Below are 112624 nucleotides of genomic sequence, written 5' to 3' on the forward strand. Positions count from 1 at the left end.
CTTTTTCTCGCCGTGCCCGGCAGCCAGTCCCGCCATCATCCTCGCGAAGATGCCCTTGTCGCTCCAACGCTTCCAGCGGTTGTAGAGCGTCTTGTGGGGGCCGTATTCCCTTGGCGCGTCTCTCCAGCGCAACCCATTGCGATTGATGAAGATAATCCCGCTGAGAACGCGCCGATCATCAACGCGCGGTTTGCCGTGGGACTTCGGGAAATAGGGCTCCAGACGCGCCATCTGCGCATCGCTCAGCCAGAAGAGATCAGACATATCACCGCTCTGTTTTCGCACGGTGAATCATGCCCCTCTGGCACAATCAATGGGTCCTGAGCCTACTCCGCCCGCAGCAGAGCTATCCTGCCGCCGTGGTCTGATTTTTCGCCGCCGTTTTCATCCGACGAGGATAATGTCCCGCGAGATGATGTAGCTCACCGCGGGCCTCGCGCTTTCAAGCGGGTCGAGCTGGTCAGTCGCGCTGCGCTGCAGGCAGTTCTGAAAAGATCATCGCACGAGAAGAATATCATTTACGCTGGAGGCCTGCGAAGGTGCTCCAAGGTATCGCGTGCCACAGAGCACCATCGCAGGATAGCATCACTCTGGATAATGTCCTTCAACAACTTTCATGATGAGAGAGTGGCGCCAGCGGCTCGATCGACCTTGCTTCTGCGGTTTGGGAAACGTTCCGTCTTTAATGTCGCGGTAGATGCTTGCCCTGGAGCGGGCCACGATCTCACAGACCGCCGCGATGGGCAGCAGAACGTCGTGGGGGATGCCTTCATGGTTCATTTCTTAACTCCGGTCGCTGAACTGGAGAGGAAATGATGTTGATCTGGTTTCGCCGGAAACTTCGATGTGCCATTAGTTGAGATTGATGCAAATGATCAACGGAGGGAAGTCTGTCGTCCCGATGTCGTCCCGGAACTGCATAAGTCCACGTCCGCTTGCACGGAGTCGAGGTAACCACATTGCATATCAAGGGTATTTGTGGTGCCCGGGGGCGGAATCGAACCACCGACACGAGGATTTTCAATCCACTGCTCTACCCCTGAGCTACCCGGGCACTGGGTGAAGGGCGCTGCCCCTCGGGTGAGGCGGGGTTTAGTCGAGCTATTCGGCAGTGTCCAGAGGGTTTTGACGAAAAAATTCTCATGCCCTAGCGTCGCTCCAGATCGCGCTTTCTTCGCCGTCCATGGCGGGGTACCAAATGCGCCATGCCACGCAAGATGACACTGCTTTCCGACTTCCTCCGCCATGGCTGCGACACCGTCATCGACGTGCGCAGCCCGGCCGAATTCGCCGAGGACCACGTCCCCGGCGCGATCAACCTGCCGGTGCTCGACAATGAGGAGCGGGCGCGGGTCGGTACCATCTACAAGCAGCAGTCGCCCTTCCTCGCGCGCAAGCTCGGGGCGGCGCTGGTGTTCCGCAATGCCGCCGCCCATATCGAGGGGCCGCTGGCGCATCACGAGGGCGGATGGAAGCCGCTGGTCTACTGCTGGCGCGGCGGCCAGAGGTCGGGATCCTTTGCCTGGATGCTGCAGCAGATCGGCTGGCGTTCCGAAGCGGTGGAGGGCGGTTACCGCACGTATCGGCGACTGGTGACCGAGGCGCTCTATGATACTGCGCTGCCGTTCAAGCTGATCCAACTCGGCGGGCACACGGGCACAGCCAAGACCGCGCTCCTGCCGAAACTGGCGGCGCGCGGCGTGCAGGTGATCGACCTCGAAGGGCTGGCACGGCACCGCGGCTCTCTGCTCGGCGACATGCCGGGCGGGCAGCCGAGCCAGAAGGCGTTCGAGACCGCGCTGGTACAGGCACTGGATGCGCTGGATCCGGCGCGGCCGGTGCTGGTCGAGGCCGAGAGCAGCAAGATCGGCCAGCTGCTGATCCCGCCTGCCATCTGGGAGGCGATGAAGCTTGCGCTCTGGGTCGAGGTCACCGCGCCGCTCGAGGCGCGTGCCGTCTATCTGAACGCGGCCTATGATGACATTCTGTCGAATGGGCCAGTGCTGAAGGATAAGCTTCAGCCGCTGCGCTACCATCGTGGGCACGACCTGATTGACCGCTGGGAGGCGCTGATCGACTCAGGGCAGCGACTGGAACTCTGCGCGTCGCTGACTGCGGATCACTACGATCCGGCCTACGACAAGTCGATGCGGGCCATGTCTCCGGATGTGATCGAGCGTTTTGACACCCCGGCGCTGGACGAGGCGGCTCTGGATGCGCTGGCGGACCGGATGGCGGCGCGGCTTCAGACCATCTCGATCTGACCGCGCTTGTCGGTGATCTCGCCGACCTCCACCGCCGGGAAGCCCGCCGCGCGCAGCTGCGCGAGTGTCGCCGCCACATCGCCGGAAACCGCCGCGAGCAACCCGCCAGCCGTCTGCGGGTCGAACATGAGGTCTTCTTTCGCGCCCATGGGCTGGAATGGCAACGCCGCGCGGTTCTTGGGATAGAGCGTCGAGGCATGGCCGGCGGCGGAAAGCGCCTCGGCCCCCGGAAGCAGCGGCACCCGCGCGACGTCCAGCTGCGCACCGACACCGGATGCTGTGCAGATGTTCAGCAAATGCCCGGCGAGGCCGAAGCCGGTGACGTCAGTCATCGCGGCGGCATGGCTCAGCAGGCGTGCGGCCACGCCCTGTGCCGTGGTCATGTGCTTGAGGGCTTCCGTGACCCATTCGCCCTTTGCTGCGCCGGCCATCTCGGCGGCCATCACGACGCCGGTACCGATCGGCTTGGTCAGGATCAGCCGGTCGCCGGGGCGGGCACCGCCCAGCGTGATCGGGGCGCGTTCGCAAAGTCCGGTGATCGTCAGGCCGATGCTCAGCTCATCTCCCATGGCAGAATGGCCGCCGACTAGCTCGGCCCCCTCGGCGCGAAGGATCTCGGTGATCGCGCCGAGGCATTCGGTCAAGGTGCGCTCGGCCAGCGGCTCTGACATGCGCGGCAGGGTAAGGCTGGCGACCGCCGCCTGCGGTGCCGCGCCCATCGCCCAGACGTCGCCGAGCGCATGGATGCAGGTGATCCGCGCCATGACCTCGGGGTCTTCCACGAAGGCGCGCAGGTGGTCGACCGTCATAACCTGCCGCGCGCCGCCCGTGAGCAGCAACGCCGCATCGTCGCCGGGCAGGGCGGTGACATCGGCGCGCGCGGGGGCGGGCAGGGTCGAGAGCGCCGAGGCCAGCGCGTCCCGCCCGACCTTGGCGCCGCAGCCCCCGCACATGGGCTTGGTGCCGAGCGCCTCTTCCATCCCCGCCGCGTGATGCCGCGGCAGCGTCGGCGGTGTCATCTGCGGCAGTTCCTGGAACTTGTGCATGAACTTGCGGTCGATGTGGTCTTTCCAGCGCCACATGAGCGGGCCGGAGAGGGCCAGTCCGGCCTTGTCGGCCAGCGCCGACTTGCGGCCGAGCGAGATCAGCTTGAGATAGTCGCGCTGGGGACGGTAGGGACGCAGATCGTCGCGGCCCTCGAGCACGGCGCGCAGGTTGTGCAGCAGGATCGGCGCTTCGCGCACGGCGAAGACGCCCGCCTTGGGGCGCGGGCTCTCGACAAGATGGGCGCAGTCGCCGGCGGCGAAGATGGCGGGGTCCGAACTTTGCAGCGTCGGGGCGACCTTGATGAAGCCGTCTTGCAGCTCGAGCCCGCTCTCCTGCAGCCAGCCCTGCGCCCGCGCGCCCGCGGTTCCGGCGATGAACTCGGCGGCGATCTCGCGACCGTCGGCGAGAGTCAGGCCCCGGGGGGTGATCTCGGTGATCTCGCTGTTTTCCATCAGCGTCACGCCCTGCGCGGCGAGCGCGGTGCGCAGCTTGGCCGCGGCGGGGGCATGCAGGGCGGTGAGCGCCGTGGCGCGCTCGACGAGAAGCACCTGCGCGGGGCGTTTCCGTTGTTGCAGCGCGAAGGCCATGGCGCAGGCCAGTTCCGCGCCCGCGACACCGCCACCGATCACTGCCGCCGAGGCCGGGCCGTCGCCGGCGCGGTAGGCGTCCCAGGCAGACGCGAAGGGGCCGAGCGGTTTCGCGGGCAGGGCGTGTTCCGAGAAGCCTGGAAGGTCCGGCATGGCCGAGGTCACCCCGATGTTCACCGAGGCCACGTCGAAACCGATGGGTGCGCGCCCGGCAACCTCGACCTGCCGCGCTGCGCGGTCGATGCCGGTGACCGCGCCGAGGATTACCCGCGCCCCGGCGAAACGCGCCAGCTTCACCAGGTCGATGTCCAGATCGTCACGGCCGTAGTGACCAGCCACGAAGCCGGGCAGCATGCCGGAATAGGGCGCGGTCGGGCCGGGGTTGATCACCGTCACTCGCACGCCGGGCAGTGGTTTCATCCCCCACATGCGCAGCAGCAGCGCGTGGGAATGGCCGCCACCGATAAGAACGAGGTCACGGGTGAGGGGCAGGTTGGGCGCGCGCATTGGGGTCTCCGGCTGGTCGGAAGCGGGTGTAGCACGGCTTTCGCGGGGAGGTGGAGCGCTTCTCGCAGAGGAGGCTCCGAAAGCAGACGGGCCCGGGCCGAGGGGTGCTCGGCCCGGGCCCGCCGGGGTCACCGGCAGCGTGATGGCCGCCGGTGATCAGTTGGTGTCTGCGTTGCCGCGATCAGAAGTGGACCGAGCGTGCGGTCGCCGGAGCGGCGAGCGGCGGCGCAAACTTGGTCAGGTCGATGCCCTTGACTGCCGACTTGTATTCCTCGGCGCTCGGGGTGCGGCCAAGGATTGCCGAGAGCACAACTACCGGGGTCGAGGCAAGCAGCGACTCGCCCTTCTTCTCGGCGCTGTCCTCGACCACGCGGCCCTGGAAGAGACGGGTCGAAGTGGCCAGGACGGTGTCGCCCTTGGCAGCCTTTTCCTGGTTGCCCATGCAAAGGTTACAGCCCGGACGCTCGAGATAGAGAATGTTCTCGTACTCGGTGCGGTTCTGGGTCTTCGGGAAGAGGTCATCGAACTCGAAGCCCGAGTACTTCTGCAGGATTTCCCAGTCGCCCTCGGCCTTCAGCTCGTCGATGATGTTGTAGGTCGGCGCGGCCACCACCAGCGGCGCCTTGAACTCGACCTTGCCTTCGGCCTGCTCGATGTTCTTCAGCATCTGCGCGACGATCTTCATGTCGCCCTTGTGCACCATGCACGAGCCGACGAAGCCGAGGTCCACCTTCTTCTCGCCACCGTAGTAGGAGACGGGGCGGATGGTGTCGTGGGTGTAGCGGCGCGACGGGTCGGCGTTGTTGACGTCCGGGTCGGCGATCATCGGCTCGACGATCTGGTCGAGGTCAACCACCACTTCGGCGAAGTACTTGGCGTTCGCATCCGGGGTCAGCGCGGGTTTCTCGCCCGACGTGATCTCGGCGATGCGCTTGTCCGCCTTGTCGATCAGACCCTGCAGAGTGCCGGCGTCGTTCTCCATGCCCTTGTCGATCATCACCTGGATGCGCGACTTGGCCAGCTCGAGCGAGCCGATCAGCGTCTCGTCGTTGGAGATGCAGATCGAGGCCTTGGCCTTCATCTCGGCCGTCCAGTCGGTGAAGGTGAAGGCCTGGTCGGCCAGCAGGGTGCCGATGTGCACTTCGATGATGCGGCCCTGGAAGACGTTGTCACCGTGCTGCTGGAGCATCTGCGCCTGGGTGGCGTGCACCACGTCGCGGAAGTCCATGTGGTCGGCCATCTTGCCCTTGAAGGTGACCTTCACCGACTCGGGGATCGGCATGGTCGCTTCGCCGGTCGCCAGTGCCAGCGCCACGGTGCCGGAGTCGGCACCGAAGGCCACGCCCTTGGACATGCGGGTGTGGCTGTCGCCGCCGATGATGATGTCCCAGTCATCCACGGTGATGTCGTTCAGCACCTTGTGGATCACGTCGGTCATCGAGTGATAGACGCCCTTCGGGTCACGCGCGGTGATCAGGCCGAAGTTGTTCATGAAGGACATCAGCTTGGGAATGTTCGCCTGTGCCTTCTTGTCCCAGACCGAGGCGGTGTGGCAGCCGGACTGGTAGGCGCCGTCCACGGACGGCGAGATCACCGTCGCGGCCATTGCCTCGAGTTCCTGGCAGGTCATCAGACCGGTGGTGTCCTGACTGCCCACGATGTTGACGTTGACGCGCACGTCGGAGCCGGCGTGCAGGGTCTTGCCCGGCGTGGTGCCGCGGGCGTTGCGGTTGAAGATCTTCTCGACCGCGGTCAGGCCCTGGCCCTCGTGAGAGACTTCCTTGTTCGGCGCAAACACGGGGGTCGGCTTCACGCCCAGCGTTTCGGCGGCGAAGGTCTGCAGCTTCTTGCCGAACACGATGGCGTAGGACGAGCCTGCCTTCATGAACTCGACCTTCTGCGGCGTGAAGGCGGAGGAGACGTCGACCAGCTCCTTGCCGTCTTCATCGGTGAGCTTCATCGCCTTGGTGTCGATCTTCAGCACGGTGCCGGTCGCGACAGAGTATTTCTGCTCGAGAACCGGGTTGCCGTCGTTGTTGAGGATCGGCTTGCCGTCCGCGTCAAGCTTCTTGACCCAGTTCTTCAGGTCGAGGCCGATGCCACCGGTGACGCCGACGGTGGTCAGGAAGATCGGCGAGATGCCGTTGGTGCCGGCCACGACCGGCGCGATGTTGACGAAGGGCACGTAGGGGCTGGCCTGCTTGCCGGTCCAGAGCGCCACGTTGTTCACGCCGGACATCCGCGAGGAGCCAACGCCCATCGTGCCTTTCTCGGCGATCAGCATCACGCGCTTGCCGGGGTGTTGCAGCTTCAGCGCCTCGATTTCCTTCTGCGCGGTTTCCGAGATCATGCACTTGCCGTGCAGTTCGCGGTCCGAGCGCGAGTGGGCCTGGTTGCCCGGCGACAGGAGGTCGGTCGAGATATCGCCTTCGGCGGCGATATAGGTGACGATCTCGATCTCTTCGTCGATGTCGGGAAGCTTGGTGAAGAATTCCGCCTTGGCGTAGCTTTCCAGCAGCTCCTTCGCGACAGGGTTGCCAGATTTGTAGGCCGACTCGAGGCGCCCCATGTCGGCTTCGTAGAGGAAGACCTGAGTCTTCAGAACTTCTGCAGCCTGCGAGGCGATTCCCGCGTCTTCGCCGAGGGCGAGGTCGAGCAGCACCGAGATCGACGGGCCGCCCTTCATGTGCGACAGCAGCTCGAAGGCGAAGGCCGGGGTGATTTCCGACACGGTGGCCTCGCCGAGGATGATCTCCTTCAGGAAGGCGGCCTTGACGCCGGCCGCACTGGTGGTGCCCGGCAAGGTGTTGTAGATGAAGAACTTGAGCGCGTCGTCGCGGTGGACGCTGTCGGCATCCTTGATCTGCGCGATGAGGTCTTCGACAAGCGCCCCGTCTTCGATGGGCTTGGGGTTCAGGCCCTGCGCTTTGCGCGTGCCGATCTCATCAAGGTAGTCTGTGTACAAGCTCATGTTTGACCCGCCGTTTAGGTGTCGGTTTCCGCTTGAACACCGAAACTCAGAGATATCTGGCGTGCCGGGTCAAGCGAGCTGTATGCGGCAGTATACAAACTGCCCGGGGTTTTCAATACACATGACGATGCATCTTGCCACAGTCTGGCATCCAGACCCATCGTCATCACGCCGGGGCGGCGGCAGGCCATTCGCGTGCCGGAAGATCGGGCTGTTTTGAATCGCGATGGCCCGGGGCTGGGTGCCCCGGACCGCGAGTGACCTTGCTTGCGTGGGTCAGAGCGCCGCTTGGGCCCGGTCGATTTCGGCGGCCAGAGCGGCTGGGCCGGCGGGGATGATGCGCGGCGGGTTGAGCGTCTTGATCCCGTAGTAGCCCGCTTTGATGTGATCGAGGTTCACCGTCTCGGCGATCCCGCCGGTGTTCAGCATCCGCAGCATGTGGGTGTGCATGTACGGGTGGTCCTCCAGCCGCTTGATGTTGCACTTGAACAGGCCGTGGTAGACAGCGTCGAAGCGGATCGAGGTGACGAAGATCCGGATGTCGGTCTCGGTCAGCCTGTCGCCGAAATAGAAGGGGCGGCCATCCGACAGGCGCTCCTCGATGCGCGCCATCTCCTCGAAGAGCTGGGACACCGCCTCGTCATAGGCGTCCTGCGAGCTGGCAAAGCCGGCCTTGTAGACGCCATTGTTGTAGAGCTGGTAGATCTGCGCGCTTTCGCGGTCGATCTCCTCCACCAGCTCGTCGGGCGCGAGGCGTATGTCGGAGGGGGCGATGTCCTCGAAGGCGGTGTCGAACATGCGCACGATGTCGGCGCTCTCGTTGTTGACCATCACGCCCAGCTTCTCGTCCCAGAGCACCGGCACCGTGGCGCGGCCCGACACATGCGGGTCGGCGCGGGTGTAGAGCTCGTGCAGGTGCTGCGCACCGAAGAGCGGGTCGTCATCCGCGCCGGGGAAGCCGCCAAAGCTCCAACCCTGGTCGTCGAGGCGCGGGTTCACCACGGTGACCGGGATGATCTCTTCGAGGCCCTTGAGCTTGCGGGCGATCAGCGTGCGCGAGGCCCAGGGGCAGATCAGCGCCACATAGAGCCGGTAGCGTCCGGCTTCCGCCTTGAAGCCGCCGGTCCCGGTGGGGCCGGCGCTGCCGTCGGGGGTGATCCAGTTGCGGAAACTCGACTCCTGCCGCACGAAGCGGCCCTTTTCGTCGGCCTTCTGCACCGGCTGCCAGTTGGCGGTCCATTTCCCGTCGATCAGCATGGTCTCAGTCCTTCCGGGTCAGGGTGAAGGTGGTGCCCCACGGATCGACCAGCGGGGTTTCCGCCGGAGTGCGGCTGCGGATGGCCTCGATCTCCTGCGCGGTGCCGCGCAGCTCGATCTCGGTCAGCCCTGTCGTCGGGCCGTTCTTCGGCCCGGCACCGCGGCTGTTCCAGATGTTCGAGGCGAGGTGGTGGTGATAGCCGCCCGAGCCGTAGAAGGTCGCGCCCGGGTAGTGGTTGGTCACCGCCATGCCGAGGGTTTCGGAATAGAAGGCTTCCGCCGGGTCGAGCCGTCCGACCTGCAGGTGGACGTGACCCACCACGGTGCCCTCTGGTGCGCCCTGCCACTTGGTGGTCGCGCTGTTCGCGACGTCCTGCAGATCCAAATGGTTCGTGGCCATCTCGATCTCGTCGCCCTTGTATGTCCACTGATCCCGCGGGCGGTCGATGTAGATTTCGATGCCGTTGCCCTCGGGGTCGGCAAGGTAGAGCGCCTCGCTCACGAGGTGGTCCGAAGCGCCCTGCAGCGGGATGCGGGTCTCGGCCGCGTGGTGCAGCCAGGCGCCGAGATCGGCGCGCGAGGGCAGCAGGAAAGCAGTGTGGAAGAGCCCGGCCTCGCGCGGGGAGTGGTGCTGGGCGCTCTTGTCCTGACGCAGCGCGATGAGGCTGCGGCCATACGCACCGAAGCGGGCTTCGGTGCCGTCATCCGACAGCTTCTCGAGGCCGAGGGCGGTTTGGTAGAAGTTGCCGACCTTGGAGAGGTCGTTGACGGTCAGGCTTACCTGGCCGATTTCGAGGGGGGCGTCGCTGGTTGCCATGATCTCTCTCCGAATGCGTGTCCCGGTGTGCGGGCAAGGGGGGCAGCACTTGCTGCCGTTGCGGAGAATATGCGGGCTGGCCTTTCGGAAAGAAATGGCGAGTATGTGGTAATACTATCCATACAGCGTTCGGAATTTACGATGGACATCGTTGACCAGATCCGCGCCTTCGTCGCCACCGCGCAGACCGGCTCCTTCACCGCCGCCGCCGAGCGCATGGGGGTGTCGAACCGGCTCACCTCAAAATACGTGGCGGAACTTGAGGCGCGTCTGGGCACGCGATTGTTGCAGCGCACCACGCGGCGGGTTGGTTTGACGCCGGCGGGCGAGAAACTTCTCGCCCGCGCCCCCGCTTGGCTCGAGGAGCTGGAGGATCTGCTTGGATCGGTCGAGCACGAGGCACGCGGGTTTTCCGGCGTGCTGCGGGTGGCGGCGCCGCTGACCTTCGGGGAGATTTATGCCGCTGACCTGCTCAGCCGTTTCGCGGCGCCGCATCCCGAGTTGTCGGTGGAACTGCGGCTGTCGGATGCCTACACGGATCTCGCGTTGGAGGGGATCGACCTGGCGTTCCGTATCGGGCGGCTCTCGGACAACACCCTGAAGGCGCGCAGGCTGTGCCGCTTCGGCATGAAGGTGGTGGCCGCGCCAGCCTATGTCGCCGAGCACGGCGCGCCGGACTCCGCCGAGGCGCTGGGCGGTCATGCCTGCATCCATGACAGCAACCAGCGCAGCCCGCGCTGGCGTTTCGGCTCGGAGGGGGCCGTGCGCGAGGTGCAGATTGCCAGCCGCTTCGCGGTCAACAGCGCTCGTGTGGCGCGGGACATGGCACTGGCGGGGCAGGGGGTCGCCTACTGCCCCGAGTTCGTGGTGACGGCCGACATCGAGGCAGGCCGGCTTGTCGAGGTGCTGGCCGAGGTGGAAAAGCCTATGCACGACCTGCATGCGGTCTATCTCGAGGGCGCGATGCTGCCGCGCAAGGTGCGCGCGCTGGTCGACTTTGCCGCGGAGGACGTGAAGACCCACCTGCTGGCGGGCTAGGTCAGCGGTCTTCAGGCTCGTCGCCGAAGGTCTCGTCGAAGCTGCGGCGCAGGGCGACATCCAGATCGTCCATAGTCACCGGCAAGCCAAGGTCGACCAGCGAGGTCACGCCGAATTCGGAGATGCCGCAGGGCACGATGCCGTCGAAGTGGCTCAGCTCCGGCTCGACGTTGATCGAGATGCCGTGAAAGCTCACCCATTTGCGCAGGCGGATGCCGATGGCGGCGATCTTGTCCTCGGTCACCCGACCGTCGGCCAGCAGCGGCTTGTCGGGGCGTTCGACCCAAACGCCGACGCGACCCTCGCGGATGTGGCCGGTGATGTTGAACTCGGCGAGCGCGGCGATCACCCAACTCTCGAGCTGCTGCACGAAGCGGCGCACGTCGCGACCGCGCCGGCCCACGTCGAGCATGACGTAGATCACGCGTTGGCCGGGCCCGTGGTAGGTGTACTGACCGCCGCGCTTGGTACCGAAGACCGGGAAGCGGTCTGGGTCGCGCAGGTCCTCGATCTTCGCCGAGGTGCCCGCGGTATAGAGTGGCGGATGCTCGACCAGCCAGATCAACTCATCGGCCTCGCCCGCGGCAATCGCCGCGGCGCGCTTCTCCATGAAGGCAACGGCTTCGTCGTAGCCGGTCAGCCCGTCTTTCGTGATCCACTCAACCATGTCAGAGCGCTTATGGTTAATCTCTTGACTCGTCAATGCGCGAGGGGGGACAGTATTTTCAGGATTCACTAACAATTTTTTATCTATTTCCAAAGTCTAATTTACGGGCTCGATGGCCCCTGAAAATGAAGAAGAATTTGGAGGAATCTCAATATGAAGCGTCATTCACTGATCGGGATGGTTTGTGCCAGTCTCGCCCTGACGCCGATTCCCGCACTCGCCGACAACGCGTTTGTTGGTGGTCTCGTTGGCGGTATCATCGGCAGTGCCATTGCAAATCAGCCCAGGCAAAAAGTCGTTAAACGCACGTATGTTGCGCCCCGTGCAAGCTCGCCAAGTGTCTCGTCTGCGGCACGCGAGGCCAATCGCACCACGCAGACGGCCCTGAATTACTTCGGGTTCAATTCCGGTACGCCTGATGGAATAATGGGCAGCAAGTCTCGGGCAGCGATTTCTTCTTTCCAGGCGCACATGGGATATGCGCCCACGGGGCAGTTGACCGAATATGAACGCGATTTCCTGGTGGGCTCCTATCGCCGCGCTCAGGCAGGCGGCCCGGCGACATCGCAGCAGATCGCACAGAATCCGCAGGGCGTGCGCGGGCTGCTGATCGCGTACCGCGATGAGCAGATGAACGGCACGGGCTATGGGGCCACCTCGGCGATCGCTGGCAGCTACGGCCTGCCCGCAGTGGTCGCGGCGGCGGTGAACGAGATCGCCAAGAGCTCGGATCCCTCGGCGGAGCAACTGGTGCAGCGCTCGGGATTCATCCAGCTTTCGGATATCAACGGCGATGGCCAGACGGACTACATCCTCGACACCTCGGTGACCGGATCGGCCTTCTGGTGCAACGCCCAGAGCTGCGCGGTGCGAGTCTTCGCCTCGACCCCCGAGGGATATGAGCGCAACGATTTCCAGGCCTTCAATGTGACGCCTGCAATGTTCACCTGCCAGCGGGGGACCTGCTCGAAGACCGGCCCGGCTCAGCCTCAGATGGCGCTGCAGCCGGTGCAGCCCGCGCCGGTTCAGCCTCAGGCACCGCAAACGCAGATGGCCTCGGCCGCAACCCCGGTGCCCTCGGCACAACCTGTCGTCCAGGGCGGGGCGCTGGCCGAGGCGCCGGCGATTCCCAATTTCTTCGGCGAAGCTCCGGTGCAGGCCTCGCTGCAGTCCCAGTGCAACACGCTCAGCCTGATGACCACCACCAACGGTGGCTACATCACCGAGGCGACGATGACCGATGCGTCGGCCGCGCTCGCCGAACAGCTGTGCCTTGCTCGCAGCTATGCCATCGCGCAGGGCGAGGCGCTGATCGCCAAGGTTCCGGGCGCCACGCCGGCGCAGATCGCGGCGCAATGCGCGGGCTTCGGCGATGTTCTGCACGCGCAGGTCGCCGCCGTGTCGGTGAAGGCGCGGGATGAGGTCCTGTCGGACGCAAAGGCCTTTATCCTGAGTTCGGGAATGTCGCCGGCTCAGCTCGAGAAGACTGCGCAGATCTGTCTCGCGGCGGGCTACAAGGGAGATGACCTCGATGCGGCCGTGGGCTCGGCCCTGCTGCTGGTTGCGCTGGGGCAGGCGCCCTACGCCGAACTGGTTGGCCACCATTTGAGCCAGGGCTTCGGCGCAGCGCGGCGTGCCGATCTTTCGCTCGCCTGGTACGCGCAGGCTCTCGACGCGCTCGACGCCGGGGCGACGCCGGTATTCTCACCGGGCCTTCCGGAGAGAGCCGGGCTGCTCCGCAAGGCCTCGGTGATGCTGGGAGGTGGGCGACCGGAGTCCGATGCGCCCTCCGTCGTCACCCAGGCCGGTGCCACGATCCCGACCTTCAACGTTAGTGAATGAGGCGGAAAAGAGCCTGACTCAACGTGGGCCGGCGCGCTGCGCGCCGGCCCAACTCATGGTTGCCGTAAGGTCGCGCAAACTTTTCGCAGAAAGGTTCGATTTTCCTCTTCACATCCCCCGCGGGCTTCGTTAGAGACCGCTTCACCAAGCCTAGACAGTGCGGTCGTGGCGGAATTGGTAGACGCGCAGCGTTGAGGTCGCTGTGGGGTAACTCCCGTGGAAGTTCGAGTCTTCTCGACCGCACCATCTAAGCCTAGCAAGGTTTTGACATTGCTAGGCTTACGCCGAGATGAGCGGCAGTCTTCCGATACCATCAAGTGGCAAGACTGGCATTGTCAGAGCTTCATTAGATGCGCGTGATCATCTTTCTGAAGCGCCTGTTCGGCCTTCTCAAATTCAGCCGGCGTCTCCCCGATCTTGACCTGTTTGTCGGCGGTATCGCCAAGGTTGCGGCATTGGCGCAGGCGAAGCTGAAAAAAGTCCCTGAATTTGAAGTGTTGCGTTCACGGGCCTCCATGGATCAGCAGCGCTGACCCGCTTGCGAACTCCTCGTCGAGCCCGAGAAGGCAATGATCTCTTATAGGTAGCCTCTACACCCTCTCGGGCACAGAGCTGCAAAACGCAGCTTGCTGGCATGTGCCCTGACCGGCTGCGCCGACCACGTGGGCCGCACAGGGTGTTGAGTAGGGCCGGTTGGCTGGCTCGCCCGATCACGCAGAATCCCTTGATCGCCCGCGCGGGCGACGGTCGGTGCGCCCACGCGGTCTGATCGTATCCACCTGCCCGGCGCGGTGACCGTGATCCGCAACGGACGCCGTATCGTTGATCGTCCGGGAATGCAGTCAGCTTAGTCGTCCGGTCTCGGGCTGAAGTCCGGAGAAGTGTACCGACCCGCTCTTCTCCATGCGCCGCAATTGCTCCGCAGCGCGTTGGTCGAAGGCAACATTCCGATCCGCTGCAAGGGTGTCGCTGGGAATCCTGTGCGTGTCACCATGTCTGACCGTGGCCAGCAGCTCGCGATGGCTGGGGAGGTCGGGCTGCAGAGCTCCCGCGCCGGTTTGGGGCCGATGTTCCAATGCGTTTGCGGTAGCATCACCGGCGTGGGTCTGCAGACTGCGCGCGGCAATCAGTGCGGCCTCCGTGCGGTTCTTGGCCCCGAGCTTGCGCATCACCTGCCGTACATGAAGCTTCACCGTCGCCTCGGTGGTGTCCAAGACGCGGGCAATCTCCTTGTTCGACCGAGCTTGAGAGAGGTGATCCAGCACGGCCATCTGCCGCGGAGTCAATTCGGCGAGGTCGGGTTCTTCGCTGTCACCCCCGGCGTCGCGGCGCTCTTGCGAGAGCCTCTTGTCGAGGCGGGGTGGCTCCAGGGCCTCCGCCGATCGGGAAGCTGCGCCTTGACTGCCGGACGATCCTCCGGAGAGGTCGGGCAGTTGCTCCGGCCTGCCGGGCGGCGGGTCGTCCGGATCCTGGGACGAGTCCGACGACCTCATCTGGTCCAGAACCGATGGCGGGACGAAGATCCCGCCATGCAGCGTGAGATCCAGCGACTTCAGCGCAACCGCTGGATCGGTCGCCGCCGGGACCACGCCCCGCGCGCCAGCCTCCAGGGCGCCGCGCACGAACTCGGCGCTGGCGATCTCGCAAAATACGACAACCGGCCCGAGGCGCGTCGTTTGGCTTAGTTTCTGGACGATGCTGAACCAGATGGACTGGCTGCTGCTGGCGCCAGTATTGATGACGCACATCCCCCCTTGAGCCTGGGGGAAGATATCGTCGCTGTCGCTGGCCGCCACCTCTTCGATCCGCAGCCTGTGAAGGCGTGCAAAGCCTGAGAGAAATTGCGATAACTGCGCTCGGGTCAGCGGCATTTCATCGACGATGTACAGAGTCGGTTCCTGTGAGTTCGACATGCTCATCTCACCGACCTGTCGAAATGGATTTCAACCATTTTCTGAATGTCATTTAATATGCCCCCCCGAGAACTTCTTTATGAATGTTTCATTCCAAATATAGAATTTTATCCCTGACCATAAGTATAGCATCTGGGTAATACAGAATGCTTTGCAATATACCTTAAGGTGTGCGCTTGGCGGATTGCCGCTGAAAACAGCGCTTTTATACCTCACGCATGGCGTTCTGCAGCAGATCCCGGATCGGCTCGAGCAGGTAGCTCCCCATCGATCTTTCGCGGGTCACGATCAGGACGCTGACCAGCATGCCCGAGCGCAGGTCGATCCCCAGCTCGCTGATTTCGCCGGCGTCCACTTCGACACGTATGGGATAGTACGCGGTGCCGCCTGGTTCCCTGATGCTGGTGTCTGCAGAAACCATCGTGACCTGCCCTTCGATCCTTGGAAGGGTCCGGCCGGAATAGGCCGAGATGCGCAATTGCGCAGTCATGCCGGGCGCAACCGCATCGATATCGTTCGGCGCAACCTGGGCGTCGATCAGCAGCCCTTCTCTGACGGGAACCACGTCGAGCACCGGCTGCCCGGGCTGCAGGATCTCTCCGGCATTTCTCACCCTGAGATTGGAGATCGTGCCATCAACCGGGGCGACCAGTCGCTCGCGATCCAAAATGGCCTGCAGGGCGGAAAGCCGCTGCGCGATCTCGGCCAGTTCCTTGCGGGCTTCCGAGGCGCGGATGGCGAGCTTTTCGGACTCCTCCGCATCGCGTGCCTTGAGGTTCAACTCGATCTCGCCGATTTCCTGGCGGGCTTCGGCCATCTTGGTGAGGTAGCTCCCACGGAGCCCTCGGAGTTCGGCAATGGCGCGCCGCAGCCGGAGCACCTCGGCCTTGGCCGCCAGCCCCTTCTCCAAGAGCGAGGTCTTGTCAGCGAGTTCCTCGCGCATCAGGGCAAGTTGTTCGGCGGCGCTCTCCGCCTGGAGCCTGTGTCCGCTGAGCGTTTCTGAAAGCTGCGAGATGCGCTGTTCGAAGACCCGCTGCTGCGCCACGCGCAAGGCCCGCCGCGCGGCGAAGGTCTGCTGCTCCCCTGCAAGGACCGAGGAGAGGCCCGGAGTATCGCTGCTCAGGTCCTCGGGCAAGTCGAGGGCGTCGCTGCCTGCCAGTTCAGCGACGAGCCTGGCCTGCTCGGCCAACAGCGACAGCCGGCGGTCGGCAAGCACCGCCGCCTCCGCCCGGGTCGCTGTCACGTCGACCGTCAGCAGGATGTCGCCGGCGCGCACACGGTCACCGTCACGCACGCGGATGTTGCTGACCAGTCCGCCTTCGAGGTGTTCGATCGAACGTACGCCGCTGTCGGGACTGATCCGCCCCGGGGCGATTGCGCCGCCCGCAAGAGGGGCCATCGACCCCCACCAGCCCAATCCGCCGAGAAAGACCGCCATGACCAACAGGCCCGCGCGGCGCGGGGCGCGGATCGCCTCGGAGAGGCTGCGGTTGTCTTCTGTGACGCCGTGATCGGGCGCGTTTTCAGACGCTCGAACCCTCTGGCCGCTTGGCGGATACGCGTGTGCGATGGTCATCGGGATGGCTCCCTGGTCTCGAGTTCGCGTCCGGCTTCGCCACGCCGCCCGATCGCGGATGCCTCTGCCGAAACCGCGGGCGGAGTGCCACCGGCAACCTTTTCCGCCTCTTTGGCATCCCGCATACGGGCGAGCACCTCCTGGCGTGGGCCGAAGGCCTGGACCTTGCCGCCCTGAAGCAGCAGGACCTTGTCGCTCTGCGCCAGTGTCGAGGGGCGATGGCCCACGATCAGCAGCGACGCACCTGCCTTCTTAAGGTCGAGGATCGCGGCCGAGAGCGCCGCCTCACCAGACTGATCAAGGTTGGCATTCGGCTCGTCGAGCACGATCAGCGCCGGGTTGCCGAAAACGGCTCTGGCCAGCCCGATGCGCTGGCGCTGGCCGCCGGAAAGCCCGGCACCTCGTTCGCCGAGTTCGGTGTCATAGCCGTGCGGAAGCTGCGCGATCATCTCGTGGGCGCGCGCCTTCTCCGCCGCCGCGACCACCCTTGCGGCTGGACCGTCGGTCATCCGGGCGATGTTCTGCTGAACGGTGCCGACGAACAGCCCGACCTCTTGCGGCAGGTAACCGATGTGCGGCCCGAGGTCCTCCGGCTCCCAATGGTCGATGCGGACACCATCCAGGGAGACCGTGCCCGAGGCCGGCTTGGCGAGGCCGACGATGGCGCGGCAGAGCGTGCTTTTTCCCGCGGCGGACGGGCCGATGACCGCGACGACCTCGCCGGGAGCGATGTCGAAATTGACCCGTGCCAGAAGCGGGCCGTTCGGGCCGACGACCGTCAATTTCTTCACCTGAAGCCCGCCTTTGGGCGCTGGAAGCGGCATGCGTTTCGGTTCGCGCGGGAAGTCGTCCACGAGGTCCCGCAGGCGGCCATAGGCCAGCCGGGCGCCGGAAAAGTTCTTCCAGACAGACATGGCCATGTCCACCGGGGCCAGTGCCCGGCTCAAGAGGATCGAGCCCGCGATCATTGACCCCGGGGTGGACTCTCCGCGGATCACCAGCCATGCACCGGCTCCCAGCATTGCGCTCTGTGCAAAGTAGCGCAGGAATTTTGCCCCACCGGTGAAATAGCCGCCGCGTTCGCTGGCGCGCAGAAGGTTCTTCTGGGTGATCCTGTTCCGCCCTTTCCACTGGGCCATCAGCGCGCCGGTCATACCCATCGTCCGCACGACTTCGGCATTTCCGATGGTGGCCTCTGCGAGGGATGTTCCGGCAATCTGGCTGCTGTTCGCAGCCTTGAGCAGGCCCCGAGTGGCGATCTCGTTGCCATAGCTCAGGGCGAGCAGGAGCAGCGCGGCCGCAAGGGAAATCATCCCCAGAAGGGGGTGGAGCAGCCAGATAATGGCGATGAAGAAGGGCGTCCAGGGAAAGTCGAAGAATGCGGTCATACCCTGTGTCGCCATGAACGCCTGGACCTGCGAGAGATCGCGGAACGCCTGACCGCCGCCCGGGCGCCCGGCAAGCTTCGCCTGCAGGCTGATACCGAGGAACTCGGGGCCCAGCGTCTCGTTGAGCCAGGCCCCCATGCGCAGCGCCAATGCGCTGCGCAGCGTGTCCAGCATCGCCATGGTCAGGAGCGCCAGAGCAAGGATCAGAGTCAGCATCAAGAGGGTCTCGGTGCTGCCGCTGCTGAGCACGCGGTCGTAGACCTGCAGCATGTAAAGCGGCGAGGCGAGCATCAGCAGGTTGATTGCCATGCTGAAGAGCCCGAGGCACAGGAAGGCGCCTCGGCATTTGCGCAGCGTCTCGCTCAGGAGCGGATCGGAGGCGGCGCGTGTTTTGGAGGACCGGGCCATGTCACTCAGATCCCGTGCTCAGAGCAGGAAGTCTGAGGGATCGGTGAATACATAGACGTCCATGGCATCCGCCCGTGCGCTCGCGGTGGTTACGCTCGTTGTCCCGAGCGAGACATATGCCGTCTGCTCGGAGCTTTGGAAGCGCGCCCCGATGAGACCGCTCGCGTTGAGATAGACAAGATCCTGGGTGGAGCCCACCGGCACGAAGAGCGCGTCGAGGGCGACGTATTGCCCGCCGGAAATGCCGAACTTGTAGTCGAGCACGAAATTGGTCCCCGACAGGCTGGCAAAGAAGTCGTAGCCCGAAACGCTCGTCTGTGACGGCTGGTTGTCACCGTAAAGCGTATTGGTGCCACCATTGCCGACGACGAGGTCACCGCCGGCGCCGCCGACGAGCAGGTCGTCACCGGTGCCGCTGACCAGAATATCGTCCCCGTTGCCCCCCGACAGCACGTCGGCACCGTCGCCGCCGTCGAGGGAATCGTCCCCGTCGCCGCCGACCAGCGTGTCATTCCCGGCAAGGCCGTAGAAGCTCTGGTTGCCGGCGGCGCCGACAAGCGAGTCGCTGAAGGCGCTGCCGATCGCGCCGTCGATCTCGTAGTAGATGTCCCCAGTCGCAGCACCGCTGCCGCTGGTCTGTCCCTCGCTGGAAAGCTGCACGCCCACCGCGCTGGAGGCGCTTTCGTAGGTGACCACGTCAAATCCGCTGTAAACGCTTGAATTGGCGACTCCTCCGATCAACGCGTCGGCACCGACTCCTCCGTTGAGCAGGTCATCGCCCGTGCCGCCGAAGATGATGTCGTCGCCTGAACCGCCGAGCAGTTCGTCGTCGCCGGCATCGCCGCGAAGTTCGTCGTTGCCGTCGGAGCCATCGATCGAGTCATTGCCGCTGCCGCCTTCGGCATAATCATCGCCGGTGCCGAGAAGAATGTCGTCTGCGCCGTCTCCGCCGAAGGCAATGTCATTGCCGCTTCCGAGGATCAGCTGGTCATCGCCGCTGCCGCCATCGGCAGAATCCGCGCCGTTGGAAGCCTGCAGGAAGTCGTTGCCGCTACCTCCCAACAAGAGGTTGTTGCCACTGCCGGCAATCAGTGAGTCGTTCCCGGCGGCGCCAACCAGGGTGTCGTTGCCGGCATCACCGGTCAGCGTGTCCGAGCCGGAGCCCCCCAGCAACTGGTCGTTGCCGCGTCCGCCCAGCAGCAGGTCGTCACCGCCGCCCCCGTCGATGCTGTCGTCTCCGTAGCCGCCGTCAAGAGTGTCGCTGCCGTCGCCCGTTGTCTCGGTGGGCGTCCCCAAGAAATTGTCACGGCCACTATCCCCATAAAGAAGGTCGTTGCCGTCGTCTCCGCGAACCAGGTCCGCACCGGCGCCGCCGATGGCGGTGTCATCGGTGCCGGCCGCCATGATCGTGTCGTTGCCATCGCCGGCATCGAAGTAATCCGGGGCATCGCTGGCGCTGTTCCGGCGTGAGACATAGACCCTGAGCAGGTCGTTGCCGCCAAGGCCGTAGATGTTGTACGCGCCGGCAGTGCGGATATAGAGCGTGTCGTTTCCCTCTTCCCCATACTCGTCCATGGTAATCTCCCTGTTTGAATGGCCTGCCATGGGGCTGCGCTTCCCGCTCGCGTTTGCGCCGGCAGGGTCTCATCGAATGACTTTGGGTTCAGGGCAATCCAAGTCGGCTCCGCGCCGCACGATTGATCCCGGGTCGCCTGAGAAATAAATTTCGCGAATGTCCGCGCCGCGAGAAATGCGGGCGGCCCTTGCGAGCCGCCCGCCCAGGCGTAGGCGTCAGCCCACGACCGAGGTGAACGAGCCGGAAATGGACGACATTTCACCCTCGAGGGTCAGCACGGCGATGTCCATCGAGGTATAGGTGTCGGTACCGATGGCTTCGACGTCGACGACCGCCTCTGCGCTGTTTCCTTGGACATGGGTGTGGACGTCGAAGTCTGCGTTCACATCAACGTCTTCATCGACTTCAACATCGTAGTCGATATCGATATCCACATCGATATCTACGTCGATTTCCTTATCGAGATCCACGTCTGCCTTGTCGTATTTTTTAAAGTTGAATCCCATTTCTCTTCTCCTCATAGAAATTTTGTCAAAAAAAGCGCCGATTATTGTCGACGTGTCCCATGATTATATCGAGATGGATTTCTTTCAACGCCGCATAAGATACATCTTCAAAAGATAGCCTGAAATGTTTCCTGGGTCTGATGTCTTGGATTTGTGACTTGTGATTCATCTAAAGACATCATTGATATTCAGATATACGAAAATGAAATCCCAAGCCGCGCTTGGGTTAGGAGAAATCAAAAACCCAGGAGATCGTATATTGTCCGGGTCCGGTGGACTCGTCGTTCTCACCGGTCGCGCCAGAGGCCGTCGTCAAGCTGAAGTGGCTGGAAAAGAAACGTTCGCCCGGCTCGGTGCCGACCTCCACCGAAGAACGCATCACGACCTCGGGGCCGTCTTCTCCATCGGTGTTCAGTTCGAGATCGGACTGCCAGCTCCGTTCTTCGGGATCGGCGACAACCGAGTAGCTGCCTTCGACCGGGTAGTCTTCGTTTCGCTCCGAAAGATCGATGACCGTACGAGCGGTCAGGATGCCCGGCGCAAAATCGAAAGTGTCTTCGTACTCGAGGCGGTCGGGCGCGTCTTCGCCGGGCCACTCGATGACGCTGGTTTCCGTGACCGAAGTGTCCTCGCTCACAAGTGTGTCTGTCTTATCAATTGGGTGTGCCATTTGTCCCTCCCTGGAATGACGTCAGGATACACTGGATGGAACAGCGCAACGCGCGCACGAAAGGGGTATGCACTTCTGATCCCTTTCATCCAATTGCGAGCGTCGCGTCGATCGATGAGCCGGAGTAGATGTCTTCGATCGCCAGTGCCCCGGCTTGCACTTCTGCGTTGGTGTGTTCGCCGCTGACATTCACATCGAAATCGACGCTCGCCACATTGCCGTCGGCAACGTTCTTGTAGCTGCCGACCCGGTAGCTGCACTCGGGAGTGATCACCAGCGGGTTGCGCATATCGAGATAGGCGAAGTCCACGGCGAACACTCTGGTGGTGGTCGTTTCCCAGTTCTTGCCGGTGACCGTTTTCGTTGACGCAAAGACGAAATCGGCGCCGTCCACGTCGCAAAATGCATCGGTTGTCGCATATTGGGCGCCGCCCTCTGCTGCTGCCGAAAACGTTCCACTGCCAATTGCGAAAGACGCATGTTCGGTGTCGGTAATTTCCGCCTGAAGTTCCGCAGACGCCAGAGTGTGCTCTCCCAACGCCTCGGCCGTGCCACCGATTTCCATTTCGATCGAGGTTTCGTGCTGATCTCCCTGGTCGTCGTTTCGGTAGCTATCGCGATCGCCCCAGTGCCCTTTTGGATGAGAGTTGCGGCCGCCATCTGCAACCCGTTCAACAAATTTTTCCAGAAAATCCAAAGCCCGTTCAAATGCTCTGTCGGACCAGTTCCCCCTATCGAGTATCTTGCCGACACGAGCTAAAGCTGAGAAATACAAATTGTGTCCCTCCTATATGACTTGTGGCTTTCCAAGGTATCAAAAAATTAATTTCGAGTGCCCCCATATTGCGCGCAGGTCTCCAGAAAATACATACGCCTTAAGATATGGCCCTTGCGTGGTCGACCCGCGCTGTTGCGCTCCAGCAGGGATGGAAATATTTCGCCTAGTTTCCGGAGTTTCGCGGTGCCGGGCTCGGTTGATTGGTGGTGGAATATGCGCAGGGCCTATCAAAAGGGATATGCTGATCTTTTGATAGTTTGTTGAGATCATCTTTGGGCACGGTGTCACCAGAAGATGTAGCCCCATTTCGCACGGGGCCCACTCCCGGTCAGCCGCCGACAGGACGGGTCGGGCGCGATCCGGCTCGTCTAGGCGTATGCGGCGCGCTTGGGTCTTCTGATCTGATGTGCGGGTTTCCGACGCCTATGCGCAGGGCGCATTGTGGCCGCTTTGCGTGACCTTCGGAAGGGAGACGACCGAGCTGTTCTCGCGCTGGCTGGCGGCAGTTTCGGGCCGGCGACGGGTCAGGTCTTCGCCAGTCGGTAGATCGCCGGGATCACCAGCACCGTCAGCGCGGTCGAGGTCAGCAGCCCGAAGAGCAGCGATATCGCGAGGCCCTGGAAGATCGGGTCCATCAGGATCACCGCCGCGCCAATCATCGCCGCCAAAGCGGTCAGCAGGATCGGTTTGAAGCGCGTCGCGCCCGCCTCGATCAGCGTCTCGACATCGATCGGTTTCTCGGGGTTCGCATGACGGATGAAATCCACCAGGAGGATGGAGTTTCGTACGATGATCCCCGCCAGCGCGATAAAGCCGATCATCGAGGGGGCCGAGAAGGGCGCGCTAAAGAGCCAGTGCCCGAACATGATGCCAAGGAAGGTCAGCGGCACCGGCGTCAGGATCACCAGCGGCAGGCGGAAGCTGCCGAACTGCGCCACGACGAGGATGTAGATCCCCAAAAGCGCCACCGCGAAGGCCGCGCCCATGTCGCGGAAGGTGACCCAGGTGACCTCCCATTCGCCATCCCAGAGAATGCTCGGGGCGCTGGTGTCCTTTGGCTGGCCATGCAACGAGATCGTTGGCGTCTCGCCCTCGGGCCAGTCGAGCCCATCCAAGATATCCGCCGAGGCGAGCATGCCGTAGAGCGGCGACTCAAACTCGCCCGCCATCTCGCCCATCACCATGATCGTCTCGATGCCGTTATGGCGGAAGATCGGGTAGGAGGTGAGCTCATCCCGCACGCGGACCACGTCGCCCAGTTCCACCACGCCGCGCCCGCCGGGCAGGGCGTCTGCCGGAACGGGGGTCGAGAGGGCGGTCGCGTCCATCACCCGGTCGGACCGATCGCGTGACAGCACGATCGGAATGGGTCGCCGCTCGCCGCCGCGGTGCGAATACCCCACTGTCCCCTCACCGTAGAGCAGCGAGAGCGTGTCGAGTGCGTCGGCTTCCTGCACCTTGTAGAAATCCAGTGCCGAGGGGTCGAGCACCACCCGTCGGCGCGGGGCCTGCACGCCGTAATTGTCGTCGACATCGACCACATAGGGGATCTCGTCGAAGGCGGCGCGCACGCGCTCGGCGACCATCCGGCGCGTCTCGGCGTCGGGGCCATAGACCTCTGCCATCAGGGTCGAGATGACAGGCGGCCCGGGGGGCGGCTCGACGGTCTTGAGCACGGTGCCCTCGGGCACGTCAAGCGCGGTCAGTTTCGCGCGCAGGTCGAGCGCGATCTCATGGCTGGTGCGGTCCCGCTCGGCCTTGGGCGCGAGGTTGATCTGCACGTCGCCCATCTCGGGCATCTGCCGCAGGTAGTAATGGCGGACCAGCCCGTTGAAGTTAAAGGCCGAGGCGGTGCCCGCGTGGGTCTGGGCAGAGATCGCCTCGGGCAACGAGAGCGCCACGCGCGCCACCTGCTGCGCCACGGCGGCGGTGGATTCCAGCGCGCTGCCCTCGGGCAGGTCGATGACCACCGAAAGCTCGGATTTATTGTCGAAGGGCAGCAGCTTGACCGTCACGTCGCGGGTGTAGAGCGCGGCGAGCGAGCCGAAGGAAAGCACTGCCACCACCAGCAGAAAGAGCGCCGAGACGGATTTGCGCGCCAGCAACGGGCGAGCGACGGCGGCATAGACCCGCCCCAGTGCCCCGCCTGTCGCGCCGTGCTCGGCGGTATGGTGCAGCGGCGCGCGCCCGGCGATCTTCAGCATCAGCCACGGCGTGATGATGACCGCGACGAAGAAGGAAAAGATCATGGCCGCCGAAGCATTGGCCGGGATCGGGCTCATGTAGGGGCCCATGAGTCCCGACACGAAGAGCATCGGCAGCAGCGCCACCACCACCGTGAGGGTCGCCACGATGGTCGGGTTTCCGACCTCCGCCACCGCGGCGACGGTGGCGCCGAAGCGGCTCTGGCCCTCGCGTTTCATCGCCCAGTGGCGCGCGATGTTCTCGATCACCACGATGGCGTCGTCGACGAGGATGCCGATTGAGAAGATCAGCGCGAAGAGCGACACGCGGTTCAGGGTATAACCCATGATCCATGCCGCGAAGAGCGTCAGAAGGATGGTCACCGGGATCACGATGGCGACCACGATGGCCTCGCGCCAGCCGATGGCGAAGAGCACGAGGATCACGATCGAAATGGTGGCCAGCCCGAGATGGAAGAGCAGCTCGTTGGCTTTTTCGTCGGCGGTCTCTCCGTAGTCGCGGGTGATCTCGACCTCGATGGAGGAGGGGATGATCTCGCCTTCCATCGCCTCGACCCGGTGCAGGATTTCCTCGGCCACGACGACGGCATTGGCCCCGGCGCGCTTCGCCAGTGCCAGCGTCACGGCAGGGCGGCTCTCTAGGCCCTCCGGTCCGTGAGCGACGGTGCTGACGTAGTTCGATCCGGTGTCGGTCTCGAGCGTCACCTCGGCCACGTCGCGCAGGTAGACGGTGCGCCCGTCACGTGCGGTGAGCTCGAGGTTGCCGATCTCTGCGGCGGTGGTCAGGGTCTCTCCCACAACGAGCCCGACCTGCCTGCCGCCCTCGCGCAGGGTGCCGAGCGGCAGCGACGTGTTCGCCCCCTCGATCTTGCCCCAGAGCTGCTGCAGGGTGATCCCGTAGAGCGCCAGCCGCGCCGGATCGGGGTTCACCCGCAGCTGCGGCTCGGTGCCGCCGATGACATAGGTGAGGCCCACGTCCTCGATCGCCGCCAGCCGTGCCTCGACCTCGCGCGCGACGCGGGTCAGGTCGGCGGGGGTGACATCGGTCTGCCCCTCGGCCGGCGAGAGGGTGAGCGCAACGATGGCCACGTCGTTGATACCGCGCCCGACGATCAGCGGCTCTGGGATGCCCACCGGAATGCGGTCCATATTGGCGAGAATGCGGTCGCGCACGCGCAGGATCGCCGTGTCCGAGGAGACACCGACGTTGAAGCGCGCGGTGACCATGACCGCATCGTCGCGGGTCTCGGAGTAGACGTGCTCGACGTCGTCGATGCCCTTGACGATGGTCTCGAGCGGTTCGGTCACCAGTTTCACGGCGTCCCCGGCGCGAAGTCCGTTGGCCTGCACGTGGATATCGACGAGCGGCACCGAGATCTGCGGTTCCTCCTCGCGGGGCAGGGCGGCAAGGGCGATGAGGCCCACCGCCAGCGAGGCGATCAGGAACAGCGGGGTGAGCGGCGAGTTGAGAAAGCCACGGGTGAGGTGCCCGGCCAGCCCGAGGGCCCCGACAGGCCCGGTTCCTTGATCACTCATCGGCAATCACCACCACCTCGCCGGCCCCGAGCCCGGACAGGATTTCGCGCCATGTCGCGCCATCCCGGGTCACCTTGCGGCCCGGCACGACGATGCGCTGCACCGGCCCCTCGGCGGTTTCCACGATCACCATGTCAAGACCGCCACCGCGGCCGAGCGCCGCCTCGGGAACGAGGATCGAGTCCTGCTCGCCAACCGGCAGGCGCACCGGCAAGCGCAGTCCGACGTAGCGCTCCTCCAGCCCCTCGACCTCGACGTCTGCCTGCAGGCGACCGCCCGCGATCTGCGGGTAGAGCTTGGCGATCTTGCCCTCGCCGGTCTCCATCTCGATGCGGTCGCCCTCGGCCAGGGTCTGTGCGAAGCGCTCGGGGATCGACAGGCGCAGGAAGGCCCCGCCGCTGCCGATCACCGCGACAGACTCGCCCTGTGCCACGAAGGAACCGCGCGAGACCGGCACAGACAGCACGATGCCCGCTTCCGGAGCGATGACGCCGCCTTCCTCGATCTGCCGCAGGATCACCCGACGCTGCGCCTCGGTGGCGGCGATCTGGTTGGTCAGCACATCGACCGAGGTCTGCAGCGCGTCGAGCCGCTGCGCCGAGATCGTGCCGCTCTGCTGCAGGGTCTGGCCGCGGTCGAGATCTGCCTGGGCATTGGTAAGCTGGGCACGCAGCGCCTCGGCCTGCGCGTCAAGCGCGTCGATCTGTACGGAGAGCTTTTCATCCTCGACCGTGCCGACGACCTGGCCCGCCTCGACCCGATCTCCTTCGGTGACGGACAGCTCGACCAGGGTGCCGGCGATGCGGGCGCGGGCGGGAAGCGCGTTGCGGGTCTCTACCTCGCCGTAAACCGGTTTCCAGTCCGTGATCGGCTCGGAGGTGACCGTGTAGGTATCGGCGGAGGCGCTGCCGGCCGCCGCCAAGAGGCAATAGGCTAGGATGAAAGATCGCATGGTGGTGCCTCATGCTCGGGACATTCATATTGTATAAAGTGAATATGAAGGCGGTTCCAGAGGATTTTGCGAACAATGTCTTGGGGGTGAGCATGAAGACCTGGTCGCGCAGGTCAAGTGAGCAATCGGTCGCTGGCGTCACCGGGTGCGGCCGGGGAGAGGCTGGGAGGAGGCCGGCAGGAGGCTGGGCGCCGGTGCGCAAACGAAGGTTGGCGCCGCGCTGCGCGTGCGGAGCGCGGGGGGCGAAGTATTGGCGGGCTTTGCAAGCCGAGCTGCTGCTCGGGTTTCGGGGTATGCGCCGACACCGCGAACGCGCGACCCGGCGCTCTCTCGGAGCCCTGAGTTGACAGGCCAATCGGCCGCTGGACAGCATTTAGGCGCATTCATAATTTGCAGCGCGGCAATCATTCTGGTGGGAGGCGCATGCTCTATTCTCCAGAGTCGAAGGCTTCCGTGTTTCCGGCAGCAGGTTCTTGCGGAGCGACGAATAAGTCGCCTATCACAATGGGATAGTGGGGATGAAATTCTATCAGGGTGCCGGTGCCATAGAGCACCCAGGTGCCTCGCGACGACAGTAGGGCCGGTTTTCGCCTCGCCTACGAGGGCGCCGGGCTCGATGTGTTTCATGAGCGGTCGATGCCGCATTCTCCGGGCCATGGCATCACGCTTCTCTGAGGCGCAGATTTCGGAGGAGTCTTCGGCAATGAGGCACGCCTCGCCGAGTTCGAACGGCCGAGGGTCCAGCCTGTTTAGCCGAGGTCTACGCCGGTTTGACGATCTACGAGGTCCCGGCACGGAGCGGCGGCGGCTTCAGTCCGCCGACGCTCTATTTCAACGAGGAACCTCTGGAAGGCAGCACGCAGCTATCCGGAACGCAATCCGCCGATGCGTTGCGCGGAAATGCCGGCGACAATCCATAGGCTTGCTGGCCTGCTCGGGTTTTTGACACGCTCTCGGCGGCGACGACGGCGTCCAGGTTGGCACGAAGGATGATACGCTTCTCGGCGCCCGGTGAAGCGACGTACTCATCAGGGGTGAGGAGCGGTATGCTTCAGAGGAGACCTGCGTGTTCGGCTCCCGTATTTTTCAGCGCCAAGTGAATGGAATGCTGGACACGCAGGGATACCGAGACTGGATCGCGCGGCGCGGAGACGACGCTTAGGGTGATCACCGGAAGTGGCGAGTCCAACAGGTTCCAAAACAACTGCGGTGCGCTCAGCGACCAGAGACCTATCCCCCTGCTGTCCCGCAACGTGCTGGCGCACGCGTCCGACCCTCTGAGCCTGGAAAGCTGTACCGCACATCCTGCTGCAGGCAGCACACGCGACGAAGAGGTCGTCGGGTTCTCGCGGAGCCGGGAGTTCAGCCACGGCACCGCGATGGCTTTCCACAGCTTCATGGCCACGGTCGAGGGCGATTGGCTCGACGGCAGTCAGGAGGATGCTCTGCTCCTGGGCGGCGTGGCGCGGGAAACCCTCGTTTTCGATCGTGATACGGCGGGCCGCGACGTGTTTCCGGGCCTCGACGCCTGGGATGTTCTGGAGTTCACCGGGACAAAATACCTTAACTGTGCCGGCGCAATGGCCGCACATGGCGCAGGGCGGCCGGGAGGTGGTCCTCTCGCACCAGGCGTGACGGTCAAGTTCCTCGGGGCGGACTTGGTGACGGTCGACAAGATGGTGACTGAGGTCTGACGCGGGCGATCCGCACCTTTTCCCCGGCGGACCCAGGCTAGGCCCGGGCCGTGCTGCTTTTCGCGCATCACGTAGACCGGCACACTGCGCTCATCCCCATATCCGATAGAAAGCGGGCGCCTTCCTCGAAGTTCGGCACGAAGGGCACCGCGAGCCTGACATTGCCGGGCCGGACGATCTCGGGCTGGCGGCCTCGGTCGCCGGCGCAGTCGCGGCAGAGAGCAGGTGGCTGATCGTCTGGGCTTGCTCGTCAGATGCGAGAAGGCACAGATGAGCACCCGTGGTTTGGGCTCAAGGTTGTTCATCAGGTCCTGCAGGTGCTTCCGCATGGCGCGGGCCGTGGCGGCAGAGCGAGCAGCGCGAAAAGGAGGGGCGCAGGTAGAACGCCCCGCGGGATGCCAACTCCGGCACGACCTCGGACATCACCACGTTGCAGATGGCGCGCACCAATTCGCAAAGGAGCTCTCCGGTCAGCCGGTGCGCGCGCTGGCCCCGTTGCAACCGGACCTGCTGTGCGGCCCCGGCGATCCTGCCTCCCTCGATAGCCTGTCGGGCAGCATTCGCCGCGCGAGGACCGCGCCGCGCATAGGCTCGACGATGACAGTCTATTGGTCGTTCGGCTGGTGCAGGATCGGTCGGATGCGCGTCTTGCTGACCCCGATGACCTTGCCCAGTTCGTCCTGTCCCAGCTTGTTACCGGGCGCGAGCCGGCCCTTGGCGGTGGCGTCGGCGATATCGCGATGGATCGCGCCGTTGGTCAGGGGGCCGGGTCGTGGAAGTCATCGGTTCGCTCTTATCGTAGACGAACATGGTGCAAGAGTTCTCCATGTGGCTGCGACGCCCTCTCGTGCTTGACTGGTGCGCAACGGCTGTTTGAGGCAAAACTTTCGATAAATTACACGTTCCTTTTGGGTTTCCCCTGTGAATTCCCCCTGTGTTCGTTCGCCTTCTGTCGGGCGATCGGGCGACCAATTGTCAGGCGGTTCGGCCCCTGTGGCACCTTCCTGTGGCACCTTGATGTCGTGGACGACTGATCTTGAACTGGTGTCCCGCCTGTCCTGATCTGCACACATGCGCCTGCGCCGCGGGTCGCAATGAAAACAGTCAGACGCGGACAACACCTATATCTGCAATGCGGACCACAACGACGTTCTCCGCCGCGGCCACGCTTGCCGCCACAGCCGTGGCCACCTTGGCCGAGACTGCTGGACCGAAAGCAGTTTCGGGACCCGGAACATCCTGCAGTTCATCGCACCATGATGGGCGACTGGCAGACCAGCACTTCGCCCGAGGCAATCGCGGTGCTCGAGGCCTCCAAGGGGGGCTATGAGGCATTTCATGATGAGAGTCCCGTCGCCGGCTCGCCGGCGGCGGGCAATTTTCTTTTAACTTCAGGACCCATGCGATGCGCAGGAGCCTCGAACCGCTTTGTCGGCTGAGCATTGGCGTGGTCGCCTTCTGCCTTGTCATGATCGCGGTGATGTCCGTTGGGCAGAGCATAGGGCGCGTGGTCGGGATCACCATGAATTCTACCGAAAGCGTCGGTTCATTCTGGCCGGCAGCGGCTTTGTCGCCCCTGCCTGCACGCTGAGGACCGGCGGCCATATCCGCGTCTCGCGGCTGCTGGCGCGGTCGTCCTATCGGTGGGCATGGCCTTGCTGGACATGACGGAAGCGCTGGCGGGCAGGGTGGCTTGGCGGGGCCTTGCGCCGGCAATGCTGCTGGCGCTGCTGAAACTGATCTGCGTTGTTCCGAGCCGCTCACTCGAGGGCGCGTCGATGATCGTCCCGAACACCCCGGTGGCGCTGCCGAGGGTGGCGCAGGCGCGCTTCGATCCGGTCGGGTTCGGCCTCTCCATGGTCGTTGTGGTCGAGATGGCGCGGCTGACGCCCTCGGTGGGGTCTGTTTCTTCGTGCCTCAGGGGATGAGCGGGCGCGACATGTGGATGGTGACCAAGGCCGCGGTGCCCTTGCTCGTGTTGCTGACCCTGCTGGCGCTCGTGCCCGGGCTTGCGAGCGTCCTGCCCGAGCTGATGCGGTCGCGCCGAGAGGCGCCTCATTCGCAGCCGCTTGGTCAGCGAGTCCGTGATCCGTGTCAATGTGATCTGCGCCGTGCGACCTAGAGTCGGCGCGACTGAGGAGACATTGCCATGCGTCCCACTGCCATGCGTCCCACTTCGCCGAAGCGCCGCGGCCTGCCACCGCTCGTCCTTGCGGTTTGCTATGCCGCGCTGGTTGCGCTGCCGATGCTGCCGTCCCTGATTTCGGGGACGGGGCACTGGCAGGGGGCGATGCGCCTCGCGTCGGGCGCGGGCATCGCAGCGGCGGTCATGCTGCTCTTGCAGATGGTGACCAGCGGCCGCTTCGAGGCGATCTCCGGCCGCATCGGGATCGACCTCACCATGGCCTTTCACAAGTGGGCGGCACCGATCGCGCTGCTTCTGGTGGTGGTGCACCTACTGGCGCTCATCGGGCTGCCCGACCCCGAGCGCCCGGGCCGGCTCGCGCGGCGGGTCGATTTCCTGCTCACTGCGCCCGGCTTCTGGGAGGCACGTCTTGCGCTGGTACTCCTTGTGATCCTCGTCATCCTCGCGCTCCTGCGCGAACGGCTGTCGATGCGCTATCAGTTCTGGCGCGCGGGCCACGCCGTCGCAGCGGTGGCGCTTGTCGGCGCGGTGGTCTGGCACGCTGTGACGGCGGGCAGCGGTGGCGCCGCCGAGCGCTGGATCTGGATCGCGCTTGCTCTGGCGGTCACCGTTCCAGCGGCCTCGGTCTACGCCGCTCGCTTCCTGCGCCCGGCCTCGCACTGCTGGCGTCTCGAGAAGATCCGGCGGGTGGCCGAGCGGCTCTGGCTGCTTGAAATCGTCCCGGCCGGGGAGGGCCGGCTGTCGTTCGAGCCGGGGCAGTTTGCGTGGATCGCCTTCGGTCGCAAGCGGCTGCCGCTGCACGATCATCCGTTCTCGATGGCCTCGGCACCGGACGAGCCGGGGCTGCGCTTCCTTGTGCAGGAGGCCGGGGATTTCACCGGCAGGATCGGCGCACTTGAGCGGGGCATCCGTGTTTCGGTCGATGCCCCGCATGGCAGCTTCGTGCCGCGCGGCCAGGGGCCGCTGATCCTCGTGGCGGGGGGCGTGGGGATCGCGCCGATCCTGGCGATCCTGTCGCATCTCGCGCGGTCCGGCAGCGACCGCACGCTGCGGTTCCTCTATGCCGCGCGGAGCACGGCGGCGATGGTGCCGCCGGCCCTCTACCAGCCGGCCTGTGACGCTCTCGGCGTGGTGCCGGTGCTTGTCTCCGACCGGCCAGAGGACCAGCAGGGCCCCTACGGGCCGCTCGAACGCGGACCGGTCAGCGCCGCGCTGCTAGAGCGTGCCTTCGCGGGGCTCGATCCGGCGGCCTGTGAGGTGATGATCTGCGGCCCGGGTCCGATGATGACCTTCGTGGCCGACAGTGCGCTGCAGATGGGCGTCCCGCTGCACCAGATCTCCTACGAGCGGTTCAGCTACGCGGCGGGCCATGCCTCGACCAAGGACCGGCGCGTCCTGCGGCGCTTCGCGGCGCTCTGGGGCGCGGTGTTGGGGCTGGTGTTGCTCTACTGGCGGGTCTGAGACACGAGCCACTCGACAAGCGCCGCGCGCAGTTTCGGGTCCGTCGCGTGGTGCTTGGTCAGAAAGGCGTCCAGCCGGGCCTTGCCGGCGTCATCCGACGCGGCCGGCAGCGACGCGGCAATACGGGCCGGATCGCGGTGGCACTTCGCGCATTGCGCCGACCAGACAGCCGATCCCGACACCGTCTCTGCCGCGACGCCCGGCGCGGCGAGGCTGACAGTGGCGGCGGTGAGCATCGGGATGAGCCCGAAACGGCGTGGAGAAATCGAAGGCATGCAGAAGCTCCCGGAAACCGGATGCCCTGCATGATGCCGGGAGGCGGCTTCGACGGCAAGCCGTGCAACCGCAGCCACCCGGGGCGCCTGGGCGATGACGCGCGCGCTGCCGGCCCTGCCAGCGCAGGCCACATCGGACGAGGGGCAACCCATGCACAGCGCATATTGCCATGCTGGAGGGAAGGTGCGGCGGCGCACCCGTCTGCCGCTTCTGGCCCGTGCCGCTTCGGAGCCTTGGTCAGAAGGGGGAGAGGACGTGCGGGCTTGAAAGTGACCGCCGGTCACAATATCCGTTGGTGGAGATATGTCGGCATGCAAGAGCCGCTCGGGTCGAATATGGGGTGCAGAAATGGTTCAATACGCGACGGCCGCCGAAGACAAGCAGGCGCGCCGCGAAGTGATCCTCGAAGCGGCACTGGCGCTCTTTCTCGAGGATACCCGCCGCCTGCCCACCGTCGCCGCGGTTGCGATCCGCTCCGGTCTCGCGAAAGGCACGGTCTATCTCTACTTCGATAGCAAGGAGCAAATCTTCGCCTCGCTTCTCGTCCGCGACTGGCTGCAGTTCATCGGGCTGATCGCAGAGTTCTTCGAGCATTCGGTCGGGACGGAGGAGGAAAGACTGGCTGCGTTCATCGAGTTCTACGTCGCCCATATCCTCGATCGTCCGGAGCTGATGAGACTCGACTCGATCGGCTACGCGATGCTCGAGCCGGCGCTCTCCGACGCGGCCTTGCTCGACCTGAAGATTCAGTTCTCGGGGGCGCTCGACGGGGCGGGCCGCGCCATGGAGGGGGCGCTGAATTTGCGTGCCGGGGAAGGTGTCACGCTGCTCTTCCGGCATTTCGCGATGACCAGAGGCCTGTGGCAGGTGGCCGATCTGCCGCAGGCGGTCCGGGCGCATCCGGGTTTCGCCGGGCATCCCTTCGCGAGGGTGGATTTCGGCGACGACCTGTCCCATGCGCTCGCTGACTACTGGCGCGGTGCCTTGGCAAAGCCCCGGTGATCTTGCGCCCGATGCACCGCAAGCCGTCCTGCCGGGTGGATCCTGCTCATCCAGCGCATTGGCCCGATGTGATAGATGATCCGTGTCTTGGGAGGCCGCGATTTGCGGGCCGCTGGCCGGGTCCAGCAGATGCGCCTTGCGATAGCCGGGATGCTGTCCGCCGCTCGCCTCGAGCGCCCGCGGTCGCGCCATGCCGACGACCAGCGCCGCCGAGGTGCAGTTGAAGGCCGCCTTCTAGGGCGCGTAGCCGGAGAAGAGCACCTAGAGCAGCCCGCCGATCAGCGGCAGGATATTGGTGCAGCTGTCGTCTCAGGGTGCATTGGCCTCGGCAGCGCGTCCTTGGGCATGCCTTCGAGGTCGAGCTTGCGCGCCATCAGGTGCACCACGCTAAAGACGCCGATGCAATGCGGCAGGGTGGGCAGGGTCGCGGCGATGACGATGGTGGATTGGGGAAACTCAAGGAAGTCGGCCATGATGAAGGCGGCCGCCCTCACGTTCGGTGGGGTGATCCGTCCGCCTACCAAATGCTGGAATAGCCACGCCGCTCCATGTTGGGGTGGTCAGCTGGCCCGTGGTGACGCTGTCTGGCCTCCGACGGGCCCGAGATCGTGCCGAAGAAGGTCGAGAAGGCTACCGGGACCTTGGCTGCCCCGCCGCGGTAGCGACCAGCAAGGTAGTGGCATTGCCGATGAGCTGTGCGCCGAGCCCGGTGCGCTGCGCTACCACGGCGAACAGCACGAAGAGACCGGCGAGGTGCCAGCCCATGTGCCGGTGATCCGCCGGAAGGCCGAGACCCGCGGTGAGGAAATGGTAGAGCGCGAGGCGCCCGGGGATGGCGCATTGGGCAGCCCGGCTTCCCCGATGTTGCCGCGGGCAATGCCCCAGCCTTCGAGCGTCGACAGCGCGGCGACTTACGCCCGAGCCCGCCTGCGCGACGTGCCTGCCCTTGAGGTCGGAGAAGTTCTAGATCGCGGTGCCCGCGGGCATCACCATGTGCAGGTCTTCAGAGAAGAGGGTCGCGATCATAGTGCGCCGCGCTGCTTCTGTGCCGTCGGTCATTCGCAAGAGGCGACCGAGACAGGTTCGCAGGTGCAAGAATGCAGTCAGCCCGCGGGCCAACCGGGCGTCAGAGCAGCCCGAGGTTTTCCTTGATGTAGATCTCGATGCGGATGCGTTCCTGCGAGGCGAGCGGCTCGCGGCCGTCGGTGCGCGCCTTGAGAACGCGGATGGCGCTGCGCACGAGGTGGCCGGGGTTCTGCGCGATCACCGCGTCGAGCGCGCCGCTGCGCAGTTTCTCCTCGGAGTAGCCGGTGCGCTCATGGGCGATGATGACCTGCCGCATCGGATCGGAGGCGCGGCAGAGGGCGTCGAGCGGCTGGCGGACCTCTGAGCTCATCAGGTAGGCGCCGACGATGTCGGGGTGGTTGGCGTAGGAGTTGGCGATCACCGTCCGTGTCCGCGCCGGATCGCCGTAGGTCTCGAGCGAGGGCAGGGCGGAGAGGTTGGGGAAATCGGCGGTCAGCACGGTGTCGAACCCCAGCCGCCGCTCGACGCTGTCGAGCGAGTTCATCGTCTCCGAGACCACGAGGATCTTGCCCCGCCTCTCTCCGAGAAACCGCCCCAGGAGCCGCCCGGCGGTGGCGCCCGCCGAGTTGTTGTCGACGCCGACGAAATCCAGAGGCCGCAGCCCCGGCTGGCCGGTGATGAACTGCACCACCTCGACGCCGCGCTCCATCAGGCGCGTTGTGGCGTCGCGCACCTGCGGGCTCTCGGGGGCCATGATCGCCACGCCGTCGACCTGCGCGGGCGAGACTCGCGAAAGCGCCTGCGCCGTAACGTGTGGATCGTTGGACAGCACCCGCCGCATCGAGATCTCCAGCGACTCGGCGAGAAAGGCGGCGCGTGACTCCTCGATCCGCTCGACCAGCGTGGCGAGGAAGTCGTCCCCGGCCTGCGGCAGCAGGAACTGGAAGCGATAGCGGCGCCCCCGGGCAAGGTTGGCAGCCGACTGGTTGCGGACAAAGCCTATCCGCTCAATCGCTTCGTTGACCGCCTTCACCGTCTTTTCGCGCACGCCCGGACGCCCGTTCAGTACGCGATCCACGGTCGCGAGGCTGACGCCAGCGGCTTTGGCGAGGTCTTTCGTGGTCGGGCGCATGGGGGACTCGTGCGGCTGATATTCTCCCGAGTCTTGTTTGTTTTCATATGGAAAGCAACCATCATGAGGTGCGTACCTCAGAAATCGTTTGATCTGAGGCACGTACCTCACTTACCCTTGCGTCAGATAATCGAGTCGGGAAGAGGAGCCCGGCCTTATCTCTGGGAGGATGCACCAATGACCATTCGTTACACCGCTCCGGCGGTCGCGACCGCCTTGCTGGCCGTCGCGGGCGCGGCGCAGGCCGACGATCTCACGCTCTGCTGGGCGGCCTGGGACCCGGCCAACGCGCTGATCGAGCTGTCGAAGGACTTCGAAGAGAAATCCGGCCACTCCATGTCGTTCGAATTCGTGCCCTGGCCGAACTTCGCGGACCGGATGCTGAACGAGCTGAACTCGGGCGGGCAGCTCTGCGACCTGATGATCGGTGACAGCCAGTGGATCGGCCTTGGCGCAGAGGCGGGCCATTACGTGAAGCTGAACGACTTCTTTGACGCCAATGGCATCACCATGGATGATTTCATCCCGGCGACGGTCACCGGCTATTCCGAATGGCCCAAGGGCACGCCGAACTACTGGGCGCTGCCCGCCTTCGGCGACGTGGTCGGCTGGACCTATCGCAAGGACTGGTTCGAGCGCCCCGAGCTGCAGGCCGAGTTCCAGGAGAAATACGGCCGCGAGCTGAAGGCCCCCGAGACGCTGGACGAGCTGAAGGACATCGCCGAGTTCTTCCAGAACCGCGACATCGACGGCACCACGGTCTACGGCGCGGCGATCTACACCGAGCGCGGCTCGGAAGGCATCACCATGGGCGTGACAAACGCGCTCTACAATTACGGTTTCAGCTACGGCACGCCCGAGGAACCCTACAAGCTCGAGGGGGTGGTGAACTCTCCCGAGGCCGCCAAGGGGCTCGAGTACTACAAGGCCCTCTACGACTGCTGCACCCCGCCGGGCTCGTCGGACTGGTACATGTCCGAGGACATCGACGCCTACAAGTCGGGGCAGGTGGCGCTGCAGATGAACTTCGCCTTCATCTGGCCGGGGGTCGAGGCCGATCCCAACGTCGGCGGCGGCAAGTCCGGCTATTTCCCAAACCCCGCCGGTCCGGACGGGCACTTCGCGCAGCTCGGCGGGCAGGGGATCTCGGTGGTCTCCTATTCCGACAGCCAGGACGCGGCGCTCGAGTACATCAAGTGGTTTGCCCAGCCCGAGGTCCAGTCGAAATGGTGGGAACTCGGCGGCTACTCGGCGCTGAAGGCGGTGGTCGAGGATCCCGGCTTCGCCACCAGCCAGCCCTACGCGCAGACCTTCCTCGACTCCATGGCGATCGTGAAGGACTTCTGGGCCGAGCCGTCCTACGCCTCGCTGCTGCTCTCGATGCAGGACCGCGTGCACAGCTACGTGGTCGCGGGTGAGGGCACCGCGCAGGAGGCGCTCGACAAGCTGGTCGAGGACTGGACCGAGGTCTTCGAAGACGAAGGCAAGATGTGACCACACGCCGGCCGCAACGTCCCCGGACGGGCGGTCCCCCGCGCGGAGCCCGCCGTACGGAAGGCTCCGCGCCTCCCGCCGAACGCAGCGAAGAGACCAGGCCCATGTCCCAATCCGTCATCGCGCGCGCCGCCGAAGCGACGCCGCCCGGCGTCGCACGCAGGTTTCGAGGCCTGTCCGACCGGGCCATCGCCTGGATCTTCGTCGCGCCCACGATCTTCCTGTTGCTGGCGGTGAACATCTTCCCGCTGATCTGGACGATCCGCCTGAGCTTCACCAACTTTCGCGCCAACCGCCCCAATGCCGAGGTCGAGTGGATCGGGCTGCGCAACTACGACCGCATCCTCACCGACAGCGACATATGGGAGACGATGCAGGCCACCGCGCATTTCCTGTGCTGGACCATCGTGTTGCAGGTGCTGATCGGCTTCAGTCTCGCCTGGCTGATCAACCGAAAGTTCAAGGGCAACGATCTCTGGACCACGATCATCGTGCTGCCGATGATGCTCTCGCCTGCCGTGGTCGGAAATTTCTGGACCTTCCTCTACCAGCCGCAGATCGGCCTGTTCAATTACGTGGTCGCCTTCTTCACCGGCGCGGATCCCACCAGCTTCTCGATGATCGGCAGCGTCTCGTTGGCCCCTTGGGCGATCATCATCGTCGACACATGGATGTGGACGCCCTTCGTCATGCTGATCTGCCTCGCCGGCCTGCGGTCGATCCCGGACTCGATCTACGAGGCGGCGGAATGCGACCGGGCGTCGAAGTGGCGGCAATTCTGGACCATCACCCTGCCGATGACGCTGCCCTTCCTGATGCTGGCGGTGCTGTTCCGGGGGATCGAGAACTTCAAGATGTTCGACCTGGTGGTGCAACTGACCGGCGGCGGCCCCGGCAACACCACCACGCTGACCTCCATCGACCTCAAGCGCGAGGCCTTCGAGAAGTGGCGCACGGGCTATGCCTCGGCCTATGCGATCATCCTCTTCGTCACGGTCTTCGGCCTCGCCTCGATCTACGTGAAGGCGCTGAACAAGGTGAAGGAAAGATGAGCGGCTATTCAATCACCGAACCCTCGCCGCGGCAGAAATGGGTCGCCGGCGCGCTGGTGGCACTCTACGCCATCATTACCATCCTGCCGCTGGTCTGGATCATCGCCACCGGCTTCAAGTCCTCGGCCGATGCCATCGCCTACCCGCCGAAGGTGGTCTTCGCCCCCTCGCTCGAGGGCTACGTGAACCTTTTCACCACCCAGACCCGCCAGACCGCTGAATACTTCGCGGCCAACCCGCCCGAGACCTGGTATGAGCGCATCGTGCAGTCCAAGGGGCTGACCATTGCCGGCCCGTCGCGCTTCGGCGAGCGATTCATGAACTCGGTGATCATCGGCTTCGGCTCGACTTTCCTCAGCGTCTTTCTCGGCACGCTCGCCGCCTATGCCTTCTCGCGCTTCAAGGTGCCGCTGAAGGACGACCTGATGTTCTTCATCCTCTCGACGCGAATGATGCCGCCCATTGCCGTGGCGATCCCGATCTTCCTGATGTTCCGCTCGCTCGGCCTGTCGGACACCCACGCCGGGATGATCCTGCTCTACACCGCGGTGAACCTTTCGCTCTCGGTCTGGCTGCTGAAGGGCTTCATCGACGAAATCCCGCATGAGTACGAGGAGGCGGCGCTGATCGACGGCTACACGCGCTTTCAGGCCTTCACCAAGGTCGTGCTGCCGCAGGCCGCCACGGGCATCGCCTCGACCGCGATCTTCTGCCTGATCTTTGCCTGGAACGAATACGCCTTCGCGGTGCTGCTGACCTCGGGCACGGCGCAGACCGCGCCGCCCTTCATTCCCACGATCATCGGCAACGCCGGGCAGGACTGGCCCGCGGTGGCGGCGGGGGCGACGCTTTTTCTGCTGCCGGTCATGGTCTTCACCATCCTGCTGCGCAAGCACCTGCTGCGCGGGATCACCTTCGGAGCGGTCAGGAAATGAGCATGTCCAGCCAGACCCCCGAGAGCCCCACGCCCGCCGAGAGTGTCCCCAGTGGACGCCGCATCTTCCGGCGCGGCCCCTGGGAGATGGCCGCCTCGATCCTCATCGGTATCGGCGTGGTGATGCTGATGCAGCCTTTTGTCCTCTGGGCCTACTCGTGGTCCTTTCCCGTCACGCTGATCGGCACGGTGATGTTCATCGTCGTCAGCCATTTCCCCGACTGACCCGGAGGTCCCCATGGCCCAGATCCGCATCGACAGCCTGCGCAAGGACTTCGGCGCCTTCACCGCCGTGCAATCCTCGAGCTTCACCATCGAGGACGGCGAGTTCTTCATGCTGCTCGGTCCCTCGGGCTGCGGCAAGACCACGACGCTGCGGATGATGGCAGGGCTGGAGATGCCGAGCGCCGGGCAGATCTACATCGACGGCGAGGAGGTGGGCCGCAAGCCTGCCAGCCAGCGTGACATCGCCTTCGTCTTCCAGATGTTCGCGCTCTACCCGCATATGAACGTGCGCAAGAACATCTCCTACCCGCTGATCAGCCAGGGCATGGGGCGCAAGGCGGCACGGGCCAAGGTCGAGGAGGTCTCGCGCATCCTCGGCATCGAGGACATCCTCGACAGGCCCGTCGGCGGGCTCTCGGGCGGCGACCGGCAGCGGGTGGCGCTGGGGCGAGCGATCGTGCGTGAGCCCAAGGCGTTCTTCATGGACGAGCCGCTCGGCGCGCTGGATGCCGAATTCCGCGAGCACATGGCCGAGGAGTTGCGCGCCCTGCACGACCGCATGGGGGCGACCACGGTCTATGTCACCCACGACCAGCTCGAGGCGATGCAGATGGGCGACAAGATCGTGGTGATGAACCACGGCGTGGTCGAGCAGTTCGGCGTACCCCAGGAGATCTACGACTGGCCCGCGACGCTTTTCGTTGCCAAATTCATCGGCTCGCCGCCGATGAATTTCCTGAGCTTCGAAGGCCGCGTCGCGCCGGGGGATGCCTTGGTCACGCTCGGTTCTGTCGAGATGGCCATACCGCAGCTTCGCGAGGGCTTTGCCGGGGAAATGGTGCTGGGCGTGCGCCCCGAGCATGTGCGGCTCGACGATGGTTCGGACTACCGCGCCGTGGTGCGGGCGGTGGAATACCTCGGCACCACGCAGATCATCACGCTCGAGGCCGAGCATGGCGAGGTGAAGGCGCGGATCTCCAGCCGCGATCCGGTGCGGGTGGACCAGACGACGGGGCTGGCCTTCAACGAGCGCACCCTGACCCTTTTCGATGCGGGCACGGGGCGCGCATTGCGCTCGGCGGTCAACGAGGAGGTGCTGCGCCATGGCTGAGATCACGCTGTCGAACCTCACCAAGCGCTTCGGCGACACCCTTGCGCTGGACAATGTGTCGATGACGGTGCCGAACGGCGCCTTCGTGGTGCTGCTGGGACCGACCGGCGCGGGCAAGACCACGACGCTGCGGCTGGTCTCGGGGCTGGATCAGCCCGACGCGGGCGGGGTCTCCATTGGGGGCGTCGATGTCACCCGCATGACCCCGGCGCAACGCAATGTCGCGATGGTCTTCCAGCAATACTCGCTCTACCCGCATATGACCGTCCGCGAGAACCTTGCCTTTCCGCTTAAATCGCCGCTACTGCGCTACGACGACGCGCAGATCGCCCGCAAGGTCGGGGAGGTGGCCGAGATGCTGCAGATCGCCCACAAGCTGGACAACAAGGCCACGGCACTCTCGGGCGGGGAGATGCAGCGGGTCTCGATCGGCCGGGCGCTGGTGCGCCGCCCGGAGGTTTACCTCATGGACGAGCCGCTCAGCTCGCTCGACGCCAAGCTGCGCGCCGACCTGCGGGTTGAACTGAAGAACATTCAGGCGCAGTCCGGCGTGCCCTTTCTCTACGTGACCCACGACCAGATCGAGGCGATGACCATGGCCAGCCACGTGGGCGTTCTGGACCACGGCAGGCTGGTGCAGTTCGGCACCCCGCGCGAGATCTACGAGGATCCGGTCAGCGTCTATGCCGCCAGCCGCCTCGGCCTTCCGCGCATCAATATCCTGCCCGCCGATCTCTTTGCCGGGGCCCCATCGGGGGCACGTTTCATCGGCCTGCGACCCGAGCAGATCCGTCAGGGCGACGGGGACGAGAGCCGGGTCACCCGGGTCGAGCACCTTGGCGACCAGACCCGCCTGCACCTGAAATTCCGCAACCACGACCTGATCACCGTCACCGACGCCCACAGCGGGCTGCGCTCGGGCGACATCGTGCAGATCACCCCCGACGCCCCGTTCTATTTCGACGCCTCCGGCGCGCGCGTCCACTGAGGAGACCCCCATGACCCAGTTCATCAACTTGAAGGAAGACATCGTTGCCGAGGCGGTGGATGGCGTGGTCGCGGCCTCGGGCGGGCGGCTTGCGCGGCTCGACGGCTACCCGCATATCCGCGTGGTGCTCCGCTCGGGCTGGGACAAGTCGAAGGTCGCGCTGGTCTCGGGCGGCGGCTCGGGGCACGAGCCCGCGCATGCGGGCTTCGTCGGCGAGGGGATGCTGACCGCGGCGATCTGCGGCGATGTCTTCGCCTCGCCCTCGGTCGATGCGGTGCTGGCGGGGATTCTCGCGGTGACCGGACCGGCGGGCTGCCTGCTGATCGTGAAGAACTACACCGGTGACCGGCTGAACTTCGGTCTCGCCGCCGAGCGGGCGCGGGCCTTCGGGCTGAACGTCGCCATGGTGATCGTCGACGACGACATCGCTTTGCCCAACCTGCCGCAGGCGCGCGGCGTGGCGGGCACGCTGCTGGTGCACAAGATCGCCGGGGCGCTGGCCGAGAACGGTGCGGATCTGGCGTGCGTCAGGGCGGCGGCGGAGCGGGTCATCGCGGGCACGCGCACCATCGGCATGTCGCTCGACACCTGCACCGTGCCGGGGGCGCCCAAGGAGGTGCGCATCCAGCCGGGCAAGGCCGAGCTCGGCCTCGGCATCCACGGCGAGGCGGGGGCGCAGCAGGTCGATTACATCCACGCGCGCGGCGCGATGGAGATGGTCGCTGAACGGCTCGCCGAGCACATGGATACGGGCAAGCCGCATGTGGCGCTGCTCAACAACCTCGGCGGCGCCTCGGTGCTGGAGATGCAGATCCTCGCCTACGAGCTGCGCAACTCGGCCATCGGCAAGTCGCTGCATCACGTCATCGGCCCGGCACCGATGATGACCTCTCTGGAGATGCGAGGGTTCTCGGTCTCGGTCTACCCGGCGGGCACCGAGGACCTCATGGCGCTCAAGGCACCGGTGCCGCTCTCGGCCTGGCCCGGCCTGTCCGCGCTGGGGCCGGTGGAGGTGATCGACCTGCCCGATGGGCTGCGCCCGATCCGGCCGCTGGCCTCGGACCACCCGCAGACGCGTGCCTTCCTGAAGCGCTGTTGCGAGGTCTTCATCGAGGCCGAGGACGATCTCAACGCACTCGACGCGCGGGCCGGGGATGGCGACACCGGCTCGACACTGGCCGGGGCAGCGCGGGCGCTGCTCGGCGCGATGGACCGGCTGCCGCTGGCCGATCACACCCAGCTTTACCGCGCCATCGGGCTGGAGCTGAGCCAGACCATGGGGGGCTCGTCCGGTGTGCTGCTGGCGATCTTCTTCGCCGCGGCCGGGGACGCGGCCTCGAGCGGGCAATCGCTGCGCGAGGCGCTCAACGCGGGTCTCGAGCGGATGCAGGAGATCGGCGGGGCCCGCCCCGGAGACCGCACGATGATCGACGCGCTGCAGCCAGCGCTGGAGCATCTTGCCGAGGGCATGGACAAGGCCGCGGCGGCGGCGCGGGAGGGGGCGAACCGGACAGCGCAGATGGACACCGCGCGGGCCGGGCGCTCGGCCTATATCAACGCCGACCAGCTCAAGGGGCAGGTGGATCCGGGAGCGGAGGCCGTTGCGCGTCTTTTCGAGAGGCTGTCGGCCTAAGCTGTCCGGGCGGGGCGGCGGCGCGACCTCAGACGGTCAGCCAGCGCCGCCCGGCGGCACGCCCGACCGCGCCGCAGAGCGCGATCGCCAGCCCGTACCACAGCAGGAAAAAGGCGGCGCTGTCCTCGTCGCAATGCACCGCATAGACCGCCGCCGCCGCGCCGCCGGCAAAGAGCCCGGCGAGCATGCCGCTGCGGGCGGGCCGCGGTTCGACCCGGTGCCGCATGCCGACAAACAGCGCCAGCGCGATGGGCAGCGCGAGCGCCGGGATCGACAGCAGGCAGGGCAGCAGCGTCTTGCCGAGAATGTCGCCGCCCGAGAGTGCCGAGAGGATCCATCCCGCGGCGCTGCCCGCTGCCAGCAGCCAGAGCGGCCAGAGCGGCGCCTGCGAGTCCGGATCGCTCCGCCGCAGCAGCGGCCAGGCGGCGAGCGCCACGAGAATCGGCAGGCTCTGCTTGACCAGCAGCGGCGCCATCAGCAGCACGTCGGGCCAGCCCGGGCGCATGCCCCAGAACACCAGCATCAGCACGATGGAGACCGCCACGCCGAAGGCGATGCGCCAGAGCAGGCGCGGACGCTTGGCGGGTACGTCATCGGCGGCCAGCGCGGCGATCAGCTCATCGGTGTCCATTCTTCCTCCTTCCTGGCCGCTTCGGCCAGTCGTCTCAGGGCCCTGTGAAGTGCGACGCGCAGCGCGCCGGGGCTGAGATCGAAATCCTTCGAAAGCGTCTCGGGGTCGGCGCCCCCGATCGCGTGTTCCCTTACCAGCGCGGCGTCCCGGGCCGAAAGCCGCGCCAGCGCCTGCTCGATATGCAGGCCCGCCAGCGGATCCACCGCAGGCGCATCCAGCCCCACGTGATCCTCGACCGGATCGTGCGGCGCATTCGGGGTCTTGCGCAGCGCGTCGATCGCCTTGTGCTTCACGATCACCCGCACCCAGGGCAGCAGCGGGCGCTCGGGATCCCAGCTGCCGCGCTTGAGGTGGATCGAGAGCAGCGCCTCCTGCACCACGTCCTCGGCCAGATGCGCGTGCTGCGCGGGCAGGTCGCGGCTGGCCATGGCGCGCATGCGCGGCACCAGAAGCTGCAGGCAGGCGGCATAGGCCCGGCGATCGCCCTCCAGCGCCTTGCGCATCAGCGCCTCGATGTCTTGGTCGCGTCCGGTCATCTGGGTTCGGCCATGGGTGTGGTCACGTCCACCTGCGGGGAATGTACCTGCGCATACGGGCGCGCCGGGCCCGGCGTTACAGCGGCGGGCGAATATTTCGTCTTTATCACACAAGCGCGAGCCGCGTAACAAACCCGGCCCCGCCGCCGAATACCCCGGTGCAGACGCGTTGAGCTGCTTGTCACACTGGAGAGACTGACATGACCATCCACAGCAAACACCTCGCCCTTGCCGGTGCCGTCGCCGCGGGCCTCGCGCAATTCGCCGGGGCCGCCCACGCCCAGGAGCAGGAGAAGTGCTACGGCGTCGCCATGGCCGGCGAGAACGGCTGCGCGGCGGGCCCCGGCACCACCTGTGCCGGCACTGCCTCGGTCGACTATCAGGGCAACGCCTGGACGCTAGTCCCCGCCGGCACCTGCGCCGAGATCGACCTGCCCGCCATGGCCGATGGCGCGCCGCGCATGGGCTCGCTCGAGCCGCTGATGCGCGATCTGCCGAAGGGCTGACGCCACCGCCGTTCCCGCGCGCGGCGGCTGCCTTGCCGCCGTGCGCGCCCCATCCCGCCCGCCCGAGCACCAGGAGACGCCCCATGCAGAGTAGCTCGCTCCCCAGCACCGCCGGCATCGGCTTCAAGTCGCAGCATTTCGACGATCTTGCGCATCCCGGCGCTGTCAGCTGGCTCGAGATCCACGCCGAGAACTACATGGTCGAGGGCGGCCCGCGCCTGGCGATGCTGGACGAGCTGCGGGCGCGCTTTCCGATCTCGGTGCATGGCGTGGGCCTGTCGATCGGTGGCGAGGGCCCACTTGATCCGGCGCATCTCGGTCGGCTGAAACGGCTGATCGAGCGGGTTCGCCCGGCGCAATTTTCCGAGCACCTCGCCTGGTCCACCCATGAGGGTGCCTATTTCAGCGACCTGCTGCCGCTGCCCTACACACCGGACACGCTCGAGCGCGTCGCCGCCCATGTCGACGAGGTGCAGCAGCGCCTCGGTCTGTGCATGCTGCTGGAGAACCCGTCGAGCTACCTCGTTTTCGAGGAAAGCACCCTGTCCGAGACCGAGTTTCTCGCAGAGGTGGCCCGCCGCACCGGCTGCAGGCTGCTGCTCGACATCAACAACGTGTTCATCTCGGCCAGCAATCTCGGCACCTCGGCGCAGGCCTATCTCGCCGACTACCCGGTCGACCTCGTGGGGGAGATCCACCTCGCGGGCTACGCCGAGGAGGACGACGGGCAGGGTGGCCCGCTGCTCATCGACACCCATGGCGCGCCGGTGGCCGATCCTGTCTGGGCGCTCTATGCCGATGTCATCGCCCGCATCGGGCCGCGCCCGACGTTGATCGAATGGGACAACGAGGTGCCCGATTTCCCGACCCTCGAAGCCGAGGCCGCGCGCGCCGCGCAGCTGATGGCGCGCCGGAGGGCGGCATGAGCGGGCAGGGCGCCTTTGCCGGCGCGCTCCTGACGCCCGAGGCGCCGCGCCCTGCGCATCTGAGCGATCCGTCGGGCACCCGCGCCACGCGCCGCTTCGACGTCTACCGCAACAATGTCACCGTCGCGCTGACCGAGGCGCTGGCCGCGGCCTTCCCTGTCGTCCAGCGGCTGGTGGGCGAGGCGTATTTCGCCGCCATGGCGCGCGAGTTTGCCCAGGCCCACCCGCCCCGCAGCCCGGTCATGGCCACCTACGGCGCCGACTTGCCGGACTGGATCGAGCGGTTTCCCCCGCTTGCCGCGCTGCCCTACATGCCCGAGGTCGCGCGCATCGAACAAGCGCGGCGCGAAGCCAGCCAGGCCGCCGATGCCGCGCCTCTCGACCCGCGCGCGCTGGCGGGGCTGCCGCCCGAGGCACTCGCCGCGGCGCACCTGCATCCGCATCCTGCCGTGCGCGTCCTGCGGAGCCACCACCCGGCGCTCGCCATATGGGGGCGCAACGCGGACCGCCCCGATCTGGCGCAGAGCCCGCCCGGCGAGGTGCTCGTGACCCGCCCCGGCCTCGCCGTGAAGATCTGTGCCGCCCCGACCGGCACCGCAAAGACCCTGCAGGCACTGGCGCAGGGCGCAAGCCTCGGCGCCGCCTTGCCCGCGGGGGCGGACCCTTCCGCGATCTTCGCTTGCCTCTTCGGGGCGGGCGCCTTCGCGCAGCCAGGAGACCCTGAGACATGACCGACATCCCCCATACCGCGCCTCTCGGCGCTCCACGGCTCGCCAGCATGCTCACCCGCGCCGACGCCGTGGCCAAGCGGCTCGCCGCGCCGGTGCTCGGACTTGCCGGACGGCTGGTCTTCGCCGCCACGCTCGCAGGCTTCTTCTGGTCCTCGGCGCTCACCAAGATCGACGGCTTCGGCCTTTCGCTGAACGCCTATGCGCAGGTCTTTCCCCGCGCCATGGAGGCGGTGGGCTACGATGCCAGCCAGCTTGGCGCGCTTGCCCATCTGATCGTCGCCGCCGGCACCGCCGCCGAGTTCGTGCTGCCGCTGCTGCTGATCCTCGGTCTGTTCACCCGGCTGGCGGCGCTCGGATCGATCGGGTTTCTCCTGGTCATGAGCCTCACCGACGTCATCGGCCACGGCGTCGACGCCTCGGCCATCGGCGCGCTCTTCGACCGCGCGCCGGACGCGCCGATCCTCGATCAGCGTCTGCTCTGGGGATTCCTGATGCTGGTGCTGGTCTTCACCGGGGGCGGGGCGCTGTCGCTCGACCGCTGGCTCCGGCGCCGGTTCCCGCTCGGCTGACCGGTCTCAGCCCCGCACGGCGGTCCAGCGCGCCTCGAGCTGTTCCAGAGCCGCGATCCGGTCGGCGGTCTTGGGGTGCGACAGCAGCCAGGCGGGCATATTGCGCCCGCCGCCGCCGCTCAGCTTCTCGAGCTTGGCGAACAGCGACTTCTGAGGCGCGACACCGATGCCTGCCTTGTGCAGCAGCGCCGCGGCATAGGCATCCGCCTCGTATTCGTCGCCTCGCGACAGCCGCGCCGCGAGCAGCGAGGTCAGGGCATTGGCGATGAACGGTCCGAGGCCGGGGATAAATCGGGCAAAGACCATCACCAGCGCGGTGCGGATCGCGTTCTGCCCGGAAAAGTCGATCATTCGCCGCCGCGAATGCCCCAGCGCCACGTGGCCGAGCTCGTGGGCGATGACCGAGGACAGCTCCTCGGCGCTGACCTCGCCGGACTTGTAGCGGTTGTAGAAACCCCTGGTGATGAAGATCCGCCCATCGGGCGCCGCAAGGCCGTTCACTGGCTCGATCTCGTAGATGTTCACCCGGATGCGCGGCAGGTCGAGTGCCGCCGCCATGCGGTCGGTCAGCGCCTTGAGCCTGGGATCAGCCAGCTCGGTCGAGCGCCCGTCCAGCTCACGCGCGGTGCGCCAAGCCGAGAAATGGTAGGCGACGACCGCGTAGGCGATGGCGAGAAGGATCGGGGTGAACTTCAGCATGAGGGGAATATGGGGCCACGCAGGCGGCGTGCCAAGCCTTCCATGCCCATGCCCATGCCCATACCCAAGCCGACGGCACGACCATCTCCACGCTCCGGTCTTCTTCTCTTTCCAAATACGCAAAAGAAAACGCCCGCCCCTCGCGGGGCGGGCGCCGAAGTCAGCCGGAAGCCGGGATCACTCCTCGGCGGAGCCTTCGCCGGCACCATCCTCGGCAATGTCGCCAGCGTCCTCATCGTCCTGATCGGCGATCCAGGCCACCGAGACCACGGTCTCGTCCTTGCGGGTGTTGAAGACCTTCACCCCCCCGGCGCTGCGCGAGCGGAAGGAGATGCCCTCGACCGGCACGCGGATCGACTGGCCGGTGGAGGTGGCGAGCATGATCTGGTCGCCCATCTCGACCGGGAAGGAGGCCACGATCTCGCCGCCGCGCATGGATTTCTCCCAGGCGGTGACCCCCATGCCACCACGTCCGCGGATCGGGTAGTCATGGCTCGACGAGAGCTTGCCGAGGCCGCGCGCCGTCACCGTCAGGATCAGGTTCTCGACCGCCGACATCTCGGCGTAGCGCTCGGCCGGCAGCAGGCTGTCGGCGTTGCCCTCTTCCTCGTCCGAGGCGGTGGCTTCGGCGTCATCTGCGATGCCCGCCATGGCGCGGCGCATCTTGAGGTAGGAGGCGCGCTCGTCCGAATCTGCCTCGAAGTGGCGGATCACCGACATCGACACGACCTCGTCGCCGTTCAGCAGCTTGACGCCGCGCACGCCGGTGGAATTGCGCGAGTTGAACACCCGCACGTCGGTCACCGGGAAGCGGATGGCCCGACCGGAGTCGGTGACCAGCATGACGTCGTCGTCTTCGGAGCAGATGCGGGCGTTGATCAGGCGGGTGTTCTCGTCCTCGCCCTCGAACTTCATCGCGATCTTGCCGTTGCGCATGACGTTGGTGAAGTCCGACAGGCGGTTGCGGCGCACCGAGCCCTTGGAAGTGGCGAAGACGATCTGCAAGTCGTCCCAGTCGCTCTCGTCCCGGTCCACCGGCATGATCGCCGCCACCGACACGCCCGCCGGGATCGGCAGGATGTTGACGATGGCCTTGCCCTTGGAGGTGCGGCCGCCCTGCGGCAGGCGCCAGCACTTGAGCTTGTAGGCCATACCCTCAGTGGTGAAGAACAGCAGCTGGGTGTGGGTGTTGGCCACGAAAAGCTGGGTGACCACGTCGTCCTCTTTGAGGCCGCCGCCCGACAGCCCCTTGCCGCCGCGCTTCTGGGCGCGGAAATCGGCGAGCGGCGTGCGCTTGATCCAGCCGGACTGGGTGACCGTGACCACCATGTCCTCGCGCTCGATCAGGTCCTCGTCGTCCATATCGCCGGCCCAGTCGACGATCTCGGTGCGGCGCGGCACGGCGAATTGCTCCTTCACCGCGATCATCTCGTTCGAGATGATCTCGAGGATGCGCTCGCGCGAGCCCAGAATTTCGAGGTATTCCTTGATCTTGCCGGCCAGCTCCTCAAGCTCGTCGGTGACCTCTTTGACGCCGAGCTGGGTCAGGCGCTGCAGGCGCAGCTCGAGGATCGCGCGGGCCTGCGTTTCCGACAGGTTGTAGGTCCCGTCGTCGTTCATCTTGTGGGTCGGATCGTCGATCAGCCGGATGAAGGGCGCGATCTCCTCGGCCGGCCAGCGCCGGGTCATCAGCTTCTCGCGCGCCTCGGAGGCATCGGCCGAGCTGCGGATCGTCGCCACGACTTCGTCGACGTTGGCCACCGCCACCGCAAGGCCGCAGAGCACATGGCTGCGCTCGCGCGCCTTGTTCAGCAGGTAGGCGGTACGCCGCGCGATCACGTCCTCACGGAAGTCGAGGAAGGCGGTCAGGAAGGTGCGCAGGGTCAGCTGCTCGGGCTTGCCGCCGTTCAGCGCCAGCATGTTGCAGCCGAAGCTGACCTGCATGGGCGTGAAGCGATAGAGCTGGTTGAGCACCACCTCGGCGGTGGCGTCGCGCTTCAGCTCGATCACCACGCGCACGCCCGAACGGTCGGATTCGTCCTGCACGTGGGCGATGCCCTCGATCTTCTTCTCCCGCACGCATTCGGCGATGCGCTCGATCATCGTCGCCTTGTTCACCTGATAGGGGATCTCGTCGATGACGATGGCATAGCGATCGCGCCGCAGCTCCTCGATGCGGGTCTTGGCGCGGATGATCACCGAGCCGCGGCCTTCGAGGTAGGCCTTGCGCGCGCCGGAGCGGCCGAGGATGACGCCGCCCGTCGGGAAGTCGGGGGCCGGGATATATTCGATCAGCTGCTCAGAGCTGAGGTCCGGGTTCTCGATCAGCGCCAGCGTCGCGTCGATCACCTCGCCGAGGTTGTGCGGCGGAATGCGTGTCGCCATGCCGACCGCGATGCCCTCGGCGCCGTTGACCAGCACGTTGGGATAGCGCGCCGGCAGCACCACCGGCTCGTTGCGCTCGTTGGCGTAGTTCGGCACGAAATCCACCGTGCCCTTCTCGATGTCCTCGAGCAGCGCTTCGGCGGTGCGGTCGAGCCGCGCCTCGGTGTAACGGTAGGCGGCGGGCGGATCGCCGTCCATCGAGCCGAAGTTGCCCTGACCGTCGATCAGCGGCAGCGACATCGAGAAGTCCTGCGCCATGCGGACCAGCGCGTCATAGACCGCCGAGTCGCCGTGCGGGTGGTAGCGGCCCATCACGTCGCCGACGGCGGTGGCGCACTTGCGGTAGTTCTTGGACTTGGTCTGCCCGTTCTCCCACAGCGTGTAGAGAATGCGCCGATGCACAGGTTTTAGGCCGTCGCGCAGATCGGGAATCGCGCGGCTGACGATGACGCTCATGGCGTAGTCGAGGTAGCTCGACTTCATCTCGTCGATGATCGAGATCACCGGGCCACCATGACCGCTCCGCTCGGGACGCGGAGTTTCTTCTTCGTTTTCGGGGGTTTCCGGCGTGTCGGTCACGTTGCTCGCCTGTCCGTGCTGTCTCTATATGTAGTTGGGTAAACGTATATCAGAGGCTAGGTGTTGGGCGCAATGCCAGCGCGCAGCTCATTGCTGGCAGCCGCCGTGGGTGGTGGCTAACATGCTGTTTTATTTGAAAACTAACCGCGCTTTCGGCACGCTTGCTACATGGTTGTCATGCGAGGTAAAGCGATGGACGAAACCCCCACCGAACTCATGCTCAAGGGCTACGGGCTGACCACGGCGGAATTCTTCTACCGCATGCCCGACTACCGCAACGTGTTGAACACCTTCGTCTGGCAGGAGTACGACCTCGCGCCCGACCACCCGCGGCTCTTCAAGTTCATCGAGTTCTGGCAGGACGAGATCGAGGGGCCGCTGCACTCGGTGCGCTTCACCCATCGAAAGATGATCTCGGCGGGGGAGTGGCGGCAGGTGGTGGGCGAGTTCCGCTACCATTGAGGTCGCGCGCAGGGCGTCAACTCGGCATGCGTATTTGGAAAGAGAAGAAGCGAAAAAGAAGAAGGGCCGCGCCGGGTTGCGGGGCCCTTCTTCTCTTTGAAAATACGCCGGGGGTGAGCCGCGCAGCGGCGAGGGGGCCGCGCCCCCTCATGCGCGGGTCTCGGATCAGGGAATGATCCGGGTGTATTTCACGCCCTCCAGCGTCGCGCCCATGTGCAGGCCCGACTTTCCGAAGATCACCGCGATGATCGGGGCCAGCGAGGTGGTGGTCTCCGCTGCCAGCGTCTCGCCGCCTTCCGGGATCGCGTATTCGATGTTGGCGCCGGCGGCCCAGCCCGGCGAGCGGCGGAAGTTGCCGAGCGCGTCCTGGGTCATGAAGAACAGCACGTGGGCGTATTGCTGCGCGCCGATCTGCAGCCCGCCCGAGCCCTTGAACACCGAGTAGTAGTCGACCGTGGCATTGTTCACCCGCAGCGCGCCGCGGCCGTAGCCGCCGCCGAAGCCGAGGCCGGCCTCGGTGATCAGCGGCATGACCAGCATGCCGGCGGACTTCGCGGCGAGATCCCGGGTGCCCGGGTACTGCGCGTACATCTGGTTCACGGTGGCGTTCACCCGCGCGTCGATGGTCTGCGCGCCGCTGCTGCCGACGCCGTTGCCGCAGGCGGCCAGGGCGCCCGTCGCGCCAACCGCGCCAAGGGTCAGGAGGAGTCCCCGTCGATTGTAGGTCATTCTGCTCAATCCTCGTCGATGGCCGGCCGTTTCGGGCCGGTGCAAGCCTCTTTCCCGGCTGTTCCGCCGGTTGTCCGCAGGCACTATAGGCAGGCCGACCCGCGCTGTCACTAGATCATGCGCGGGCCGCAGCGGCAGCTGCTAGCCATTGAGAAGACGCGCGGCCGCGGGCGCGAAATAGGTCAGCACCCCGTCGCAGCCCGCGCGCTTGAAGGCGGTGAGGCTTTCCAGCATGACCTTGTCGCGGTCGAGCCAGCCGTTGTCGAAGGCGCCGGCCAGCATCGCGTATTCGCCGGATACCTGATAGGCGAAGGTCGGCGCGCCGAACATCTCCTTGGCGCGGCGGCAGATGTCGAGATAGGGCATGCCGGGTTTGACCATGATCATATCGGCGCCCTCCTGCAGGTCGCGCTCGATCAGCCGCATGGCCTCGTCGGAATTGCCCGGCTGCATCTGGTAGGTCTGCTTGTCGCCCTTCAGCGCGCCGCTGGCGCCGACCGCGTCGCGGAAGGGGCCGTAGAAGCCGCTGGCGTATTTCGCCGCGTAGCTGAGCAGCAGCACGTTGTGAAAGCCCTCTGCCTCCAGCGCCGCGCGCATGGCGCCGATGCGCCCGTCCATCATGTCCGACGGGCCGATGATGTCCGCACCCGCGCGGGCCTGGCTCAGCGCCTGCTTGACCAGCGCCTCGACGGTGCGGTCGTTGACGATCTCGCCATTCTCGATGAACCCGTCATGGCCGGTGATGTTGTAGGGATCGAGCGCAACGTCGGTCATCACCGCGATGTCGGGCACCGCCTCCTTGATGGCGCGGGTGGCGCGGTTGCTGAGGTTCTCGGGATTCCAGGCCTCGGCACAATCCTCGGTCTTCAGTGACGGGTCGGTATAAGGAAACAGGCAGATCGCCGGGATGCCGAGCGCATGCGCCTCGCGCGCGGCCTCGACCACCTTGTCCACCGACAGCCGGTTCACCCCGGGCATCGAGGCGATGGGCTCGACCACTCCCTCTCCGTCGCGCACGAAGACCGGCCAGATGAAATCGCCCGGCGTCAGCAGCGTCTGCTGGGTCAGCGCGCGGATCGCGGGGGATTTGCGCAGCCGGCGCAGACGTGTGGCAGGAAAGGCGGCAATCACGGGTTTCATCGGGCGTGTCCTTCGTATCCCTTGTAAAGGTACCCCTTGGGTGGCATGGAAAGACGCCTGTCACAAGGCCCGCCGGAGGCGCTGCCGCCGGGGTGCCGGAGATGTGTCCGGCGCATCGCCGCAGGGACGAGGGGTCGGGCAGGGCCGGGAGTGAGGGGTCGCCGAGGCCCCGCAGGAAAGAGTTGGAACGCCGTGGACTGGACCGGGCTCGTCTTCGAAACAATCGACATGCGGTCGTTCTCGAACCTGTGGTTCTGGATCGTCCTCGCCGTGTTCTGGTCGACCACCAGCCACTGGGTCCTGGGCGTGCCTTTCGACATGGTGGGCCGCGCGCGCAAGCAGGGCGGTCAGGCGGCGCAGGACCTCGAGGACATGGTGCGCATCCAGGTGAACCGGCGGCTCTTCATCGTCGAGCAGGCCGGGCTCTGGCTCGTGGCACTTGTGGCGGCCGTGCTGGCGATGCTCGCCAGCCTCGGGTTCTGGTACGACATCGAGCTGGCGCAGGCGCTCTTCCTGCTGGGCTTTCCCATGTCGCTCGTGGGGCTGTTGAGCATTGCCACCGCCGAGCGCATCCGCGAGCGCGGGCTGTCCGGCGAGACGCTCTGGCGCAAGCTCACGGTGCATCGTTTCTGGGTGCAGGTGATCGGCATGGTCTCGATCTTCGTCACCGCGCTCTGGGGCATGTACCAGAACCTCGCGCACGGCGTTCTCGGTTGACGAAGTCCCGGCGGCAAGCCATTTGATCGGCATGTCCCAGTCGCTTACCAGAACAGCCCGTATTTCCATGGGCGGCGCGCCCGAGGGGTTCGACGCCAGGCTCCTGCTCGCCGAGGTCGAAAAGACCAGCGGGCCGGTGATTCATATCGCCCGTGACGACAAGCGGCTTGCCGCGCTGCGCGAGGCTCTGGCCTTTTTCGATCCCGGCATGCCGGTGGTCACCTTCCCGGGCTGGGACTGCCTGCCTTACGACCGGGTCTCGCCCAACCCCGACATCTCGGCCACGCGTATGTCGACGCTTGCGGGGCTCGTGCATGGCATGCCGCAGCGCTTCGTGCTGCTCACCACGCTTTCGGCCGCCATGCAGCGCATCCCCGCGCGCGAGGTGCTGCGCGAGGCGGCCTTTGCCGCGCGTGTCGGCGATCGGGTTGACGAGGCGGCGTTGCGCAATTTCCTCGTGCGCATGGGCTTTTCCAACGCCCCCACCGTACACGAGCCCGGCGACTACGCGATCCGCGGCGGCATCATCGACATCTTCCCGCCGGGCGAGGGCGGGCCGGTGCGGCTCGACCTCTTCGGCGACGTGCTCGACGGGGCGCGGCGCTTCGATGCGGTGTCGCAGCGCACCACGGAAAAGCTCGAGGTGGTCGAACTGGCCCCGGTCTCGGAGGTGATCCTAGACGAGGCGGCGATCACCCGCTTCCGGCAGAATTACCGCATCGAGTTCGGCACGGCGGGCTCGGACGATCCGCTCTACGAGGCGGTCAGCGCGGGCCGCAAGACGCAGGGCATGGAGCACTGGCTGCCGTTCTTCCACGAGAAGCTCGAGACGCTCTTCGACTACATGCCCGGCGCGCCGGTGCTGCTGGACGACCAGATCACCCCGGCGCGGATCGCCCGCTGGGAGAGCATCGAGGACCAGTACCAGACCCGCCGCCACGCGATGACCCAGAAGGGACGGCTCGACTCGGTCTACAAACCGGTGCCGCCGAAGCTGCTGTATCTCGACGAGACGCATTGGGACGAGGCCGTGGGCACCCGCCGCGTCGTGCAGTTCTCGCCGTTGCCGCAGGCCAGCGGGCCGGGCGTGGTGGACGCGGGCGGACGCATCGGGCGCAGCTTCGCGCCGGAGCGCCAGCAGGAGAACATCAGCCTCTTCGCCGCGCTTGCCGACCACGTGAAGAAGCAGATGGCCGAGGGGCCGGTGCTGATCGCCTCCTGGTCGGAGGGTGCGCGCGAGCGCCTCACCGGCCTCATTGAGGACGAGGGGCTGGCCGAGGCGATCCCGGTCATGGACGGCACGCGCATCGGCAAGCGTGGGCTGCATCTGGCGGTCTGGGGGCTGGAGCAGGGTTTTGTCGCGCCATGGGGCGATCCGAAGTCCGGGCAGAAGATCACCGTGATCTCCGAGCAGGACGTGCTGGGCGACCGGCTGATCCGCGCCCCGAAGAAGCGCCGCAAGGCTGAGAATTTCCTCACCGAGGCGCAGTCGCTCTCGCCGGGTGATCTGGTGGTGCACGTGGATTTCGGCATCGGCCGCTACCAGGGGCTTGAGGTGATCACCGCCGCTGGCGCGGCGCATGAATGCCTGCTGTTGGAATATGCCGAGAGCGCGCGGCTCTACCTGCCGGTGGAGAACATCGAGCTGCTGTCGCGCTACGGCCATGACGAGGGGCTGCTCGACAAGCTCGGCGGCGGTGCTTGGCAGGCCAAGAAGGCACGGCTCAAGGAGCGCATCCGCGAGATGGCGGACAAGCTCATCCGCGTCGCGGCCGAGCGCGCGCTGCGCAAGGCGCCGATCATCGACCCGCCGCCGGGGGCCTGGGAGAGTTTCTGCGCACGCTTCCCCTACACCGAGACCGACGACCAGCTCAGCGCCATCGAGGACGTGCTCGGCGACATGACCAGCGGCCAGCCGATGGACCGGCTGATCTGCGGCGACGTCGGCTTCGGCAAGACCGAGGTGGCGATGCGTGCCGCCTTCGTCGCCGCCATGTCCGGGGTGCAGGTGGCAGTGATCGCCCCGACCACGCTGCTCGCCCGCCAGCACTACAAGAGCTTCGCCGAGCGGTTCCGCGGCTTCCCGCTGAACGTCGCGCCGCTGTCGCGCTTCGTCTCCTCGGGCGATGCCGCCAAGACCCGCGACGGCATCTCCAAGGGCACGGTGGACATCGCCGTCGGCACCCATGCGCTGCTCGCCAAGGGCATACGCTTCAACAACCTTGGCCTATTGATCATCGACGAGGAGCAGCACTTCGGGGTGGGGCACAAGGAACGGCTGAAGCAGCTGCGCTCGGACATCCACGTGCTGACGCTGACCGCGACGCCGATCCCGCGGACCCTGCAATTGTCGCTGTCCGGCGTGCGGGACCTGTCGATCATCGGCACGCCCCCCGTGGACCGCCTGTCGATCCGTACTTACGTTTCGGAGTTCGACGCGATCACCGTCCGCGAGGCGCTCTTGCGCGAGCACTACCGCGGCGGCCAGAGCTTCTATGTGGTGCCGCGCCTGTCGGACCTGCCCGAGATCGAGCAGTTCCTGCGCGAGCAGGTGCCCGAGGTCTCCTTCGTGGTGGCGCATGGCCAGATGGCGGCGGGCGAGCTCGACGACCGGATGAACGCCTTCTACGACGGCAAGTACGACGTGCTGCTGGCGACCACCATCGTCGAGTCCGGCCTCGACATCCCCACCGCCAACACGATGATCGTGCATCGTGCCGACATGTTCGGCCTTGCCCAGCTCTACCAGATCCGCGGCAGGGTCGGGCGTTCGAAAACCCGCGCCTACGCCTATCTCACCACCAAGCCGCGCACCAAGCTGACCGACACCGCCGAGAAGCGGTTGCGGGTGCTGGGTTCGCTCGACACGCTGGGGGCGGGCTTCACGCTGGCCTCGCAGGACCTCGACATTCGCGGCGCCGGCAACCTGCTGGGCGAGGAACAGTCCGGCCAGATGCGCGACGTGGGCTACGAACTTTATCAGTCGATGCTCGAGGAGGCGATCGCCAAGATCAAGTCGGGCGAGCTGGAAGGGCTGACCGACGACGACGGCCAATGGGCGCCGCAAATCAACCTTGGTGTGCCGGTGCTGATCCCCGAGGACTACGTGCCCGACCTCGACGTGCGTCTCGGCCTCTATCGCAGGCTCTCGGATCTGACCACCAAGGTCGAGCTCGAGGGCTTCGCCGCCGAGCTGATTGACCGCTTCGGCAAGTTGCCGAAGGAGGTCAACACGTTGATGCTGGTGGTGCGGATCAAGGCCATGTGCAAGCGCGCCGGGATCGCCAAGCTCGACGGCGGGCCGAAGGGCGCGACGGTGCAGTTCCACAACGATAAATTCGCCAAGCCCGAGGGGCTGGTGCAATTCATCCAGGACCAGAACGGGTTGGCGAAGATCAAGGACAACAAGATCGTCATTCGCCGTGACTGGAGCAGCGACGCCGACAAGATCAAGGGGGCCTTCGCGATCGCTCGCGACCTCGCCGAGAAGGCGGGCACGGTCAAGCCGCGCAAACCGAAGGGCTGACGCGGCTGCCGGGCGGCCCTCAGAGGTTTTCGAGCGTGCTCAGCAGTTCGGCCTCGGAGATCGGTTTCGACAGTCGCGGCACGCCGGTGCGCACCTCGCCATCGTAGCCCGAGATGATCACCACCGGCACGCCCTTGGCGAGCAGGTGGTCGAGCAGGCGCGTGGATTTCTCGCCGCCGAGGTTCTCGTCGAGAAGCGCGAGATCGGGCAGGGCCGCTTCGGTGCCGGCGAGCGCCGCCGAGACCGAGCCGAACTGGCCGAAGATCGCGTAGCCGGCATGCTCCATCATGCCCACAAGATCGAGCGCGATGATCGGCTCGTCCTCGACGATCATCACCGAGCGGCGCTCGGTTTCCTCGGCAGGATGTGCCGGGGTCTCAGGGTGCGCGCCCGATTGCGTTGCCCAATCGCCGCGGCGCAGGACGATGCGGTAGCGCAGGTGATTGGCGCCGATATCACGCTCTATGCTGCCGCCGAAATGGTCCTGCGTGATCCGCGCCAGCAGTTGCGTGCCAAAGCCGTGGCCGGCCTCCGGGATATCCGGGCGTCCGCCTGCGGGGAAGCTTTCGTCCCAGAGGAGCGAAAGCGCGCCGTCGGGCGACAGGCTCCAGTGCAGGCGCAGCGCGCCTTCGCTCTCGCGCAGCGCGCCGTGCTTCACCGCGTTGGTGGTCAGCTCGTGCATCAGCATGGCGGCCATCTGCGCGTCGTTGGGCTCGAGCCGGATGCAGGGGCCCTCCAGGGTGACCCTTTCCTGAATGCTGCCGCCGTAGGGGGAAAACTCTTCGTCGATCACCTCGCGAAAGGTCACATCCACCCATTTCTTGCGCGACAGCAAGCCATGGGTGCGTGACAGCGAGGTGATCCGCTCGTCGAGCTTCTCGCGGAACTCGGCGACCGTGTCGGCCTTGATCAGCCGCGAGGTCGAGCGCAGGATCGCCAGCATGTTGCGGGCGCGGTGGTCGATCTCCTGCGCCATCACCGCTTCGCGGGCGTGGGTTTTCTCTCGGGCCATCCATCCCATGACGAGGTCGAGCACCCGCTCCACCAGCGACATGTCGAGCATGCTTTGGGCGCGGGGTCGGCACCAGTGCAGGTAGAAGGCATGCTCCAGCCGTCCGCCCTCGATCCAGGGCACGAAGATCGCGTTCGAGATGCGCCGGGCCTCAAGGTAGGCGCGGCTCTGCGGGTCGAGGTCGGTGGCGCGGCGGGTCAGGAACAGGTCCTTGCCGTCGCGCAGCATTGCCTCCGCCTCGGCGCTGATCCACGGCAGGTCCTGCGCGGAGAGCGCCGGTGCCTGTGGTGCACGCCATTCGCTGTGACCGGTGAACGGCACGCCCGGCCCGGCCGGAACTGCAAGTCCGGCCCCGGCGGCGGACAGATGCACGCCAAGCCGCTCGATCGCGATGCGCAGGCCATCCTGCGCCGACCCCGCACCGCGCAGTGCCTCGTTCAACTTGACCAGGAACTCGGCGTTGCGGCGCTGGATGACGTTGCCGGTGGTCTCGCTGCCGGTGTTCCAGACGCCGACGATGTTGCCCTGCTCGCCGCGCAGCGGGGTGAAGCTGTAGCTCCAGTAGGTTTCCTCCTCGAAGCCATAGCGCTGCATCGGCAGCATGTGGTCCTGCAGGAACAGGCCCTTGCCGCTACGGATCACCTCGGAGAACTGCGGCTCGATGATCGACCAGATGTCGCTCCAGACCTCCTTGGCGGGCGCTCCGAGCGCCGCCGGATGGCGCGGGCCGGGAATAGGCGCCCAGGCGTCGTTGTAGAGCAGGCGCAGGTCCGATCCCCAGTAGATCGCCGTCGGGAAGGCCGAGTTCAGGCAGATGGCCAGCGCCGAACGCAGCGATTGCGGCCAGTCGTCGGAGGGTCCGAAGGGGTGCGCGCTCCAATCCCTTTCGCGGATCAGGGTGGCCATCTCGCCGTCACCGGCAAGAAAATCCATGGGCCCATAGGTCGGGCTCTGTTGACGAAGCATGCGCGCCTTCCAGCAAGAGGATAAGCGGGGAGGATAGCACTGAATGTCGCCTTGGCGACTAGGCGAAAGTGTAGTTCTCAAAATATCTTAAAGTTGTTTGCAGTTTTGCAGCCGTGGCTCCGCGGAAGGCCGTGCCGGTTGTGAACGACAGTTGCGCTGCCGGGCGGGATTCCAGGCGACGCAGAGACGCCGGGCGGCCCGCTTCGGGGCGGGTCCGAGGCGGCGCAAAAAGTTCATGTGCGCGTGGACGATCCCTGTCGGGCCGGCAAGGGCGGGGCCCCCGCGGCGGCGGTACGTCGCTATTGCGCGGGCAGCGGGTCGGTCTCGGTGCGGCACCTGTCGGGCTGTCCCGAGAGTTTCCAGACCATCCCGCCGATCAGCCCGCCAAGCACTGCCGGAACCAGCCAGGCGAAACCCGCGGAGGCGAGGGGGATCGCGTCGTGCATCGCCTGCAGCGAGGCGGGCAGCGCAACGCCGAACTTGCCCGCGAGGCTTGCAGCCAGATCGTAGACGCCCATCAGGATCGCCACGAGTGTCGCGCCCTTCCAGACCCCATCGTTCAGCCAGCGGCGCGGCAGCAGCCCGAGGATCACGATGGCAATGCCCACCGGGTAGAGCAGCAGGAAGATCGGCTCGGCCAGCGCCACGATGTAATCAACGCCGCCGAAGGCCTGCACCAGCGAGGTGAGCGAGACCGCAAGCACACCGGCACGGTAGCTCACCCGGCCGCGCGTCCATTTCTGGATGTATTCGCCCAGCACCGCAGTCGCGCCGACCGCCGTGGTCAGGCAGGCCAGCAGCACCGCCACCGCCAGCGTGTTCGCCCCGATGCCGCCCGCCAGCTTGCCGACCAGCGCGGTCAGCAACCCGGCCTGCGGAACATCCGAACTGAGCACACCGCTGCCGGTGGCGCCGAGGAACTCCAGCCCGCCGTAGACGAAGAACAGGCCGAGAAAGGTCACCAGCGCCATGCCCCAGAGCGCCGCGGTATAGCGCGGGCCGGGGGTGTAGCCTCGGTCCCGGAACGCCTCGATGAAGATGATGCCGAACATGATGCCGCCAAAGACATCGCCGGTCTGGTAGCCGGTCAGCAGCCCAAGGCGGAAGGGCGCGGCCGCGCCGGTGTCGGCGGGCACCCCGAGCGGCGCGACGATAGACCAGATCACGATGATCCCAAGCAGGCCCAGCAGCAGCGGCGTCAGCACCCGACCGATGCGGTCGATGACCCGCGAGCGGTCGAGCGCGGAATAGGTCGAGACCACGAAGAACAGCGGCACGAAGAGCCAGATGCCGACCTCGGGGTCGAGCGCCGGGGCGAGGGTGCGAAAGCCGGTCTCGAAGGCGACGCTGGCGGTGCGCGGCACGGCGATCAGCCAGGCCAGACCGAGCATGGTGACCCCCAGCAGCGCCGAGCCGAACCAGGGCGCGATCGGGGCGCAGAGCCGCTCGACCGTGCCGCCGCGCAGTCCCAGCGCAACCACCGAAAGCACCGGCAGCAGCATGCCGGTGATCAGCAGGCCGAGCAGTGCCGCGTTCCAACCGGTTCCTGCAAGGAAGCCGATCTGCGGCGGGAAGATCAGGTTGCCCGCGCCGAAGAAGACGGCGAACATCGCCAGCCCCACGATCACGGAATCCCGGATCACCCGGTGTTGTCCGGTCTGCGTCATTGCGACCTCTTTCATTGCTCATTTTTCAGATTGGCACCCGGTGCTGCCTTCCGGCGTGCACCCGAACTGGTCAAGACAAGCGGCCGCTATGGGCCATGAGACGTCTGGCGGGCTACGGCTCGTCCCAGGTTTCATGGGGAGCTTTCGCCTGCGCTCTGGGCCGCGACTTTGTCGGGGCCGGACGGGTCCGTGCGCATATAAAGAAGGCGGCCCAAGAAATGAACCCCGGTCAACTTCCGGGTGGATGTGACCTAACGTCTCTCCGGCGCGCCGCCTGAGTGGCTTCGAAGGCGTCACAAGCTGCCCTTACCGGTCACCAAGCGGGCTTGCCAGCGGCCCCCGGATGCAGGCATATTAAGTCTATACAAAACGCGCGAGGGATCATGACTCAACAGGTTTTTGCCGAAACGGCGCTGCTGCCCACCGGATGGGCGCGTGACGTGGTGATCGGCGTCGGTCCGGACGGCACGATCACCGGCGTGCAGCCGGGCGCGGCCCGTGCACCCGGGATGCCGCTGGTCGAGATCATGGTGCCCGCGCTGACCAACCTGCACTCGCACGCATTCCAGCGGGCCATGGCGGGACTGGCCGAGGTGGCGGGACCCAGTGCCGACAGCTTCTGGACCTGGCGCGACCGCATGTACCGCTGTGTCGGCAGCATGACCCCAGACGACATCGAGACCGTCGCGCTCTACCTGCAGATCGAGCTGCTGAAGGGCGGCTTCGGACACCTGGTGGAGTTCCACTACCAGCACCACAGTGGCACCGGCGCACCCTATGCCAACCCTGCGGAGACCTCGCTGCGGCAGTTCGAGGCGGCGCGGCAGAGCGGGATCGGCCTGACCCACCTGCCGGTGTTCTATGCGCAGTCAGATTTTGGCGGCGTGCCGCCGGTGGCGGGCCAGAGGCCCTTCTTGCACGACGTCGATGGCTACCTGCGGCTGATGGAGACGGTGCGCGCCCGCGCCGCCGAGGACGGGCAGCTCGCAGGCTGCGCCATCCATTCGCTGCGTGCCGCGACGCCCGAGCAGATGCGCGCCGTGCTCGCCGAGCTGCCGCAGGAGGCGCCGATCCATATCCACGTCGCCGAGCAGATGCGCGAGGTCGAGGCCTCGATCGCCTGGTCGGGCCGTCGTCCGGTCGAATGGCTGCTGGACGAGATGCCGGTGGACGCGCGCTGGTGCCTCATTCACGCGACCCACCTGACCGCGACCGAGGTCTCCCGCATGGCGCAGAGCGGTGCGGTGGCGGGCCTCTGCCCGGCGACCGAGGCCAATCTCGGCGACGGCATCTTCGAGGCGCGTGACTTCCTCGCGCAAGGCGGGCGCTTCGGCGTCGGCACCGACAGCCACGTGGCGACCTCGGTGGCCGAGGAACTGCGCCTGCTCGAATACAGCCAGCGCCTGCGCGACCGAGCGCGCAACTGTCTTGCAGCGGGCCAGGGCAGCTCGACGGGTCGCCGGCTGCTCGATGGGGCGCTGGAGGGGGGACATCAGGCCGCGGGCATCGCCAAGGCGGGGATTCAGGTCGGAGCCCCGGCAAGCTGGCTGGCGCTGGACGCGGAAAACCCCTTCCTGGCCACGGCGGGCGACGACGCGCTGATCGACCGCTGGATCTTCGCCATGGGCGACACCGCCATCCGCGATGTGACGGTGCGCGGCAAGACGGTGATCGAGAATGGTCGCCACGCGCTCGACGAGGAAATTGCGCCGCGCTTTGCCGAGGTTCTGCGGAAGATCCAATCATGAGTCTTTTTGCGCAGGTCTATCGCCGGGCGGGTCGCCGCTTTGCGCCGTGGAAGAACGGCGGCGGCGAGACGGCGGAAATCCTCTGCGTGCCGGAGGGCGCCGGTTTCGACGCCTTCGATTGGCGCATCAGCACCGCCAAGGTTGCACAGTCGGGGCCGTTCTCGAGCTTTCCCGGCGTGCAGCGCAACCTGACGGTGATCGAGGGCGGTCCGATGGTGCTGGGCTTTCCCGATGGCACGCAGCAGGAGCTGGGTCCGCTGGATCCGCCCTTCGCCTTCAGTGGTGAGGTTGCCTGCGACTGCGAGCTGCTGGGACCGGAGCTTCTGGATCTCAACGTCATGGTGCGCGCGCCTTACCGGACAGGGGTCTTCCGAGGCGCGCCACGGGCCGGGAGCGGAAACGGCGTGACCGCGCTGGTCTTTGCCCTCGCGGACCTGCCGGAGATCGGCCTTGAACGACATGACGTCGCGGTTCTGCGGGAGGACGCAGAGTTCACCATACTGGCACCGCATGCGGCGCAGCTGATCACCGTCGAGGTGAGCGCGGGCTAGAGCCGTCGCGTCAGGCCGCCAGTCTTGCGCGCAGCCGCTCGACCATCAGCTTGGTGGCCGGGTGGCGCTCCCAGTTCGGGCGCAGGGCGATCTGGAAGCGCGCCTTGTAGGAAAAGAGGTCGGGCCGGATCGCCCGCAGCCGCACGGTGTGCGACAGGTTTTCCGCCATATGGTCGGGCAGGTAGCCGAGGTAGCGCGCCGAGAGGATCAGATGAGCCTCGGCCTCCATGTCGACCACCGTGGCATGTGGTGCGCTGATTGCGAAGATGCGGGTGTCGCGCGAGCCCCAGTAGCCGCGCGAGATGATACGGTGATCGCGGATGGTCTCGATGCCGATCTCGGCGTCGGACACGTCGAAAAGCGGATGCCCTTCGGCGCAATAGAAGTTGTGCTGCTCGTCGTAGAGGTCGATGTAGTCGAGCCCCAGCGCCACCTTCGGAAAGCTGCCCACCACCATGTCGACGCGGCGCGCGAGCACCTCGCTCAGCAACTCCGAGGGGTTCAGCGTGACCAGCTTGAGATGCACCTCGGGCGCGCGGTCGGCGAAATCGGCGATCGCCCCCGAGACGCCGTTGTTGGGGTAGGAGATCATGTTGTCCACCAGCCCGAGCGTGAAGTTGCGCGGCATGCGAGAGCCGAGCGCCATGGTGCGCTGGCCGAATTGGTCGAGCGCCGAGACAAGGCGCTCGCATTCCTGGTAGAACTGCTCGCCCGCCTCGGTGAGGGCAAAGCCGGTGCGGCCTCGGCGGCAGAGCCGCACGCCGAAGCGCTTTTCCAGCGAGGAGATCTTCTCGGAGACGGTCGAGAGGGCAAGGTTCAGCTCACCTTGCGCGGCGGTCATGCCGCCGGCTTCGACCACGGTCATGAAGATCCGGATCAGCCGGATGTCGATGCTCTCGACGGAGAAGTTGACGCGCCGCCCGAGCGCGGCATTCGGGGTCTCGCGTTTCACCATGGATCCGGCCTTGGATTGGGTCGGGCGATTTTGGCGCTTTCGACTGGAAAGGCCAAGGGGTGACGGGCCGGCACTCCCGGCCCGTCGTAGCGGTCAGAGCGCCGCGTCCTCGTGGGTGATCCGCCCGTCGCAGACGGTCAGCAGGGCGCGGACTTCGGCCATCTCTTCAGCCGCGGTCGCGGACAGGTCGCGGTCGAGCAGCACCACGTCGGCCAAGTACCCTTCGCGCAGCATGCCCTTGCTGCCTTCGGCGAACTCGGCGTAGGCGGCAGTGGTCGTGTAGGCCTGAAGAGCCTCATCCAGCGTCTGGCGGTTGTCGGGCTGGCTTTCGTGCCAGGGCTGCCGGGTCATCGCCGAGTGGATCGAGGCCCAGGGATCGACCGAGGACACCGGCCAGTCCGACGAGAGGATCAGCGGAATGCCCTCGTCGCGCATGCGCCGCCAGGCATAGGCCCGGGGCCAGTTCGCCTTGCCGATACGGGTGATCGTCGGCTCGAAGGGCAGGCCGCATTGCCCCGGCGGGTGCGGCGGCTGCATCGAGGCGGTGACGCCGAGCTCCTTCAACCGGGCGAAATCCTCCTCGCGCACCACCTCGAGGTGTTCGATGCGGTGGCGGCTGTCGCGCGCGCCGTTCTGCGCGCGGGCCTCGGCGAAGGCATCGAGCACGATCTGCGTCGCGCGGTCGCCGATGGAATGCACGGCGATCTGCAGGCCCCGGGCGTCGGCCTGCGCGCAGACGGACTTGAAGAACTCGGGCTCGAAGCGCGGCGCGCCGGACCAGTCGGGGCGGCCCTCGTAGGGCGCGCTCATCACCGCGGTGTAGCTGTCGAGCACGCCGTCGATGAAGAACTTCACCGCGCCGGAGGTCAGCATGGGCGTGTCGCAGGCATCGCGCATCTCCTCGGCCCGGTCGAGCGCCTCCTCGACGCGGCCCGAGATGTATCGGGCAGGGACCCGGCCCCGGCAGAGCAGGCGGCCTTCGCGCTCAAGCTCGGCCAGCAGCTCGAGCGTGTAGCGGTTGCCGTCCATGTTCTGGAAACTGGTGATGCCGTAGGAGGCGAGGTGCCGCAGCCCGCGCTCCAGCACGTCTTTGTCGGCGGCGCGTTCTTCGGGCGAGGGCGGGGTCGCAGGGTCGAGGCCCGAGACCATGCCCAGCTTGTCGCGCCCGCCGCTGGCGGTCAGCTCGTAGATCGGGCCAAAGGCCTCGGCCTCCTGCAACTCGCCGGTGGCGAGACCGTCGTCGCCCATGACCACCGCGTTGCCCGCCGAGAGCGCGCGCCCGTGCAGCAGCCCGGCCTTGTCGAGCGCGGCGGTGTTGGCCCAGACCGTGTGGTGGTCGGGGGACATGAGGGCCAGCGGGCGATCCGGCAGGATTTCATCGAGGACATGGCGGTCGAGGCTGCGACCTTCGCCGAGGATTGTGTAATCGGCACTGCCGCAGAGCACGATGGGCAGGTCCGGTTTCTCGGCGGCATAGGTGTGGATCAGCCCCTTGATGGTCTCGAAGCCGGACTGCTCGAAGAGCGAGAGCTGCGAGAGCTCCACCGCGCCGACGAAAAGGTGGATGTGGCTCTCGTTGAGGCCGGGCATCACCGTACGGCCCTTGGCGTCTATCAGCTTGGTGGAGGGGCCCTTCAGGGCCAGGACCTCATCATCCGTCCCGACGGACACGATCTTTCCGCCCTCGATCGCCAGAGCCGTCGCGCTGGGACGCGCGGGGTCCATGGTGATCAGGGCGGCGTTGAACAGGATGGTGTCGGCTGTCGGGGTCATGAAGTCTCTCCTCCGGTCTTTGGCGTCGCGATCAGGCGGCGACGAAGTAGAACTTGCGCAGCGTCTCGGTGACTTCGAAGGTGCCGGTGAAGCCCTTCTCCATCAGGTAGGTGTCGCCCGGGCCGAAGCTCTGCGCCTCGCCGCCCGCGGGGGTGATGACGACGCGGCCCGAGATCACATGGGCCATCTCGTGGAACGGGTAGTTGTCGAAGCTCTCGGCGTAGGGCGTGGCTTCCCAGATGCCGCCGGTCGTCTCGCCGTCCGACAGTTCAATGGCGCCGCGCTCGACGGGTTGGGCCGAGCCGGGCAGCAGTGCTTCGGCGGGCACAACGGCGCAGGGCTCGAGGCCCTTGCTGCCCTCGGGGACAAGGCGGATGAGTTTGGTCATAGCGGTGGTCCTTTGAGGTCCGGCTTACGCCGGGGTGGTGATGTGCTTGAGCGCGGCGTAGCCCTGCAGCCCGCCGAAACCGAGCTCGCGGCCTATGCCGCTGGCCTTGAAGCCGCCCCAGGAAGTCTCGGGGAAGATGATCTGCATGGTGTTCACCCAGACGTGGCCCGCGTCGATGCGGTCCGCCACGGCATTGGCACGGACCGGATCGCCGCCCACCACGGTCGCCGCCAGCCCGTAATCGGTGGCATTGGCGAGCGCGATGGCGGCCTCGTCGCCCTTGACGCGGCGGACCGAAAGTACCGGGCCGAAGATCTCCTCGCGCCACAGCGCGCTGGTCTCGGGCACGTCGAGATAGACCGTGGGCTCGATGAAGAAGCCCGGGCCCATCGCACCGGTCCCGCCGCAGAGGCAGTCGAGCCCCTCGGAGCGCGCGGTGAGCAGGTAGCCCAGCACCTTGTCGCGCTGCGCCATGGTGGTGAGCGGGCCCATGTCAATTGCGCCGCGCGGATCGCCGACGGCCATCTTGCGGATGCGCGTGCGCAGGGCGGCGATGAGATCGTCGGCCACGGCCTCGTCGACGATCAGCCGTGAGGTGGCCGAGCAGATTTGCCCCGCGTTGAAGAAGACCCCGCCGCAGACCAGTTCTGCCGCCGCGTCGATGTCGGCATCCGACAGGACGACGATGGGAGACTTGCCGCCCAGTTCCAGCGAGACCGGCAGCAGGCGCTTCGCCGCTGCACCCATGATCCGGGTGCCGGTGGCGTTGGAGCCGGTGAACGAGACCTTGCGGATCTGCGGCGCGTCCAGCATCGCGGCACCGATGGCACCTTCGCCGGGCAGGATCGACAGCACGCCCTCGGGCAGGCCGATCTCCTGCGCGATCTCGCCGTAGGCGAGTTCGGCGAGCGTGGTGAACTCGGACGGTTTCAGCAGCGCGGTGCAGCCCGCGGCCAGTGCCGGGGCGAGTTTCCAGGCGGTGGTGACCAGCGGGAAGTTCCACGGCACGATCAGCGCGGCGGGGCCATAGGGTTCGAGCACCTGCCGCCCGCTGAAGCCGTCATCGGGCAGCACCACGCGGCCCCGGTCGAGGGCGCCGCCCTCGACCAGGTCGGCGTAGTAGCGGAAGCAGGCGACGGCATCGCCGAGGTCGATCTCGGCCTCCATGCGCGGTTTGCCGTTGTTGCGCATCTGGAGAGCGATGAGCGCCTCCTGCCGCGCCTCCAGCCCCGAGGCGAAGCCGCGCAGGAAGCGCGCGCGCTCGGAAACAGGCAGGCGGCGCCACGTACCGAAGGCTCTTTCGGCGCTCTCGGCAGCGGTTGTCACATCGTCGGGCGTCGCGGTGGCGAAGCGGGCGAAAGCCTCGCCCGTCGCCGGGTTTACCGCCTCGCGCGGTGCGCCCTTGCCGGGGTGGAACCGGCCGTTGAGGAAGACGGCATCGGTGCGGGTCTCGATCATCTCGGCAACGCTCACAGCGGGAAACCCATTGCATGCACCATCTTCACCCAGGCGCGGCGCCAGCCGCCCTTGTCGTCCACCTCGTCGAGGGCGCGCATGGTGATCGCGGCGCCCGGCCAGCGGAACGGCTCGCGCGGGATCGGGCGGGGCAGGGAGTTGGCAAGGCCGAGGTCCAGCTCGGGCACGCCGGTGTCATCCAGCATCTCGATCCCCAGCCGCGCGCCGAAACGCGAGGCGGTGACGCCGAAGCCTGAGTAGCCGCCCGCGTAGACGCCCTTGCCGCCGTAATAGGGCTGGAAGTGCACCGCGAGCCGGGTGGTCAGGTCGATCGGGCCGGACCAGGCGTGCGAGAACTTCACGTCCTCGAGCTGCGGGAAAGTCTTGAAGAAGTAACCGGCGAGCCGGTCGTAGACCTCGATCTTGCGATCGCCCTCGGGGTCGGTCTTGTCGCCGTAGTAGTAGCCGATGCGTCCGCCGTAGACGATGCGGTTGTCCTTCGTGAGACGCATGTAGTTGAGCTGCGTACGGGTGTCGTAGATGCCCTGCCGGTGGGTCCAGCCGATGCGCGAAAGCTGTTCGTCGCTGAGCGGCTCGGTGGCGATCACCCGGTCGCGCATGGCGACGACGTAGTTCTTGATCTTCTTGTGCCCGGCGCACCAGGCGTTGGTGGCAAAGAGCACCTTCGGCGCGGTGATCACCCCGTCATGGGTGCGGATGCGCAGCTTCGAGCCGAGGTCCTCGACCTCTTCCATCGGCGTGTGCTCGTAGATCGTGACGCCCAGCGACAGCGCGGCGGCCTTGAGGCCCCAGGCCAGTTTGGCGGGCTGCACGGTGCCGGTGCGCTCCTTCGACCAGATGCCCGCCTCAAAGAGCGGCGAGGCGACCTCGGCCTGCACCTGCGCCTTGTCGAGCCAAGCGACGTCATGGCCGTGACCCATGTGCAACTGGTGCTCGCGGCGCAGCTCGGGCAGGTCGTCCTTGCGCACGGCGACGGTCATCTCGCCGCCCCACTCGAGGTCGGCGTCGATGCCGAAGCTCTCGATGGTCTCGCGCCAGCTGTCGAGGTTGTCGATGCCGAGTTTTTCCAGCATCTCGATGTCCTTGGGGAACACCCGCTCGGCGTTGACCAGCCCGTGCATGACCGAGGTCGAGACGATGCCGCCGGGGCGGCCCGAGGCGCCATGCGCCACCTTGCCGGCCTCGATGATCACCACCTCGCGCTGCGGGTCCCGCTGCTTGGCGATGATCGCCGCCCAGAGGCCGGTGAAGCCGCCGCCGACGATCAAGAGGTCGGCTTCGCGCGCGCCCACGAGATGCGGGCAGGTTTCCGGCGCGGCGGGGTTGTCGAGCCACAGCGGGTAGAGCGTGGCGTGGGCGAGTGCCTTTTGGGTCAGGGTCATTTGCTTCTGGCTCCAAGCAGTTTCGGCAGGTCGCTGAAGGCCGCGACGAGGGAGAAGATCAGCACGGTGCTGGCCACGAACACCACCGAGGCGGCGGCCATGACCGGCGTGTAGCCGTAGCGCAGGGCGTTGAAGATCTTCATCGGCAGGGTTTCAAACACCGCGCCCACGGTCATTACCGCGATGATGTACTCGTTGAGCGAGATCACGAAGACGAAGCAGAAGCCGGAGATCACGTAGGGGCGGATCATCGGCAGCACCACGGTGCGCAGCACGGTCGTCTCAGAGGCGCCCATCGAGCGCGAGGCTTCGACGAGGCTTGTGTCGATGTCCTCGAAGCCGAGCGAGAGCGAGACCAGCGGCAGGGTGACGAGAAAGATCGCATGCGCCACGACCACGGTCCAGAACTCGCCGTAGTAGCCGAGGATGATGAAGAAGGTCAGGAAGCCCATCGCGGTGATCACCGGCGGCAGCAGGAAGGGCATGGCGCCGAGGCCTGCCACCAGCTTGCCGAAGCCGGTGCGGTAGCGCCAGTTGAACCAGGCCACCGGGAAGGCGATCAGCACCGCCAGCAGAGAGGCGCAGATCGCGATGGTCAGCGAGGTCATCAGCGGCTCGCGCCATTCGGCGTCGAGGAAGAGATCGCCGTACCAGCCGAGATTGAACCCCTCGGGCGGGAAGGTCAGCGACTTGCGCTCGTTGACCGAGACCCCGGCGATCACCACGAAGGGGGCGATGGTGACGATGCCGACGATCCAGAAGAAGAGGGTGGAGAGGATCTTGCCGAGTTTCATGCCTTGGCGCCTTTCCGGTTGATCAGGGTGACCAGCAGCACCAGCAGGATGGTCACGGTCATCAGGAAGATCGACAGCGCCGCGGCGAAGGGCATGTTGGACTGCAACAGCGCCTGGTCCGAGATCACCACCGAGAGCGTCCAGTTGGTCGGCCGCCCGAGGATCTGCGGCAGCAGGTAGGAGCCCAGCGTGAAGACGAAGATCATCACGAAGCTGACGACGATGGGCGTGCGGTGCATCGGCACGATCACGTTGAAAAAGGCCCGCAGCGGCGAGGCGCCCAAGGTGCGCGAGGCCTGCTCGATGTCGGGCTCGATGCGGCTCAGGATCGGGTAGAGCAGCAGCACGGCGTAGGGCATGGCGATGTAGGTGACACCGGCCAGCACCGCGCCGAGCGAGGGGGCGTAGCTCTGCGCTTTCTCGGTCAGGCCGAGCGCTTCGAACAGAACGCCGATCCCGGCGGTGCGCGACAGCAGCGTCGACCAGGCGAAACCGATGATCGCCTCCGACAGCGACAGCACCGAGAGCATGACGATCAGCCAGAACACCTGCGTGCCGCGGCGCGCGTTGACCAGCAGGTAGGTGAAGGGAAAGCCGATCACGATGGCGAAGAGCGCGACGAGGAAGGCGACCTCGAAGGAGGTGCCGAGCACGCTGAGGAAGAAGGGCGAGACCAGCCGCGCGTAGTTCTCGAGCGTGAAGACCTCCTCGTAGGCACCGCCGCCGAGATTGTGGAAGAAGGACATGCCGACCATCGAGCCGAATGGCACGATGTAGAAGGCGATGAGCGCGAAGGCCGGCAGCAGGATGGGCAGGTAGCCCAGCGGGGTGCGGGGACGGGACTGGATCATGGCTCAGCCCAGAACGACCACAGCCGCGGGATCGACCGACAGATGCGCCGTGTCACCGACCTCGAGCGGGCAATGGGTGCGGCCCGGCAGGCTGACGGTCAGGTCCTTTTCATCGGCGTTGCCGGTGTCGACGCTGATCTCGGTGGTGGCGCCGAGGTGACGCACGAAGGTCACCGTGCCGGTCAGGGTATCGGGTCCGGCCTGCGGGGCCAGCGCGATGTCCTCGGGGCGGATCGACAGGGTGGCATTGCCGGGTTTCGCCCCCGGCAGGGTCAGCGCGCCGCCCGGCCCCTCGAAGCGGCCGCCGTCGATGCGGCCCTGGATGAGGTTGGTGATACCGATGAAATCCGCGACGAAGGCATTGGCGGGGTTGCGGTAGATCTCGATCGGCGGGGCGACCTGCTGGATCTTGCCCTCGGACATCACCACCACGAGATCGGCGGTGGTCATCGCCTCGCGCTGGTCGTGCGTCACCAGCAGCGAGGTCACGCCAAGGCTGCGCTGCAGGCGCTTCACCTCGACCTGCATGGTCTCGCGCAGCTTGGCGTCGAGCGCCGACATCGGCTCGTCGAGCAGGAAGAGCTTGGGTTGCATGATCAGCGCGCGGGCGATGGCGACGCGCTGGCGCTGGCCGCCGGAAAGCTGGGTGATGGCGCGGTCGGCCTTGCCGGGCAGGTGCACCAGCTCGAGCAGCCGCTCGACCTCGGCGCGGCGCTTCTCCTTGGGCACGCCGCGGATGGCGAGCGGGTAGGCGATATTGTCGCCCACGCTAAGGTGCGGGAAGAGCGCAAGCGACTGGAACACCATGCCGAAATCGCGCTTGTGCGCAGGTTTCGAGGTGATGTCCGCGCCGTCAAGGACGATCCGCCCGGCGCTGGGATCCTCCAGCCCCGCGACGATGCGCAGAAGGCTGGTCTTGCCGCAGCCCGAGGGGCCAAGCAGACAGACGAACTGGCCGTTGTCCACGGTGAGCGAGATGTCCCCGAGCGCCTGGACGTTCCCGTAAAACTTGTCGACGTTTTCGACGATGAGACCTGACATGCGTGCGTCTTCCCTGCGGCCGGGCGCAAGCGCCCCCGGCCGTCTCCTGTTTGGTTGAAATTTGGTGAGGCGATCAGGCCTGGAGCATCTCGGCCCAGATCTGGTTCAGCCAGTCGGTGCGTTCGAAGTGCAGGTCGTAGCGCGGGATCACCGGCTCGATGTCAGAGGACACGGCGGCGAATTCCTCATCGGTGAGATCCATGCTCTCGCGTGCGACGTTCGGCGCGGTGCCGAGGTTGCGCGCCAGCATCGCCTGAACCGACGGCTGCGACATGTAGTCGATGAAGATTTGCGCCTCGTCGATCTTGTCCGACACGCGCGCCACGCCCCAGTTGCCGCTCTCGCGCAGGCCGCCCTCTTTCGGGAAGTTCGAACGCACCGGGAAGCCGTCGGCGGCGGCAAGGCCGGTGACGTCATGGTAGTATTGTCCGATCGGGATCTCGCCCGACTTCAGCGCCTGCTCGAACTGCGCCTCGTCGCGGTACCACAGGCGCGTGTTGGGCTTCAGCTCGGCGACCTTGGCCAGCACTTCGCGGATGGTCTCTTCGCTCGACAGGTAGTCGGTGCCGCCGAAGAAGGTCTTGGCGGTGATTTCCAGCAGGTAGGAGTTCGACACCAGCGCGAGCAGGCCGAGGCTGTCCTCGTATTTCGGCTCCCAGAGCTCCGCCCAGCTCTCGATCGGTTCGGGGAAGACATCGGTGTTGGTGGCCACGGTCACGTACCAGGACACCGCGCCGACCGCTGCGAGGCCGCCATCGTCGTAGCGATTGATCAGCGTCGGCAGAATGTTCGAGACGTTGGGCATCGCCGCCTCGTCGAGCGGGGCCCAGAGGCCGGTGCGCATGCCGCGCATGATGCTGACGGTGGCCATCATCGACACGTCCGCCGGCGCGCGCTTGGCGCGGGCTGCCTGCTGTAGCTGGATCAGCCAGGCCTCGCCGGTGGGCACGGCGATGCTTTCGATCTCTATCCCCGTGGCCTTGGTGAATTCGGGGTAGACGAAGCTGTCGAAGCTGTCCTGGAAGTAGCCGCCGTAGACGCCGACCTTCAGCGGCTCGCCACCGGCGCGCAGCACGGCGGGCGCGGCGAGTGCCAGCGGCAGGGCGCTTGCGGTCTTGAGAAGCGTGCGGCGCGAGAGCGCGGAGGATTTCATCATGTCTCGGTCCCTGTTTTCGCGTTTTTGATGAGTTCAGGGCAGAAGACTGCAAGCCCGCTTCCGGAAACATCACGAAAGAACGGATTTCACTTCGGGAAAATCCGAATGAATGGGGTGGTCGGCATGGCATCTCGCGCACTATGAATAAGTATATTTATAACAAATGCTTAAATCGAACCCTCCGCGCCTTCCCCAGCGGAAGGGTGCTTGCCCCCAGCCTGAGTGGCAGGGAGCTGCCGCCAGGCGAGGCCCCATGTACATTTACTTCGGCCTTTCCCGAAACGATTTTCGGAATTTCCTTATTTCCTCGAAGCATGCCAGTGCAGGAGACTGACGGAGAACAGGAATTTCGAGGCTCGAATGTCAGAACTGAACCAACCCCTTGGTGGAAACGTCATGCCGCGTACCGGCGGCCCGGGAACCATGATGCGGCTGCCGTCGCAGCCCACGGCCGAAGGGCTCGATGCCTGCTTCGTCGGGATCCCGATGGACATCGGCACCTCGAACCGTCCCGGCACCCGCCTTGGCCCGCGCCAGATTCGCGACGAGAGCCGGATGATCCGCCCCTACAACATGGCGACCCGCGCCGCGCCCTTCGACAGCCTGCAGGTGGCGGACATCGGTGACGTGCCGATCAACCTCTATGACCTTAAGAAGTCGGTCGACATCATCACCGAGCATTACAAGGGCATCCTCGCGCATGGCGCGACGCCGCTGACGCTCGGTGGCGATCACACGCTGACCTGGCCGATCCTGCGCGCGGTGGCGGAAAAGCACGGCCCGGTGGCGCTGATCCATGTGGACGCGCATTCCGACACCAACGAGGAGATGTTCGGCGAGACCGTCGCCCATGGCTGCCCCTTCCGGCGTGCTTTTGAGGACGGGCTGCTGCTCAACGACAAGGTGTTCCAGATCGGGCTGCGCGGCTCGGGCTACGCACCCGAGGACTTCGACTGGGGCCGTGAGAAGGGCTGGACGGTGATCCCGGCCGAGGAGTGCTGGCACAAGTCGCTCGCTCCCTTGATGGAAGATATCCGAGCCAAGATCGGCGATGCGCCGGTCTACCTCAGCTACGACATCGACAGCCTCGATCCGGCCTTCGCGCCCGGCACCGGCACCGTCGAGGTCGGCGGTCTCACGACCATCCAGGGCCTCGAGATCATCCGTGGCTGCGCCGGTCTGAACCTGGTCGGCTGCGATCTCGTAGAGGTTTCGCCACCCTATGATCCCGCCGGCAACACGGCGGTCATCGCGGCGAACTATCTCTTCGAGATGCTCTGCGCGCTGCCGGGCGTGAAGCGCGGCTGAGGGCGGGCCGACCGGCCAAGATTGCTATTCCGGGTAATGTCGAAATGAAAAAAAGGAGGCCTTTCGGCCTCCTTTTGTCGTTTCTGGCTGCCGGCTCAGCTCAACCCGCCGAAGCAGAGGTTCTTGATCTCGAGGTAGTCGTCGCAGCCGTATTTCGAGCCTTCGCGGCCCATGCCCGACTGCTTCACCCCGCCAAAGGGGGCCAGCTCGGTCGAGATCACCCCGGTGTTGATCCCCACCATGCCGGTCTCGAGGGCCTCGCCGACCCGCCAGGCGCGCGCGAGGTCACGGGTGTAGAAGTAGCCGGCGAGGCCGAACTCGCTGTCATTGGCCCAATCGATGGCTTCCTCTTCGCTCTCGAAGCGCACAAGCGGGGCGAGCGGGCCGAAGGTTTCCTCGCGGGCGACCTTCATCTCCTGCGTTACGCCGGTGAGCAGCGTCGGCGCGAAGAAGGTGCGGCCCAGATCGGAGCGGGCACCGCCCTTGATCACGTTGGCACCTTTTGCCACCGCGTCGGCGATGTGGTCCTCGACCTTTGCCAGCGCCGCGGTGTTGATCAGCGGGCCGGTGTTCACCCCTTTCGCAAAGCCGTCGCCCAGCACCAGCTTGTCCAGCGCCGCGCCCAGCTTTTCGGCGAAGGCGTCATAGACCCCCGCCTGCACGTAGATGCGGTTGGCGCAGACGCAGGTCTGGCCGTTGTTGCGGAACTTCGCCAGCATCGCGCCCTCGACCGCCGCATCCAGATCGGCGTCGTCGAAGACGATGAAGGGCGCGTTGCCGCCAAGCTCCAGAGAAAGCTTCTTTACCGTGTCCGCGCCTTGCTTCATCAGCAGCTTGCCGACGCGGGTGGAGCCGGTGAAGGTCAGCTTGGCGACCTTGGTGCTGGCGCACAATTCCTGGCCCATGCCGGCGGCATCAAGGCCGGGCAGCACGTTGAAGACGCCCGCGGGCACACCCGCGCGCTCGGCCAGCACTGCCAGCGCGAGTGCAGAAAGCGGTGTGAACTCCGAGGGTCGCGCCACCATCGTACAGCCCACGGCCAGCGCGGGCGCCATCTTGCGCGCCAGCATGGCATTGGGGAAGTTCCATGGGGTGATCGCGCCCACCACGCCCACCGGCTGCTTGACGATGACCATGCGGGTGCTCGACTGCGCCCCTGGGATCATGTCGCCGTAGACGCGCTTGGCTTCCTCGGCGAACCACTCGACGTAGGAGGCGCCGTAAAGGATCTCACCGCGCGCTTCCGCCCAGGGCTTGCCCATCTCGGCGGTGAGGATGGTGGCGAGGTCGTCGGCGTTTTCCACCAGCAGGTCGAAGAGTTTGCGCAGGACCGCGCCGCGCTCCTTGCCCGACTTTGATGCCCAAGCCTTCTTCGCGGCATGGGCCGCGTCGATTGCGGCGGTCACGTCGGTGGCCGACAGATCCGCCACATGCGCGATGATCTCGCCGGTCGAGGGGTTCTCCACCGGGAAGGTCTTCTCGCCCTCGATCCAGGCGCCGTCCACATAGGCGCGGGTCTCGAACAGGCTCTCGTCCTTGAGAGAGAGCGATGCGATGTTCAGGTCTTTCATATCAGAGTCCTTTCGCGGCCTTGGCGGCGGTTTCGAGGGTCGCCATGGCCTCGTCGAAGACCTCGTCCTGAATGGTGATCGGGGCGAGGAAGCGGATCACGTTGCCATGCACGCCGCAGGTGAGCAGCAGAAGGCCACGATTCAGCGCCTCGAGACGGATGGCATTGGCGAGCTCGGGCAGCGGGGTGCCGTCCGCGTCGATGAACTCGGCGGCGACCATGAAGCCCGGGCCGCGGATCTCGGCGATCTCGGGCACGTCGGCGCGCAAGGCTTCGAGCCTTGCCTTCAGCTTGCCGCCGAGGGCATTGGCGCGCTCGCAGAGCTTCTCCTCGTCGATCACGTCGAGCACGGCATTCGCCGCCGCGATGCCCAGCGGGTTGCCGCCATAAGTGCCGCCGAGCCCGCCGGGGGCCGCCGCGTCCATAATCTCGGCGCGACCGACCACGCCCGAGATCGGAAGGCCGCCGCCGAGGCCCTTGGCCATCGTCGTCAGGTCCGCAGCGACGCCGTAGGCCTCCATGGCAAAGAGCGTGCCGGTACGGGCGAAGCCGGTCTGCACCTCGTCGGCGATCATCACGATGCCCTTGTCGTCGCACAGCTTGCGGAGGCGCTCGACGAACGCCTTCGGCGCGGGGTTGAAGCCGCCTTCGCCCTGCACCGGCTCGAAGATGATCGCGGCGACGCGGGCCGGGTCGATATCGGCCTTGAACAGCATGTCGAGCGCCTTGAAACTGTCGTCCACGCTGATGCCGTGAAGCTCATTGGGGAAGGGCGCGTGGAAGACATCGCCCATCATCGGGCCGAAGCCGGTCTTGTAGGGTGCGACCTTGCCGGTCAGCGTCATCCCCATGAACGTGCGGCCGTGGAAGGCACCGCTGAAGGCGATGACCGCCTGACGACCGGTGTGGGCACGGGCGATCTTCACCGCGTTCTCGACAGCCTCGGCACCCGTGGTGACGAACATGGCTTTCTTGGCGAAATCCCCCGGCGCACGCGCGTTCAGCCGCTCGGCAAGGCGCACGTAGTTCTCGTAGGGCACGACTTGGTGGCAGGTGTGGGTGAAGGCGTTCAGCTGCTCGGCGACGGCGGCCATGACCTTGGGGTGGCGGTGGCCGGTGTTGACCACGGCGATGCCCGCCGCGAAGTCGATGAGACGGGTGCCGTCGGCATCCCAGATCTCGGAGTTCTCGGCCTTCACCGCGTAGTGGTCGGTGAGCACGCCGACGCCGCGCGCCAGCGCGGCCTTGCGGCGGGTTTCGATCTCGGCGTTGGCGGTTTGCTTGAGCATGGTCGGTCCTCCGGTCGGGCGCTTTGCTGCCCGTGTGTTTCTCTGACCGGCAAGCTATAGGTTCCAGTATTCCGAAAAAGTCTGTTTCTTGATGCCCGTAACTCGTTGTAGATAAAGGCGTGCTGAACAGGGTTTTGCAGATAATGAACACATCGAACACGACTCAGGACGACCTTGCCCTAGGTCACCGTCTGCGGGTGCTGCGCGAGCGGGCGGGGTTGTCGCAGCGTAGCCTTGCCAAGAAGGTGGGGGTGCCGAACTCGACGATTTCCCTCATCGAGTCCGGCAAGTCGAACCCCTCGGTGGGCGCTCTGCGCAAGATCCTCGACGGCATCCCGGTGAGCCTGTCGGAGTTCTTCGCCTTCGAGCCCGCGCCCGAGCGGCAGATTTTCTACGCCGCCGAGGACCTGGTCGAGATCGGCAAGAAGAACGTCTCGCTGAAGCAGGTCGGGGCGACGCTGTTCGGGCGCGCGATGATGCTGCTCAAGGAGACCTACGCGCCGGGTGGGGATACCGGGCGGGTGATGTACGGCCACGAGGGCGAGGAGGGCGGCATCGTCATCTCGGGACGGATTGAGATCACCGTCGGCGAGGAGCGCAAGATCCTCGGGCCCGGCGATGCCTACTACTTCGACAGCCGCGTGCCGCACCGCTTCCGGCAGGTGGGGGCGGAGCCCTGCGTGCTGTTCTCTGCCTGCACGCCGCCGACGTTCTAGACGTCAGCCGCTCAGTCAGCCCTGTGCTGCTCGAGGATGTCGAGGGCGACGACTTCCAGCGCCTTCGCATGGGTCGACTCAAGCTGCACCTTGGGCGCGCAGCCCTCGTCATGGGCCTGCAGGAAGCGCAGCGCGCAGAGGCACCATTGATCGCCGGGCTTCAGCCCCGGAAAGCGCAGTCCGGGGCGCGGCGTCGAAAGGTCATTGCCGACATACTTGGAGTAGGCGAGGAATTCTGCGGTCATCACCGCGCAAACCGTGTGGCTGCCTGCATCCTCGGGGCAGGTGTTACAGTGTCCGTCGCGGAAATAACCGGTGATCGGGTCGACCGAGCAGGGGTGAAGCTGGCCGCCCAAGACGTTGATTGCACGATCTTTCTGCATGCGTGTCTCCGATGTCTTCCCCCCGTCCCAGCCTAGAGAGCCGGCGCGGCTGCGGCAAGGCGCGGGGATGCAAGCCCGGGTTCGGTCAGCGGAACTTGTCGGCGAGCTTCTGCAGCGGGCTGCGATTGTCCTCGGTCTGGGCTTCGGTTTGTGCCTCGGCCTGCGCTCCGGCGGCGGGTGTCGATCCGGTTTTCGACGTAGTGTCGGCCTTCGCGGTGGATTTGGACGAGCGCGGCGGCGCGACACGCAGTGCCACGGCATTCTGGAAGCCGGGCTTGTCGCCCTCTGCCAGCGCCTTCGCCCCGTCGGAGATGCCGCGCATCAAATCGTCCAGCCAGTCTTCCTCGGCCTTGGCGAAGTCATGCAGCACGTAGCCCGCGACCGCTTCCTTGCGGCCCGGGTGACCGATGCCGAGACGGATGCGGTGGTAGGCCTCGCCAATGTGCTGGTGGATCGAGCGCAGCCCGTTGTGCCCGGCGTGGCCGCCGCCGGTTTTCACGCGGCACTTGCCCGGCGCGAGGTCGAGCTCGTCGTGGAACACCGTCACGTCGCCCGGTTCGAGCTTGAAGAAGCGCATTGCTTCGCCAACCGACTGGCCCGAGAGGTTCATGAAGGTCTGCGGTTTCAGCAGCAGCACCTTCTCGCTGCCCAGGCGGCCCTCGGCGACCTCGCCCTGGAAGCGGGCGCGCCATGGGCTGAAACCGTGATCCTCGGCGATCCGGTCGACGGCCATGAAGCCGATATTGTGCCGCGTCTTCGCGTATTTGCCGCCGGGATTGCCCAGACCCACGAAAATCTGCACCGCGTCTCTCCGATTTGTCTCTGTTTGGCCCTAGATAGGACGGGAACGCCGATAGCACAGACAGGAAGGAGAGACCATGTATCTCACGATGAACCGCTTCAAGGTGATCCCCGAGAAGGCGGCGGAGTTCGAGGAGGTCTGGGCGCAGCGCGACAGCCAGCTCAAGTCGGTTCCGGGCTTCCGCAGCTTCGCCCTTCTCAAGGGGCCGGAGGGCGAGGATCACATCCTCTATGCCTCGCACACCATCTGGGAAGACGAGGAGAGCTTCATCGGCTGGACCAAGAGCGAGGCCTTCCGGATCGCCCACAAGGGGGCCAAGGGGCGCGCCGAGATGTACCGTGGCGGGCCGGAGCTGGAAATCTTCGAGTCGGTGATCGAGCTGGTCTGAGGCCGGAGTGGTCTGAGGCCGGAGTGGTCTGGGGCCGGAGTGCGGGGCCACAGCTCGATGCCCCCGGAGATGGGGCTGAAACGCAAACGGCCCCGCCAGATTGGCGGGGCCGTCCGTCAGTCCGAGGGCGCGAGGATTACTCCTCTGCAGCGGCCTCTTCAGCTTCTTCGGCTTCGTCGGAAACCAGACCGCGCGGCGCCGAGATGTTGGCGATCACGAAGTTGCGGTCGATGGTCGGCTTCACGCCTTCCGGCAGGACGACGTCGTTGATGTGGATCACGTCGCCGATCTGCTTGCCGGCCAGGTCCACGGTGATGTGGTCCGGGATGTCGCCGGCGAGAACGTTCAGCTCGACTTCCTGACGCACGATGGTCAGAACGCCGCCGCGCTTGAGGCCCGGTGCCTGCTCGTCGTTGATGAAATCAACGTGGATGAACAGGTTGATCCGCGAGGTGCGACGCAGGCGCATCAGGTCGAAGTGCGTCGGCAGGTCCTTCACGACGTCGCGCTGGACGTCACGGCAGATCACGCGCACGTCTTCGTGGCCGTCGACCTTGAGGTTGAAGAGGGTCGACTTGAAGCGACCGGCCTTCAGGGTCTTCAGCAGCGAGTTGAACGGGATCTGGATCGGAAGCGGATCTGCTTCACCACCAAAGACGATCCCCGGAACCATGCCGTCGCGACGAGCTTGCCGAGCGGCGCCCTTGCCCGTCCCCGACCGTTCCAGAGCTACGAGATCAGGAATCTCACCAGCCATTTTGTATCTCCAATGTATCTAGGGCGGGGTGCCTCCAAGGCTGTCACCCCGCGATGAACGCAGCCCCATAGACCGGATCGCCCTTTTCGGCAAGGGCTGAATCACACGAAACCCCGCGCAGGGCGCTATGGGCGCGTCTGGACCTTCCCTGCGGGCCGTGTCACGGCTTGCGCCATGAGCATCCTGTCCGACATCCGCCTGATCCGCCGCCCGCTGGCCGGCTTTGCTGCCATCGGCATCTGCTGGGGCGTTTTCGCAGGCTGCGTGCCCGCGATCAAGGCCCAGGTGGGCCTGACCGACGGCGGACTGGGCACTGCCATGCTGGTCTCGACCTGCGGCGCGATCCTCGCCATGTGGCTGGCCCCCTGGGCCGAGGAGCGGCTGAAGGCGCTGGCCATCCCGCTCTTCACCGGGCTGCTGGGGCTCGGCTTCCTGATGCCGGGCATCGCCGGCTCCTGGGGGCAGTTCGCCGCGGCGATGCTGTTCTGCGCGGCGGCGGCGGGCACGGTTGACGTGGCGATGAACGCGCAGCTCTCGCAGCTCGAGGCGCGCTCGGGGCGGCCGCTTATGAACCTCGCCCACGGTGGCTACTCGCTGATCTACGCCTGCGCCGCGCTGGCGGCGGGCATCGCGCGGGGCGGGGGGCTGCCGCTCTGGAGCATCTTCCTGGGCGCGACCTGCCTGACGCTGGTGGCGGCCGTTGTCGCGCGCGGCGGCGAGGTGGTTCTGCCCGAGGAAACGACCGAGCAGACCGGACGCGCGCCGCTGCCCTGGGGGATCGTGGCGCTTGCAGGGGTGGTGATCTGCATCGGCTTCATGGCCGAGCAGGCGACCGAGGCCTGGTCGGCGCTGCATCTCGAGCGCAACCTCGGTGCCGGGGCCGTCGGCGGCGCGCTGGCGCCGACGCTGCTGGGTCTGACCATGGGCGCGGGACGGCTCTCGGGTCAGGGGCTGATCCGGCGCCTCAACGGCGCGGGCGTTCTGGGGGCCGGGGCGGGGCTTGCCGCACTCGGCTCGGTGACGGCGGCGCTTGCGCCGACTGCAGTCGTCGGCTGGATCGGCTTTGCTGTGCTGGGCTTCGGGGTCTCGGTGTTGGCGCCCATGGCCTATGCCTGGCTCGGCGCGCGGCTGACTCCGCAGGCGCGGGCGCGGGCGATCAGCCGGGCGACGGTGATCGGCTACACCGGGTTCTTCATGGGGCCGCCGATGATGGGCGGGCTGTCCGAGGTCTTCGGGCTGCGCGCCTCCTTCGGAGCGGTGGCGCTGCTGCTCCTGCTAGTGCCGCTGGTGCTGCTGCCGATGATGCTGCGGCGCTAAAGCCTCAGCGGGTGCGGCGGAATTCCGTCCAGATGAACAGGCCCCATGCGGCAATAACCAACAGCGCGAGTCCGGCCCAGGTCAGCGCGTAGCTCAGGTGCGCGTTGCGGAAGCTGACCACGGTCTGCCCGCCGCGCGGCCAGCCCTTGGGATCGGCGCCCATGTCCTGATCGATGAAGTAGGGCGCTGCGTTCTCGAAGCCCTTGGCCGCGGTGATCGAGCCGATGTCGCGGCGATACCAGTTGCCGTTCTCGGGATCGTTGTCGCGCGAGAACAGCCAGCCGCGGTCCTCGGAGATGCGCAGCAGGCCGGTGACGGTCTGCGGGCCCTCGGGTGCCTCGCGGGTGGCGGGATCCTTGAGGTTTTCGGGCACCTGTCCGCGGTTGACCATCACCACCGTGCCGTCGTCGCGGCGCAGCGGGGTCAGGACCCAGTAGGCAGGGCCGAAATCCGCGGGGGTGTAAATCTGCACTTCCTCGTCGTTGAGGAAGGTGCCGCTGAGAGTGACATGCCGGTACTCGGCGCTCTCGGCGGTGATCCCGGCCCAGTCATCCGGGCCGGGGGCGGGGACGGGCGCGGCATGGACGCGCGCCTCGACCCTCTCGATCAGGGCCACTTTCCAGTGCAGCCGGTTCACCTGCCAGATCGCCAGCGAGGTGAAGCCGACCAGACCGGCCAGGGCGATGAGCGTGACCACCACGATGAGTGGCCAACGGCGGCGCTGCACGCCGGGCTTATGCGCCGCCGCGCCCATCAGTTGTGGCCTTCGTGGGTGCCGGACATGCTGGCGCCCGGGGTGGCCTCGGGGTCCATGATCATGTTGCCTTCGCTCATCGGCATCATGTTGGCGTTCATGTTGTGCATGACCCAGAGCGAGCCAGCCAGAACGATCGCCACGATGACCACCGCCAGAACGGTCGCCGCGAGGGTCCAGCCCTCTTCGGTGCTGCTCTTGAGGTGCAGGAAGTACACGAGGTGAACGACGATCTGGACGGCGCCCAGACCCATGATGATCGCCACCAGCGTGGTCGGGGCGATGTCGGTTTCCATCATGACCAGCGCGAAGGGGATGATGCTCAGGATCGCCGCGAGGGCGAAACCGATCATCAGCTGGCCCATGGTGCCGTGCGATGCTTCGGAATGTGCGCTCATCAGATCAGCCTCACGAGGTAGACGAAGGAGAACACCCCGATCCAGACGAGATCGAGGAAGTGCCAGAACATGCTGAGCGTCGCGAGACGCTGCATGTTCGCCGGGATCATGCCCTTCATGCGGATCTGCGCGATCATCACGCAGAGCCACACCAGGCCGAAGGTCACGTGCAGACCGTGGGTGCCGACCAGCAGGAAGAAGGCCGACAGGAAGCCCGAACGGTCGGGGCCCGCGCCGATGTGGATCAGGTGGTTGAACTCGTAGAGTTCCATCCCGATGAAGCCCGCGCCGAAGAGGCCGGTGATCACCAGCCACATCGTGGTGGCATCCATGTCGTGCTTGTCGGCCTTCAGCATGGCGACGCCGAAGGTGACCGAGGAGATCAGCAGCAGCGCGGTTTCAGCCAGCACGAAGCCCGGCTCGAACAGGTCCTTCGGACCCGGCCCGCCGGCGAAGTTGTTGCCCAGCACGGCATAGGCGGCGAAGAGCGATGCAAAGATGATGCAGTCGCTCATCAGGTAGATCCAGAACCCGATGGGGGTGGGGCTGGCGTGGTGATGATCGGGGTGGTGGTCGGGGCCCTGGGGCCCCTCCACGCGTCCGGTCAGCGGAGTGTCGAGCATGGTCATGCGACCTCTCCCTTCGCTTCCGTTTCAGCGACTTTCGCCGCCGGGATCCAGTGATCCTGATTGTAGTTGAAGGTATGCGCGATCACCGTCGCGATCATGCCGATGAACGAGATCGCGGCGAGCCACCAGATGTACCAGATCATCGCGAAACCGAAGACCAGGGCCATGGCGGCGACGATGACGCCGGTGGCCGTGTTGTTCGGCATGTGGATGTCCGAGTAGTTGGTCGACCACTTGAACCCGTCCTGCTTCATCTTCCAGAAGTAATCACGGCCGGAGACCACGATGTCCTGCGGGAAGTTGTAGTTGGCGGGCGGCGACTGGGTTGCCCAGTCGAGGGTGCGCGCGTTCCACGGATCGTTGCCGCAGGCCAGTTCCTTGCGCCGCAGGATCGACACGGCGAAGTTGATGAAGCCGCAGGCGATGCCACAGGCGATCAGCACCGCGCCGAAGGCGGCGATGATGAAGTAGATCTGCCAGGCCTGGTCCATGTAGCTCTGCAGGCGGCGCGTCACGCCCATCAGGCCGAGCGCGTAGAGCGGCATGAAGGCGAAGTAGAAGCCCACACACCAGAACCAGAAGGTGCGGCGTCCCCATTTGTCGTCCAGCTTGAAGCCGAAGGCCTTGGGCCACCAGAAGGTGACGGCGGCATAGACCCCGAACACCACGCCGCCGATGATGACGTTGTGGAAGTGGGCGATGAGGAACAGCGTGTTGTGCAGCTGGAAGTCAACCGGCGGAACCGCCAGCAGAACACCGGTCATGCCGCCGATGGCGAAGGTCACGATGAAACCGGTGGTCCAGAGCATCGGCACTTCGAACTGCACGCGTCCCTTGTACATGGTGAACAGCCAGTTGAAGACCTTCACGCCGGTGGGCACCGCGATGATCATCGTGGTGATGCCGAAGAAGGTGTTCACGTTGGCGCCGGAGCCCATGGTGAAGAAGTGGTGCAGCCACACGACGAAGGACAGCACCATGATGCAGGCGGTCGCCCAGACCATGGTCTTGTAGCCGAAGAGCGGCTTGCCCGAGAAGGTCTGCACGATTTCCGAGAACACGCCGAAGATCGGCAGGATCAGGATGTAGACCTCGGGGTGACCCCAGATCCAGATCAGGTTCACGTACATCATGGCGTTGCCGCCGAGATCGTTGGTGAAGAAGTGGAAATCGAGGTAGCGGTCGAGCGTCAGCATGGTCAGCGTGGCGGTCAGCACCGGGAAGGCCGCGACGATCAGCACGTTGGTGCAGAGCGTGGTCCAGGTGAAGACCGGCATGTCGAACAGCTTCATGCCCTTGGCGCGCATCTTGAAGATGGTCGCGAGCAGGTTCACGCCCGAAAGCGTCGTACCCACACCGGCGATCTGCAGCGCCCAGAGGTAGTAGTCCACGCCTGGTCCGCTCGAGAAAGCCGAGCCCGACAAGGGCGGGAAGGCCAGCCAGCCGACACGGGCGAATTCCCCGATGAAAAGCGAGATGTTCACCAGCAGCGCGCCGGCCACCGTCATCCAGAACGAGAAGTTGTTCAGGAAGGGGAAGGCCACGTCGCGGGCACCGATCTGCGTCGGCATGACGAAGTTCATGATGCCGGTGATGAAGGCCATCGCCACGAAGAAGATCATGATCACGCCGTGGGCGGTGAAGACCTGGTCGTAGTGGTGCGGGGGCAGGTAGCCCTCGGCGCCGCCGGCCGCCATGGCCTGCTGGGCGCGCATCATCAGCGCGTCGGCAAAGCCGCGGATGAACATGATGAAGCCGAGCACCATGTACATGATGCCGATCTTCTTGTGGTCGACGCTGGTGATCCAGTCACGCCAGAGCGGACCCCAGAGCTTGAAGTAGGTCATCAGCAGGACGGCGGCGATGCCGCCCAGAACGATGGCCGAGAAGGTGCCGACGAGGATCGGCTCGTGGTAGGGAATCCAGTCGAGGGTCAGGCGGCCGAAGATCGGCGACCAGGTCTCGGGGGCTTGGACATGGGCTTCAGTGGCCATCGTGCGCTGCTCCCTCATGCGAGTTCATGGAAAGGGTTTCGCCATCCGCGTGACCGCCATGGGCCGGGGCGGAGGGCGTTGCCGGCACGCCGATCGGATTGCCGAAGCCGTCGATCGCGCGCTGGTCGTCGTATTGGTACTTGTGCTTGTCGGCGATGCCTTCGAGGCCGCCGCCACCCATCTCGTCCTGCATCATCATCTGATCCATGCAGATCTTGCCTTCGTCGACGCAGAGACCGCGGATGCGGTCGAACAGCCCGTCATCGACGCCGCTGTAGTACTGCACCTCGTTGGCCATCGTGGGCACTTCGAGCTCGAGGTAAGCTTCGCGCGACAGCTCGTCGTTCGAGGCGCGGGCCTTTTCGACCCATTGGTCGAAGTCGGCATCGCTCATCGCCAGCGTGTCGAAGTGCATCTCCGAGAAGCCGGGGCCCGAGTAGTGTGCGGCCTGACCGAAGTAGGTGCCTTCCTCGTCAGCGATGAGGTGCAGCTTCGTTTCCATGCCGGCCATGGTGTAGATCATGCCGCCGAGCGCCGGGACCGAGAAGGTGGTCATCACGGTCGAGGAGGTCAGGCGCAGGTTGATCGGACGGCCCGCGGGAACCGCCAGCTCGTTGACCGAGGCCACGCCCTGTTCGGGATAGATGAACAGCCATTTCCAGTCGAGCGAGACCACGTCCACCTCGATCGGCTCGCCGATCTCGGTGCCGATCTCAGCCGCGTCGAGCGGGCGGTAGGGGTCGAGCCGGTGCGTGTAGATGTAGGTGTACACACCAAGGATCGCGACGATGATGATCGGCACGCCCCAGAGTACGTATTCCAGCCGGGTCGAATGTGCCCAGGTGGGGGCGTAGTCCGAGAGGTCCGGGCGGTCGGCGCGGTAACGCAGCGGGAACCAGATGGCCATGAAGATGACCGGGATGATCACGATCAGCATGAGCAGGGTCGAGATGACCAGCAGGTCACGCTGCTCGGCGGCAACCCAGCCCGACGGTGCAAGCACGTCGTACTGGCATGCCGACAGGCTCGCGACCGCTCCCAGCAGGATCGGAATTTTGAACGATAGTCTCAAGTCAGCCTCGCAGGTCTTTCCGGATCGGCGGATGAGAGGAGGAGGCCGCTCCGGGAGAACAATTCGGGCGCACTCAGCACGGGCGCGTCCGTTACAGGTGGGTCGCGCGTAGAATGCTGCAGGCGCGAACCGAATAGGTCATTCCGTCGCACATCATTGCCGATCAGCTTTGCGTGACGGAACGTGCGGCGCTGCGACTCGCTCGCCGCGCGGGCCGGAAATAGACCGGAGACCTCCGGAGATTCTAGGGAAATCATGCGGAAGTCCGCATCATTTTCGCGAAGCCGGGCTGCGGCTTTCGGCGGCGCACCGCCACGTTTCGGGGGTGATGCTGACGCGGCGTACGTCGCGGCCACACAAAAAGTTGAACTTTATCTCCGGGGACTTGCGCAACAGCGAGCAGGCATTGGGCTTCTGGGCATTGCGGGAAGCCGCAGACACGGCGCCTCGGGCGGCGGGGATTCGCCGGTGCTTGGCGTCGTCTTGGCCTTGCTCTAAGCCTGAATGCGCGGACCATCCACGGTCACGCCACGCCCCTGTTGCCGGAGACCTCCATGACCGAACCTGCCGACCTGTCCGCCTTTGTCGCCGCATTGCAGAATGCCCATGAGACTGGGGTCCGTTTCGCGCCCTCCGGCTCTGGGGTCGAACTGCCGGCAGATCGCGATGCGTGCCTCGCGGTGCAGCGGGCGGTGGCAGCCGCGCGCGGCGGTATCGCGGGCTTCAAGGTGGCTGCGGGTGCCGGCGCGGTGGCACCGGTGGTGGCGCCGATCGCCGCTGTCGATGTCGTCGAGGACGGCGGGAGCGCCGCTGTGCGCGACGTGCTGGGTGTCGAGCTGGAGATCGGCTTCGAGCTGCTCAAGCCGCTGCCGGGGCCGGGCCTTCCCGAGCCGGTGGCCGAGTATTTCGTGCCGCGGCCGGTGATCGAGCTGGTGGATACCCGGCTGGAGAGCGAAGGGGCCGACACGCCGCTGCTCAAGCTCGCGGACATGCAGATCAACGCGGGGATGGTTGCTGGCGCGCCCCTGACGGATTGGGATGGCAACGACTTCGGCTCGGTGAAGGCGCGGATGACCGCCGGCAAGACGGTGGTTGTGGATGGTGCGGCAACCGTGCCGGGCGGCTCGGCGCTGGCCAACCTGGCGCTGCTCTGCGAGGTGCTCGGCGATCATTGCGGCGGGCTGCAGCCGGGACAGGTGGTGATCACCGGATCGCTCTGCGGGCTGCCTTATTTCCCCGCGGGCACTGAGGTGTCCGGCGAGATCGCGGGGCTTGGCACGGTGGCGGTGTCACTGGTCTGAGCGAACCGCTCAGGGCCGCGCAACGAAAAACCCCGCGCTCTTGGCGCGGGGTTTCCTGTTTCTGGCGGCCGCTCGAAGTTCAGCGCAGGTAGCCCATGGGATCGACGCTCTCGAAGCCCTTGCGGACCTCGAAGTGCAGGAAGGCCGGATCTGCGGCGCGTACCGAGCCGATGGTCTGGCCGCGGCTCACCGCGTCGCCCTTCTTGACCTGCAGCCCGTCGAGATGGGTGTAGATCGACAGCAGCTCGTCCGGGTGGCGGATGACGACGATCTGCACGTTCTCGGTGTTGCGGGTGATCGCCGCGACAGTGCCGCTGGCGGCGGCCTTGACCGCGCTGCCGGCGGGGGCGGAGATGTCGATCCCCTCGTTCTTGCCCTTGGAGTACTCGCGCACGATCGAGCCGTTCACCGGCATCGCCATAAGCGCGTTGGACGAGGCCTGGCCGATGTCTGCCACCGGCTTCGCGGCGGCGGTGGTGGTCTGTGCGGCCTTCGACGGTTCGTCCTGCGGCAGCGGCTGAACCGAGGAGGGCGGCTGCGGGGTTGGCGAGCCGGACCCGGGCGAGACAGTCACCGTCTCGGCGCGGGTGGCGCGTTGCTCGACCACCGGGATCATCAGGTACTGGCCTTCGCGCAGGGTGAAATTGCTATCGAGACCATTCCACTCGGCAAGCGACTTCGGCGTCACGCCGTAAAGCCGCGCTACCGTGTAGGCGGTCTCGCCACGCTGGACCTTGTGACGGATCGGCTCGACGCCGCCGGTCTGCGCAGCCGAGCTGGTTTGCGCCGGCGCGAGCGTGCTGCTGGTCACCTCGGACGGGCGGGCCGTCGCGGGGGCATTGTTGATCGCGTTTCCGGCCAGCGTGGTGATGTCGACCGAGCTGCTCGGCACGGCCACGCCGACACGGCTGGGCAGGGCGAGAATCTCGCCTGCGCGCATCGGGTCGTTGGCCTGCATTCCGTTGTATCGGGCGACCTCGCCAGCGGCGAGGCCGACACGGTTCGCCACGGTCGCCACGGTGTCGCCGTTGCGGGCGACCGCCACCTGGTAGGTCGGGTAGGACAGCACACCGCGCGCATCCGGCACCGGCTTGTCGGCGGTGCTGGCGGAAAGCGCCGCCTGCGAGGTGTCGAGCGTCCCGCCCATGCGGCCTCGCATGTCGTAATCCAGTGGGCCGGAGCAGGCCGCCAGCAGGGCAGCCGCTGCCAGAGACCCGGCAATGCGGGTGGCGGATTTGCGGAAAGCGTCGTCCATCTGTCTCGATCCTCGCCTGCGCCCCTTGTCCCGGGACGTCATGTCAATAGCCGCCCGCGGCGGTCAGCTCTCCTTGGCCAGACCTTCCACAAGCGGCACGAAGCGCACGGGGCGCAGCTCATCGTAGTCGAAGCCCTGCTCCGTGCGGGTCACCCGGATGAGGTGCTGCACGGCATCGGACTGCCCAACGGGCAGCACCATGATACCGCCAATCCGCAGCTGGGCCAAGAGCGGCCCGGGCGGGTCCTCGGCGGCGGCGGTCACCAGGATGCGATCGAAGGGGGCCTGCTCCTGCAGACCGAAGCTGCCATCGGCGGTGAAGGCAGTGATATTCGAAAGATCCAGCGCGTCGAAGACCTTGCGCGCTTCGACCACGAGCCGGCGATGGCGGTCGACGGTATAGACCCGCCGCGCCAGCTGACTCAGGATCGCGGCCTGGTACCCCGAGCCTGTGCCGACCTCCAGCACCTTGTCACGGTTGGACACGTTCAGCGCCTGGGTCATCAGCCCCACCACCGAGGGCTGCGAAATGGTCTGCCCGCAGGGGATGGGCAGCGGCATGTCCTCGTAGGCGCGGTCGGTGAAGTAACCCTTCACGAAGAGCCCTCGGTCGATCTTTTCCATCGCCTCGAGCACGAGGCTGTCGGTCACCCCGCGCGAGCGCAGGGCGAAGAGAAGCTGCATCTTGGCTTCCGCGTCGAAACTCATGCAAAGGCCCCTTCCAGGGCCGCCAGCGCGGCATGATCGGTCAGATCGGCGCGCATCGGGGTGACCGAGATGTAGCTGTCGAGGTTCACCGCGGCATCGGTTCCGGCGGGCGCGGGTTGGCGCTGGTCGCCGCCGCGGATCCACAGGAAGCGCCGGCCCGAGGGCGACAGGTGCGGCTCGACGGAATAGTTGGTGCCCTCGCGGCGGCCTTGCGGCACGACGCGGGTGCCCTTGACCTCATCCGCCGGGCAGGGCGGGAAATTGACGTTCCAGAACAGCCGGTAGTCGCCATCTGTCTCGGTGCCCGCGGCGAGGATGCGGCGGATCACCTCGGCGCCATGGGTGGCCGCGGTCTCGAAGGGATTTTCCAGATCGCGGGTGCGCGGGCCGAGGTACTGCGACAGGGCGATCGACGGCAGCCCCTGCAGCGCGCCTTCCATGGCACCGCCGAGCGTGCCGGAATAGAGTGCGTTCTCGGCCGAGTTGTTGCCGCGGTTCACGCCAGAGAGCACGAGGTCCGGAGGGCAGTCCTTCATCACGTCGTGCAGGCCGGCGAGCACGCAGTCGGCCGGGCTGCCCTCTGCCGCCCAGCGGCGGGGGCCCATCTCTGCGATCATCATCGGGTGGGTGTAGCTGATGCAATGGGCCACCCCCGATTGCTCGAAGGCTGGGGCCACGGTCCAGACTTCGCCCTCGGGTCCGGCGAGCTCTTCGGCGATGGCCTGCAGCACCGTCAGCCCCGGGGCGTTGATGCCGTCGTCGTTGGTGATGAGAATGCGCATTGTGGGTTCCCTGTTATGGACCTTCCATAGGCAATGGCCCGCGGTGGAGCAAGGCGCAGCAGGGCGGCAGCGCCCGGCTGATGCGATCTGGTCTCAGGTGTGACTCTGAAGTAGCGGAGATAGAGCCGGGACCAAGTGTTGCTGACCACGATCAAGCGACGTGCCAGAGGCTTCGCCCCGCCGCGGAACATGCTATCGTCCGCCGAAGTCGAACATTTTCAAGGCCGCCAGCATGACCTCCCATGAACTTGTCATTCTCGTCCCGCTCGCGATCAAGGCGGTGGTCGCTTCGCTGCGCGCGCGCATGGAGGCGGCCACCGGCGTTCAGTTGCGGACGGTGCACGATCTCAACCCGGCGATCGCCGAGCGGGTTTTCCAGGGGCGGCGCGGTGACATCGGTCTCAGCAACCCGACGTATGTGCGCCAGCTGATCGATGCGAGGCTTGTGGACCCGGCGGCACATCGAGCCTTCGGTCGGGTCCGGCTTGCCGTCGCCCGTAAGGCGGGCAGCGGAGGGCCGGTGCTGACAGAGGTCGAGGAGATCATCGCGCTGCTCGGGTCCGGGCAGAGCATCGGCTACACCGGTGCGGGCACCAGCGGGCGCACCTTTCTCGGCGTGCTCGGCCGGCTGGGCGTGGTCGGGGCGGTGGGGCCGTTCTGCCGGCCAATGGGGGGCGGCGCGCCGGTGACGGCGGTGGCCGGGGGCGAGATCGGGCTGGCGGTCGCACCGCTGACGACGATCCTCGCGAGCCCCGGCGTCGAGCCCGCGGCGATCTTTCCGGACGCGCTGGATACCCACATCGACATGTCGGTCTTCGTCACCCGCAGCGCGCCGGCCGAAGCCATGGCGGTGCTGGAGTTCCTCGCCGCGCCGGAGCTCGACGAGGTGCTGTCCGGGGCCGGGGTGTCGCGGTTCGAGCTGCCCTAGGTCCCCGGGGCCGCCCGGGCGTGGCAGCCGGTCAGATGAGGTTCAGTTCACCCAGCAGGCGCGCGGCTTCGGCGTAGGGCGAAGCGAGGGCGGTCTTGTCCTCGCCCGGGTGAAAGACCACCCGGGTGGTGGTGTGCATCGGCTTCGGCGCGACGATCTCCACCTTTGGGCCGGTTTTGCCGGTCTCGGCCTGCCAGCTGCGGGCGAGGGCGATCTGCGCGCCCTTGGTGGTGCCGTAATGGCCGTAGAAGCGCTCGCCCGCGTGGTCGTCCTCGAAGAACACCGCGCGACCGTCCTCACCCAGCAGCGGGGTGATGTAGGGGATCAGCACGCCGGTTGCGGTCAGGTTGGTCGCGATCGACTTCTGCCAGTCCTTCTGATCGAGATGGTTCGCGGGTGCGAGAGGGCCGGCGTGCACGGCGGTGTGCAGCCACAGATTGATGCCGCCCCAGCGATCCCAGACCGAGCGGCAGAGCTGCGCCATGGCCTCCGGCTTGGTGATGTCCATGGGAGCAAGCGTCGCCGCCCCGCCCTTGGCCTTGATGCGGTCGTCGAGATCCTCGAGCCCGCCGGTGGTGCGACCGACGGCGACGATGTGGTACTCCGGCGCAAGCGCTTCGGCGAGGGCAAAGCCCAGCCCGCGCGAGGCTCCGGTGACAAGGGCGATCTTTTCACTCATGGCAGTCGTCTCGCCCGCGCGTCGGAAAATGTCAATTCGCGCCAGATGCTGCGAGACGCGGCGCGTTGTCGCCGTGGCGGGGCTGCGTCAGCCGCGGCTCAGGGCAGCTCGATCCACTCGGCCGACCCGCCTTTCGACAGGGCGATGCGGTCCTGGTCGATCGCGATGATCTTCTGCCGTCCGAGCTGGCTGCCGACGCCGACCGCCACCACCCGGCCATCGGGCAGGCGCACCAGCGCGCGCGGGTCGCGGTCCGAGCCGCGCACACCCAGCAGGGCAATGCCGCTTGGCAGCGGGGCGCGGGTGGTGGCGCTGGCCGCGACTTTTGGGGGGGTGTTTCCTGCCATGGCCTGCTCTCCTGAATGTGGTTGCAGCGGATTGCAGCCAGATAAACAGGGGCTCTCGGCATAAAAAGGGGGACGCGTCGTCACGTCCCCGTGCGCGCCGCAACGGAAGTTCTCCAGCGGCGGAAAGTGGCGCGCGCCTCGGCGAGGAGGCGCGCAGACCTTGCGTTATTCTGCCGCAGTCTTGAGCTTGAAGCCCTTCTCGATCATGTCCGCCGGCTCGACCGGGTATTCGCCCGAGAAGCAGGCGTCGCAATACTGCGGGCACTTGTTGTTCCGGCCTTCCTCGCTCGCGCCGACGGCGCGGTAGAGACCGTCGAGCGAGATGAACTTGAGGCTGTCGACGCCGAGGTGCTCGCGCATCTCTTCTTCCGACATGGTGGCGGCCAGCAGCTTCTCGCGCTGCGGCGTGTCCACGCCGTAGAAGCACGGCCAGGCGGTGGGCGGCGATGCGATGCGGAAGTGCACCTCGGCGGCGCCGGCGTCGAGGATCATCTCCTTGATCTTGCGCGAGGTGGTGCCGCGCACCACCGAGTCGTCGACCAGGATCACCCGCTTGCCGCGGATCAGCGCACGGTTGACGTTGAGCTTGAGGCGCACGCCCATGTTGCGGATCTGCTCGGTCGGCTCGATGAAGGTCCGGCCCATGTACTGGTTGCGGATGATCCCCATGCCGTAGGGAATACCGCTCTCATGCGCGAAACCGATTGCCGCCGGGGTGCCGCTGTCGGGCACGGGGCAGACGAGGTCCGCTTCCACCGGCGCTTCGCGGGCCAGCTCGACGCCGATCTGGCGGCGGGTCTCGTAGACCGAGCGGCCGCCGATGATCGAGTCGGGACGCGAGAAGTAGACGTGCTCGAAGATGCAGAACTTCGAGGCCTGCGCACGGAAGGGGCGGCGGCTCTCGACCTTGCCGCCCGAGATGACGACCATCTCGCCGGGCTCGATCTCACGCACGAACTCGGCGCCGATGATGTCGAGCGCGCAGGTTTCCGAGCTCAGCACGTAGCCGTCGTCGGCCAGCTTGCCGAGCACCAGCGGGCGCACACCCAATGGGTCGCGCACGCCGATCAGCTTGGTGCGGGTCATGGCAACCACCGAGAAGGCGCCTTCGACGCGGCGCAGCGCGTCTTCCATGCGGGCCGGGATGTCACGCTGCAGCGAGCGGGCCATCAGGTGGATGATGCATTCGCTGTCCGAGGAGCTCTGGAAGATCGAGCCACGCTCGATCAGCTCGCGGCGCAGCGCGTCGGCATTGGTGATGTTGCCGTTGTGGGCGATGGCGGCACCACCCATCGAGAACTCGCCGAAGAACGGCTGCACGTCGCGGATCGCCGCGCCTTTCGAGCCGGCGGTCGAGTAGCGCACGTGGCCGATGGCAAGCTCGCCGGGCAGGGTTTCCATGAGCGAGGCGCGGGTGAAGTTGTCGCGCACGTAGCCGAAGCGGCGGGCAGAGTTGAACCCGTGCTCGGGATGATAAGAGACGATCCCGCCGGCTTCCTGTCCCCGGTGCTGCAGCGCGTGCAGGCCGAGGGCGACGAAATTCGCCGCGTCGGTAACCCCGTTGACCCCGAACACGCCGCACTCTTCGTGCAGCTTGTCGGCATCGACGGCGTCGAAATCAAAGGGATGGGCGGGGGGCATCTGGCGATCGGACAAGGGCGGCTCCGAATCCATAGGGCTGGGGACAGCCCCCTCATACTGATATGAAGGGCGCGTGTCACGGAAGCTTCGCATATGGACGCCGCAGCGCGGCGTGGCAAGACGTACGCTAACACGACTGTGCGATTACGTGATCTTTGTGTCGCCCCGGGGGCTGGCCCTTGCGGCGCTGCACGAAAGAAAAAAGCCGCGCCCGGAAGCGCGGCCCGCATTTTCTGACCTTTGGGCGATGAGCCCGCCGAATCCTCAGGCGTCGTTGGCACCGGGCGCGGCGCAGACGCCCACCAGCTGCTCGTATTGCGCGGTGATCCAGCCGAGCGCGGCCTCGGGGTTCTGGTCCTCGATCTTGCCGGTGAACTGCGCGAAGACCGCGGCCGAGCGCGAATCATCCACCATCGGGATGTCCTGCGCGGTGATCACCGTCTCGTAGACGAAGAAGGCGATGGCCACGAGCAGCACGCCGCGTGCCACGCCGAAGAGGAAGCCGAGCCCCTGATCGAGCCCGCCGAGCGCCGAGCGCTGAACGAGGCTGGAGAAGACCGGGGTGAAGAGCGACACGACGACCAGCGCCAGCGCGAAGACCGCGGCGAAGGCGGCGATGATCGACAACTCGCAGCTGTCGGCGAGGAAGTCGCCGAGCACCGGGATTTCCTTTACCAGCGGCTGCACCTGCGGGGCGAAGACGAAGGCGAGGATCGCGGCGACGATCCAGCCCAGGATGGCCAGCGCCTCGCGCACCAGCCCGCGCGAATAGGCGAGCAGTGCCGACAGCACGATGACGAGCGCGACCACCCCGTCGATGATAGTGAATCCGTCCATGCGCCTCGCGCCTCTCGTCTGATCCGAATGATTGGTGCGGCGCCCTATCCGGCGCCGAACACCTCTCCCACCAGCGTGACCAGGTCGGGCATCTGGCTGAGCGACATGCCGCTCTTGCCCGTGGCCTTTCCGCCCTTTGGCAGGATCGCGTTGGAAAAACCAAGTTTTTGCGCCTCTTTCAACCTGTTTTCGGTCTGGCCGACAGGTCTCAGGGCCCCGGAGAGGCTGATTTCCCCGAAAACAACGGTTTCCGGCGGCACCGCAATATCCTCGCGGGCGGAAAGAAGCGCAGCCGCAACGGCAAGATCCGCCGCCGGCTCGTTGATTTTCATGCCGCCGGCGACGTTGAGGTAGACGTCGAGTCCCGCGAAGGGGATGCCGCAGCGTGCCTCGAGCACGGCAAGGATCATCGCCAGCCGCCCGCCATCCCAGCCGACCACCGAGCGGCGGGGCTGCGACTGCGGGGTGGGGGCAACCAGCGCCTGGAACTCCACGAGCACCGGCCGGGTGCCCTCGATTCCGGAGAAGACCACCGAGCCGGGGGCAGGGGTGCCACGCTCCGACAGGAACAGCGCCGAGGGGTTCAGGACTTCCGCAAGCCCGCCACCGGTCATCTCGAAGACGCCGATCTCGTCGGCCGGGCCGAAGCGGTTCTTCACCGAGCGCAGGATGCGGAACTGGTGGCCACGCTCGCCCTCGAAGTAGAGCACCGTGTCGACCATGTGCTCGACGACCCGCGGCCCGGCGATCTGCCCGTCCTTGGTGACATGGCCGACCATGATCACCGAGGTGCCGTGGCGCTTGGCGAAGGTGGTCAGCTCATGCGCCGCGGCGCGCACCTGCGCCACCGATCCGGGCGCCGAGGCCACGTTGTCCACCCACATGGTCTGGATCGAATCGACGATCACCAGCCCGGGCTTCTCGGCCTCGAGCGTGGTGAGGATGTCGCGCAGGTTGGTTTCTGCGGCAAGCTGCACCGGTGCCTCGCCGAGCCCCAGCCGTTGCGCGCGCATGCGCACCTGCGCGCGGGCCTCCTCGCCCGAGGCGTAGATCACCTTCTGCCCGGCGCGGGCAAAGGCCGCGGCGGCCTGCAGCAGCAGGGTCGACTTGCCGATGCCGGGATCGCCGCCGACGAGAATGGCCGAGCCGGGCACCAGCCCGCCACCGAGAACCCTGTCGAGTTCGTCGATCCTCGAGGCGGTGCGCGGCGGCGCGGCCTCGGTGGTTGCGAGATCGGAGAGCGCCACCTTGCGCCCGCGCGTGGCGCCCAGCGTCTTGCCGCCGGGGCCCTGCGACAGCGGCACCTCTTCGGTGATGGTGTTCCATTCCCCGCAGGCATCGCAGCGCCCCGACCATTTCGAGGTGGCGTTGCCGCAGGATTGACAGACGAAGTTCGCGGAAGCTTTGGCCATGCGGGACTTCTGCCCGCTCGCGCGGCGGCGCGCAAGCGCGCCTCTTCTTCTCTTTCGAAATACGTCGGGGGTGAATGCGGCGAAGCCGCAGAGGGGGCAGCGCCCCCTCGCGACGCCTCAGCGTGCGGGTCTCACCGCGGGTCTCACTCGGCGGCGCGGGGCATCGGCACCACCCGCTCGGGTCTCGGCTCTTCGGGGACCTCGGGGGCGGGGGCATCCATGCTGACCGTGGCCTCCGGCAAGATCTCGGGCAAGATCTCGGGAAGGATGTCTTCGAGTTCGTCCACAAGCCTTGCAAGCTGTGCTTGCGCAATCGCCTCGTCGAGTTCCAGCCGCTCGTGCCAGCGCCGGATCTCGACCGCCGCGGCCTTGGCCTTGTCGATGCGGATGTTGAAGTCCTCGACCTCCTGTTGGCGGGCTACGAGAAAATCCTGCGCTCTCTGTACGTTACGATCTGAATAGGTGCGTGCAAGGTCCCGCGACACGTGGCTCATCTGGGCGGCAACCTCGAGCACAGAGGGCTCCAGTTCGGCAAGATCGGGGTGGTCACGCAGGTAGGCAAGGCGTTCGCGTACCGAATCGAATTCCGATTGCAGCTTGAAGACCCCCTCGCGATCCGCGCGATGCGACATGGCGTAGGCGCGGGCGATGTCGCGCATGCCGATCTGAAACGAGCGATGCGAACGTTCCAGCGCCATGACATGCGCGGCATTGGGCAGGTAGGAAAGCAGAACAAGAGCAAGGCCGGCAAGGCTGCACTGGACCCAAAGTCCCGCATTCTCAAGTGGTTGTCCGCCAAGACTGATGTCGAGTTCAAGCCAGGGCGCAAGTCCGGCAGCGGCGGCGGCGGTCCAGATCAGCAGGGCCAGCCCGGCGGCGCCGACGACAATGAATGCCAGCCTCTGGAAGACATAGTGCAGGGCCAGACCTGCGTCACGAAGTTGGGACACCATGGGGGACTCCCAAGAAAAAGCCAAAGAAAGAACAGTAAAGAAATAGAATAGGTCGAGTGTACCGAAAGGAGAGGAAAATGTTAACTTTAATGACCGGCGCTAAGTCCGTGTGAACAATCACAGTGGCAGAATTGCAATTGTGCCGGGAATGGACTCAGTGCTGATCGCCTTTGCCGCGGCTTTCCAGCAAGCCGACAATCAGTGATGCGAGGACGCAGAAGGTAAAGAGATAAAGACCCCAGCCGGTCTCGATCCGGCCTATGCCCATGCCCTTGACCAATGTGACATAGACCGCGACGAGAAAGATGTCGGCCATGGCCAGCTTGCCCAAACCGTTGATCAGTGGAAGCGCGCGCCGCGGCAGGCGGCCGAACTGGATCAAGGCCAACCCTCCGAGTTTCACCATCGGCGCCACCAGCGCGAAAAGCGCCACCACCAGCGCCAGAAACACGTCGCTGTGCCAGAGCGTCACGATGCCGGAAATGACGCTGATTTCCGACAGGCCGAAGAGCGGCAGGAGACCGGCGCGCATCAGCGGGGCGAACCAGGCAATCGGATAAAGCACGAAGAGCGCGAGGTTGGCGTATTTCAGCATGCGTCTGCCTTATCTTCGGAAGCTGCCTGCGGGAAGGGTCTTCGGATAGGGTCTTCGGATAGGGGCGCTGCCCCTCTCCGCCTGACGGCGAATTCACCCCGGCGTATTTGGAAAGAGAAGAAGACCGGACTCAGAGAAAGCCTGCCGCCAGCCACAGACCGATGAGCGCAGCGACGAGCAGGATATGCAGGACGTCGATCAGGCGAAAGCGCCGGCCTGGCAGGGCGGCGCTGAGCGCGAGCGGCAGGGAGGCAAGGAGTAGGGCAGGGAGGCCCTGCTGCCAGGCCAGCAGGCGGGACAGGGCAGGCAGCGACGCCGCATGGACGTAGGCCGGCGCGATGCTTTCATAGATGCCGAGCACGGCCATGATCAGGGAAAGCATCGCCGCCATGCGCGACGGACCGCGGCCGAAGAGGCTCCGGACAAGCGCGAGGATCGCCAGCACTTCGAAGTAGACGAAGCTCTTGAAGACGATCAGCGCGAGCAGAAGCGGGCTGGGTTCGAACAGGCTCACCGCAGTGCCTCGATCGGGCCGTCTGCCTTACCACGAATGAACTGCTGCACGTAAGGATCGGTGGTCGCGTCCATTTCGCCTACCGACCCTTCCCAGCGAACCTTGCCGTCGTGCAGCATCGCAACGCGGTCGGCGATGGCGCGCACCGAGCTCATGTCGTGGGTGATGGTCAGCGCGGTGGCGCCCATCTCGGTGACGATCTCGCGGATCAGGTCGTTGATCACCCCGGCCATGATCGGATCGAGGCCCGTGGTTGGTTCGTCGAAGAAGATGATCTCGGGCTCGGCGGCGATGGCGCGGGCGAGCCCGACACGTTTCTGCATGCCGCCCGAGAGCTCTGCGGGCAGGCGACCCGCGACCTCGGGGCCGAGCCCGACGCGGCGCAGCTTTTCGATGGCGATCTCGCGCGCTTCGCGGCGCGGGCGCTTGAGCGGGCCGCGCAGCAGGCGGAAGGCGACGTTCTGCCAGACCGGCAGGGAGTCGAAGAGGGCGGCGCCCTGGAACAGCATGCCGAAACGCGCGAGGAAGGCCTCGCGGTCGCCGCGCGTGGCGTCCTGCCCGTCGATCTCGATCCGGCCGCTGTCGGGGGTGACGAGCCCGAGGATGCATTTCAGCAGCACCGACTTGCCGGTGCCCGAGCCGCCGATGATCACCATCGAGCTGCCTTTCGGCACATGCAGCGAGGCGCCGCGCAGCACCGGCGCGCCGTCGAAACTCTTGTGCAGGTCCGAAAGGGTGATCATGCCGAGAAGAACACCCCTGTCAGCAGGAAGTTGGCGGCAAGGATCAGGATTGCCGCAGCCTCGACCGAGGACTTGGTCGCGCGGCCCACCCCCTGCGCGCCGCGGCCCGAGTGCATGCCGTAGTAGCAGCCCATGAGCGCCGCGATGCCGCCGAAGGCACAGCCCTTGGCGAGCGACGAGAGCACGTCGAGCGGCTCGAGGAAGTCGAGCGTGTTCTTCAGGTAGCCCACCGGGTTGAAACCAAGCGAGCTGGTGGCCACGGCGTAACCACCGGCGATGCCGATCACGTCGCCCACCGCCACCAGCAGCGGCACGGTGATGAGCGCCGCCAGCAGGCGCGGCGCGACGAGGTATTTCATCGGCTCCGTGGAGAGGGTGACCAGCGCGTCGATCTGCTCGGTCACCTTCATCGTGGCGATCTCGGCTGCGATCGAGGAGGTGACGCGTGCCGCGATCATCAGCCCGACCAGCACCGGGCCGAGTTCACGCACCATGCCGATGGCGACGATCTGCGGCACCACGGCCTCGGCGTTGAAGCGGGCGCCGCCGGAATAGATCTGCAGCGCCAGCGCGCCGCCGGTGAAGATCGCGGTCATGCCTACCACCGGAAGCGACAGCCAGCCGATGTTGAGCAGTGCCAGCGCGAACTCGCGCGGATAGAGCGGTGGGCGGGCAATATGGCTCATTGCGGTCAGCGCGAAGAGTGTCACGCGCCCCGTCGCTGCCAGTGCCCGTATCACGGTTCGGCCGAGCGTCCCAAGCGCCGCGACCAGCGGCGCTGCGAGGGCTCCGCCGAAGCTCATTCGCCCCGGTAGACCCGCGCGTAGCGGTTGCCGAGCGAGGTGAGGATCTCGTAGCCGATCGTGTCGATGTGGTTGGCCAGGTGATCGACGGTCTGGTGCGGTCCGAGCAGTTCGAGCGTGTCGGGCATCGTGTCGACCGCGGTGACGTCGACGGTGATGAGATCCATCGAGATGCGGCCCAGCAGCTTGCAGCGGGTCTCACCGGCCCAGAGGTAGGTCTTGGGGGCGAGGGCACGCTGCAGCCCGTCGGCGTAGCCGGCCGAGATCGTCGCGACCTTCATCGGCGAGCGGGCGACGAAGGCGTTGCCGTAACCCACCGACTCGCCGGTCTTCACCTCGCGGGTCTGGATCACCGGGATGTGCAGCGAGACGACCCGTTTCGCCTCGCGGAAGGGCATGCCGCCATAAAGGCCGATGCCGGGGCGGGTGACGTCGAAGTGGTAGTTCTTGCCCAGCAGGATGCCGCCGGTGGCCGAGAGCGAGCGGGGCGCGTCGATGCCGTCGGTCATCTCGCGGAAGTTTCGCAACTGGTGGGCGTTCATGCCGTGGTTTGGCTCGTCGGCGCAGGCCAGGTGCGACATGATCAGCCGCGGCTTCTGCTTCAGCGCCAGCTCGCGCAGGGCGGCCCATTCCTCGGCCTCCATGCCGAGGCGGTTCATGCCGCTGTCGAGCTGGATGCCAAAGGGATGCCCTGGCAGCGCCTCAACGTGGCGCAGCATCTGGTCGATGGAGTTCAGCATCGGCGTCAACCCGGCCGATTTGATCAGCGCCGCATCGCCCGCCATATGGCCGCCGAAGACGTTGATCTCCGGGCCATCGCCGAGCGCCTTGCGGACCGCCGCGCCCTCTTCGACCGTGGCGGTGAAGAAGCGGCGCACGCCTTCGCGCGCCAGCATCGGCGCAACCCTGTCGGCGCCGAGGCCGTAGGAATCTGCCTTTACGACGGCGCCGCTCTCGCAATCGGAGAGGGCGTCGAGAGCGCGCCAGTTGGCGCGGATCGCATCGAGATCGATGGTAAGCTGTGCCTGTGCCATGGCGCGTTGATTGCCGGGCGGGCAGGGGGCGTCAAGAGGGAAAGCGCCGCAGACGGGGGGCGATCGCCCTGCTGTGGGCGCAGGGCCTCTGGAGGGGGCAGGAGCGGGGGTTTCACACCCCCGCGCCCCCGTGGGATATTTGGACCATGTGGAAGTCGGACGAGGGCGGCGTGGCCGCCGGGCGTCAGAAGTTGTCGCCTTCGCCGTTCTGCCAGGGGCGTACGAGGTTGCCGAAACGCGTGAAGCGACCCTCGAAGCTGAGCTCCACCGTGCCGATCGGTCCGTGACGCTGCTTGCCGATGATCACTTCGGCCTTGCCGTGCAGGCGTTCCATGCGCTCCTGCCAGGCGGCCATCTCGTCGAGGCGGTCGTCCGAGGGCTTCTCGCGCTCGACGTAATATTCCTCGCGGAACACGAACATCACCACGTCGGCGTCCTGTTCGATCGAGCCCGATTCCCGCAGGTCCGACAGCTGCGGGCGCTTGTCCTCGCGGCTTTCCACCTGGCGCGAGAGCTGCGACAGGGCGATCACCGGGATGTTCAGTTCCTTGGCGATGGCCTTGAGGCCCATCGAGATCTCGGCGATCTCGTTGACCCGGTTCTCGGCGGTGCCGCGCACCAGCTGCAGGTAGTCGACCATCAGCACGTCGAGCCCATGCGTCCGCTTCAGCCGCCGTGCGCGCGCCGCGAGCTGGGCGATCGGGATCGCGGGGGTATCGTCGATGAACAGCGGGCAGGCCTCGAGGCTCTTCGCGGCATCGACGAAGCGGCGGAACTCGGCCTCGGTCATGTCGCCGCGGCGGATCTGCTCCGAGGGCACCTCGGCGGCTTCCGACAGGATACGCGCGGCCAGCTGCTCTGCGCTCATCTCGAGCGAGTAGAAGCCGACGACGCCGCCCTCGATCGCGCCCTCGGTGCCGTCGTGGCGGGTGCCCTTCTTGTAGGCCTTGGCGATGTTGAAGGCGATGTTGGTGGCCAGCGAGGTCTTGCCCATCGAGGGACGTCCGGCGAGGATCAGAAGGTCCGAGGGGTGCAGCCCGCCCAGTTTCTTGTCCATGTCGATGAGGCCGGTGGATACGCCCGCGAGTCCGCCCTCGCGCTGGTAGGCGGCGTTGGCGACGTTCACCGCATCGGTCACGGCGCGCAGGAAGGACTGGAATCCGCCCTCGGTCTGGCCCTGCTCGGCAAGCTTGTAGAGGGCCTGCTCGGCCTGCACGATCTGTTCGCGCGGCTCGGATTTCACATCGACCTTGGTGGCGCGGTCCGAGATGTCGCGACCGAGCCGGATGAGATCGCGGCGCACCGCCAGGTCGTAGATCATCTGCGCGTAGTCGCGCACGGCAAAGCTGGAGACTGCCGCGCCGGCGAGGCGGGCGAGATAGGCCGGCCCGCCCAGTTCCTTGAGCCCCTCGTCATCCTCCATGAACGCCTTGAGCGTCACCGGCGAGGCGAGGTTGTTCTTGGCGATGCGGGCGGCGGCGATCTCGAAGATACGGCGATGGACGGGATCGTAGAAATGCTGCGGTCCGAGGATGGCCGCGACCCGGTCGTAGACGTCGTTGTTGGTCAGGATCGCGCCCAGCAGCTGCTGCTCGGCTTCGATCGAATGCGGCATCGTGTCGGCCTGTTCGACCTCGACGCCGGTGGCGTTGAATACGCTTTGATCGTTCATGCCTGTCCCCTTGGCCCGGTCCCCAAGGCTCGATGCTGGGGCCCGACGTCTTCTTGTGTCCCTAAGATATCCCCACCGGCTCCCCCGAGTCCCGCAGGTGCAAGCGTCTTAACGCGCCCGGGATCGCGGACCAATCTGGAAATCTCTGTGGACGATTTCGGGATAACCGGAAATGGCACCGGCTCCTGCGCCTGCTCTTGGAGATATCGTAGCAGGATCGCGATTTTTCGCAACATTTGGTAGAGGTCTCGGGGCGGAGGGAAAAAGCCTCCGCCCCCCGAAAATCAGCTCATGCGCCGTTTTCCGCCTGCCATTTGCGCGGGTCCGCGAGGAAGGCCTCGACCGCCGCCAGCGTTGCGGGCTCGAAGCCGCCGCGCGCCTTGGCCTCGGCCAGGACGTCATGCCAGGTGCACAGGTAGTGCAGCTCGACGCCGTGATCGCCGAGGGTCTTCGTGGTCTCGGGGAAGATGCCGTAGTAGAAGATCACCGCGGTGTGGGCACAGGTGGCGCCGGTCTCGCGGATGGCATCGACGAAGCTGAGCTTCGAGCCGCCATCGGTGGTCAGATCCTCGACGAGCAGCACGCGCTGGCCCTCGGTCATCTTGCCCTCGATGCGGGCGTTGCGGCCGTAGCCCTTGGGCTTCTTGCGCACGTAGGTCATCGGCAGCGCCATGCGCTCGGCCACCAGCGCAGCGAAGGGAATGCCCGCGGTCTCGCCGCCGGCGATATTGTCGAAGGCCTCGAAGCCGGCATTGCGCATGACGGTGACGGTCAGGAAGTCCATCAGCGTCGAGCGGATGCGCGGGTGCGAGATCGGCGTGCGGCAGTCGATGTAGACCGGCGAGGGCAGGCCGGAGGCGAGCTTGAAGGGCTCGTCGCCCATGAAGTGAACCGCGCCGATCTCCCAGAGCATCCGCGCCGTCAGCCGGGCCATTTCTTCTTGCGAGGGATAGGACGAGGGGATCATGGGGCAGCTCCTTTGAAAAACCGCGCCCGCCTTAGCGCGAAACCGCGGGGGCGGGAAGGGCGCATCGTGCGCCGCCGCCCTGCTTCATTGTTCGGCAAATACGCCGGGGGTGCGGGGGCAGCGCCCCCGCGCCGGTCAGCCCTCGACCCGCCAGTGCAGCGGCATGCCCGGATCGAAGACGGTCACCGGTCCGGCGCCGGTCTCGATCTTGGCGGGGTAGGTGACGGGATCACCCTTCACCAGCGTCACCGTCTCCTCGCTCACCGGCAGGCGATAGAAGGCCGGGCCGTTGCGCGAGGCGAAAGCCTCGAGCTTGTCCAGCGCGCCGTCCTGCTCGAAGACCTCGGCAAGAATCGACAGCGTATTGGTGGCGGTGAAACAGCCGGCGCAGCCGCAGGCGCTTTCCTTGGCGGGATCGGCGTGCGGGGCGCTGTCGGTGCCGAGGAAGAAGCTGGCATCGCCGGAGGTCGCGGCCTCGCGCAGCGCCAGCCGGTGCTCCTCACGCTTGGCGACGGGCAGGCAGTAGTAGTGCGGCTTGATGCCGCCGACGAGGATGTGGTTGCGGTTGATCACCAGGTGGTGCGTGGTGATCGTCGCGCCCAGATCGTCGCCACCGGCGCGGGCATAGTCGACACCCTGCTTCGTGGTGATGTGCTCCATGACCACGCGCAGGCCCGGGGTGGCGCGGCGGATCGGATCGAGCACCCGGTCGATGAACACGGCCTCGCGGTCGAAGATGTCGATGTCGCTGTCCACGACCTCGCCATGCACGCAGAGCGGGATGCCCTTCTCGGCCATCAGTTCGAGCACCGGGCGCACCTTGTCGAAATCGCGCACGCCGGAGGCGGAGTTGGTCGTCGCGCCCGCCGGGTAGAGTTTAAGCGCTGTGATGATGCCGGCATCAAAGGCCGCGGCCACGTCCGAAGGATCGGTGGTCTCGGTCAGGTAGAGCGTCATAAGCGGGGCAAAACCGCTGCCCTCGGGCAGCGCGCCGAGGATCCGGTCGCGGTAGGCGGCGGCCTGGTCGCCGGTCACCACCGGGGGCACGAGGTTGGGCATGATGATCGCCCGGCCGAAGTGGCGGGCGGATTCGGGTGCGATGCCGGCCAGCATCTCGCCATCGCGGAGGTGCAGGTGCCAGTCGTCGGGGCGGCGGAGCGTGATCTGGGTCATGGGCAGGGCGTTAGCACGCGCGCGGGCGCCGGGCCAGATGCTTGCGCGGAGTGGGGGCACGAAACATCGGATTTACCGTTCTGCACGTCCGCGAGGGGCCCCACGGCTGAAACATCGCTGAAACAACGGCCACCGCCGCTGAAACCCTTGCAACCCGATCCTGCGCGCTCGCCCTGCCGGTTTGGGGTAAGGTGCCTTTACGGAAACACTGCCAGGGAGAGACATCATGGACGCCTCGACGCCCACCGAAACCATCGGCCGCGGCCGCCTCTACGACAGCATCGTCGACACCGTGGGCAACACGCCCGTGGTGCGGATCAACCACCTCGCGCCCGAGGGGGTGGAGATCTACGTGAAGACCGAATTCTTCAATCCCGCCGCCTCGGTCAAGGACCGGCTGGCGATGAGCATCATCGAGACCGCCGAGAAGAATGGCACGCTGAAGCCGGGCCAGACCGTGGTCGAGGCGACCTCGGGCAACACCGGCATCGGGCTGGCCATGGTCTGTGCCGCCAAGGGGTATCCGCTGGTGGTCACCATGGCCGACAGCTTCTCGATCGAGCGCCGCAAGCTGATGCGTATGCTCGGCGCCAAGGTGGTGCTGACGCCGCGCGCCGAGAAGGGCTTCGGCATGTACCGCAAGGCGGTGGAGCTGGCCGAGAAGAACGGCTGGTTCCTCGCTCGCCAGTTCGAGACCGAGGCCAATGCCGCCGTCCACGAGGCGACCACCGGGCGTGAGATCGTCAATGATTTCGACGGCAAGCGGCTCGACTATTTCGTCACCGGCTACGGCACCGGCGGCACGGTTACCGGCGTCGCTAGGGTGCTGCGCAAGGAGCGGCCCGATACGAAGATCGTCCTGTCGGAGCCGGCGAATGCGCAGCTGGTCGGCAGCGGCATCGCGCAGGGCCGCGCCGCCGATGGATCGCCCACTGGGAGCCACAGCGCCTTTGAGCCTCATCCCATACAGGGCTGGACGCCGGATTTCATTCCCGCGGTGCTTCAGGACGGTCTCGATGCCGGGGCCTATGACGAGCTGATCCCCGTGGCGGGCCCGGACGGCATCGCCTGGGCCAGGAAGCTGGCGATGAAGGAAGGCATCCTGACCGGCGTCTCCGGCGGCTCGACATTTGCCATCGCCATGCAACTGGCCGAAAAGGCCGCGCCCGGCACGGTGATCCTTGCCATGCTGCCCGACACCGGTGAGCGCTACATGACCACGCCGCTCTTCGAGGGGATCGAGGAAGACATGGACGACGCCGAAAAGGCGCTCTCGCTTTCCACCCCATCGAGCCAGATGGGCTGACCCAGAGACCCGACGGCAAGAAGGGCGCGAGACATCCCGCGCCCTTCTTCTCTTTCCAAATACGCACGGTGCGGCGGTTCAGCCGGGAGGACCGTCCCAGTTTCGCGTGCTCAGTTCCGGGTGGCGGTCAGCGCCACGTTCACCTGAACCTCGAAGCTGAGTTGCCCCGGATCCGCCATGCTGTCGCCGATCGCGTAGTCGCGGCGGTCGAGGGTGGTCGCGCCCTGCATGGTGGCCGTATCGCCGTCGAGGGTCAGCTCGAAGGGCAGGGTGACCGGAACCTCGGTGCCCTTGAGGGCCAGCGTGCCCTGCGCCTCGTAGCCGGCTTCGGTGCGCACGATCTCGGCGGCGAAGGTGGCGGTGGGATGCTCTTCGGCATTGAAGAAATCCGCCCCCAGGGCCTGCTTGCTCACCGAGCCGAGAGTCAGCGTCGGGATGGCGATCTGCACCGTGACGTCGCCCGCCTTGCCCGGGGTCTCGCGCGGCTCGAAGGCGATCTCGGCGGTCCAGTCGGCGAAGCTGCCCTCGATCTGCTTGCCCATCTGCACGAGGCTGATGCCGAGCGTGCCCTCGGTCACCTGCCAGTCGGACTGCGCTGCCTCGAGTTTCGGTGTCTCCGGGGTGCTTTCGCTGGTGAACATGCCCGCTGCGGCACCGCCGCCGATGAGCGCGGCCCATGCAGCCACGGCGAGCACCAGCGGGCGGAACGCCCTGTGCCCGGCGGCCGGCGTTCCTGCCGATGCGCCTTTCAGCATCCGCGCCAGCGTGCCGTCGCGGTCGATCACCGCGTGCTTCAGCGCGCCGGCCACGTGCAGCATCAGCGAGGCGACCAGCAGCCATTGCGACAGGAAGTGCACCGAGGCGGCGGTTTCCGCCACGCTGTCGGAATTCGGCACGAAGGGCAGGTCCTGCCCGAAAGGCCAGAGGATCGGCGCGAAGCCCTCGGTGGCGGCGTGTTCGACCCAGCCCGAGAGCGGCACGATCACCAGCGTCGAGTAGAGCAGCCAATGCACGGTCTCGGCGGCAAAATTCTCCGCCCTGCGCTCGGGGTGAAGCGGCGCGGGCTTCGGCTGGGTCAGCGCCCAGAGGATGCGGGCGAGGGCGAGGACGAACAGCGCCACGCCGATCGTCTTGTGCACCGAGAAGAGCTGCGCCTTGGTGGTCAGCTCGGCCTCTGTACTCCAGGGCGCGAGGTGGGCGATCCAGCCGAGCGGGATCATGATCAGGATGCCGAGCGCGGTCAGCCAGTGCAGGCTCCGGGTGACGGCACCGTAGGCGGTCTTGGTGTTGGCGAGGGACATCGGAGGTCTCCGGGCTCGGAATGGGGTTTTGCCGAAGATCGGGGATGCCGCGGCGCAGCGCAATTTGCGCGGATGCACAGACCCCGTGCGCGCCGCGGGCCGCCGGGGCTCAGTAGCTGTAACCGAGTGCCGCTTCGAGGCCCAAGTCGAGGCGGCTGCACAGGAAATCTATGTCTTCGCGGGACAATTGCGCGGGTGGTGTGGGCCGAGGCTCCTCGATGGCGGGTTTGAACCGGCTGCCGAGCCGCTTGTGAACCGGCTGGAAGTCGCCGGTTTCGGGCAGGCCGAACCTTCCGCACAGCTCCGAGAGGAAGCCCTCGGGGGCGGCCTGAACCGCCTCCAGCCGGCAGAAAAGCAACGCGCAACCACGGTTGAAGAAGCTGGTGAGGCCCATCAGTTTGGCGCGGCGCAGGGTAAAGAGGTCGGGGAAGGGCAGGCCGGTGAGCGGGTGCCGGTCGTGTTGCAACGGCTGGCCCGCACCGCCGAGCGCGGCGACCTGCGGAAAATAGCGCGGGCGGTCGGCGATTGTGGCCCATTCGGCGCGGATGAAATCGGAAAAGGCCAGACGCTGCATCTCGGGTGGGCAGTGCCAGGGCTTGGCATGCATCGAGCGCGCCCAGTCGACGGCATTGCGGATGACGCAGACGATGAGCGTATCCTGCGGGATGGCAGTCATCTGCGGAAACCCGTGCTTCCAACCAAGCTCCTCGGTCGGCGCGAGCGGCGTGTTGCGGCCGATCAGCCGCTTGACGAAATTGGTTCCCGAGCTGCGCTCGCCGAACACCTGGTAGTGGGTGATGCCAGCGGCGGGTCGGTGGACCTGCCAGCCGGTGCTGCTGAACTCCTGCGCGATCATCGCGGCCTCATGCTTTTTTGGCACGATAACGAGACCGTGTGCGATTGGCGATTCTCATTTGATGGCAAGGCGCTATGCTGCGATCGGGGTGGGACCATTTCGAGTTCGCCATACGAGTTGGAGTGAGCAGATGCAGACCGTGGCCGCCGCCGTCACCATGGTGCGCGACGATGCGTTTTTCCTGAAGGCCTGGCTGCGCCACTACGGGCGGCTGTTCGGCCGCGAGAACTGCTACATCATCAACCACGGGCGTGGACCCGAGGTGGCCGAGTTGGCCCAGGGGTGCAATGTCATCGGTATCCCGGGCGATCCGCATCCCAATTTCGACATGAAGCGCTGGCGGCTGCTGAACGGGCAGGTGAACGGGCTGCGCAGCTACTACCGGCACGTGATCGTCGGCGACGTGGATGAGCTGGTGGTGCTCGACCCGGCCGAGGGCAACCTGCTGGACTTCCTTGCGCAGCAGCCGATGCGGCGGGTGCTGACACCGGTCGGGCTGGAGGTGATCCACCGCCCGGAGCTCGAGGCGCTGGGCGCGGAGGACAGCATCCTCGGGCCGCGGAGGCACCTGCGCCTTGCGCCGCATTATTCCAAGCCTTGCGTGGTGTCGCTGGGAACGAAAATCGCACGCGGCGGGCATTTCACCCAGGCATCAAAGCTTTTCACGCCCGAGGGGCTCTACCTGTTTCACCTGAAATATTGCGACTTTCCACAGTATGTCGCGGCCATGGATCGCCGCAACCGGGTGACAGAGGAGGTCGGCGTGGGGGTGAAACAAGCGGCGATCGGTCGTCACTGGTTCGGGGAGGCGCGCGGCGAGGACCGGGCGCTGTTCGAGGCCTTCGCGGAGGTTCCGATCGAAGAGGGGTTCGATTTCTCGCGGGTGCGGCGGCGCATGCATCGTAGTTGGAAGCCGCGAGGCGAAACCGGCTACTGGCAGTTCGACCGGCCGGACGTTCAGAAGCAGTACCTGCTGCCGGAGAGGTTCTTCGGGCTTTTCTGAGCACCGACCCGCGTGGGCCGGTGGTCTGGATGGGGCTTTTCCGCTCGGAAGGGGCTCAGTTGCCGAGGGCGCTGACGAAAGTCGCGCCACGGATGTCGAGGCCGCCTGAGCCGCGCACCGAGTTGCTGGCCGTCTCGATCAGGCCGCGCGAGTTCTCGTTCAGCAGGCCGAGTCCGGCCTCGTAGGTTTGCGCGGGGACCATGCTCATCATGGCGGCGGCGGCGATCCCGACAAGAATGCCGGCGGAATTGCTGCGGGCGGTGCCGCGGCGGCTGACCACGCGGAGCAGGTGCATGATGACCATGACACCCGAGACCGCGAGCAGCGCAGCGAGCGTGCCGAAGATGTAGACATGGTATTCCTGCGGCAGGCTGCCTTTCAGGAGGCTGGTCTCGATGGCGGCCTGGTTGCGTGCGACTGCGATCACCATCCCGGCCCAGAGGAAGCCGAATATTCCCGAGATGATCGGACGCTTGGAGGGGCGTGCGATGGCACCTGCGTCGCGGGCACCGAGTCGGGAGAACTGCGGATCGATGCGCCGGACCCGGGCTTCGAAATCTGCGTGTGTCACTTTCCGGACTGCGTAGGCTCTCATGGTCCTAGCTCCTTCTGCCAGATGCCGCCGGCTTTCTGCCAGCAGGGGGCGGTTCAAGCTCCCGTTGGAATCGACGCTAGGAAGGGATTATGGCGAAATATGGCGGCGAATGTGGCTGGCGGCGGATATCTTCTTGGCGAAGTTTGTCATCCGTTCGGGCCGCACCCCTATCCCTTCGGATTGGTCGGGCGGAGGGCTATAAGAATAAGGGTTTTGCGATCTGTCGCCCTTGCGACAGGCGGTCATGAATTTGTTTCAAATGCAGTAGGTTGGCGGGGCGAAAATTTGTGCGCCCCGCCCAGAAATCGGCTCAGATCTTACGCTGCGTTGGCCATGGCGTTAATGATTCGGGCCCAGCTGCGAATCCCCTTGTGGAAGGATTCGAGGTCGTACTTCTCGTTCGGCGAATGCAGCTGGTCGTCGTCCTTGCCCCAGCCCACCAGCATCGCGTCCATGTCCAGAATGTTCTGGAAATAGCCGGCGATCGGGATCGAGCCGCCGCAGCCCGCGTAGGCCGCCGGATCGTCCCACTCGTCGCCGAGCGCCTTGCGCGCGGCTTCGAAGCCAGGGTGGGTGGTGTTCATCTCGGACGCGGGCGAGCAGCTGTGGTCTTTCCACTCCACCGAGCAGTCGGACGGCACCTGCGCCTCGACCCAGGCGCGGAAGTTCTTGCGGATGGCCTTGGGATCCTGCGTGCCGACGAGGCGGAAGCTGATCTTCGCAGACGCTTCGGCGGGCAGCACGGTCTTGAAACCCGCGCCGGTGTAGCCACCCCAGATGCCGTTGATCTCGGCGGTGGGGCGCGACCAGATCATCTCGATCGGCAGGTGGTCTTTCTCGCCCGCGGGCTGCGACAGGCCGACGCCGCCGAGGAACGCTTTGTCGTCGAAGTTCAGCGATTTCCACTGGTCGAGGATTTCCGCCGGCAGCTCCGGCACGCCTTCGTAGATCTCGGGGACCTGAATGGTGCCGTTCTCGTCGAAGAGCCCGCCGAGGATCTTGGTCAGCACGCGGATCGGGTTCATCGCGACGCCGCCGTACATGCCCGAGTGCAGATCCTTGTCCGCCGCCTTGATGGTCAACTCTTCGCCGAGCAGGCCGCGCAGGCGGGTGATGATCGCCGGGGTCTTGGACTGGAAGAGGCCGGTGTCGCAGATCAGCGCGATCTCGGCTTTCAGCTCCTCGGCGTTCTCCTTCATGAAGGGAATCAGCGACGGCGAGCCGCTCTCTTCCTCGCCCTCGAAGAAGAAGGTGATCTTGCAGGGCAGCGAGCCATGCACGGCCTTCCAGGCGCGGCAGGCCTCGATAAAGGTCATCAGCTGGCCCTTGTCGTCCGACGAGCCACGGCCGCGGATCACCTTGCCTTTGGCGGTCTCCTCGATCGCCGGGTCGAAGGGGTCGCGGTTCCACAGGTTCAGAGGATCGACCGGCTGCACATCATAGTGTCCGTAGAACAGCACGTGCGGGCCGGGGCCATCGACACGGCCTACGACCATCGGGTGGCCGGGGGTGGGGCGCTTGCTGGCCTCGACGCCGATGCTGGCGAGATCGGCCACCAGCCAGTCCGCCGCCTTGTCGCAGGCCTCCTTGTACTCGGGGTCGGTCGAGATCGAAGGGATTCGCAGCAGCTCGAGCAGCCGGTCGATCGCGACCGGAAGATCGGCATCGATCTTGGTGAGGACGGTGTCCAAAGACACGTTTTCTTGAGCCATGGGGGGTTCCTTCTTTCGAGTTGCGCGGAGGGTACCACCCGGCCCGGCGCTGTCCAGAGGACAAGCCCGGTCGCGCGGATCAGGCGCTGACCGCCCACAGGCCGAGCAGGACCATGGCTGCGCCCAGCAGCTGTCTCGGGCTCAGCCCCTCGCCGATGCAGACCGCGTAGAGCAGCACCAGAGCGGACTCGGCGACGATGATCACGATGTAGAGGTAGGACAGATCGAAGCGCTGCATCAGAAGGATTTCAGAGAGAAAAGCGACGGTAAAACCAATAGTTGCGAGAAATACACCGAAGGTCACTGCGCCCGAGGATGCCAATTTCATTCCGACGGTGGCGACGGCATAGCCAAGCGCGGTCACCAGGGTCAGGAGCAGGGCAGGCGGGCTGACGGGCAGGGACATGGGCATGGGAAATCCGCGAAATCGCTCACGCATAGAGGGGCGGAGAGGGGCTGGATGGCTTGGGAAAATCGGTTCGCGCAGACTGCGCCTATGGGCGTCAGGCGACCAGTATGGGAAACCCTACCTTGAAACCTTAATCCAAAAGTCTTGATTCAAATCAAGGGCGCGACGGTTAGTCTCATTCTAAAGCGTGGACACGGGGCTGCCTGAACGGTATCCACTCATGAACAATGAATGCGGCCCCTTAGACCGCATATGTGCCGTGCCGAACGCGGCCTCTACAAGATGAAGGAAGGAGATACCGGTGGACTACACCGCGAAGCTCGACGAAGCCCTTGACCGTCTTCACGCCGAGGGGCGCTATCGCACCTTCATCGACATCGAACGCAAGAACGGCCGCTTTCCGCACGCAACGTGGCGCAAACCGGACGGCAGCGAGATGCCGATCACGGTGTGGTGCGGGAACGATTACCTGGGCATGGGCCAGCATCCGGTGGTTCTCGCCGCGATGCACGAGGCCATCGACGCCACCGGCGCGGGCTCGGGTGGTACGCGCAACATCTCTGGCACCACGGTGTACCACAAGCGGCTCGAGGCCGAACTGGCCGACCTGCACCAGAAGGAGGCGGCGCTGGTCTTCTCCTCGGCCTATATCGCCAATGATGCCACGCTCTCGACCCTTCCGAAGCTGTTCCCCGGCCTGATCATCTATTCGGACGAGCTGAACCACGCCTCGATGATCGAGGGCATCAAGCGCAACGGTGGTGCCAAGCGCATCTTCCGCCACAACGACGTGGCGCATCTGCGCGAGCTGATGGCGGCCGACGATCCCGCCGCGCCGAAGCTCATCGCCTTTGAGTCGGTCTATTCGATGGACGGCGATTTCGGCCCGATCGAGGCGATCTGCGACCTCGCCGACGAATTTGGCGCGCTGACCTATCTCGACGAGGTGCACGCGGTGGGCATGTACGGCCCGCGCGGCGGCGGCGTCGCCGAACGCGACAACCTGCTGCCCCGCATCGACATCGTCAACGGCACGCTGGGCAAGGCCTTCGGCGTGTTCGGCGGCTATATCGCGGCGTCCGCGAAGATGTGCGACGCTGTGCGCTCCTACGCGCCGGGCTTCATCTTCACGACCTCGATCCCGCCG

102 protein-coding genes and 2 tRNA genes (1 of these 104 cut by a window edge) are annotated in these 112624 nt (G+C 66.1%); 34 read left to right on the plus strand and 70 right to left on the minus strand.

The features are described 5' to 3' along the window. The 3 genes from BM397_RS21575 to BM397_RS21585 all read right to left on the minus strand — a co-directional run. On the minus strand, positions 1-264 hold a 264-nt coding region (locus BM397_RS21575; RefSeq protein ID WP_143187073.1), incomplete at its 3' end, for a transposase. Between the two features lie 321 nt (positions 265-585). After that, complete coding sequence (locus BM397_RS21580) at positions 586-780, minus strand: helix-turn-helix transcriptional regulator (protein ID WP_092428406.1); 195 nt, start codon at positions 778-780, stop codon at positions 586-588. Between the two features lie 199 nt (positions 781-979). After that, positions 980-1054 (minus strand) — tRNA-Phe (locus tag BM397_RS21585). Positions 1055-1217: 163 nt separating this feature from the next. Between BM397_RS21585 and mnmH the strand changes: the two genes are divergently transcribed. Continuing rightward, positions 1218-2264 carry a tRNA 2-selenouridine(34) synthase MnmH gene (gene mnmH, locus BM397_RS21590; RefSeq protein ID WP_245696168.1) on the plus strand — a complete coding sequence of 349 codons (1047 nt, stop codon included), beginning with the start codon at positions 1218-1220 and terminating at the stop codon, positions 2262-2264. Here the strand turns inward: mnmH and selD are convergent. The 4 genes from selD to BM397_RS21610 form a co-directional block, all read right to left on the minus strand. Beyond that, positions 2246-4405, minus strand: coding sequence for a selenide, water dikinase SelD (gene selD / locus BM397_RS21595; RefSeq protein WP_092428410.1), 2160 nt, complete (start codon positions 4403-4405; stop codon positions 2246-2248). The two genes, mnmH and selD, sit on opposite strands and share 19 nt — an antisense overlap. 181 nt (positions 4406-4586) lie before the next feature. After that, positions 4587-7376: a bifunctional aconitate hydratase 2/2-methylisocitrate dehydratase gene (locus BM397_RS21600; RefSeq protein ID WP_092428412.1), complete on the minus strand. Its 2790-nt coding sequence runs from the start codon at positions 7374-7376 to the stop codon at positions 4587-4589. Positions 7377-7652: 276 nt separating this feature from the next. After that, entirely contained in the window at positions 7653-8633 is a 981-nt protein-coding gene (locus tag BM397_RS21605; RefSeq protein ID WP_092428414.1) for a glutathione S-transferase family protein, read from the minus strand. Positions 8634-8637: 4 nt separating this feature from the next. Further along, positions 8638-9450, minus strand: coding sequence for a VOC family protein (locus BM397_RS21610; RefSeq protein ID WP_092428416.1), 813 nt, complete (start codon positions 9448-9450; stop codon positions 8638-8640). Positions 9451-9591: 141 nt separating this feature from the next. Here BM397_RS21610 and BM397_RS21615 point away from each other — a divergent pair, with 141 nt between their 5' ends. Then, entirely contained in the window at positions 9592-10488 is an 897-nt protein-coding gene (locus BM397_RS21615; RefSeq protein WP_092428418.1) for a LysR family transcriptional regulator, read from the plus strand. Between the two features lies 1 nt (position 10489). Here the strand turns inward: BM397_RS21615 and lipB are convergent, their stop codons facing one another. Next, positions 10490-11176 (minus strand): lipoyl(octanoyl) transferase LipB, encoded by a 687-nt coding sequence (gene lipB / locus BM397_RS21620; RefSeq protein WP_256218775.1) that lies wholly within the window; start codon positions 11174-11176, stop codon positions 10490-10492. A gap of 132 nt (positions 11177-11308) precedes the next feature. Between lipB and BM397_RS21625 the strand changes: the two genes are divergently transcribed. The 3 genes from BM397_RS21625 (at position 11309) to BM397_RS21635 (ending at position 13530) form a co-directional block, all read left to right on the plus strand. Next, positions 11309-12997, plus strand: coding sequence for a peptidoglycan-binding domain-containing protein (locus BM397_RS21625; RefSeq protein WP_092428422.1), 1689 nt, complete (start codon positions 11309-11311; stop codon positions 12995-12997). Between the two features lie 159 nt (positions 12998-13156). Continuing rightward, positions 13157-13243 (plus strand) — tRNA-Leu (locus tag BM397_RS21630). 104 nt (positions 13244-13347) lie between these two features. Then, complete coding sequence (locus BM397_RS21635) at positions 13348-13530, plus strand: hypothetical protein (RefSeq protein WP_092428424.1); 183 nt, start codon at positions 13348-13350, stop codon at positions 13528-13530. Between the two features lie 309 nt (positions 13531-13839). Here the strand turns inward: BM397_RS21635 and BM397_RS29775 are convergent, their stop codons facing one another. The 9 genes from BM397_RS29775 to BM397_RS21685 form a co-directional block, all read right to left on the minus strand. Next, the gene (locus tag BM397_RS29775) at positions 13840-14916 is read right to left on the minus strand and encodes a response regulator transcription factor (protein ID WP_092428426.1); all 1077 of its coding nucleotides are present in this window, start codon (positions 14914-14916) and stop codon (positions 13840-13842) included. 199 nt (positions 14917-15115) lie between these two features. Continuing rightward, positions 15116-16486 (minus strand): HlyD family type I secretion periplasmic adaptor subunit, encoded by a 1371-nt coding sequence (locus BM397_RS21645; protein WP_092428428.1) that lies wholly within the window; start codon positions 16484-16486, stop codon positions 15116-15118. Further along, positions 16483-18282, minus strand: a complete 1800-nt coding sequence (locus BM397_RS21650) for a type I secretion system permease/ATPase (protein ID WP_092428430.1) — start codon at positions 18280-18282, stop codon at positions 16483-16485. Before BM397_RS21650 ends, BM397_RS21645 begins: the two co-directional genes overlap by 4 nt. 18 nt (positions 18283-18300) lie before the next feature. Further along, entirely contained in the window at positions 18301-19857 is a 1557-nt protein-coding gene (locus BM397_RS29920; protein ID WP_176806777.1) for a calcium-binding protein, read from the minus strand. Positions 19858-20073: 216 nt separating this feature from the next. Continuing rightward, positions 20074-20364 (minus strand): hypothetical protein, encoded by a 291-nt coding sequence (locus BM397_RS21660; RefSeq protein ID WP_092428434.1) that lies wholly within the window; start codon positions 20362-20364, stop codon positions 20074-20076. A gap of 226 nt (positions 20365-20590) precedes the next feature. Beyond that, positions 20591-21034 (minus strand): hypothetical protein, encoded by a 444-nt coding sequence (locus tag BM397_RS21665; protein ID WP_092428436.1) that lies wholly within the window; start codon positions 21032-21034, stop codon positions 20591-20593. A gap of 85 nt (positions 21035-21119) precedes the next feature. Next, positions 21120-21809 carry a hypothetical protein gene (locus tag BM397_RS29065; protein WP_143187074.1) on the minus strand — a complete coding sequence of 230 codons (690 nt, stop codon included), beginning with the start codon at positions 21807-21809 and terminating at the stop codon, positions 21120-21122. Between the two features lie 527 nt (positions 21810-22336). Beyond that, positions 22337-25552, minus strand: a complete 3216-nt coding sequence (locus BM397_RS21680; protein ID WP_092428442.1) for an efflux RND transporter permease subunit — start codon at positions 25550-25552, stop codon at positions 22337-22339. Then, positions 25545-26504, minus strand: a complete 960-nt coding sequence (locus tag BM397_RS21685) for an efflux RND transporter periplasmic adaptor subunit (protein WP_092428444.1) — start codon at positions 26502-26504, stop codon at positions 25545-25547. The genes BM397_RS21680 and BM397_RS21685 overlap by 8 nt, the downstream gene beginning before the upstream one ends. A 1163-nt stretch (positions 26505-27667) precedes the next feature. Between BM397_RS21685 and BM397_RS21690 the strand changes: the two genes are divergently transcribed. From BM397_RS21690 to BM397_RS21710, 3 genes are all read left to right on the plus strand, one after another. Further along, positions 27668-28198 carry a DUF4214 domain-containing protein gene (locus BM397_RS21690; protein WP_092428446.1) on the plus strand — a complete coding sequence of 177 codons (531 nt, stop codon included), beginning with the start codon at positions 27668-27670 and terminating at the stop codon, positions 28196-28198. Positions 28199-29778: 1580 nt separating this feature from the next. Next, the gene (locus BM397_RS21700; protein ID WP_256218776.1) at positions 29779-30126 is read left to right on the plus strand and encodes a TRAP transporter large permease subunit; all 348 of its coding nucleotides are present in this window, start codon (positions 29779-29781) and stop codon (positions 30124-30126) included. Positions 30127-30347: 221 nt separating this feature from the next. Continuing rightward, complete coding sequence (locus BM397_RS21710; RefSeq protein ID WP_092428454.1) at positions 30348-31805, plus strand: ferric reductase-like transmembrane domain-containing protein; 1458 nt, start codon at positions 30348-30350, stop codon at positions 31803-31805. On the opposite strand, the gene BM397_RS21715 is transcribed toward BM397_RS21710, so the two are convergent. Then, positions 31790-32080 (minus strand): cytochrome c family protein, encoded by a 291-nt coding sequence (locus tag BM397_RS21715; protein ID WP_092428456.1) that lies wholly within the window; start codon positions 32078-32080, stop codon positions 31790-31792. The two genes, BM397_RS21710 and BM397_RS21715, sit on opposite strands and share 16 nt — an antisense overlap. A gap of 349 nt (positions 32081-32429) precedes the next feature. On the opposite strand from BM397_RS21715, the gene BM397_RS21720 reads away from it, so the two are divergent. Further along, positions 32430-33083 carry a TetR/AcrR family transcriptional regulator gene (locus tag BM397_RS21720; protein ID WP_176806779.1) on the plus strand — a complete coding sequence of 218 codons (654 nt, stop codon included), beginning with the start codon at positions 32430-32432 and terminating at the stop codon, positions 33081-33083. Between the two features lie 278 nt (positions 33084-33361). On the opposite strand, the gene BM397_RS21725 is transcribed toward BM397_RS21720, so the two are convergent. From BM397_RS21725 to BM397_RS21730, 3 genes are all read right to left on the minus strand, one after another. Next, positions 33362-33556 carry a hypothetical protein gene (locus BM397_RS21725; RefSeq protein WP_143015405.1) on the minus strand — a complete coding sequence of 65 codons (195 nt, stop codon included), beginning with the start codon at positions 33554-33556 and terminating at the stop codon, positions 33362-33364. A gap of 44 nt (positions 33557-33600) precedes the next feature. Further along, a complete protein-coding gene (locus BM397_RS29070; RefSeq protein ID WP_143015406.1) occupies positions 33601-33924 on the minus strand; it encodes a TRAP transporter large permease subunit in 324 nt (107 codons plus the stop codon). 285 nt (positions 33925-34209) lie between these two features. Then, the gene (locus BM397_RS21730; protein WP_092428462.1) at positions 34210-35241 is read right to left on the minus strand and encodes a LacI family DNA-binding transcriptional regulator; all 1032 of its coding nucleotides are present in this window, start codon (positions 35239-35241) and stop codon (positions 34210-34212) included. A gap of 177 nt (positions 35242-35418) precedes the next feature. Between BM397_RS21730 and BM397_RS21735 the strand changes: the two genes are divergently transcribed. The 7 genes from BM397_RS21735 (at position 35419) to BM397_RS21765 (ending at position 42678) form a co-directional block, all read left to right on the plus strand. After that, positions 35419-36735: an ABC transporter substrate-binding protein gene (locus tag BM397_RS21735; RefSeq protein ID WP_092428464.1), complete on the plus strand. Its 1317-nt coding sequence runs from the start codon at positions 35419-35421 to the stop codon at positions 36733-36735. A gap of 104 nt (positions 36736-36839) precedes the next feature. Next, complete coding sequence (locus BM397_RS21740; RefSeq protein ID WP_092428466.1) at positions 36840-37787, plus strand: carbohydrate ABC transporter permease; 948 nt, start codon at positions 36840-36842, stop codon at positions 37785-37787. Beyond that, positions 37784-38722 (plus strand): carbohydrate ABC transporter permease, encoded by a 939-nt coding sequence (locus tag BM397_RS21745; protein ID WP_092428468.1) that lies wholly within the window; start codon positions 37784-37786, stop codon positions 38720-38722. Before BM397_RS21740 ends, BM397_RS21745 begins: the two co-directional genes overlap by 4 nt. A gap of 2 nt (positions 38723-38724) precedes the next feature. After that, on the plus strand, positions 38725-38946 hold the full coding sequence (locus BM397_RS21750; protein WP_092428470.1) for a hypothetical protein: 222 nt from the start codon (positions 38725-38727) through the stop codon (positions 38944-38946). Between the two features lie 13 nt (positions 38947-38959). Further along, complete coding sequence (locus BM397_RS21755) at positions 38960-40057, plus strand: ABC transporter ATP-binding protein (protein ID WP_092428472.1); 1098 nt, start codon at positions 38960-38962, stop codon at positions 40055-40057. Then, on the plus strand, positions 40050-41045 hold the full coding sequence (locus tag BM397_RS21760) for an ABC transporter ATP-binding protein (RefSeq protein WP_092428474.1): 996 nt from the start codon (positions 40050-40052) through the stop codon (positions 41043-41045). Before BM397_RS21755 ends, BM397_RS21760 begins: the two co-directional genes overlap by 8 nt. A gap of 10 nt (positions 41046-41055) precedes the next feature. Next, complete coding sequence (locus BM397_RS21765; RefSeq protein ID WP_092428476.1) at positions 41056-42678, plus strand: dihydroxyacetone kinase subunit DhaK; 1623 nt, start codon at positions 41056-41058, stop codon at positions 42676-42678. A 28-nt stretch (positions 42679-42706) separates the two neighbouring features. Here the strand turns inward: BM397_RS21765 and BM397_RS21770 are convergent, their stop codons facing one another. Together BM397_RS21770 and BM397_RS21775 are read right to left on the minus strand one after the other, a co-directional pair. Beyond that, positions 42707-43309 (minus strand): NrsF family protein, encoded by a 603-nt coding sequence (locus tag BM397_RS21770; RefSeq protein ID WP_092428478.1) that lies wholly within the window; start codon positions 43307-43309, stop codon positions 42707-42709. Further along, entirely contained in the window at positions 43291-43845 is a 555-nt protein-coding gene (locus BM397_RS21775; RefSeq protein WP_092428480.1) for a sigma-70 family RNA polymerase sigma factor, read from the minus strand. Before BM397_RS21775 ends, BM397_RS21770 begins: the two co-directional genes overlap by 19 nt. A gap of 200 nt (positions 43846-44045) precedes the next feature. On the opposite strand from BM397_RS21775, the gene BM397_RS21780 reads away from it, so the two are divergent. From BM397_RS21780 to BM397_RS21795, 4 genes are all read left to right on the plus strand, one after another. Continuing rightward, positions 44046-44351: a BufA1 family periplasmic bufferin-type metallophore gene (locus tag BM397_RS21780; RefSeq protein WP_092428482.1), complete on the plus strand. Its 306-nt coding sequence runs from the start codon at positions 44046-44048 to the stop codon at positions 44349-44351. Positions 44352-44434: 83 nt separating this feature from the next. After that, positions 44435-45277 (plus strand): MNIO family bufferin maturase, encoded by an 843-nt coding sequence (gene bufB / locus BM397_RS21785; RefSeq protein ID WP_092428484.1) that lies wholly within the window; start codon positions 44435-44437, stop codon positions 45275-45277. Next, positions 45274-46008, plus strand: a complete 735-nt coding sequence (locus tag BM397_RS21790; RefSeq protein ID WP_176806780.1) for an HvfC/BufC N-terminal domain-containing protein — start codon at positions 45274-45276, stop codon at positions 46006-46008. The genes bufB and BM397_RS21790 overlap by 4 nt, the downstream gene beginning before the upstream one ends. A gap of 47 nt (positions 46009-46055) precedes the next feature. Next, positions 46056-46577 carry a DoxX family membrane protein gene (locus BM397_RS21795; RefSeq protein ID WP_176806796.1) on the plus strand — a complete coding sequence of 174 codons (522 nt, stop codon included), beginning with the start codon at positions 46056-46058 and terminating at the stop codon, positions 46575-46577. Between the two features lie 6 nt (positions 46578-46583). Here BM397_RS21795 and BM397_RS21800 read toward each other — a convergent pair whose 3' ends face one another. Together BM397_RS21800 and gyrA are read right to left on the minus strand one after the other, a co-directional pair. Further along, entirely contained in the window at positions 46584-47276 is a 693-nt protein-coding gene (locus tag BM397_RS21800; protein ID WP_092428490.1) for a M48 family metalloprotease, read from the minus strand. Between the two features lie 177 nt (positions 47277-47453). Continuing rightward, positions 47454-50240 carry a DNA gyrase subunit A gene (gene gyrA / locus BM397_RS21805; RefSeq protein ID WP_092428492.1) on the minus strand — a complete coding sequence of 929 codons (2787 nt, stop codon included), beginning with the start codon at positions 50238-50240 and terminating at the stop codon, positions 47454-47456. Between the two features lie 192 nt (positions 50241-50432). Here gyrA and BM397_RS21810 point away from each other — a divergent pair, with 192 nt between their 5' ends. Then, the gene (locus tag BM397_RS21810; RefSeq protein ID WP_092428494.1) at positions 50433-50702 is read left to right on the plus strand and encodes an usg protein; all 270 of its coding nucleotides are present in this window, start codon (positions 50433-50435) and stop codon (positions 50700-50702) included. A gap of 165 nt (positions 50703-50867) precedes the next feature. Here BM397_RS21810 and BM397_RS21815 read toward each other — a convergent pair whose 3' ends face one another. Continuing rightward, a complete protein-coding gene (locus BM397_RS21815) occupies positions 50868-51431 on the minus strand; it encodes a lipid-binding SYLF domain-containing protein (RefSeq protein ID WP_176806781.1) in 564 nt (187 codons plus the stop codon). A 141-nt stretch (positions 51432-51572) separates the two neighbouring features. Further along, positions 51573-52571: a porphobilinogen synthase gene (gene hemB, locus BM397_RS21820; protein ID WP_092428498.1), complete on the minus strand. Its 999-nt coding sequence runs from the start codon at positions 52569-52571 to the stop codon at positions 51573-51575. Between the two features lie 192 nt (positions 52572-52763). On the opposite strand from hemB, the gene BM397_RS21825 reads away from it, so the two are divergent. Together BM397_RS21825 and mfd are read left to right on the plus strand one after the other, a co-directional pair. Further along, a complete protein-coding gene (locus BM397_RS21825) occupies positions 52764-53288 on the plus strand; it encodes a component of SufBCD complex (protein WP_176806782.1) in 525 nt (174 codons plus the stop codon). A 31-nt stretch (positions 53289-53319) separates the two neighbouring features. Further along, the gene (gene mfd / locus BM397_RS21830) at positions 53320-56814 is read left to right on the plus strand and encodes a transcription-repair coupling factor (protein ID WP_092428789.1); all 3495 of its coding nucleotides are present in this window, start codon (positions 53320-53322) and stop codon (positions 56812-56814) included. Between the two features lie 19 nt (positions 56815-56833). Here the strand turns inward: mfd and BM397_RS21835 are convergent, their stop codons facing one another. Further along, a complete protein-coding gene (locus BM397_RS21835) occupies positions 56834-58792 on the minus strand; it encodes an HWE histidine kinase domain-containing protein (RefSeq protein ID WP_092428500.1) in 1959 nt (652 codons plus the stop codon). Between the two features lie 299 nt (positions 58793-59091). Further along, the gene (brnQ, locus tag BM397_RS21840; RefSeq protein ID WP_176806784.1) at positions 59092-60459 is read right to left on the minus strand and encodes a branched-chain amino acid transport system II carrier protein; all 1368 of its coding nucleotides are present in this window, start codon (positions 60457-60459) and stop codon (positions 59092-59094) included. 383 nt (positions 60460-60842) lie between these two features. Here brnQ and hutF point away from each other — a divergent pair, with 383 nt between their 5' ends. Together hutF and BM397_RS21850 are read left to right on the plus strand one after the other, a co-directional pair. Continuing rightward, positions 60843-62207 (plus strand): formimidoylglutamate deiminase, encoded by a 1365-nt coding sequence (gene hutF, locus BM397_RS21845; RefSeq protein WP_092428505.1) that lies wholly within the window; start codon positions 60843-60845, stop codon positions 62205-62207. Beyond that, on the plus strand, positions 62204-62758 hold the full coding sequence (locus BM397_RS21850) for a HutD/Ves family protein (RefSeq protein ID WP_092428507.1): 555 nt from the start codon (positions 62204-62206) through the stop codon (positions 62756-62758). The genes hutF and BM397_RS21850 overlap by 4 nt, the downstream gene beginning before the upstream one ends. Before the next feature lie 10 nt (positions 62759-62768). Here BM397_RS21850 and BM397_RS21855 read toward each other — a convergent pair whose 3' ends face one another. The 9 genes from BM397_RS21855 to BM397_RS21895 form a co-directional block, all read right to left on the minus strand. Continuing rightward, the gene (locus BM397_RS21855) at positions 62769-63713 is read right to left on the minus strand and encodes a LysR family transcriptional regulator (RefSeq protein WP_092428509.1); all 945 of its coding nucleotides are present in this window, start codon (positions 63711-63713) and stop codon (positions 62769-62771) included. A 93-nt stretch (positions 63714-63806) separates the two neighbouring features. After that, the gene (locus BM397_RS21860) at positions 63807-65486 is read right to left on the minus strand and encodes an amidohydrolase (RefSeq protein ID WP_092428511.1); all 1680 of its coding nucleotides are present in this window, start codon (positions 65484-65486) and stop codon (positions 63807-63809) included. Between the two features lie 31 nt (positions 65487-65517). After that, positions 65518-65874 carry a cupin domain-containing protein gene (locus tag BM397_RS21865; protein WP_092428513.1) on the minus strand — a complete coding sequence of 119 codons (357 nt, stop codon included), beginning with the start codon at positions 65872-65874 and terminating at the stop codon, positions 65518-65520. A gap of 24 nt (positions 65875-65898) precedes the next feature. Next, entirely contained in the window at positions 65899-67332 is a 1434-nt protein-coding gene (locus BM397_RS21870) for an aldehyde dehydrogenase family protein (RefSeq protein ID WP_092428515.1), read from the minus strand. A gap of 11 nt (positions 67333-67343) precedes the next feature. Continuing rightward, positions 67344-68732: an NAD(P)/FAD-dependent oxidoreductase gene (locus BM397_RS21875; RefSeq protein WP_092428517.1), complete on the minus strand. Its 1389-nt coding sequence runs from the start codon at positions 68730-68732 to the stop codon at positions 67344-67346. Continuing rightward, the gene (locus BM397_RS21880) at positions 68729-69526 is read right to left on the minus strand and encodes an ABC transporter permease (RefSeq protein ID WP_092428519.1); all 798 of its coding nucleotides are present in this window, start codon (positions 69524-69526) and stop codon (positions 68729-68731) included. The genes BM397_RS21875 and BM397_RS21880 overlap by 4 nt, the downstream gene beginning before the upstream one ends. Continuing rightward, positions 69523-70377 carry an ABC transporter permease gene (locus BM397_RS21885; protein ID WP_092428521.1) on the minus strand — a complete coding sequence of 285 codons (855 nt, stop codon included), beginning with the start codon at positions 70375-70377 and terminating at the stop codon, positions 69523-69525. The genes BM397_RS21880 and BM397_RS21885 overlap by 4 nt, the downstream gene beginning before the upstream one ends. Before the next feature lie 3 nt (positions 70378-70380). Beyond that, positions 70381-71418 (minus strand): ABC transporter ATP-binding protein, encoded by a 1038-nt coding sequence (locus tag BM397_RS21890; RefSeq protein WP_092428523.1) that lies wholly within the window; start codon positions 71416-71418, stop codon positions 70381-70383. A 73-nt stretch (positions 71419-71491) separates the two neighbouring features. Then, positions 71492-72574: an ABC transporter substrate-binding protein gene (locus tag BM397_RS21895; protein WP_245696169.1), complete on the minus strand. Its 1083-nt coding sequence runs from the start codon at positions 72572-72574 to the stop codon at positions 71492-71494. A gap of 360 nt (positions 72575-72934) precedes the next feature. Between BM397_RS21895 and speB the strand changes: the two genes are divergently transcribed. After that, on the plus strand, positions 72935-73882 hold the full coding sequence (gene speB, locus BM397_RS21900) for an agmatinase (RefSeq protein ID WP_092428527.1): 948 nt from the start codon (positions 72935-72937) through the stop codon (positions 73880-73882). 95 nt (positions 73883-73977) lie between these two features. Here the strand turns inward: speB and BM397_RS21905 are convergent, their stop codons facing one another. Continuing rightward, a complete protein-coding gene (locus BM397_RS21905; RefSeq protein ID WP_092428529.1) occupies positions 73978-75453 on the minus strand; it encodes an NAD-dependent succinate-semialdehyde dehydrogenase in 1476 nt (491 codons plus the stop codon). A 1-nt stretch (position 75454) separates the two neighbouring features. Continuing rightward, on the minus strand, positions 75455-76741 hold the full coding sequence (locus BM397_RS21910) for a 4-aminobutyrate--2-oxoglutarate transaminase (RefSeq protein ID WP_092428531.1): 1287 nt from the start codon (positions 76739-76741) through the stop codon (positions 75455-75457). Between the two features lie 143 nt (positions 76742-76884). Between BM397_RS21910 and BM397_RS21915 the strand changes: the two genes are divergently transcribed. After that, complete coding sequence (locus BM397_RS21915; RefSeq protein WP_092428533.1) at positions 76885-77457, plus strand: cupin domain-containing protein; 573 nt, start codon at positions 76885-76887, stop codon at positions 77455-77457. Positions 77458-77468: 11 nt separating this feature from the next. On the opposite strand, the gene BM397_RS21920 is transcribed toward BM397_RS21915, so the two are convergent. Both BM397_RS21920 and pth read right to left on the minus strand, forming a co-directional pair. Continuing rightward, positions 77469-77840 carry a DUF2237 family protein gene (locus tag BM397_RS21920; protein WP_092428535.1) on the minus strand — a complete coding sequence of 124 codons (372 nt, stop codon included), beginning with the start codon at positions 77838-77840 and terminating at the stop codon, positions 77469-77471. An 85-nt stretch (positions 77841-77925) separates the two neighbouring features. Then, positions 77926-78642 carry an aminoacyl-tRNA hydrolase gene (gene pth, locus BM397_RS21925; protein WP_092428537.1) on the minus strand — a complete coding sequence of 239 codons (717 nt, stop codon included), beginning with the start codon at positions 78640-78642 and terminating at the stop codon, positions 77926-77928. A gap of 76 nt (positions 78643-78718) precedes the next feature. On the opposite strand from pth, the gene hmuQ reads away from it, so the two are divergent. Beyond that, the gene (gene hmuQ, locus BM397_RS21930; protein WP_092428539.1) at positions 78719-79030 is read left to right on the plus strand and encodes a heme-degrading protein HmuQ; all 312 of its coding nucleotides are present in this window, start codon (positions 78719-78721) and stop codon (positions 79028-79030) included. 136 nt (positions 79031-79166) lie between these two features. Here the strand turns inward: hmuQ and BM397_RS21935 are convergent, their stop codons facing one another. Then, positions 79167-79787, minus strand: coding sequence for a 50S ribosomal protein L25/general stress protein Ctc (locus BM397_RS21935; protein WP_092428541.1), 621 nt, complete (start codon positions 79785-79787; stop codon positions 79167-79169). A 174-nt stretch (positions 79788-79961) separates the two neighbouring features. On the opposite strand from BM397_RS21935, the gene BM397_RS21940 reads away from it, so the two are divergent. Continuing rightward, on the plus strand, positions 79962-81104 hold the full coding sequence (locus tag BM397_RS21940) for an MFS transporter (protein ID WP_092428543.1): 1143 nt from the start codon (positions 79962-79964) through the stop codon (positions 81102-81104). A gap of 4 nt (positions 81105-81108) precedes the next feature. On the opposite strand, the gene BM397_RS21945 is transcribed toward BM397_RS21940, so the two are convergent. From BM397_RS21945 to cyoA, 5 genes are read right to left on the minus strand one after another with little or no spacing between them, the layout of a single operon-like run. Next, positions 81109-81831: an SURF1 family protein gene (locus tag BM397_RS21945; RefSeq protein WP_245696170.1), complete on the minus strand. Its 723-nt coding sequence runs from the start codon at positions 81829-81831 to the stop codon at positions 81109-81111. A gap of 26 nt (positions 81832-81857) precedes the next feature. Beyond that, the gene (cyoD, locus tag BM397_RS21950; protein WP_092428547.1) at positions 81858-82256 is read right to left on the minus strand and encodes a cytochrome o ubiquinol oxidase subunit IV; all 399 of its coding nucleotides are present in this window, start codon (positions 82254-82256) and stop codon (positions 81858-81860) included. Beyond that, a complete protein-coding gene (cyoC, locus tag BM397_RS21955; protein ID WP_092428549.1) occupies positions 82256-82885 on the minus strand; it encodes a cytochrome o ubiquinol oxidase subunit III in 630 nt (209 codons plus the stop codon). The genes cyoD and cyoC overlap by 1 nt, the downstream gene beginning before the upstream one ends. Further along, positions 82882-84879 carry a cytochrome o ubiquinol oxidase subunit I gene (gene cyoB / locus BM397_RS21960; protein WP_092428551.1) on the minus strand — a complete coding sequence of 666 codons (1998 nt, stop codon included), beginning with the start codon at positions 84877-84879 and terminating at the stop codon, positions 82882-82884. The genes cyoC and cyoB overlap by 4 nt, the downstream gene beginning before the upstream one ends. Continuing rightward, positions 84869-85951, minus strand: a complete 1083-nt coding sequence (gene cyoA, locus BM397_RS21965) for a ubiquinol oxidase subunit II (protein ID WP_245696171.1) — start codon at positions 85949-85951, stop codon at positions 84869-84871. Before cyoA ends, cyoB begins: the two co-directional genes overlap by 11 nt. A gap of 554 nt (positions 85952-86505) precedes the next feature. Here cyoA and BM397_RS21970 point away from each other — a divergent pair. Next, positions 86506-87252 carry a hypothetical protein gene (locus BM397_RS21970; RefSeq protein ID WP_092428553.1) on the plus strand — a complete coding sequence of 249 codons (747 nt, stop codon included), beginning with the start codon at positions 86506-86508 and terminating at the stop codon, positions 87250-87252. 79 nt (positions 87253-87331) lie between these two features. Here the strand turns inward: BM397_RS21970 and BM397_RS21975 are convergent, their stop codons facing one another. From BM397_RS21975 to surE, 3 genes are all read right to left on the minus strand, one after another. Continuing rightward, entirely contained in the window at positions 87332-88507 is a 1176-nt protein-coding gene (locus BM397_RS21975) for a M23 family metallopeptidase (protein WP_092428555.1), read from the minus strand. 63 nt (positions 88508-88570) lie between these two features. Further along, a complete protein-coding gene (locus BM397_RS21980) occupies positions 88571-89215 on the minus strand; it encodes a protein-L-isoaspartate(D-aspartate) O-methyltransferase (protein WP_092428557.1) in 645 nt (214 codons plus the stop codon). After that, the gene (surE, locus tag BM397_RS21985; RefSeq protein WP_092428559.1) at positions 89212-89997 is read right to left on the minus strand and encodes a 5'/3'-nucleotidase SurE; all 786 of its coding nucleotides are present in this window, start codon (positions 89995-89997) and stop codon (positions 89212-89214) included. The genes BM397_RS21980 and surE overlap by 4 nt, the downstream gene beginning before the upstream one ends. A gap of 232 nt (positions 89998-90229) precedes the next feature. On the opposite strand from surE, the gene BM397_RS21990 reads away from it, so the two are divergent. Continuing rightward, positions 90230-90925: a substrate-binding domain-containing protein gene (locus BM397_RS21990; RefSeq protein ID WP_092428561.1), complete on the plus strand. Its 696-nt coding sequence runs from the start codon at positions 90230-90232 to the stop codon at positions 90923-90925. 31 nt (positions 90926-90956) lie between these two features. On the opposite strand, the gene BM397_RS21995 is transcribed toward BM397_RS21990, so the two are convergent. The 14 genes from BM397_RS21995 to pyrC all read right to left on the minus strand — a co-directional run bounded on the left by BM397_RS21995 (position 90957) and on the right by pyrC (position 104295). Then, on the minus strand, positions 90957-91604 hold the full coding sequence (locus tag BM397_RS21995) for an SDR family NAD(P)-dependent oxidoreductase (protein WP_092428563.1): 648 nt from the start codon (positions 91602-91604) through the stop codon (positions 90957-90959). A gap of 98 nt (positions 91605-91702) precedes the next feature. Then, the gene (locus tag BM397_RS22000; RefSeq protein ID WP_092428565.1) at positions 91703-91951 is read right to left on the minus strand and encodes a hypothetical protein; all 249 of its coding nucleotides are present in this window, start codon (positions 91949-91951) and stop codon (positions 91703-91705) included. A gap of 165 nt (positions 91952-92116) precedes the next feature. Continuing rightward, positions 92117-93592, minus strand: coding sequence for an amidophosphoribosyltransferase (gene purF / locus BM397_RS22005; RefSeq protein WP_092428793.1), 1476 nt, complete (start codon positions 93590-93592; stop codon positions 92117-92119). Positions 93593-93856: 264 nt separating this feature from the next. After that, positions 93857-94429, minus strand: coding sequence for a CvpA family protein (locus BM397_RS22010; RefSeq protein ID WP_092428567.1), 573 nt, complete (start codon positions 94427-94429; stop codon positions 93857-93859). 44 nt (positions 94430-94473) lie between these two features. Continuing rightward, positions 94474-95841: a DNA repair protein RadA gene (gene radA, locus BM397_RS22015; RefSeq protein ID WP_092428569.1), complete on the minus strand. Its 1368-nt coding sequence runs from the start codon at positions 95839-95841 to the stop codon at positions 94474-94476. A gap of 143 nt (positions 95842-95984) precedes the next feature. Beyond that, positions 95985-96794, minus strand: a complete 810-nt coding sequence (locus BM397_RS22020; RefSeq protein ID WP_092428571.1) for a DNA repair protein — start codon at positions 96792-96794, stop codon at positions 95985-95987. 154 nt (positions 96795-96948) lie between these two features. Beyond that, on the minus strand, positions 96949-97389 hold the full coding sequence (locus BM397_RS22025; protein WP_092428573.1) for a paraquat-inducible protein A: 441 nt from the start codon (positions 97387-97389) through the stop codon (positions 96949-96951). A gap of 130 nt (positions 97390-97519) precedes the next feature. Further along, the gene (locus BM397_RS22030; RefSeq protein WP_092428575.1) at positions 97520-97903 is read right to left on the minus strand and encodes a hypothetical protein; all 384 of its coding nucleotides are present in this window, start codon (positions 97901-97903) and stop codon (positions 97520-97522) included. Further along, positions 97900-98646, minus strand: coding sequence for an ABC transporter ATP-binding protein (locus BM397_RS22035; protein WP_092428577.1), 747 nt, complete (start codon positions 98644-98646; stop codon positions 97900-97902). Before BM397_RS22035 ends, BM397_RS22030 begins: the two co-directional genes overlap by 4 nt. Further along, a complete protein-coding gene (locus BM397_RS22040) occupies positions 98643-99449 on the minus strand; it encodes an MlaE family ABC transporter permease (protein ID WP_092428579.1) in 807 nt (268 codons plus the stop codon). Before BM397_RS22040 ends, BM397_RS22035 begins: the two co-directional genes overlap by 4 nt. Continuing rightward, on the minus strand, positions 99446-100483 hold the full coding sequence (gene alr / locus BM397_RS22045; RefSeq protein WP_092428581.1) for an alanine racemase: 1038 nt from the start codon (positions 100481-100483) through the stop codon (positions 99446-99448). Before alr ends, BM397_RS22040 begins: the two co-directional genes overlap by 4 nt. 184 nt (positions 100484-100667) lie before the next feature. Then, entirely contained in the window at positions 100668-102155 is a 1488-nt protein-coding gene (locus BM397_RS22050; protein WP_092428583.1) for a replicative DNA helicase, read from the minus strand. Between the two features lie 289 nt (positions 102156-102444). Next, the gene (locus BM397_RS22055; RefSeq protein ID WP_092428585.1) at positions 102445-103122 is read right to left on the minus strand and encodes an orotate phosphoribosyltransferase; all 678 of its coding nucleotides are present in this window, start codon (positions 103120-103122) and stop codon (positions 102445-102447) included. A 135-nt stretch (positions 103123-103257) separates the two neighbouring features. Continuing rightward, positions 103258-104295: a dihydroorotase gene (pyrC, locus tag BM397_RS22060; RefSeq protein WP_092428587.1), complete on the minus strand. Its 1038-nt coding sequence runs from the start codon at positions 104293-104295 to the stop codon at positions 103258-103260. Positions 104296-104521: 226 nt separating this feature from the next. On the opposite strand from pyrC, the gene cysK reads away from it, so the two are divergent. Further along, a complete protein-coding gene (gene cysK, locus BM397_RS22065) occupies positions 104522-105601 on the plus strand; it encodes a cysteine synthase A (protein ID WP_092428589.1) in 1080 nt (359 codons plus the stop codon). A 110-nt stretch (positions 105602-105711) separates the two neighbouring features. On the opposite strand, the gene BM397_RS22070 is transcribed toward cysK, so the two are convergent. Then, a complete protein-coding gene (locus BM397_RS22070) occupies positions 105712-106902 on the minus strand; it encodes a cytochrome b/b6 domain-containing protein (protein WP_092428591.1) in 1191 nt (396 codons plus the stop codon). Between the two features lie 109 nt (positions 106903-107011). Further along, positions 107012-107758, minus strand: coding sequence for a hypothetical protein (locus tag BM397_RS22075; protein ID WP_092428593.1), 747 nt, complete (start codon positions 107756-107758; stop codon positions 107012-107014). A gap of 130 nt (positions 107759-107888) precedes the next feature. On the opposite strand from BM397_RS22075, the gene BM397_RS22080 reads away from it, so the two are divergent. Beyond that, on the plus strand, positions 107889-108761 hold the full coding sequence (locus BM397_RS22080) for a glycosyltransferase family 2 protein (protein ID WP_092428595.1): 873 nt from the start codon (positions 107889-107891) through the stop codon (positions 108759-108761). Between the two features lie 55 nt (positions 108762-108816). Here BM397_RS22080 and BM397_RS22085 read toward each other — a convergent pair whose 3' ends face one another. The 3 genes from BM397_RS22085 to BM397_RS22095 all read right to left on the minus strand — a co-directional run bounded on the left by BM397_RS22085 (position 108817) and on the right by BM397_RS22095 (position 111480). After that, positions 108817-109356 carry a hypothetical protein gene (locus BM397_RS22085; RefSeq protein WP_176806786.1) on the minus strand — a complete coding sequence of 180 codons (540 nt, stop codon included), beginning with the start codon at positions 109354-109356 and terminating at the stop codon, positions 108817-108819. A 317-nt stretch (positions 109357-109673) separates the two neighbouring features. Next, positions 109674-111053, minus strand: coding sequence for a M20/M25/M40 family metallo-hydrolase (locus BM397_RS22090; RefSeq protein WP_092428795.1), 1380 nt, complete (start codon positions 111051-111053; stop codon positions 109674-109676). A 94-nt stretch (positions 111054-111147) separates the two neighbouring features. Next, on the minus strand, positions 111148-111480 hold the full coding sequence (locus BM397_RS22095; protein ID WP_245696172.1) for a 5-aminolevulinate synthase: 333 nt from the start codon (positions 111478-111480) through the stop codon (positions 111148-111150). A 298-nt stretch (positions 111481-111778) separates the two neighbouring features. On the opposite strand from BM397_RS22095, the gene hemA reads away from it, so the two are divergent. Further along, positions 111779-112624: the 5' portion of a 5-aminolevulinate synthase gene (hemA, locus tag BM397_RS22100; RefSeq protein ID WP_092428597.1), read on the plus strand. Its footprint extends 378 nt past the window's final position; the window shows 846 of its 1224 coding nt (coding positions 1-846); its start codon is at positions 111779-111781; its stop codon lies off the right edge, out of view.

The sequence above is a fragment of the Alloyangia pacifica genome (assembly GCF_900116195.1).
GTDB classification, from domain to species: Bacteria; Pseudomonadota; Alphaproteobacteria; order Rhodobacterales; family Rhodobacteraceae; genus Salipiger; species Salipiger pacificus.

What these genes read in the sequence shown, in the direction of transcription:
- BM397_RS21580 (WP_092428406.1), bottom strand. Translation starts at nt 780, where the DNA reads ATGAACCATGAAGGCATCCCCCACGACGTTCTGCTGCCCATCGCGGCG.
- mnmH (WP_245696168.1), top strand. Translation starts at nt 1,218, where the DNA reads ATGACACTGCTTTCCGACTTCCTCCGCCATGGCTGCGACACCGTCATC.
- selD (WP_092428410.1), bottom strand. Translation starts at nt 4,405, where the DNA reads ATGCGCGCGCCCAACCTGCCCCTCACCCGTGACCTCGTTCTTATCGGT.
- BM397_RS21600 (WP_092428412.1), bottom strand. Translation starts at nt 7,376, where the DNA reads ATGAGCTTGTACACAGACTACCTTGATGAGATCGGCACGCGCAAAGCG.
- BM397_RS21605 (WP_092428414.1), bottom strand. Translation starts at nt 8,633, where the DNA reads ATGCTGATCGACGGGAAATGGACCGCCAACTGGCAGCCGGTGCAGAAG.
- BM397_RS21610 (WP_092428416.1), bottom strand. Translation starts at nt 9,450, where the DNA reads ATGGCAACCAGCGACGCCCCCCTCGAAATCGGCCAGGTAAGCCTGACC.
- BM397_RS21615 (WP_092428418.1), top strand. Translation starts at nt 9,592, where the DNA reads ATGGACATCGTTGACCAGATCCGCGCCTTCGTCGCCACCGCGCAGACC.
- BM397_RS21625 (WP_092428422.1), top strand. Translation starts at nt 11,309, where the DNA reads ATGAAGCGTCATTCACTGATCGGGATGGTTTGTGCCAGTCTCGCCCTG.
- BM397_RS21635 (WP_092428424.1), top strand. Translation starts at nt 13,348, where the DNA reads ATGCGCGTGATCATCTTTCTGAAGCGCCTGTTCGGCCTTCTCAAATTC.
- BM397_RS29775 (WP_092428426.1), bottom strand. Translation starts at nt 14,916, where the DNA reads ATGAGCATGTCGAACTCACAGGAACCGACTCTGTACATCGTCGATGAA.
- BM397_RS21645 (WP_092428428.1), bottom strand. Translation starts at nt 16,486, where the DNA reads ATGACCATCGCACACGCGTATCCGCCAAGCGGCCAGAGGGTTCGAGCG.
- BM397_RS21650 (WP_092428430.1), bottom strand. Translation starts at nt 18,282, where the DNA reads ATGGCCCGGTCCTCCAAAACACGCGCCGCCTCCGATCCGCTCCTGAGC.
- BM397_RS29920 (WP_176806777.1), bottom strand. Translation starts at nt 19,857, where the DNA reads ATGGACGAGTATGGGGAAGAGGGAAACGACACGCTCTATATCCGCACT.
- BM397_RS21660 (WP_092428434.1), bottom strand. Translation starts at nt 20,364, where the DNA reads ATGGGATTCAACTTTAAAAAATACGACAAGGCAGACGTGGATCTCGAT.
- BM397_RS21665 (WP_092428436.1), bottom strand. Translation starts at nt 21,034, where the DNA reads ATGGCACACCCAATTGATAAGACAGACACACTTGTGAGCGAGGACACT.
- BM397_RS21680 (WP_092428442.1), bottom strand. Translation starts at nt 25,552, where the DNA reads ATGAGTGATCAAGGAACCGGGCCTGTCGGGGCCCTCGGGCTGGCCGGG.
- BM397_RS21685 (WP_092428444.1), bottom strand. Translation starts at nt 26,504, where the DNA reads ATGCGATCTTTCATCCTAGCCTATTGCCTCTTGGCGGCGGCCGGCAGC.
- BM397_RS21710 (WP_092428454.1), top strand. Translation starts at nt 30,348, where the DNA reads ATGCGTCCCACTGCCATGCGTCCCACTTCGCCGAAGCGCCGCGGCCTG.
- BM397_RS21715 (WP_092428456.1), bottom strand. Translation starts at nt 32,080, where the DNA reads ATGCCTTCGATTTCTCCACGCCGTTTCGGGCTCATCCCGATGCTCACC.
- BM397_RS21720 (WP_176806779.1), top strand. Translation starts at nt 32,430, where the DNA reads ATGGTTCAATACGCGACGGCCGCCGAAGACAAGCAGGCGCGCCGCGAA.
- BM397_RS21725 (WP_143015405.1), bottom strand. Translation starts at nt 33,556, where the DNA reads ATGGCCGACTTCCTTGAGTTTCCCCAATCCACCATCGTCATCGCCGCG.
- BM397_RS29070 (WP_143015406.1), bottom strand. Translation starts at nt 33,924, where the DNA reads ATGCGCCATCCCCGGGCGCCTCGCGCTCTACCATTTCCTCACCGCGGG.
- BM397_RS21730 (WP_092428462.1), bottom strand. Translation starts at nt 35,241, where the DNA reads ATGCGCCCGACCACGAAAGACCTCGCCAAAGCCGCTGGCGTCAGCCTC.
- BM397_RS21735 (WP_092428464.1), top strand. Translation starts at nt 35,419, where the DNA reads ATGACCATTCGTTACACCGCTCCGGCGGTCGCGACCGCCTTGCTGGCC.
- BM397_RS21740 (WP_092428466.1), top strand. Translation starts at nt 36,840, where the DNA reads ATGTCCCAATCCGTCATCGCGCGCGCCGCCGAAGCGACGCCGCCCGGC.
- BM397_RS21745 (WP_092428468.1), top strand. Translation starts at nt 37,784, where the DNA reads ATGAGCGGCTATTCAATCACCGAACCCTCGCCGCGGCAGAAATGGGTC.
- BM397_RS21750 (WP_092428470.1), top strand. Translation starts at nt 38,725, where the DNA reads ATGTCCAGCCAGACCCCCGAGAGCCCCACGCCCGCCGAGAGTGTCCCC.
- BM397_RS21755 (WP_092428472.1), top strand. Translation starts at nt 38,960, where the DNA reads ATGGCCCAGATCCGCATCGACAGCCTGCGCAAGGACTTCGGCGCCTTC.
- BM397_RS21760 (WP_092428474.1), top strand. Translation starts at nt 40,050, where the DNA reads ATGGCTGAGATCACGCTGTCGAACCTCACCAAGCGCTTCGGCGACACC.
- BM397_RS21765 (WP_092428476.1), top strand. Translation starts at nt 41,056, where the DNA reads ATGACCCAGTTCATCAACTTGAAGGAAGACATCGTTGCCGAGGCGGTG.
- BM397_RS21770 (WP_092428478.1), bottom strand. Translation starts at nt 43,309, where the DNA reads ATGGACACCGATGAGCTGATCGCCGCGCTGGCCGCCGATGACGTACCC.
- BM397_RS21775 (WP_092428480.1), bottom strand. Translation starts at nt 43,845, where the DNA reads ATGACCGGACGCGACCAAGACATCGAGGCGCTGATGCGCAAGGCGCTG.
- BM397_RS21780 (WP_092428482.1), top strand. Translation starts at nt 44,046, where the DNA reads ATGACCATCCACAGCAAACACCTCGCCCTTGCCGGTGCCGTCGCCGCG.
- bufB (WP_092428484.1), top strand. Translation starts at nt 44,435, where the DNA reads ATGCAGAGTAGCTCGCTCCCCAGCACCGCCGGCATCGGCTTCAAGTCG.
- BM397_RS21790 (WP_176806780.1), top strand. Translation starts at nt 45,274, where the DNA reads ATGAGCGGGCAGGGCGCCTTTGCCGGCGCGCTCCTGACGCCCGAGGCG.
- BM397_RS21795 (WP_176806796.1), top strand. Translation starts at nt 46,056, where the DNA reads ATGCTCACCCGCGCCGACGCCGTGGCCAAGCGGCTCGCCGCGCCGGTG.
- BM397_RS21800 (WP_092428490.1), bottom strand. Translation starts at nt 47,276, where the DNA reads ATGCTGAAGTTCACCCCGATCCTTCTCGCCATCGCCTACGCGGTCGTC.
- BM397_RS21810 (WP_092428494.1), top strand. Translation starts at nt 50,433, where the DNA reads ATGGACGAAACCCCCACCGAACTCATGCTCAAGGGCTACGGGCTGACC.
- BM397_RS21815 (WP_176806781.1), bottom strand. Translation starts at nt 51,431, where the DNA reads ATGACCTACAATCGACGGGGACTCCTCCTGACCCTTGGCGCGGTTGGC.
- hemB (WP_092428498.1), bottom strand. Translation starts at nt 52,571, where the DNA reads ATGAAACCCGTGATTGCCGCCTTTCCTGCCACACGTCTGCGCCGGCTG.
- mfd (WP_092428789.1), top strand. Translation starts at nt 53,320, where the DNA reads ATGTCCCAGTCGCTTACCAGAACAGCCCGTATTTCCATGGGCGGCGCG.
- BM397_RS21835 (WP_092428500.1), bottom strand. Translation starts at nt 58,792, where the DNA reads ATGCTTCGTCAACAGAGCCCGACCTATGGGCCCATGGATTTTCTTGCC.
- brnQ (WP_176806784.1), bottom strand. Translation starts at nt 60,459, where the DNA reads ATGACGCAGACCGGACAACACCGGGTGATCCGGGATTCCGTGATCGTG.
- hutF (WP_092428505.1), top strand. Translation starts at nt 60,843, where the DNA reads ATGACTCAACAGGTTTTTGCCGAAACGGCGCTGCTGCCCACCGGATGG.
- BM397_RS21850 (WP_092428507.1), top strand. Translation starts at nt 62,204, where the DNA reads ATGAGTCTTTTTGCGCAGGTCTATCGCCGGGCGGGTCGCCGCTTTGCG.
- BM397_RS21855 (WP_092428509.1), bottom strand. Translation starts at nt 63,713, where the DNA reads ATGGTGAAACGCGAGACCCCGAATGCCGCGCTCGGGCGGCGCGTCAAC.
- BM397_RS21860 (WP_092428511.1), bottom strand. Translation starts at nt 65,486, where the DNA reads ATGACCCCGACAGCCGACACCATCCTGTTCAACGCCGCCCTGATCACC.
- BM397_RS21865 (WP_092428513.1), bottom strand. Translation starts at nt 65,874, where the DNA reads ATGACCAAACTCATCCGCCTTGTCCCCGAGGGCAGCAAGGGCCTCGAG.
- BM397_RS21870 (WP_092428515.1), bottom strand. Translation starts at nt 67,332, where the DNA reads ATGATCGAGACCCGCACCGATGCCGTCTTCCTCAACGGCCGGTTCCAC.
- BM397_RS21875 (WP_092428517.1), bottom strand. Translation starts at nt 68,732, where the DNA reads ATGACCCTGACCCAAAAGGCACTCGCCCACGCCACGCTCTACCCGCTG.
- BM397_RS21880 (WP_092428519.1), bottom strand. Translation starts at nt 69,526, where the DNA reads ATGAAACTCGGCAAGATCCTCTCCACCCTCTTCTTCTGGATCGTCGGC.
- BM397_RS21885 (WP_092428521.1), bottom strand. Translation starts at nt 70,377, where the DNA reads ATGATCCAGTCCCGTCCCCGCACCCCGCTGGGCTACCTGCCCATCCTG.
- BM397_RS21890 (WP_092428523.1), bottom strand. Translation starts at nt 71,418, where the DNA reads ATGTCAGGTCTCATCGTCGAAAACGTCGACAAGTTTTACGGGAACGTC.
- BM397_RS21895 (WP_245696169.1), bottom strand. Translation starts at nt 72,574, where the DNA reads ATGATGAAATCCTCCGCGCTCTCGCGCCGCACGCTTCTCAAGACCGCA.
- speB (WP_092428527.1), top strand. Translation starts at nt 72,935, where the DNA reads ATGTCAGAACTGAACCAACCCCTTGGTGGAAACGTCATGCCGCGTACC.
- BM397_RS21905 (WP_092428529.1), bottom strand. Translation starts at nt 75,453, where the DNA reads ATGAAAGACCTGAACATCGCATCGCTCTCTCTCAAGGACGAGAGCCTG.
- BM397_RS21910 (WP_092428531.1), bottom strand. Translation starts at nt 76,741, where the DNA reads ATGCTCAAGCAAACCGCCAACGCCGAGATCGAAACCCGCCGCAAGGCC.
- BM397_RS21915 (WP_092428533.1), top strand. Translation starts at nt 76,885, where the DNA reads ATGAACACATCGAACACGACTCAGGACGACCTTGCCCTAGGTCACCGT.
- BM397_RS21920 (WP_092428535.1), bottom strand. Translation starts at nt 77,840, where the DNA reads ATGCAGAAAGATCGTGCAATCAACGTCTTGGGCGGCCAGCTTCACCCC.
- hmuQ (WP_092428539.1), top strand. Translation starts at nt 78,719, where the DNA reads ATGTATCTCACGATGAACCGCTTCAAGGTGATCCCCGAGAAGGCGGCG.
- BM397_RS21935 (WP_092428541.1), bottom strand. Translation starts at nt 79,787, where the DNA reads ATGGCTGGTGAGATTCCTGATCTCGTAGCTCTGGAACGGTCGGGGACG.
- BM397_RS21940 (WP_092428543.1), top strand. Translation starts at nt 79,962, where the DNA reads ATGAGCATCCTGTCCGACATCCGCCTGATCCGCCGCCCGCTGGCCGGC.
- cyoD (WP_092428547.1), bottom strand. Translation starts at nt 82,256, where the DNA reads ATGAGCGCACATTCCGAAGCATCGCACGGCACCATGGGCCAGCTGATG.
- cyoC (WP_092428549.1), bottom strand. Translation starts at nt 82,885, where the DNA reads ATGACCATGCTCGACACTCCGCTGACCGGACGCGTGGAGGGGCCCCAG.
- cyoB (WP_092428551.1), bottom strand. Translation starts at nt 84,879, where the DNA reads ATGGCCACTGAAGCCCATGTCCAAGCCCCCGAGACCTGGTCGCCGATC.
- BM397_RS21970 (WP_092428553.1), top strand. Translation starts at nt 86,506, where the DNA reads ATGACCGAACCTGCCGACCTGTCCGCCTTTGTCGCCGCATTGCAGAAT.
- BM397_RS21975 (WP_092428555.1), bottom strand. Translation starts at nt 88,507, where the DNA reads ATGGACGACGCTTTCCGCAAATCCGCCACCCGCATTGCCGGGTCTCTG.
- BM397_RS21980 (WP_092428557.1), bottom strand. Translation starts at nt 89,215, where the DNA reads ATGAGTTTCGACGCGGAAGCCAAGATGCAGCTTCTCTTCGCCCTGCGC.
- surE (WP_092428559.1), bottom strand. Translation starts at nt 89,997, where the DNA reads ATGCGCATTCTCATCACCAACGACGACGGCATCAACGCCCCGGGGCTG.
- BM397_RS21990 (WP_092428561.1), top strand. Translation starts at nt 90,230, where the DNA reads ATGACCTCCCATGAACTTGTCATTCTCGTCCCGCTCGCGATCAAGGCG.
- BM397_RS21995 (WP_092428563.1), bottom strand. Translation starts at nt 91,604, where the DNA reads ATGAGTGAAAAGATCGCCCTTGTCACCGGAGCCTCGCGCGGGCTGGGC.
- BM397_RS22000 (WP_092428565.1), bottom strand. Translation starts at nt 91,951, where the DNA reads ATGGCAGGAAACACCCCCCCAAAAGTCGCGGCCAGCGCCACCACCCGC.
- purF (WP_092428793.1), bottom strand. Translation starts at nt 93,592, where the DNA reads ATGCCCCCCGCCCATCCCTTTGATTTCGACGCCGTCGATGCCGACAAG.
- BM397_RS22010 (WP_092428567.1), bottom strand. Translation starts at nt 94,429, where the DNA reads ATGGACGGATTCACTATCATCGACGGGGTGGTCGCGCTCGTCATCGTG.
- radA (WP_092428569.1), bottom strand. Translation starts at nt 95,841, where the DNA reads ATGGCCAAAGCTTCCGCGAACTTCGTCTGTCAATCCTGCGGCAACGCC.
- BM397_RS22020 (WP_092428571.1), bottom strand. Translation starts at nt 96,794, where the DNA reads ATGGTGTCCCAACTTCGTGACGCAGGTCTGGCCCTGCACTATGTCTTC.
- BM397_RS22025 (WP_092428573.1), bottom strand. Translation starts at nt 97,389, where the DNA reads ATGCTGAAATACGCCAACCTCGCGCTCTTCGTGCTTTATCCGATTGCC.
- BM397_RS22035 (WP_092428577.1), bottom strand. Translation starts at nt 98,646, where the DNA reads ATGATCACCCTTTCGGACCTGCACAAGAGTTTCGACGGCGCGCCGGTG.
- BM397_RS22040 (WP_092428579.1), bottom strand. Translation starts at nt 99,449, where the DNA reads ATGAGCTTCGGCGGAGCCCTCGCAGCGCCGCTGGTCGCGGCGCTTGGG.
- alr (WP_092428581.1), bottom strand. Translation starts at nt 100,483, where the DNA reads ATGGCACAGGCACAGCTTACCATCGATCTCGATGCGATCCGCGCCAAC.
- BM397_RS22050 (WP_092428583.1), bottom strand. Translation starts at nt 102,155, where the DNA reads ATGAACGATCAAAGCGTATTCAACGCCACCGGCGTCGAGGTCGAACAG.
- BM397_RS22055 (WP_092428585.1), bottom strand. Translation starts at nt 103,122, where the DNA reads ATGATCCCCTCGTCCTATCCCTCGCAAGAAGAAATGGCCCGGCTGACG.
- pyrC (WP_092428587.1), bottom strand. Translation starts at nt 104,295, where the DNA reads ATGACCCAGATCACGCTCCGCCGCCCCGACGACTGGCACCTGCACCTC.
- cysK (WP_092428589.1), top strand. Translation starts at nt 104,522, where the DNA reads ATGGACGCCTCGACGCCCACCGAAACCATCGGCCGCGGCCGCCTCTAC.
- BM397_RS22070 (WP_092428591.1), bottom strand. Translation starts at nt 106,902, where the DNA reads ATGTCCCTCGCCAACACCAAGACCGCCTACGGTGCCGTCACCCGGAGC.
- BM397_RS22075 (WP_092428593.1), bottom strand. Translation starts at nt 107,758, where the DNA reads ATGATCGCGCAGGAGTTCAGCAGCACCGGCTGGCAGGTCCACCGACCC.
- BM397_RS22080 (WP_092428595.1), top strand. Translation starts at nt 107,889, where the DNA reads ATGCAGACCGTGGCCGCCGCCGTCACCATGGTGCGCGACGATGCGTTT.
- BM397_RS22085 (WP_176806786.1), bottom strand. Translation starts at nt 109,356, where the DNA reads ATGAGAGCCTACGCAGTCCGGAAAGTGACACACGCAGATTTCGAAGCC.
- BM397_RS22095 (WP_245696172.1), bottom strand. Translation starts at nt 111,480, where the DNA reads ATGCCCATGTCCCTGCCCGTCAGCCCGCCTGCCCTGCTCCTGACCCTG.